This is a genomic window from Flavobacterium reichenbachii (genome assembly GCF_002217435.1).
Taxonomy (GTDB): Bacteria; Bacteroidota; Bacteroidia; order Flavobacteriales; family Flavobacteriaceae; genus Flavobacterium; species Flavobacterium reichenbachii.
The window spans coordinates 57,672-160,397 of sequence record NZ_MUHF01000006.1 but is presented as its reverse complement, the minus strand read 5'-3'; the positions used below and the strand labels follow the sequence as shown (position 1 = coordinate 160,397).

The following is a 102,726-nucleotide window of genomic DNA, read 5'->3' as shown; positions in this document are numbered from 1 at the left end:
CTTTGCGGTTAATCAGCCCCATTTTCAAGTCAAAAGTAAAATGATCTGCCGGAACTTCGTGCATGAATTTATCAAAGATAATCAGGAACAATCTAAACTGATTTTGCAGTGGTTTTTGATCTTCTTTATAATTTTCAAAAAACAGCTTTGACAAGATTTTATAATGTTTAATTCTTTTCTCTCCCACATCAACAACAGCTAGTTCATCAGCACTTCTAAAACGATAAAAATCAACAAGCAAATCGTATCCAGTCCAATTTAGATCTTGTTTTTTGATTTTATTCTCTGCCAAAGATTTTTCTAGTTTTATTTGAGTCTCAGACCATTCTTTATTGTAATTGGCTTTGTTTTTTAAAAGTTCACTATAATCTTTATCCGATTTTATATTGGCCAGAAGCAGTAAATCTTCTGCCGAAACATTCAAAATAAAATCCTTGAAAGAATTTGGCCAATCGTCTTTTAGAAAACGCAGACGAACCAATTCCTTCAAATGGAAATCGGTAAAATCATGATAATTTTTAGTCTGCAGAATATCCTTATTCCAAATATCCTTAGTTTTTTGAGCTTCTAAAAATTGATATTCCATTTTATACAAATCAAAAAGTTCGTTGAATCCCGGCACTTTATCAATTGTAATTGTTTGTATATCTACTACATTATCTTTTTTAAACGTCAGTAATTTGTAAGCAGGAATATAAGCAGCCAAAGACGGCGTCTGGATATTGACCAAAGTATTTCCTTTTGCTGTTTTTCTAATTCCCGTATCGTTAATATGCATATGACCTCCAAAATGAATTTTCAATCCTGCATCTGCAAAGGTCTGTGCAACTTCTTCGGTAGGAACTCGGTTCAATTGCCATTTGTTGGGACCTAATAATTCTTTTATTTCAGCAGATGCATCATCATTAAAATCAATCATAGGAAAATGACTGAAAGCAATCAGCGTTTTGCCTTGTTTTTCTGCTTCACGCGAAATATCCTCAACCCATTTAATTAGATGTTTTTTATTCGAAAGCACATTATTATATCCTGTACTTGCCTCAGAATAGTTTTTAGAATCTTTGGTGTCTGATGTTGCATTTTTCTTCGGAATATACACATTCCCATCAATTGCCATCAGCCAGATTCCTTCTACAGGTTCAACAACGTAGCTTACATCCGGCACTTCATAACCCGGTGCTACTTCATAAACTCTTTTAGATAACTGCGCACTTTCTTCCGCTTTCGTGAAAGTATAATTCTGGCTCGTATAAGTTGAAAATGGAGTTGCCCAGAATTTGTATTTTTTATTAGGATGAAAACCAAAGTTTTTAAGATGATCCGTAATTTCTAAATAACCCATTTTTGCAATATCTGCCGTAATCACAACTGGGTTTTCTAAAGCCAAATTAGGCTGGTAAAGTCCGTCTTTACTATAAATAGGCTGACTTTTACCGTCTTTTCCTAAAAAATCTTCTTTGCCCGATTCCTGTGCAAATGGTCCAACGGGATCGTGATTTCCTGTAGTTATAAAAAATTCTATACCATATTTTTTGCTGTATTGGTCTAATATTTTTTCCAGACCTTTTACATGTATCGGCTGTCCATCGTCTGTATAATCTCCGGGAAGCGCTGCATATTTTATTTTTCGCCTGGCGATATCTTCAAGAGCGGCAATAAAGGCAAAATAGTTTTCATTAAAAATTCTGGTAGAATGCAATTGTGAAGCCATTGTTCTCACTAATACATGTTTTCCCGTTTTGGGATTTAAAATGCCTTTGTATTCATTATCCGAAAAAGTTCCGAACAAATCCTGCAAATGCACATCAGACAAAAAAGCAATTTGAGTGCCTTCTATTTTTTTAGCTTTTTGTGCCGAAATACTTAGGTGGAAGAAAATAAAAAATGAAAAAATATAGAGCGGTGTAATTCTTAATTTCATAGGTATTAAACTTTATCAAAATGGGATTATCAAAAGTTTTGAAGCTTTTAATATACAGCAAGTGTATTGATTTTATCCCAAAAATAGTTTATCGTATTGTTATGGAATAATAATATTTTTACCCGTTAAGTATAATTAGCAAAAAAATAATTTAACACATAGAAACATAGATTTTAAAATATTTAGAAAAGATAATTTTAAAAAATCTTGATTTCACACATAGTAATAAACGCCTTTTATAAGTTTACAAAATCTATCCCGTCCCGAAGTTTCGGGATCGGGACTATGTTTTAATGTGCTGAATATAATTACATCCAACGGATTGTTTTAAGATTATATCAAAAAAGAAGGCTGCCATTTCTGACAGCCTGCAATTACATTAAAACCTAAAATTTAATGCATCTAAAACCATTATGGCAAATGGGTTAGCTATTTTTTGATAAATCGTTTAATGGTTCGTTTTCCTTCCTTTTCAAAAACAATAAAATAAACACCTTGTCTTAAATTCGAAACGTTCAGACTGTTTTCGTTTACTTTTTGAGATCCGACAATTACACCTTGAGAATCCACTACATTAAGATTTCCTCCAGATACATCTGACGTGAAAAATAAAGTTTCTGAAACTGGATTTGGATATACATTTAAAGCCGCAATTGGTGTTTCTTCTTCAATAACTTTTGAAGCTGCTGCTGCATTGCCAATTTTGGTAATTCGAATCCAGTTAATGTTCATTCCGGTATTTTGAATGTAGATTCCGAAATTGTAGGTTCCTGCATTTACACTTACCGTCTGAGTAACGGTCTGCCAGTTCTGCCAGCCTCCTGTATTTGGAATATCAACGTTTCCTAAAATAATGGTTCCTCCGTTTAAATCAGAAGATAATCTTCCGCCGGTAACGCCGCTTGCGACTCTGTATTCGATTAAATACGAACCTGTTGTTGGAAAATTAATATTGTTGTACGCCAGCCAGTCACCCGTTTCAGTGTAACCCACGTTTGAACCTCCGTCTGTATCTGTAGTCGCTTCTACCTGAATACCACTCATGGAAGCATAATCTTCGGCCTGAATTAAAGTTGATGTCTGAGCAGAAGTTGTAGAAATTAGTTTCCATTGTCCGCAAGTCTGACCATTGTCGTCCCATTGCTGTACATTACCGCCATTAGCGGTACTTGATCCGGCAACCTCAACAATTCTGCCGCTGTGGCGTGCTATAATTTTATAAAAGCCATCGCCTGCTGCAACTAAAATAAACTGCTGATTTGTAGTTCCGTTGTACGGATACTGCTCTACATTGGCACCATTTGCTTTATTAAAATTATTGACATCTATAGACTGCCCGCTGTGGTTGGCAATAATTTTATACAAACCATCGCCTAAATGTGTAAAGGTAAATTTTTGGTTGTTTGCGCCATTGGCTGTTCCCTGCGCAATGTTGCCTCCGTTGGACAAACTTGCATTCCAAACATCCATATTGAGTGCGCTGTTACGGTTTTGCAAAAAGAAAGTCTGGTTTCCTAGAGTCGTAACTCCGTTTGCAATAATACGAATCGAACTCACTTTATCATTCCACGTTGTGTTTAAACAGGAATTATCAGAATTAATTACTGTTGAAGTTCCTGCAAAATTATCATCCTGATACAAGATTGCCTGAAATCCCTGCGTAACTTTAAGCGACGAAATATCATCATTTAAAACGCCTAAAGAATTTAAACGTGCCAGATTATAATCTCCAATCGTTAATCCGCCAGAGAATCCGGTATAATTACAATCTTTATAAACTGTAATTACATCTGTAGAAGGACTGATATTTCCTCCCGGCGGAATTGTCCCGGTAATCGAATAACTGCCGATAGAACCGTAAGCCGAATAACCGCCGCTGCCTGCATTTCCTGCACCGCTGCCGTCTACACCAATATAATATTTACCAGCCGGAAGATTAACACTCATAAAAGCATTTAAAGCAAATGGATCTGAATTCCAATACGCTCCCATTTCTGCTCCTGCAGAATTATACAATCTGATTACTAGATGCAGATTTCCATCTCTGCTGACAGTATTAGCATTAACAGCAACATTTCCGCCACCCGTTGTAAAACTGAAAAAATCATAATCGGCTTCGCTCGAAATAATTCCGTTTTTCTGATTGATCTGTCCGCTTGCATTATAATCTAAAGTGGCTGCAGCAGCTGTAGTATTTCCGTAATCGTCTCCACGGTATCCAACTCCAAATTTAGCACTGGCAATTATTGCCACATCATCCTGTTTGTTGTTGGCATTATTGTATTCGCCTTTGCTCCATTGTACAACTGGTCTGTAATAACCTGCACCCATAATTGGCGCCCAAGAAGTTCCGTCTAAGCCTATAAAATAATCTTCGGCAGGACTTGTGCGTCCGTCGTGACCAAGGTCAAAAGTATGTCCGACCTCATGCGAAGATGCATCGCCGCCTGATTTTCCAGAAGTAACAAATACCCAGCACGGCACATCATTATCCCAGTTAAAAGAGCCAATATAAGCAACACCTCCTGCACCCGGAGCTGCAGTATTTGTTGGCGTTACCACTACGCGCATTCTTCTGTTTCTTGGGTAAGAATTAAAAACGGCTTCATTTGTCGTAACGTTTACATTAAAAGGGCGATAATCTTCAGAGACCACTTCCCAATGCTGCTGTACCGCTGCATCACTCATTCCAGATGCCGCTGCATTTATGGCATTTCCGTTATTCCAAAGATTTCCTGCAGGCATATTGTAACCGTCAAAATCAAGCATTACACAGCCTGCTGCGCCCGGTAAACTTTGAAGATTTAAAAGCGCTGGCGCGATTGCTGCAGCTGCTGTTGTTTTTGCTGCTGCATTTGTTTTGGATGGCACATTTTTATAATCAAGACAAATCAAAGTATTGATGTCTACTTTTTTTACATACGCATTTCCTTGTGCATCAGAATAATATTTGTAAGCTTCTTTTGTTTTTTTTAGAAGAATATGACCTTCCAGAGTTTTATCTTTCACTTTGATATAAAAAGAAGATTCTGCAATGTTTTTAATTTCTCCAATTAAAAATTCAGTTGTCACATCAGATTCTTTATAGTTTACTTTTCCACTGAAACTCTTTGAATTTTCCGCCTGAAGCAAAACTGTTTTTTCTGCATTTTTTGAGGTTGACGAAGTGGTTTGTTCTTTTCGTAGGTTATCCAAGAACGTTTTACTAGAACCTAAAGAAGTCTGTGCCGCTGCAAAACTGCAGAAAGCAAGAAACATAAGGAATGTTAAGGTAAATCTGTAATTGTTATTCATATTAATTTGGGGATTAAAAGGGTTACAATTTGAGTTGATGTTTTTTTAAACACATAGAAACATAGATTTTTGCTTTTACAAAAAAGTAATCTTAAAAAACTATTTTTTAAACATAGTGAGACGTGACAAACTATGATTCGCCTTTATCCAGAAAGAAAAGCTATGTCTCTATGTGCCAATAAAAGTTATTTTTTGATAAAACGTCTCACAGTTTTGATTCCGTTTTTTTCTACTGAAATCAGATAGATCCCGCTTTTCAATGTAGAAACATCAATACTGTTGTTTGCCGCTGTCTGCGAAGAAACCACTGCGCCGCCTTGAGTATCAATAATATCTACATTTCCTCCAGAAACTTCTGCACTAAAGAAAAGCTGGCTTTCTGTTGGATTGGGATAAATATTCAGACTTTCGATTTTATCTAAAGCAGCCGATTTCGCAGCCAAAGCAGCACCAGATTTAGTGATTTTAAACCAATTGAGATTAACGCCTGTATTTTGAATGTATATTCCAAAATTATACGTTCCTGCATTTACATTAACGGTCTGCGAAACGGTCTGCCAATTTTGCCATCCTCCTGTATTGGGAACATCTACATTGCCAAGCTGAATCGTTCCTGCATTTAAATCTGAAGATAATCTGGCTCCAGAAACTGCACTTGCCACTCTGTATTCAATTGTATAAGTCCCAGAAGTTGGAAAATTGATGTTGTAATACGCCATCCAGTCTCCGGTATCGCAATAACCAACATTTAATCCTCCGCCAGTGTCTGTTGTAGCTTCTGTCTGTACACCATTCATTGCTGAGTAATTTTCGGCTTGAATTACATTTCCTGCTGGGGGCTGACTTCCTGTAATGACCTGATTGATTGCTGTAAGCAGAGATTTTGAACCTGCTGCGTCTTGAGATAATTCCCAAATCATAACACCGCCTGCATTCTGAATTGCAAATGTTGTCTTTTGTTTAATTGTTGGAATTCCGTTATAATAAATTGTATTAGCAACCTGATCCTGATTTTCTGCTCCCGGATATTGATTTACAATATTAGCATAAGAAATTCCCTGATTGGCAGAAGCTCCAAAACCATATCCGTAAAACGGAACTCCTATAATAGCTTTACTGGCTGGCAATCCTCTTCCTGTCCAGTAATTAAACTGATTTACCGCCATACTGTAAGGAGAATGCTGTCCCGGAGTTCCAGGTGCCCACGGTCCTGTTGCGTCATAAGCCATAATATTAATCCAGTCGTAAGCTGCAAAAGTAGATACGGGCACATTTGCACCGCCATAGCCTTCTGAAAGTGCTGCTGTAATTAACTTTCCGTTTGCATGAAGTTTGTTTGCCAATGCAATTACAAAACCTCCATAGTCTCCGTTAATTGCCGGGCCTTCTAAATCTACATCGACTCCGTCAAAATTATGAGCAACAACATAATCGTAGATTTTTTGTATAAATGCGGTTCTGTTTGCCGGAGTAATCAGATTGAAATAATTGTCGCGAATGGCACCTCCTTCAGAAATTGCGCCTCCTCCAAGAGAAACAAAAACTTTTACATTCTGAGCGTGTGCCGTATTTATAATCGCATTATTTCCAGAATTAAAAGTTAGATAGCCGCTCGCATCGGGATTTTCAAAGGCAATATTTATGTGCGTTAATTTACTGTACTGAATTGTGCTCGAAAAAGAATTCAAATCAATCCAGTTAGGAACATAAGCGATTACTTTCTTTTGTGCTGCAGTGTAATTAAAAATGCACAACATTAAAATGAGAATCCATTTTACCGACATTCTTCTGTAATTGTCTTTCATAATGTTTTGTTTTAATAGGTTAATTGGGGGATTGAAATTTTAGACTTTAGATTGCTTTGAATCGGAATTTGGCATCAATAGTATCAAAGCCAAATTCCAATCTAAAGCCTAAAATTTAAATTATTTTTTAATGAAACGTTTGATGGTTTTTGTGCCGTCTTTTTCAAAAACAATAAAATAGATTCCTTTTTTCAAATGCGAAACATCAATACTTTTTCCATTGATTTGGTTAGAAGAAACTGCACTTCCTGATTGTGCATCTACTATTTTTACATTTCCTCCAGAAAGATCTGCAGTTAAATAAAGTGTGCTTTCTACCGGACTTGGATAAATGTTTAATGCTGTTGCAGCAGGTTCTTCTTCCACAGTTTGAACAGAAGCTGTTTTCGCTGCAGCGTTCCCCACTTTAGTTATTTTGATCCAATTGATGTTCATTCCGGTATTTTGAATGTAGATTCCGAAATTGTATGTTCCGGCATTTACGTTTACGGTTTGAGAAACAGTCTGCCAGTTTTGCCATCCGCCTGTATTGGGAATATCAACGCTTCCTAAAACAATTGCACCAGCATTAAGATCAGATGATAATTTACCGCCTGTAACACCGCTTGCTACTCTATATTCAATTAAATAAGAACCTGTTATTGGAAAATTGATACTGTTATAGGCCAACCAATCACCTGTTTCGGTGTAACCAACATTAGAGCCTCCTCCTGTATCTGTTGTGGTTTCTACCTGAATGCCGCTCATGGATGTATAATCTTCGGCCTGAATTAAAACAGAAGCCTGAGAAGATGATGCGGGAACTAATTTCCATTGTCCGCAAGTCTGATTGTTGTTGTCCCATTGCTGCACAATAGCACCAGATGCTGTGCTTGCTCCGGCAACTTCCACTATTCTTCCGCTGTGACGGGCAACAATTTTATAAAAGCCATCGCCAGTACTAACTAAAATAAACTGCTGATTTGTAGTTGCATTGTACGGATATTGCTCTACACGTGCGCCATTAGCTTTATTGAAATTATTTACATCCAGAGACTGACCACTATGATTGGCAATAATTTTATAAAGTCCGTCTCCTAAATGTGTTAAAGTAAATTTCTGATTGTTTGCCGAGTTCAAAGCACCTTGATTTACACCTGCTCCGTTTGCTAAGCTCGCATTCCAGACATCCATGTAGAGATTACTATTTCTGTTTTGCAAAAAGAAAGTCTGATTTCCTAAAGTGGTTGTACCGTTTGCCAGAATTCTAATAGACGTTACTTTGTCGTTCCACGTTGCGTTTAAACAAGAATTATCAGCATTAATTACCGTTGAAGTTCCGGTAAAATTATCATCCTGATATAAAATTGCCTGATAACCTTGTGTGATTTTAAGCGAAGATATATCATCATTTAAAACTCCTAAAGAATTTAAACGCGCCAGATTATAATCTCCAATAGTTAGTCCGCCAGAAAATCCAGTATAATTACAATCTTTATAAACCGTAATTACATCTGTAGATGCCGGAACAGAAGGAACGGTTCCTGCATAACCTCCAAAAACAGCAATAACTTTTGTTGGTTGCGGCGAATGAAGCGACGGCGATTGATCTGCAACATCATCATAAGCAAATCCATATGCCAGATTGTCGATATTGATTCCTGGTAAATGCCAGAATTTAGAATAATGATTCGTTGGGTTTACCTGATAATATTTTGATGCATCATACCAGTTTTGCTGCCCCGGATTTGGTGTAGTCGTATTTACAACATGACGGTTTATGGCTGCGGTTAACTGCGACTGAATTACAAGATCTAAATCTCCGTCGACCAATCTTCTGTCCAGCACACCTTTTCCTTCAAGTGCTTCCTGAGTGGTCGGTCGGTTTTGTACGCGTCCGGTTCTTCCTGTAAAACCTCCCGACTGCCCAACCATTTCTAGTTGTTCGCCAATAACTCTTCCTTTAAAAACTCCGGCATCTCCGGCATAAAAGATTAAATCTTCATTTTTATATTTGTTCCAGATAGCATCAATGTAGGATTTTAAATAATTTGCATAAGCTCCGGTTCCATCTGCAAAAGCTGCAGTTTTAGAAGGAGCTGTAATTTCGCCTGTGGTTTCGTTTACACAACCTTGAAATTCTGCCGGAACATTGGCTTTAAAAGCGGCTACGATATCGGCATGTTTTTTTAAGTCTCCTACTTTCTTTTGGTAACCATTGGCGCCAAATAATTCAAGTCCCATTGGGTATTTATAAGAATCCACTCTTGTTGGATTTCCAAAGAAACCGTACTGATTATTAGTCAATTCGATCATTTCATATAAAATACCTTGATTAGGATCTGTCGCGTTTTGTGCGTTTGGCGATGCATATCCCGAAGGAGCTCCATTAGCACCAAAAAAATAAAAATACAGCTGCTGTCCTTTTGAGATAAAAACCCTGCATCCTGCAATTAAAGGCAGTGTAAAAGTTTTGTTAGGAATCTCACTCAGTTTTGTAAAACAAGCTGCATACTTTGAGTTTTGGCCAGGTCCTGTATTACCGCCATAAGTGGGTCCAGTAACGGTGTTGTAAGAAGCATTCATTGGTAATACCTGACTGGTTTTGGCATTTACCCAAACATGATTTCCTGTTGTGTAATCGATCCCGACAATCGCTACATACAATTCGTTATCATTAAAAGTCGAAGTATTACTAATTGTAAAAGGTACGGGACCTTGTCCGTACATTAGATTTGAAAACACTAAAAAAAGTGCTGACAAAATTGAAAATCTCTGAAGTCGATTTTTTTTCATATCTAAATAATTTGGGGTTACGTAAATAGATTCAAACAAAGTCATCATATCATGACTTCATTATCTGTCAGTAATTGGATCTGACATAAAGCTGGGATTGTAGTGTGTTATGAGAAAGCGGGTAAAAAAAGAGTCATTCTGTTTCATTTTTTAGTTTTTTATATTAGTAAATAGTATTCCGTTATAAAAAATGCTTTGTAAAAAATAGATTATATTTTTACATAACAACAACGCAATATTAACTAATAAATCAGGCAAGACTTACATTTTTGGTTACGGTTTGACTACGGTACTTACAAAAAAATGTAATAAATAGCCGTCAAAAAGCGTAAAACTACTTGAGATTTTACTTAATAATTAAAAACTAGAAATTAAGGATGAATTCGGTTATGTTTGCCTCAGAAGGAAGCTGTAACTTTTTGCGGATGCGATATCGGGTATCTTCTACACCTCGAACAGAAATTCCCAAAAGAGGTGCAATTTCTTTTGTATTGAAGTTCATTCTCAGATACGCGCACAATCGCATATCGCGAGGTGTGAGTTCTGGATAACTTGTTTTTAACCGCTGGATAAAATTATCATGAAGCTGATTGAAAATTTCTTCAAATTCGTTCCAATGCTTGTCTCCCTGTAATTCATGATCGATTAATTTATTGATTTTATTCAGTAAACTAAAATTTACATTCGGATCATTTTTCTTATCAATCTGTCCAATCAGCTCTTTTATCGAAAGCAGGATTTCGTTTAAATGAATGAGGTTTACGGTATTCGACGCCACTTTGGCATTTTTGAGATTGATCGTTGCTTCTAGATTCTCCCGCATGATCGCCATATTTTCCTGTTCCAATACCAGTTTTTGTTCGTTTAGTGCAGCTCGATTATGAAGCAGTTCTTTTTCCTGACTCAGAATTAATTGTTTACGATCGCGTTCTGCCAGATTTTTTTGGTATTTAATAATCTTATAAATTAAAATTCCAAAAAGTATCACATACAAAATATAAGCCCATAATGTTCTATACCAAGGCGGTAGAATTTCAAAACGAAAAACTGCTTCTTCGCTCACTACATCGTAAATATTTTTTGCCCTTACATGAAAAACATATTCGTTTTCGGGTAGATTAGTATATTCTTTTTCGGTTTGAAGACTGTATTCTGACCATTTTGGTTCAAAACCTTCCAGCCAGTATTCGTACTTTGTAGCATCTGGCTCGTCAAAAAAAAGCGATGCAAAAGAAAAGTGAAGTGCATTATTGGAGTAAGGTATAACAGCAGATAATTTATCTTCTGCAGCACCTGTTTTACTTGGAAGCGCTTCATATCGACTGGAAAAAAGCAGACTGTCTTTGGGAAAAAAGCTTTTAACTTCTGAAATGACCGCTTTATATTTCGTTTGATATTTCTTCTTTTGAACAGAACTATAATGAATTAATCCATCCTGTGTCCCAAAAAACACATCTCCGGTTTTTGTCGTTTGAATATTTTCGAAACCGGGAACATATAAATATCTGAGTTTTCTAAACGAAAGTTCCTCAACATCAAAACGGTCGTTGGCATGTTTAGATATTTTTCCGGTATTTTCGCCAGACACGAACCAGATATTATTTTGATCATCCGGTTTAAGAAGACGAATATGATTTTCCTGTCCAAGATATTTCTTAAACAAAGGATCCGGAATCATTTTCTTCGAAGCCGGATTTTGTTTGTAAACTCCTTTTGTCGTTCCAAAAAGTATTTGATCATCAACTTTAAAAGTATTCAGAAACAAACTCGACGGAAAACCATTTTTCTGATTGTAAAACCGAACTTCAGAAACGGCATCAAGTGTTTTATTAAATTTAAGTTTAAAAATTCCTTTGTAACCGTGAGCAATCCAAATACTTCCATCTTTATCCGTTTCGATGATTCTGCTGCTTTCATCAAAACCTTTTATTTTATGCTGATACACCCACGATCCGTTGCTTTTTTTTAGAAGATATAATCCTTTGTAACCTCCGGCAAGCAATAAATCGGGTTGATTCGGAATCAAAACACCTTTCCATGCGCCGTCTATTTTGGCTGTCGCTTTCGCGGAATTACCTTTGACTTCAAAAATTCCGTTTTTCTCAAAAGCCAAAAGTGAATTGCCAAACACTCCGATATTCCAGACATTTTCGGACATTCCTGCAACATGCTCAAAATGTACGTTTTCTCTTTTTCCGTTTTTGTAATCTTCCCAATCGAGCCAGAATAAACCATTGTCTGTGCCGACATATAATTTATTCTGATAAATCTGGCTGCAGTAGATTCTGGTTTCTGAATTTGAACTGTCCAAAATTCTCGACAAAGGCGAAGAAATCTGTATCAGAGAAATTCCTTCTTTGAGTGTTACCCATAAATTGCCTTCTTTATCCGTTTTAAGATTCGTCACATAATTATGCTGCAGTCCGGTCTGCCTGCTGATATGCTGTATTAAATGTCCTGAACCGTCTATAACTATCAAACCCGACTGGCGTGTCCCAATTCCAATATATCCATCAGAAAACCGAATTGCAACCGAAATTTGATTTCGTTTCAGTACATCATCTGCTTCGGTTATGAAGGGCGTGATCTGGTTATCTTTATAAATAAAAAGTCCGTCTTTTTGTGTGAGTAATAAAAGACCGTTTTTAACTCCGAATATCTTTCTAATTTTCATTCCGGCAAACTTTTCAGCCTCTACAACAGGAATCAGGTTGTCATTTTTTAAGTGGAGTAAACCTTTTGCATTATCTATAACGTAGATTTCGTTATTGACTTCAAATAAATCTTCAAAATTTGCCTCAGACTTTAAAACTTTAATTTGACCATTTCTGTATATAAAGATTCCTTCATTAGAAAAGAAAATCACTTCGTTTTTGTAAATAATAGTATGAAAAACGTCTCCAAAATTTCGAGCAGAAACTGGAAGCAGTTTTACCAGAGAAGTGTATTGATATTGTCCGTTTGGTAACTGAGATGCACAGCCAAAATCACCTTGCGCACCCACGTATATTTTGTCATTTTTATCGATGACCATCGAGCGGACCATACTTTTATTTTGGGGCTGCGTTACAATACTCCACCGGACACCGTCAAACTGCATGATTCCAAAATGATTCGCAAAAAACATCATGCCTTTTGAATCTTGCAAAACATCCCAATTTTCTGAAGCCGATTTATAAATCTTCGGACTATAATTGGTGATAAAAGGAACTCCAATCTTTTTTATTTGAGCATTTAGATCTGGATAAATAAGCGATACTAATAGAACTAAAATTCTAATTACAAATTTCGTCATTTTGTTTCTGTATGTAGGTTACTTGTGATTATTGGGAAATCACAAACTGAAAATAATCCTTTGGGAAAAATCATTTTTCAGGTAAAACCATTCGATTCTTCAAGCAAATGCTTATTAATTTGATATTATTAATAGCTCAAAAAAGAGAATGTCGAAACTCAAATATATAAAAATTTATTTTAATGTAACAAATTACATTAAAATTAGATAATTTGATAATGTGGTAATTAGATATTTATGAATTAGATTAAAATTGAAGCTTCTTGCTTAGCTCTTCATAACTGCTAAAAAGAATTGCTCCTTCTTCTTCCAGATCTTTGTTGTTAAAACCATTTGCAAAACCATATACTTTAAATCCGCCGTTTATACCTGCTTTTACACCAGCTTTACTGTCTTCTAAAACGATGCAGTCTTTTACATCAAAGCCCATTTCTTTTGCAGCATGCAGAAATATTCCTGGTTCTGGTTTCCAGCTGTTTATCTGATATGAACTGAATATTTTATTTTCGAATTTATCCAGCAGACCTGACACTTCAAGGTTTAAACGGATTTTTTCTACTGGTCCGCTGGAAGCGACACAATACGGAATTTGCAGTTTTTCTATAAAATCGACAACACCTTCCATTGGTTTTACCTGAGTTTTAAAAGCCTCGAAGCTTTTTTGGCGGTATTCTTCCTCAAAAGTATCAGGAAGTTTGTGTTCGATAGTTTCTTCAATATGTCTAAAACAATCTTTTAGATTTCGACCGTTAAAATTACGGTACGCCTCTTCGATTTCCATTTTAAAACCGTATTCTGATGCCATGGAAAGCAATATTCCGTTACCAATTTTTTCAGTATCGACTAAAACTCCATCACAATCAAAAATAATACATTTAACTTTCATAGTGGTTATTTACATTAAATCAAACTGCTTTCTAAAGTGCAGCATGATATAGAGGTAAATTACGAATTATTTTATAAAAAGCATTTATTTAAAGTGAAGATGAAATTTTTGAAACCATTTGAACAATAAAATCAGCTTGTGCCGGATTTATTTTTTTGAGTGCATCGGCTGTCTGAAACCACTCTGCCCTGTCAATTTCGGGAAAATTTTGAAGTTTTCCAGATTTGGGAGGCCATTCCATTTCAAAATCATTGCTCTTTATTAAAGTTTCATCAAGCTCAAATTCTACTGCCCAGACATAAACTATTTTACCCGATTTAAGCTTTACGTATTCCAATTTAATAAAATCACCATCGACCTCAAAACCAGTTTCTTCTTTAAACTCCCGAATCGCAGCATCTAGCGCATCTTCATCTTCTGTAAATTCCCCTTTCGGAATAGACCAGCTTTCTAAATCTTTATTTTTCCAGAAAGGTCCGCCGGGATGAACCAAAAGGAAAAATATGGTTTTGTCTACAAATTTATATACTAATATACCTGCGCTTTGTTTCATCTTATTGTCATTTAATATTTAAAGATAAGCTTTTCTTTATTAACTATTTTATTCCTTCATTATCAAACTATTGTACAAAATCACTCCTATTCTGTATTCGTATTTAATTTTTGATTTGTAATTTTATAAAATCCTATCAAACCCATTTTAAAAAATTAAAATAATCTATTTTGAAAAAACATCTTTTAATTATAACCATTCTCACAGTCAATTTTTCCGGCTTTTCTCAAAGTAAAATCATTACCGTAACAAACAATTTGGCCGTTGATCGAGAATTTGAAACTATTGAATTAACTAAAAAAACTTTGGGATTAACTGCTACTGCTAAACTCGAAGATTATACTGTAAAAGAAATTAGTACCAATTCGTTTCTAGAAACGCAGACAGTCGATAATGACGGCGACGGAAGTGCCGACATACTGCTGTTTCAGCCCAAAATAAAAGCTTTTTCTAAACAGGATTTTGAAGTTTTGCCAGGGACAAATCCTTCTTCATCAAAAACTGTCAATTGTTATTCTCGTTTTGTCCCAGAACGTACAGACGATTATGCCTGGGAAAATAACAAAGTCGCTTTTAGAACTTACGGACCTGTGGCGCAAAAAATGGTAGAAGACAAAATTGCAGGCGGTACGCTGACCAGCGGTATCGATGCCTGGCTGAAAAGAGTCGAGTATCCAATTATTAATAAATGGTACGAAAAAGCAACTAACGGAACGGGAACGTATCATAAAGATACTGGCGAAGGTTTGGATAATTTTCATGTAGGAGACAGCCGCGGTATTGGAGGAATTGCCGTAAAAGCAGATGGAAAATATTATTTCTCTAAGAATTTCGTCAGCTGGAAAACCATTACAACCGGGCCGATCAGAACAAGTTTTATTTTAACCTACGCCGATTGGGATGCGAAAGGCAATAAAATAACCGAATCAAAATTGATTAGTTTAGATTACGGAAGTTATCTCTCTCGATTTGAAATCCATATTACCGGAACAAAAAGTATTGCTGCCGGAATTACGCTTCACGATAAAAAAGGAACTACGGGAACAAATTTAAAACAAGGCTGGCTGAGTTATTGGGAACCAATTGACGATTCTGAAATTGGATTGGGATTAATTGCGCCAAAAAACACTTTAAAAAGCATTGATAATCATGTTACAGATGAAAAAGATCTGAGCAATCTTTACGGAAATATCGATGTCAAAAATAATAAAGCGATATACTATGCAGGCTTTGGATGGAAAAAAGGAAGTCCGTTTCAAAATCAACAAGAATGGGAAAAATATTTGAGCTCTTTTGCTGAAAAGGTTAATAATCCATTGATGGTAAAAATTAAGAAGCAGCATTAAACCTAGCCATGGAATATTAGAATTAATTCTTTGCAGGAGAATAATTCTCTTTCAAAATAATCTCCAGCGGAATATAATGTGTCTTTTCTGTTTCTTCCTGAAGAACCAGTTTTTTGTACAAATAAGTAATTCCCATATACCCTTGATCTTCTGGTCTTTGATTTATCAAAAAGTCAATTATGCCTTTGTTTAGATATTCGATGTTTTCTTTCAACAAATCATAACCAATAATACGAACTCCTTTTATATTGTTTTTTTCAAGAAATCCAGCGACAATATAGGCTCTTGAGTTCGGAACAAAAATGCTGTTAATTCCTGAAAACATGTCTAATGTCAGCTGATCAAATCCGGAATCTTTAATTGTTATCTCTGAAAATTTAAAATTTGTAAGCTCTTCATGATCTTTAAAAAAAGAATAAAATCCATCTATACGCTGTAAGTAGACAGAAGTGCTTTCTATTTCCCTGGTAATTTTACAAATTAAAATATGTCTTTTGTTTTTTACCGCAAAGCTGCTAAGCCTGCCTGCCAGATAACCGCTCTGAAAGGCATCCTGCCCTACATAAGCGTGTTTACTTTCAGAATCAATATTAGAATCAATCATTACAACGGGTATATTTCTTTTTTCATATTCCTGTAAAAAATGAATCGATTCTTCATGAAAAATTGGTGCAAAGAGCAAAGCATCACAGTCAAATTCTAAAACTTTTTGGACTGTTTTCTTAAAAGAAACTTCATTAAAATCATAAAAAAAATAATCTAATACGACTCCAAATTTGCTAAATTCCAATACAGCTTTTTCTATTCCGATAATCTGGCTTTTCCAATATTCCAGCTTTTCATACTGAGGCAAAAAAACGGCAAAACGAAACTTCTTATTCAGCGCAAGATTACTTGCAAGAATATTTCTTTTATAACCGTATTTTTCAATTATAGCATTTACCTTATCCACATTTTCCTGAGCAACCTGCCCGCGGTTATGAATAATTCTGTCAACGGTTCCCATAGAAACGCCGGCTAATTCTGCAATTTTTTTTATCGTTATGATATTGATTCTTTTTAAGTTAATTAAATAAAAAGTTCGCTTTTAAATTCATTATTTTTGGCTAAGATAAGTTGTTTTGCTTTACTTTTATATACATTTGTATAAATTCCGTGTACGCACACGCAAACTCATTCAAACCAAAAAATAAAAATATATGATCGTAGATTCGTTACATAATGCGGCTAAATATTACAGTCTGCATCCTAATTTTAAAAAAGCTTTTGATTATGTAAATCAAAATGATATTGAATCTCTTGAGCCGGGCGCTTTTGAAATTACAGAAGGTTTAAAAATAATCGTTATTCATGGCGAAGGCGCATCACGAGAAGAAAGCATAAAAGGTTTTGAGTGTCATGATAAAAACATCGATATTCAAATTTCTATAAAAGGTGCCGAAACTTTTGCATGGAAACCAAGAGAAAAATGCGTCAGCCCAAATGGAGCTTACAGCGATGAGAAAGACGTTCGTTTTTTTCATGATAAACCTGATATGTTTTTTGAACTGCAGGAAAAACAATTTGCCATTTTATATCCCGAAGATGTGCACGCCGCAATGATTGGCAGCGGACTTCTTAAAAAAATTGTCTTTAAAGTAAAAATTTAAGCAAAAACAAAAGTTATGAGCACTATTCAAAAAAGTATCGAAGTAATTGTAAATCAAGGAATGCTTCCTTTGTATTTTAATGCAGACGAAAATAAAAGTATTGCCGTTTTAAAAGCACTTTATAATGTTGGAATACAAGCGGTAGAATATACCAGCAGAGGTCCGGAAGCAGTTTCTAACTTCAAAAAAATGGTCGAAATAAGAAATGCTGAATTACCGGGAATGCTTTTAGGAATTGGCACCATCAAAAATTTAGCGCAGGCAGAAACTTTTTACGAAGCCGGAGCTGACTTTTTTATAAGTCCGGGTTTTGTTCCTGAAGTTGCAGCTTTCCTCATAGGCAAAGAGGTTTTGTATGCTCCCGGATGTATGACGCCGACCGAAATAATAACTGCAGAAAATGCCGGAGTACAGTTTATTAAACTGTTTCCAGGCAATATTTTAGGTCCGGATTTTATGAGCGGCATCAAAGATATTTTTCCGAACTTGATTTTTATGCCAACCGGCGGTGTTGATACTACTTTACAAAGTATTCAAAGCTGGTTTACAGCTGGAGTTTCTGCTGTGGGAATGGGAAGCAAATTAATCAGTAAAAAAGTAATGGATTATGAAGCTTACGACACCATCGAAAAAGAAACCAAAAGAGTTTTGGAATTAATTGAAACCATTAGAAAAAAATAATTACAGCTCTTTATCACAAACTATCTAACACACACAAACTATAAATTTAAATGGATTCAATTTTTAATCTAAAAGGAAAAATAGCACTTATTACAGGAGGAGCGGGAGTTTTAGGAAGTAATTTTGCAAACGTTTTGGCTAAACAAGGCGTAATTACAGGAATCGTTTCTCAGTCTATTGAAAAAGCAGAAAAGACAGTAAAAACAATCGAAAGCAATGGCGGACAAGCATTTGCAATTCAGGCGAATGTTTTAAATAAGGAAGAATTAGAAAAAGCCAGAGATTTTATTGTAGAAAAATACGGTCGTCTTGATATTCTAATCAATGCAGCAGGCGGAAATATGCCCGGTGCAACAATTACTCCAGATCAGGCAGTTTATGATATGAAAACAGAAGACTTACAAAAGGTTATCGATTTGAATATTATTGGAACAATGCTTCCGTCTCAAGTTTTTTCGGAACTTTTTGCTAAACAGAAAACTGGAAATATCATCAATATTTCGTCTGCATCTGCGCAAAGACCTTTAACAAGAGTTGTGGGGTATTCTGCTTCTAAAGCGGCTATTGATAATTTTACACAATGGATGGCGGTTGAATTAGCCCAAAAATATGGAGAAGGAATTCGTGTAAATGCTATCTCGCCCGGCTTTTTTATTGGCGAACAAAACAGAGCTTTACTGCTTACTCCAGAAGGAAAATTAACTCCAAGAGGCGAAAAAATTATCGACCATACGCCAATGGGAAGATTTGGAACTCCCGAAGATATTGACGGTGCACTTTTATTTTTATGCAGCGATATGTCTAAATTCGTAACGGGAACGATCTTAAAAGTAGACGGCGGATTTGCTGCTACAAGTATTTAAAATTTCTCTCTTCCTGAAAGGTTTTGAAAACCTTGCAGGTATTTTGCTTATAATAATAGTATATAATTTAAACCTACAAGGTTTTAAAAACCTTGCAGGAACTAAAACATAAAAAATGGAACAAACATTAAGATGGTTCGGACCAAATGATCCTGTTTCTTTACAAGATATTGCACAAACCGGAGCAACCGGAATTGTAACGGCACTGCACCATATACCAAATGGACAAGTCTGGACAATTGAAGAAATTATAAAAAGAAAAGTAGAAATCGAACATCAGAACGGCGATCCTAAAAAAGGAGCTTCGGGTTTGACCTGGTCTGTTGTAGAAAGTATTCCGGTACATGAAGACATTAAAAAACAAACTGGAAACTACCTTCAATACATTGAAAATTATAAAGAAAGTATTAGAAACTTAGCTTTGTGCGGGATCAAATGCGTTTGTTATAATTTCATGCCTGTTTTAGACTGGTCAAGAACTGATCTTTCTTATGAACTTGCAGACGGATCAAAAGCACTTCGATTTGATATTAATGCTTTTGCGGCCTTTGAATTGTTTATTTTGAAAAGACCGGGAGCAGAAAAAGAATATTCGCAGGAACAAACTCAAAAAGCAAAAACCTATTTTGAAGCCATGACTGCTGAAGATAAAATTAAATTACAGCAAAATATTCTGGCCGGACTTCCTGGTGCCGAAGAAGCTTATTCTGTTGAAGATTTTCTGGTTACTCTGAGCGGTTATAACCATATTGACAGACAAGCATTAAAGGATAATCTTTTCTTCTTTTTAAAAGAAATTATTCCGGTTGCAGAAAGCAAAGGAGTTTTAATGGCGATTCATCCTGACGATCCTCCCTACCCGATTTTGGGTCTTCCAAGAGTGGTAAGTACTGAAGAAGATTTAATAGAATTAATGAATGCAGCGCCTTCGCAGTCAAACGGATTTACAATGTGCACCGGTTCGTATGGCGTGCGCGCTGATAATGATCTGCCGGGAATTGTGAGACGTCATGGCGATAAGATGAATTTTATTCACTTAAGAAGTACAGAAAGAGATGCTGAAGGCAGTTTTTACGAAGCCAATCATTTGGAAGGCGATGTAGATATGTACGAAGTCGTAAAAGCAATTATTGAAGTTGAAAAAAGAAACAACAGTACCCTGCCGATGCGCCCGGATCACGGACACCAAATGCTCGATGATTTAAAGAAAAAAACAAATCCGGGTTATTCTGGAATTGGCCGTTTAAGAGGTTTAGCCGAACTAAGAGGCCTTGAAATGGGAATAAAAAAATCTTTATAGATTTAGTTTTCAACCTAAAATATTAAACAGAGACACCGTTTTAAAAACTATTTCGCTTTTTTAAGATCGTGTCTCTGTTTTCAATTCAGATTAAATTGTGAGCTGACCACTTGCAATCATTACCAAAAAACAAAATGCTGCAAACTACTAACTATCATGACTATCAAAAACAAACCAACCGGAAAATACCGCCGGACCTTTTGCGGTATTTTTATAAGTTTTATTTTTATTCCGCTGCACATAAACAGCCAGGAATTACCTAAAATTCTAAATGCAAAACAAAAATCTGCGACCGACTATTTACCAGATTTTAGTTACGCAGGATATCATTTTGGAGAAACCAATCTTCCTGACTTTCAAGGAAAAATAATAAACGCTGTCGATTTTGGCTTAAAAGCAGATGACAATCTTGACGATTCTAAAGCTTTATTAAAAGCAATAAAAGCAGCAAATGAAACCAAGGGAAATGTGATTCTTCAATTGCCTTCGGGAAGAATTATTTTGAGTGAAATTTTATATATCGAAAGAAGTAATTTTGTCTTAAGAGGCACTTCATCTGCAGAAAACGGAACAGAAATTTACTGCCCAAGACCTTTGATGTATCTAAAAGATCCAGAATCTCTGGCAGAACTTCGGGAATATCTTACCACTTTTGACAAAAGACAACGCGAACCAGAAAATAATGTAGACTTACCTTTCTCGCAATACGCGTGGTCGGGCGGTTTTATCTGGACACAGGTTCCTAACGAACGCGTAAAATCGTATTTGGATCAATATGAACCAACGCCAAATATTTTAGCCAAAGTCAGTACGGGAAATATGGGCGAACATAGTATTACGGTTTCTGAAATAAAAAACCTCAAAATCGGAGATATCGTAGAATTGCAGTTATTCAATAAAGAAGGCGAAAATGGTGAAATCATTGCCGATTTATACAAGGGTGCAAAAGTAAAGCCGGGTTCGCATCATTGGAAATTTCCAAAATTGCCAATCGTGAGACAACAAGTTGAAATCACTAAAATAGCTGGTTCTAAAATCACCATAAAAACACCTTTGACTATTTCTATAAAGCCAGTTTATCAGGCGCAGTTAGTAGAATGGAAACATTTAAATGAAGTCGGAATTGAACATCTTCGTTTTACTTTTCCTGATATTCCCAGAATAGCGCATCATGTTGAACCTGGCAATAATGCTGTTTTTCTAACTCGCCTTTTTAACAGCTGGGTAAAAGATGTGAAAATTACAAACGCTGACAGCGGGATTCTAGCCGAAGAAATTTCGAATATAACCATAGAAGATATTATTACTGACGGAACTCATCTTGCACATTATACCGTAACTCTAGGCGGTGTTCACAATGTGCTGGTTAAGAATCTGAAAATTTACAATAAAGCTGTTCATCCTTTGAGTTTTAATACTTTTGCGACCAAAAACGTATATCAAAACTGTGAGATTTTTGCAGATCCTCTTTTAGATCAGCATTCAGGAGCAAATCATCAAAATTTATTTGATCACATTACGGTTCATTTCACCGCTGATAAAAACAATAGTTATGCTCTTTTTGGCGGCGGCGGTGCTGATTACTGGAAGCCTTCTCACGGACCGTTCAGTACTTTTTGGAATCTGAATGTTCAGGTTTCCAATCCTTCTGATAAAACAATTTTATTGTACGGAATGAAAGATGGCGCTCTTGCCCGAATAATCGGCGTGAATGGAAATGCTAAATTCGATGTAAAATACGATCCCGATCCTTATATTGAATTTCTGAATACATCAATGGAAAAAATTCCATCATTGTATGATTACCAACTTCAAAAACGATTAAAAAATTAATTTAAACACATAGAAACATAGTTTTTTAGAATGTTTAAAAAGGCGTTTCACTCGCATGAACAAACATAGACTTAACGCTTACCTGTGTGTAGAAAACTAGTTTTTTCGATTAGCTAATTTTAAAAGAAAAATCTATGTTTCTATGTATTTAAATATTTGCAACAGTTTAAATTAATCTCGAAAAGTCGCGAAGAACAAAAACTTTGAACCTTTATTCCTTTGTCCCTTTGCACCTTAAAAACAACGCTATGAAATACAAAATAGCCTTTCTATTAATCGTATCTGTTTTGGGGAATATATTTTCCCAAAATAAATATCGGCTAAAAAACATTTCTACAACCGACGGACTTTCGCAGAGTTCTGTTATTGCGATTCATCAGGATAAATTTGGGCAGATGTGGTTTGGTACGCGCGACGGACTCAATAAATACGACGGAAGCAGATTTACTATTTTTAGAAATGATGTCAATAATAAATTCTCAATCAGTAATAATGATATTTTAGCTATTGAAGAAGATCAGTCAGGAAAAATCTGGGTGGGAACTTATAATGGATTAAATTGTTATAATCCTGTTTCTAATACTTTTACAAGATACCTACATACCAAAGCCAACCACACAATAAGTAATAACGCCGTGTGGAGCATTAAAGAAATTGATGGCGAAATGTGGTTTGGAACCTCAAAAGGATTAACAATTTTCAATAAAAAAACAAACCAATTTACCTCAGTTTTTCATTCGGATACTGATCAGTCTACACTTCCGAGTAATAACATTCTTAGTATTTTAAAAACAAAAAAAGGCCAGATCTGGATTGGAACTACAAAAGGTTTATGTGAACTTGTAAGTAGAAAAAACGGGAAATTTTCTTTTAAAAATTATCCATTAAATACAATTGATTTTCTAAACGTTCAAGCCTTAAAAGAAGATAATGACGGCAGTTTATGGGTTGGAACCAAAAACAAAGGACTTTTAAAACTGGATGTAAAATCAAATCGTTTTATTTCTTTTTTATCGATTCAGAAGTACAAAGAAATCAACACAGACATTCGTTCTCTTGCAATAGACCATCAGGGTTCTTTATGGATTGGCGCTTACGACGGTATTTATATTTATGGAAAAGACCGAAGTCTTCAAAAAATAAACAACAGCAATAACAGCACCGGAATCGACAAAGTAAAATCGGTTTTTATAGATAAAAAAGGCTCGGTCTGGATTGGCTGTTATTACAAAGGCGTGAATATTTGGGACATTTCAAATGTCAATTTTTCCAATTACAATCAGAATTCTAAAAAAATTCCGATGAGTTTTGATGTTGTCAGTTCTATCATCACAGATCAAAATCAGAATATTTATTTTGGAACCGAAGGCGGCGGTATTACAATCTTTAACAGAAATACAGAAAACACAACTTACATCAACAGTAAAACCGGACAAACTGCCAAAAACGATATCAAATCGATGTGCCTGGCCGGAAATATTTTATGGATTGGTACTTTTTCCAAAGGTTTATCGGCGTATAATACTTCGACAAAAAAAATCGAAGACAGCCGAATTTCTTCTGATTTAAATAACCTTTTAAAAGAATCCGGCGTTTATTCGATAAAAGCAGAAGGAAATGAAACGATCTGGATTGGCACTTTTGGCAAAGGCTTGATTCGATACAACACCGTTTTAAAAACCTATCAGATTATCGAAAATGACACATCCAAACCTAATTTTTTAACCAATACAATTGTCCGCACCATTTTAATAGACCCAAATAAAGGCGCTTGGATTGGTACGCAAAACGGCTTAAATTATATTCCGCTGCAAAATTTTAATCCGAATAAATATAACATTAAACATTACTTTTTTGATCACGCCTCTTTATCCGGAGATGATATTTTGACGCTGTTTCAGGACAGTCAAAAGAAAATCTGGGTCGGGACAAAAGCAAAAGGTCTTCATTATTTTGACGGAAAAAAATTTAACAAAATCAATTTAAAAGTCGGAAATGCGGTCATCACCTCGATTCATTCTATTTTGGAAGACAACGATAAAAACCTCTGGATCAGCACCAATCAAGGAATCATTAAATACAGCACCAGTCTGAAGACGATTGTTATTTACGATCAGAAAGACGGTTTGGCGAGCAATGAATTTAATGATAATGCTGCATTAAAACTCGATTCAAATCAATTTTACTTTGGAAGTCCTTCTGGCGCAACATTTTTTGATGCGAAGAAAATCTCTTTAAATCAATATGCTCCACAGGTTTTAATTACCAATTTGAAAATTAAAAATGAAACTATTGATCCGAATCACAGTGAAAAAATCCTCGAAAAAAGTATTGGATACACCAAAACCATTACGCTGGATTACGACAAAGCCAATTTTACGATAAGTTTTGCCATTCCAAATTACATTCGATCCAAAAACAATCAATACAGTTATCGCTTAACAGGCTTAGAAAATAACTGGACGACAACAAAAAATACAGAAGCAATTTTTGCCATTCAGAATCCGGGAACTTACGTTTTTGAAGTTCGCGGCGCAAACAATGACGGCGTCTGGAATCCAACTCCAACCTCGCTTACAGTGGTGGTAAAACCCGCGCCATGGCGAAGCGTATGGGCATTTTTATTGTACGGAATTACGATTGGTTTAGGTTTGTACGGCCTGATCTGGATTATGAAATCGAAAGCACGGCTGAAACAAAAATTAGAATTAGAATACTTAGAATCCAAGCGCACAGAAGAAAACAACATTGCAAAATTAGATTTCTTTACTAATATTTCGCACGAATTCAGAACTCCGCTGACTTTAATTCTGGGTCCTTTACAGCAAATTTTAGCCAATTATAACGGCACTAACGAAATGTACAAAAAACTGCTGGTTATAGAAGGAAGCGCCAATCATCTTTTAAGCCTCATTAACCGCTTAATGGATTTCAGAAAACTTGAAAATCATCAGGTTACGCTGGAATCTGCTAACGGAAATATCGTAAAATTTACCAGAGAAATCTTTTTATCTTTTATTGAATATGCCAAAGACGGAGGTTATAATTATACTTTTGAAGCCGATGAAGAGGAAATTTTGGTTTATTTTGACCGATATAAACTAGAGCGTGTTTTTTATAATTTAATCTCAAATGCTTTTAGATATACGCCAAAAGGCGGCGACATTCATTTTCAAATTTCACGAAATGATACAAACATTCTTATCGCTGTAGAAGATTCGGGAGTTGGAATTTCGGCGGCACATATTGATAAAATTTTCGATTTGTTTTTTGAAGTTCCGATGCACAATAACATTCAGGAAAATTATAATAAAGGAACCGGAATTGGATTATCTATTGTAAAAAACATTGTCAAACTGCATAAAGGAAGCATCGATGTTGTCAATAAGCCAACCGGAGGCGTTGTGTTTACGGTTACGCTTCCGTTAGGAAAAGAACATCTTTTGGAAACTGAAATTATTCAGGATTTTAAAATCAGCGATGATATAGAACAATATACGTCACAGCTCGAAACCACCGAAATTACAGAACCGGAAGATATTGATGATTTTGTGGTCAATGCAGAAAAACAAACCATTCTGATTGTAGAAGATCATAAAGTACTGCGTACGTTTATGAAAAATTTACTCAAGCAAGACTACAATATTATTGAAGCTGAAAATGGAAAAACCGCGCTTGAAAAAGCTTTAAAACATCTTCCGAATTTAATTATCAGCGATGTCATTATGCCCGAAATGGTAGGAACCGAACTTTGTTCTAAAATAAAAGAGAATTTAAAAACAAGTCATATTCCGGTAATTCTGCTGACTTCCAGAACTTCGCTGGTGTATAAATTTGAAGGTTTAGAAAGCGGCGCCGATGACTACATTAGTAAACCTTTCAATTTAATTGAATTTAAACTGCGTGTAAAAAATCTCTTGAATTCTACCGAACGTTTAAAAGCTAAATTTACAAGCGATGACAATTTTATTCCATCAGAAATAACAGTTTCTTCTCTGGACGAAGAACTGCTTAAAAAAGCATTCAAGATTGTAGAAGAAAACATTTCGAACGAGCATTTTGATATTCCGTTTTTCTGTTCAGAACTTGGCGTAAGCCGTACCATGTTATTTCTAAAAGTAAAAGCCTGGACCAATTACACCCCAAACGAATTCATTCATGAAATCAGATTAAAACGTGCGGCTCAATTATTAGAACAAAATAAATTAACGGTTTCAGAAATTAGTTATAAAGTCGGTTTTAATAATCCCAAATACTTTAGTAAATGCTTCCAGAAAAAATATGGCGAGACTCCATCTCAATTTGCCGATAAATTTTTCAAATCTTCTGCTATAATTTAGCAAAGTCACTATTTTCAAGGCTTAAAAAAGGGTATCTGTATTTTTAGATACCCTTTTTTGTATTTCTATATCGTTTGCGCCCTATACATTTGTCGTATGAAAATCAAAAAAACAAAATTTTTATTACTGCAGATTCTATTTGTAATGGTCATAATAGGAATGAGTTTATTGCTTTTTTATTTTATCTAACATTAACCTTAAACCAAAAAATGAATGTTCACAAACCAAAAAATCAACTCGTTTAAATGGTGTTTGCTGGTGTATTTTTTACTAGCCAATATTGTTCTGAATGCACAGGAGAAAAAAGTCAGCGGAAAAGTTACTTCAAGCGAAGACTTACTCGGACTTCCTGGTGCCAATGTTTACATTAAAGGTTCTTCTGTTGGAGGATCTACAGATATGGATGGAAATTATAGTGTTTTTGTTTCTGAGAAAAATGCTGTGCTGGTTTTCAACTTTGTAGGTTTCCAGACGGTAGAAGTTCCTATTGGAAACAAAACTGTTATTAACGTAAGTTTAAAACCCGATACCAAAAATCTGGATGAAGTAATCGTAGTAGGTTACGGCACACGTAAAAAGAGTGATATTACGGGTTCTGTATCTTCTGTAACTGCAAAAGAATTAACTGCTTATCCTTTGCTAAATGCAGAACAAGCGCTTCAGGGACGTGCTGCGGGTGTAGCGGTACAGACCAATAACGGAGGCGAGCCCGGCGCTCCTGTAAAAATCAGAGTGCGCGGCGGAACGTCTATTAATGCCAGCGGTGATGCGCTTGTTGTCGTAGACGGTTTTGCAGGTGTCGCAATGCCTGCACCTCAGGATATTGCTTCTATAGAGGTTCTTAAAGATGCTTCTGCAACTGCCATTTACGGATCAAGAGGTTCTAACGGGGTAATTATGGTTACTACCAAAAAAGGAAAACCGGGAAAACCAGTAATCGAATTTGGCAATTCTACTTCTGTACAGTCTGTAAATAACAAATTGCATTTATTAAATGCGGACCAGTTTACGGCGTATAGAAAAAGTTTTACGACTCATACTCAGGGACCGGCAGATACAGACTGGCAGGATGTAATTTATCGTGACGGAATGATTTCGAATACAAATCTTTCCTTTTCAGGCGGATCTGATACCATGAGATATTATGTTTCTGGAAATTACTACAATCAGGATGGAGTTGTTATTAATTCAGGAATTGATAAATACACAATCGTCAGCAATCTTGAAGCTGATTTAAGTTCTAAGTTTAAAGTAGGTTTAAACACTTTTTCGAGCAAACAAAACAAAGAAGGAATTATCAGCCAGACGGGAGCCGGCGGTACTGGAGCTGCGGGTGTAATTGCTTCGGCTTACCGATTTATGCCCGACAAAGGAATTTATAATACAGATGGTACTTTTACCTCGACAGCGCCAATCGGTGATGATATTGACAATCCGTATGCAACGGCAATGGAGAATATTCTGGAAACGGTTTCGATCGTAAACAGAAACAATTTCTTTGCTTCTTATCAAATTACAAAAGATCTGAATTTTAAAACTACTTTAGGTTTAACCGATAATAATTCGCAGACCGGAAGATTTATTCCGTCTACTTTAATTGCCGGAAAAAACATTAAAGGAGAAGCTTCTGTAAACAATACTAGATTTTCTTCTTTCTTAACAGAGAATTATTTGACTTTTAAACGTGAAATTATCAGCAAAGGAATTCTGACCGTTTTGGGAGGTTACTCTTATCAAAAGAATAAAAACGAAAGTTCGTATGCTGCTTCTAGGGGATTTTTGACTAATACCAATTCATACCGCAATTTGGGCGCCGGAACAGTATTCTTAAAACCCGATTCTAATTTATCTGAAACCGAATTAATTTCTGCTTTCGGAAGATTGAATTTTGATTATGATGACAAATATTTATTAACCTTTACAGCCAGAAGAGACGGTTCTTCGAGTTTTAGTAAAAATTATAAATACGGAACTTTTCCTTCTGGAGCAATTGGATGGAACATCAGTAAAGAAAATTTCCTAAAGGATAATAAAACGGTTTCTAATCTAAAACTAAGAGCAAGTTACGGAGCCACAGGAAATCCTTCTATTGGCGCCTACTCTACACTTTCGAGATTTTCAGAAATTTACGATGTGAGCGGCGACGTAATTGTAAATGCCGTTCAACTGACATCCTTAGACAATCCGAATCTAAAATGGGAAACTTCCTATCAGCAGGATTACGGAATTGATTTAGGTTTGTTTGACAACAGAATCAGCATTACGGCAGATTATTATAAAACAATTACCAAAGATTTATTGTTCAACAGACCTTTACCAGGAGTTTCCGGAATTGCTTCGCAGCTTCAAAATGTGGGAGAATTAGAAAATAAAGGATGGGAATTAGGCATCAACACTAAAAATTTCACAGGAGCAGATTTTACATGGTCAACCAGTTTCAATATTTCTTCGAACAAAAATAAAGTTCTAAAATTAGCCGACAATAAAGACCTTTTAATCAACTCCACGCCGGGTCATTTCTTAGCAACAGATTCTCAGATTCTGAGAGTTGGACAGCCGGTAGGTTCTTTCTTCGGATTTATTTATGATGGTGTAATTCAGCAGGGACAAACTGTTTTGCCGGGGAATTTTGAAACGGCGCCGGGCGGTGAAAAATTTAAAGATGTAAACGGTGATGGTAAATTAGATTCGAACGATAAAACCATTATTGGGAATCCAAATCCAGATTTCATCTTCGGCTTCAATAATGATTTCACATACAAAAATATCGATTTAAACATTTTCTTTCAAGGTTCAGAAGGCAATCAGGTATTAAATTATACTTTGATGGAATTAGCATCAGGAAATAATAATGCCACAACAGAAGTTCTGGATGCCTGGACACCAACCAATACTGAAACCAACGTTCCTGCAAACGCGGCAAGAACCAAAAGAGTTACTTCAAGATTTGTGTATGATGCAAGTTACATTCGTCTAAAAAACATTTCGATTGGCTATAGTTTAAACGAAAAAATAGTTTCAAAAATGGGATTGAGTAAAGTTCGTTTTTACATCAGTGCACAAAATATCTGGACAATTACAGATTATCCGGGTTCAGATCCCGAAACGAGTTATCTGAATGACAGCAATGCCAGAAGTAACACCAACTTAGGTTTGGAATATGGAAGTTACCCAAATGTGAGAACCTTCACGTTCGGATTTAATGTAAAATTTTAGTTTAATACGATACTATTATGAAAAAATATATAGCTTTTCTTTTCTTAGGAATGTTCGCTTTAGGATGTTCAGATTTAGAAGAACATCCGGTGGGAGTTATTCGTCCCGAAAACTTTTTTAACAACACAGACGATTTGCAGGCGGCAGTAAACGGAAGTTTTGCCAACATTGCCCACAATAATTATTGGGGAAGAGAATTTACAATTGCGTTAATGCTTCGCGATGATATGGCAGATATTGGTGACAGAACTACACAAGCTGCGCGTATCGATGTAAATGATATGTCTATGAACGATACAAACGCACTTGTAGCAAACTTTTGGCCGCAGTCGTATGTCATTATAACAGCAGCAAATCAGGCTATCGAAGGTGCCAAAAAAACACCGGGAGATCCTGCAAAAGTAAATGCAATTGTCGCTCAGGCTTATTTTGCGAGAGCTTTTACATACTACCATTTGGTGCGTCTTTTTGGAGATATTCCGTACATTGATTTTATTGTAAATGATGTTTCTCAGGTTAATTCTTTAAAAAGAACAAAAGAAGCCGATGTTTATCCTAAAATCATAGCCGACTTAGAATTTGCAAAACAATGGCTGGAAGACAAACCAAAAGTAAAAGCCGTTCCCGGAAAAGGCACCGCCGCAGGATATCTGGCTTCTGTTTATTTAACTTTAGGAAATTATCAAAAAGCGTATGACGAAGCTAAATATGTGATTACAAATGAAGCAAAATTTGGTTTGGGATTAGATGCCGATTTTCAGGATTTATTTAACGCGACAAAAACAGCATCGCTAAAAGAGCCTTTATTTACAATTGACTTTAACAACTTAACATCAGGAAATTACGGTCAGGATTATACCGCATTTTTTACAGGATCCTTAAAAGATGACAGTTACAGTTACGGACAGGGATTTTCTGTTGCCGTACCTTCTTTAAAAGTATTCAACACGTGGGATCAAAGAGATTATAGAAGAGCTGTAAGTTTTGATACCATCATTAGAAAGAAAACCGGACCAGGCGGTTCTCTGCAGATTTATCCTTCAAGCGACAACGAAAAAGCACCTCGTCCGCATATTGCAAAATACTATCGTTTTCCCGGAAAAGCAGGTGCAAACGGAAGAACTTCTCAGCACAATTATATCACCATGCGTTTTGCAGAAGTACTGCTGACGGCTGCCGAAGCTCTAAACGAAATTACTCCCGGAACAACAGAAGCCGATGGTTATGTAAACCGTGTTCGCGCAAGAGCAAGAAACAAAGCAGGAAAACAGGTTTCTTTTCCTGCCAATGTAACGCCAGGTTTATCAAAAGCCGATTTTAGAAAAATGGTTATTGATGAAAGAAGATTAGAACTTGCATTTGAATACGTGAGATGGTACGACATTAAAAGGTTAAAAAATGGTCCGGAGGTATTTGGTCCGTCAGGTTTAGAACCGCATGCCAATTTTAATCCGGAAAAAGATTATTTATGGCCTTTGCCGGGAACAGAATTGGCTATTAATCCAAATTTAAAACCAAACAATCCTGGTTACTAAACAAGTAGATTAACTGGATACGTTTTTTTAACACATAGAAACATAGATTTTTTATTTCTGCTGAAGTTAGAGAATAAAAAATGACTCATCATTTAAACATAGCTATGTTTGTTTATAGAAAGTGAAGCGCCTTTCTACGCTTTGAAAACTATGTCTCTATGTGTTAAAATTTTTTCCCGTTGTAAAAACATTAGATTAATTAGTATGAATAAAGTTAGTTTCACTTTAATTCTAGGGTTTGCAGTGCTGGCAGCGTGCAAGCCCGGAATTAATAATTCTCAGACAAAAATTACCTCAAACGCCGATCATCTTCTGGAAAGCCGATACAAAATGCTATTGGATTATCCGGTAGATTCAATGTCGATGCCGAGAAGTATGACCATTAAAACAAATACTATAAAAAAAGTACCTTCAAAAGACTGGACAAGCGGTTTTTTTGCCGGAAATCTTTGGCAGTTGTACCGATTAACTGGAAATAAAGCTTATAAAATTCAAGCAGAAAAATGGACTCTCTTCAGCAAAAAAGAAAGCGTAAACAACGGTTCTCATGATGTAGGTTTTAAAGTATACTGCGCTTTTGGCGAAGGCCTTAAAGTCGAAAAAAACGCAGCCTACGAGAAAATCATAATCAGAGGAGCTGAAACTTTATGCTCTCGTTATAATGAAAAAACGGGCGCCATACGTTCTTGGGATTTTAATAAAGACATTTGGGATTATCCCGTTATCATCGATAATATGATGAATTTGGAATTGCTTTTTGAGGCATCAAAATTATCAGGAAACCCAAAATATCATGATATCGCAGTTAAACACGCCAATACCACTTTAAAAAATCAGTTTAGAGCAGACAACAGCTGTTATCACGTTATCGATTATAATCCCAATACAGGAGCTGTAAGAAAGAAAACTACTTTGCAGGGATATAATGATGACTCGGTTTGGGCACGCGGTCAGGCGTGGGCCGTTTACGGTTTTACTATGTCTTATCGATATACAAAAAATCAGTCGTATCTAAATCAGGCCGAAGCCACTGCACAATTTTTTATGACGAATAAAAATCTGCCTGAAGACGGAATTCCGTATTGGGATTTTAAAGATCCTAATATTCCAAATTCGGCACGCGATGTTTCTGCAGCAACAGTTATAGCTTCTGCTTTGTATGAACTTTACGGTTTTACTAAAAATAAAAATTATCTGGCTTATGCCGATAAAATAATCAACACCTTACACTCAGAGAACTACATATTAAACAAAGAAATCAACGCGCCTTTTATTCTGGATCACAGCACCGGAAACTGGCCAAAACATGACGAAATTGACGAACCTATAATCTATTCTGATTATTATTTTCTGGAAGCATTATTAAGAAAAAAAGACTTGTAATTTATGAGAAAACGATCCCGCAGCTATACGTCTTTCTTTGTTTTCATTTTTGTCTTTCAGTGTTGCCTGGGTACTATTTTTGCTCAGACTAATATGGATATGCGAACTAAAACAAACATCAATACGAATTGGCTTTATCTAGAAAACAACACCTCAGAGCTCAGCAAGGCTCAAAAAAACGCAGACTGGACTCCGATAAATTTACCGCACAGCTGGAACAGTGAAGATGCCACCGACTTAAATCCCGGTTACAGACGTGACGCAAGCTGGTATCAAAAAAAACTAAGTATAGCCAAAATAAACCCAAAGCAGCAGTATTTTTTATATTTTGAAGGATCTAATATCACCACAAAAGTTTATGTAAACGGCAGAGAAGCCGGCACTCATATTGGAGGTTATACTGGCTTCACTATTGATATTACGAATTTAATAAAAGAAGGAAGTAACGATATTTTTGTTCGGGTTGATAATAGTTATGATATTGAAATTATTCCGTCTCAAAAAAGTGACTTTTTTATTTATGGCGGCATCACGCGTGATGTCTGGTTGTTGACTAAATACAAAAACCATATTGCCAATTTAAAGATCACAACGCCGCAAGTTTCGGCAAAGAAAGCTTCTTTAAACATTCTTGCTTCGGTAATCAATATTGATAATGTAAAAGATTTATCATTAAATGTTACTTTAAAAAATCCGAAAGGAAAAAAAATAGCAGAAAAGACAGTTGCAGTTTCAGGAAAAACAGTAGATATTACATTCGAAAACATCCAAAACCCAGTTCTTTGGGATACAGAAAACCCTAATTTATATACTGTTACAACAATTTTATCAGAGAAAAACCAGATTAAAGACAGCATTAACGAAAAAGCAGGTTTCAGATGGTTTGAATTTAAAGATCACGGTCCGTTTTACCTTAACGGAAAAAGGCTTTTGCTTCGAGGTACACATCGTCATGAAGAGCAAGCCGGAGTTGGTGCAGCAATGTCAAACGCACAGCATCGTGCCGATATGGAACTGATTAAAAACATGGGAGCCAATTTTGTACGTCTGGCACATTATCCTCAGGATCCCGAAATTTATAAAGCATGTGATGAACTCGGGCTTTTGGTTTGGGATGAACTTCCGTGGTGCCGAGGCGGAATTGGCGATGAACTTTGGAAAACCAACACCAAAAATATGCTGGAAGAAATGATCACTCAAAATTACAATCATCCCAGCATTATTATCTGGTCTTTAGGCAATGAAATGAATTGGCTTCCGGATTTTCCAGATGGAGATAATACGGAGAAAACAAATGTCTTTTTAACAGAACTCAATGATATTGCACACAAACTGGATCCTACGCGAAAAACAGCAATCAGAAAATATTATGAAGGCTCGCATATTGTAGATGTTTTCTCGCCGTCTATTTGGTCCGGCTGGTATTCTGGAAGTTATAAGAGTTACCAAAAAGCGATTGATGTTTACAAAAAAGAATACAAACATTTTATTCACGCAGAATATGGAGGCGACAGCCATGTGGGACGTCACAGCGAAAATCCCGTAACCGGAGAAGGCGTTATAAAAGCAGAAGGCTGGGAAGAGGCGATTGTACAAACAAAAGTGGCCAATATTGCCCAGATTGGCGATTGGAGCGAAAATTATATCGTCGATTTATTTGACTGGCATCTGCATGTTTCTGAGAATGATCCTGCTTTTGTGGGCAACATTCAATGGGCTTTTAAGGATTTTGCGACACCATTGCGACCAGAAGATGATATTCCGTACATGAATCAAAAAGGGTTGGCAGATCGAAATGGAAATCCTAAAGATGCTTTTTATGTTTTTAAAAGTTATTGGAGCAAAGAACCTTTCACCTATATCGAATCACATACCTGGACAGATCGCCAAGGTCCCGAAAATACGCCACGAACAATCAGCGTTTTCAGTAATTGTGCGAAGGTTACGTTATTTCATCAGGGGAAATCTCTTGGAGAAAAACAGAGAAATCTTTCGCTATATCCCGCAAATGGCTTAACTTGGGATGTTAATTTTTTTAAAGGCGAAAATACACTGATTGCTATTGGAAAAACCCAAAACGGAAAAACGGTTTCTGATACTATAAAAGTTAATTACCGTTTCAATAAAAATGATACGGCGGTTTCCTTAAAATTATCATCAGAAAAAATGAAAAATGGTCATTATCTCGTAACAGCAATTGCTATTGACAACAATAATCTGCGCTGTCTGGATTATGAAGAAAGTGTTTATTTTCAATGTTTGAAAGGCGGGAAAACCATGAAAAATCAAGGAACACCAACAGGAAGTGAATCGATTAAAATGGCAAATGGAAAAGCATCGATAGAAGTTATTCCAAACGGTTCAAATACCCCGATTGAAATGACGGTTTTAAACCAGAGTTTTAAAGGAGAATATTTGAAAATTCCTGTTTATTAAGTTTTGTTTGATACTGATTGAGCATATTTTATAATTAGATTATCACTTATGAAGACTCTATTTTTTTACATGATTTTAGTACTAACCTGTTTTGCAGGCAATGCCCAAGTAACATTAAATGCTGACGGTCCAAATGGTATGGGAACTTATGAAACTATAACGGCTGTTTTATCACCCGCCGTACCGTTTGGTGCTGTCGAAGTTCCAGATTCTATACATCCTGAATTTGGACGCCATATTGTAAAAGTGTTTGATGCCGATCTAAAGAAAAATGTCTTTGAATTTTATTCTCACGTAAAATCGACACCACCGGACAATGAACCTGTTAAAGGCAAAACGGACAGACAGCGTGTAGAAATAAAATCGTACGCATCGTCTCCGGATAATGTAAAGGGAACTATTGGTGAGATTGTGCAGTATAAATGGCGTTTTAAAATTCCGAACGGGTTTAAACCTACAAATTATTTTACGCATATTCATCAGATAAAAGCTGTAGACGGCGACGATGCTCTTCCTTTATTTACTTTGACTTTAAGAAAAACGGCAAAAGGCATAAATAAATTAGAACTGATTTATGTAAAGAATCAAGCATCAAAAGCTATAAAATACCAAAATGTAAATATGTCTTTGTTTGAAGAAGTTTGGGTTGAAGCTGTAGAAACCATCACGGTTGGTTTACACGGAACTTATTCAATCATAATAAAAAAAGTACAGGACGGAACTGCATTGCTGAACTATAAAAACACTGATATTCAAACCATTCGTACTAAATATACATCAGAAAAAGGAATCGTTTATACTGCCAATTCATTCATTAGACCTAAATGGGGAATTTACCGCAGCTTAAAAGATATCGCAAATATGAAAGATGAATCTATCCGGTTTTCTGATTTCAGCATACAGGAATTAACTGCATTATCTAACGAATCTAACTAGAATTGAAACCACAAAATAAAATACAAATGAAGAAACTACTCCTCTGCTTACTAATAATCTTTTCGGTTTTTGGACAGGCTCAAGGCTTGATTTCAAATGTCCCGAACCGAAATACGACTTCCTTAAACGGTGTTTGGAATTACATTGTTGATCCTTACGAAACAGGTTATTACAGTTTTCACCACGATGTTTACGACAAACAGGCAAAGCCAAATAATGCTGCTTATTTTAATAATTACCACGCTGTAAACAAACAGGAATTGGTAGAATATGATTTTGATAAATCGCCAAAAATAAACATTCCCGGAGATTGGAATTCTCAGGTTCCTGAACTTAAATATTACGAAGGAAATGTGTGGTTCAAAAAGTCTTTTGATTATAATCTGACCGCAAAAAAACGTCTTTTTGTATACATTGGAGCGATCAATTATAAAGCAGATGTTTATTTGAACGGAAAAAAACTAGGAACTCATGAAGGAGGTTTTACACCTTTTAATTATGAAGTTACTTCTATCGTAAAGCCAAAAGACAATTATTTGGTTATTAAAGTTGATAATACGCGTCATAAAGAAGATGTTCCGACGATTAATACAGATTGGTGGAATTATGGCGGAATTACACGAGATGTTACTTTGATTGAAGAAGAAGCCTCTTTTGTAGAAGATTACATGATTCAATTAAACAAAAAAGATAAAAATAAAATTGCTGGTTTTATTAAAATCAACAATTTAACGGCGGGACAAAATCAGGCTTCGATTTCGATTCCGGAATTAAAGCTCAATTATAAAGGAAAAGTGAGTGCAGACGGAGTTTTAAATTTTGAAATTCCGGTAAAAAACGTTTCGTACTGGTCACCCGAGAATCCGAAATTATATGATGTTACAATTGATTTTAACGGACAAAAATTAAAAGACAATATTGGTTTCAGAACGATTGAAACTCAGGAAGACAAGATTTTATTAAATGGAAAACAAATCTTTTTGAGGGGAATTTCGATTCATGAAGAAAATGCAAAAGGAGGCCGTGCCAATTCTGAAGAAGATGCACTGCGTTTACTAAACTGGGCAAAAGAACTGGGCTGCAATTACGTTCGTCTGGCGCATTATCCGCACAATGAAAACATCATCAGAACGGCTGATAAAATGGGATTAATGGTTTGGGAAGAGATTCCCGTGTACTGGACTGTTGAGTTTACTAGAAAAGAAACTTACGATAATGCCCAAAATCAACTTACCTCAGCTATTACGAGAGATAAAAACAGAGCGTGTATCATCATTTGGTCAATGGCAAACGAAACGCCAATTTCTGACGCCAGAAATGAATTTATCAAAAATCTGGTTTCTCATACCAAATCGCTGGACAATACCAGATTAATCAGCGCTGCATTATTAACGCAGACCGACAGCGGATTTGGAACTATAAATGATGCTATTGGAGAATATCTGGATATTATTTCTTTTAATCAATATTTGGGCTGGTATGGCGGGAAACTGGAAGATGCCGAGAAAATATTCTGGAAAACCAAATACAATAAACCCGTAATTGTTTCTGAATTTGGAGGCGATGCTAAACAAGGTTTTCACGGAGAAAAAAACGAACGCTGGACAGAGGAATATCAGGAATATTTATACATTCAGAATCTTAAAATGATCGAAAAAATACCTCATCTAAGCGGCTTAAGCCCATGGATTCTGGTTGATTTTAGATCTCCAAGAAGATTACTTCCCGGAATTCAGGACGAATACAACAGAAAAGGTTTGATTTCTAACGACGGAAATAAAAAGAAGGCTTTTTATATTATGCAGGATTGGTATGCTCAGAAGAAAAAAGAGTATTAAAAATTATTTTTCTACAAAATGACAAGTGAAAGAATACAAAGCTTTCTATCTCATTTTAAATTAAACATAAAACTGTTATCAATTCATTAACAAAAAACAAACTGTAATTATATGATTTTTCTTCATTATTAACTTACTTTGTAGTAATTCTAAAAATTGTAATCCTATGAAAAAATTATGTTTATTGGCAGTTACTTTATTTGCTGCCTTTACAGTTCAGGCTCAAGATGTCGTAAAATTTGCTCCGCTTGATGCAAGTCCGGTTGATATTGCTTATTTCCCAAATAAATCAGTAAAATTCAAAAAAACAGATACGCCGGCACCAGTTGCTAAGGTTATTTATTCTAGACCTTCTGTAAAAGGAAGAACTATTTTTGGTGATTTAATTAAGTTTGGTGAAGTTTGGAGAGTTGGTGCTAACGAAAATACAGAAATCAAATTCTACAAAGCGGTAACAATCAATGGTGTAAAAGTTCCTGCAGGAAGCTATAGTTTGTTTGCAATTCCTGAAAAAGACAAATGGACTATCATCATCAATAAAGAATTGGATTTATGGGGTGGTTATGCTTACGACGAAAAGAAAGATCTTGTAAGAGTTTCTGTGCCTGTTAAACCAGTTTCTGATGTAATCGAAGCTTTATCAATTGCTTTTACTACAAAAGATAACGTTGCAAATCTAGTTATTGGATGGGATAAAACAACAGTTGAACTTCCGATTACAGTAAAATAATTAATCGTTTTTTCGATATTTAAAAGAGACCTTTTTTCGGGTCTCTTTTTTTATTTATATGTTGAGCAAAATACATTATAGCAAGAAACGTGTTTTAAGCAAAACGAACAATATATAAATTTGATCAAATTTAAAACACAAAAATTATGAGAAATTTTAAGATTGTTCCGCTTACAAAAGAATTTGCGCGCAAAATTCGTGAAACCAATACAGATAATTTCGGCAATCAAATATATGAGCAGTCAGCATCTGGAAAAGGTCCTTGCAGAGTTTCGCTAAAACCGTTTAATATTGGCAAAGACATCAGATTGGTTTTTGCTTACAGTCCATTCTCAAAAAACAATGCTTTTAATCAATCCGGACCAATATTTATTCATAAAAATGAGGTCGAAGAATATTTAGATATTTATAATTTCCCACCCGAAATAAAAGCTGATAAAGAAAATTTTCCTTTATCACTAATTGGTTATAATAAAGAACAAAAAATGATTTTTACGAAACTGGTTGGCGACAATGATGTTGACCAGTTAATTTCTGAAATCTTTGAAACTGAAAATAATGTGGAATATCTTCATGCTAGAAATTCAGAAGCCTGTTGCTTTATTTGCAAAATTGAAAGAATATAATAAGTGGCAATTGGGACGTAATTAAACGATCATTATCTACATTCCCGTGGTTGAAACTACGGGTTATGGAAACCTGTGGAGCTATAAAATTAAGAATGAATTTAACCGCAAAGAATGCTAAGATTTTTTACCAGAGTGGTTATCCCGAAGTCTCGGGATGTGTTTTCGCTGCGTAAAGTAAAATTAAACCTTAGCATCCTTTGCGGTTAAAATTAATATTAAACCTTTACGGTTTCTATAATTTTGTCTAAAGTAATCGGCAGATCGCGGACTCGTTTTCCTGTCGCGTTAAACACTGCATTTGCGATTGCAGGCGCCATTCCTACCAATGCTGTTTCGCCCAGACCTTTCGTTCCCATAGGATTACTGATTGGGTCTTTTTTATTGACGAAAAATACTTCCTGTTTTTCAATATCAGCATTTACGGGAACATGATAATCAGCAAAATTATTGTTGATCGGACGGCCAAAACGATGGTCAATTTCAAGAGCTTCCATTAAACCCATTCCGATTCCTCCTACTGCGCCTCCAAACATTTGTCCGGCAGAAGTTTTCTGGTTTATTACTGTTCCGATATCTGCACAGGAAACCACGTGCGCTAATCTTATTTTTCCCAAATTAGGGTTCACCAAAACTTTTACAAAGTGAACTGAAAACGAATAAATAGAATATTTCTTAGCTTCTTCTGTTCCTTTTGATTGATTTTCTACTGCCAGTTCTTCTAATTTATTTTCACTTAAAAGCGAAATCAAACTAATAGATTTAGAACTATTCTTCTTAGAAACAATCATTCCTTCTGCAAGTTCTAAATCTGCAGCCGGTATATTTTTAAAAACAGCATTTTCTGACGCCAGTTTTATCGCTTTCTCTACTAATAATTTACAAGCATCATTGACCGCAGATCCAACAGAGGAAGTTGTGGCAGATCCGCCTTGGGTTGGTCCTTTTGGAAGACCGCTTTTACCCATTTCAATTATTACATTTTCAGCAGGAAAACCAGTAATATCGGCACCAATTGCTGTCATCATAGTAGCTGTACCGGGTCCCATATCGTTTACACTGCATTGAAGTACTAAATTCCCGTCGGGCAAAAATTTTGCTTTTACAGAAGTAGGATTTCTATAGCAGCCAAAAGTTCCTGTCCCCATTCCGTAGCCTACCAGCCAGTCTCCTTCTTTAACAGAGCCAGGTTCGTTTTTACGGTTTTTCCAGCCAATGCGTTCCATTCCCCCTTCATAACATTCCAGAAGATATTTGCTGCTCCAAGGTTTATTTTGTTCCAGATCTTTTTCTGCATAATTCAGTTTTCTAAACTCAATTGGATCGATGTTTAATTTATACGCCAGCTCATCCATCGCCGATTCTAAGGCAAAAGAGCCCGTTGCTTCTCCGGGACCGCGCATCCAGATTGGTGTGCAGGTATCCAAAGGCACAATTCTGTATCGTGTTGAAACATTGGCACAATCATAAATAAATCGCGACATGTTTACAGTTCCTTCCATAAAATCTTCATAGCTGGAAGTCATTGCAACTGCTTCGTGAGTTAATCCTGTAAGTTTTCCTGCTTTTGTAGCGCCTAAACCCATTTTCTGAATTGTATAAGGTCTAAAACCTACATTGGTAAACATTTGTTCACGATGCAAAACCAATTTTACAGGACGATTCAGTTTCTTTGATCCAATAAGTGCCGCAATTTCATACGGCCAAGTGTGCAGTCCCATTCCGAATGCACCTCCAAGATATTCAGAATTTACAGAAACATCTTCAATTGGAACTCCAAAAACTCCGGCAATACTTTTTCGTGTTCCTTCAACGCCTTGACTTTTAGTAAATACGGTGGGTTTATTTCCATCCCATTTTGCGATAATATTTGCCAGTTCCATCGGATTATGGACTTCGGTCGGAATTGTGTATTCGGCTTCTAAAACTACTTCGGCATTTTTATATCCATCTTGTTCACCGCGGTGGTAATCGTTCCCTTTTTCAGTTTCTACTTTTTTCTCTTTATCTGCTGCTTTCTTTAATTCAGTCGAATGTTCTTCTTTTAAATAATCGGCTTTAATTAAACTCGCGGCATACTGCATACGCTCAAAAGTATCGGCAATTACCAATGCAATCGGCTGGTCGTAATACAACACCGAATCGTCTTTGAAAATCTGCAGCGGCTGGCCAAAATTATGTTTGTCTTTTGCTTTTTGATATCCAACAGGTTTATCTACATTCAAATGCGTAATGACTGCCAAAACTCCCGGCGCCCATTCGGCTTTTTTAGTATCAATGGTTTTGATTCTTCCTTTTGCAATCGTGCTTCCGACCAAACAGGCATACACCACACCCGGCGTTTTATATTCTGCCGAATATGTCGCTGAACCTGTTACTTTAGCAAATCCGTCTACTCTATTTATATTACTTGTCTTGCTCATAATTTCAATTATTTAGAGGATGCTATTGTTAGTGCTTCAATAATGGCATTGGTTCCCAGCGTTATTTTAAAATTATTTTCGCCGTAACCTTTTGCTTCTTTCATGGCTAAATCTGCTGCCTGTTTAAATGTCGTTTCAGAAACTGTTTTTCCTTTAAGGAATTTCTCTGCTTCAGTCAGCCTCCAAGGTTTATGTGCGACACCGCCCATAGCCAGCCTTACGTCATTAATCAGATTGTTTTTTAAATCTAAACCAACTGCAACAGAAACCAAAGCAAAAGCATAACTGCTTCTGTCACGGATTTTTAGATAATGGCTGTTCTTCGCAAAATTATTCTCCGGAATTTCTACAGAAGTGATCAATTCTTTGGCATCCAAAACATTATCTTTTTCAGGAGTATTTCCCGGAAGACGATGAAAATCGGTAAACTCTATTTTTCTTTTTCCTTTCGGACCTTCTACAAAAACAGTTGCATCCAATGCAGCAAGAGCCACACACATATCACTCGGATGAACTGCAATACAGCTTTCTGACGCTCCAAATACGGCATGCATTCTATTAGAACCGCCTATTGCACCACAACCGCTTTTTGGAACCCTTTTGTTGCAGGGCATATCAGTATTATAAAAATAAGGACATCTTGTACGTTGCAGCATGTTGCCGCCAACACTTGCCATGTTTCTAATCTGCTGCGAAGCTCCCGCTGCTAGAGCCAGTGACAAAAGAGGAAATTTTTCTTTTATTACTTTATCTTCTGCAACTTGCGTATTTTTTGCTAATGCACCGATAGAGACTTTTTTACTAAGAAATTCTATTTTTTTAAGATCCAGTGTATTAATGTCAACCAGTTTATCTGGTGCAGTAACATTTTTTTTCATCAAATCTACCAAATTGGTACCGCCAGCTATAAATTTAGCATCGGTCTCTTTACTCAGATTTGTGACTGCCGAAGCTGAAGTGAGTGCTTTTATTATTTGGAAATTTTTCATATCAGCTTCCCTCCTTCCTTAACTTCCATTATGGCATCTACAATGTTATGGTAAGCACCACAACGGCAGATATTACCGCTCATATATTCTTTTATTTCGTCTCTGTTGTTGGCATGGCCTTCTTTGATGCAGGCAATTCCCGACATGATCTGTCCCGGTGTGCAGTAACCGCATTGAAAACCATCATTTTTTATGAATGCTTCCTGCATTGGGTGAAGTTTTTTTCCTTTAGAAAGTCCTTCAATAGTGACAACTTGTGCATTTTGCTGCATTGTAGCCAATGACAAACAAGACAAAATTCTTTCTCCGTTTACATGAACTGTACAAGCACCGCACTGGCCGTGGTCACAGCCTTTTTTGGTTCCCGTAAGCTGTAATTGTTCCCGAAGTAAGTCTAACAAAGTGGTTCTTGGTTCAATATTAAGATTGTGTTTTGTTCCGTTTATTTCGATAGAAAGCGGAACAGTTTCCAGATACGAAGCAATTTTCTCATCCCATTTGCTTTCTGATGCCATAACCAATGAAGGCGGCGCCAAAGCCAAAGCGGTAAATAATCCCGATTTTTTTATGAAGTCGCGGCGAGAATTTGAATCGTCATGAACCTCGTTGTTTTTGTTTGTTTTTTTAACAGCCATCAGTCAGTTTTTAAGTTACCCAAATCGCAAAATGTCATTCTAACAAATTTAACAATCTTATGTTACAAATAGTTATAAAATTCACACAAAACCTCTATTTAGAATAATTTCAATTGAGCAAAATCCTTACATTATAAATTTCAAAATTGTATTTTTACGGGATTAAGAAAAAAGCATGGCATCAAAACATCCTATATATCTCGACAACAATGCCTCTACTCGTTTAGATGATCGTGTTCTAGAAGAAATGATTCCGTATTTTACAGAATACTATGCCAATTCCGGCAGTACACATTTGGCTGGACTGGCCGTAAAGGAAGCAGTTGAAAAAGCGGCCTGGCAGACTGCAAATTTAATAGGCGCTGCCGAAGACCAGATTATTTTTACTTCGGGTGCAACAGAATCTATTAATCTCGCTATTAAGGGATTCTCTAATGAGGATAAAAAACACATTATTACCATTGCTTCAGAACACAAAGCTGTTCTCGATACCTGTCAGTATATGGAAACAATTGGTTTTGAAGTTACTTATCTCCCAGTTGAAACTGACGGACTTTTAGATCTTAAACTTTTAAATGACACAATAACAGATAAAACACTGGTTTTCATAGGAATGTTATCCAACAATGAAACGGGTGTCATGCAAAATATCAAGCAGATCTCATCAATCCTTAAAGCAAAAAATGTACTTTTTTTATGCGATGCAACACAGGCTGTTGGTAAAATAATGATCGATGTAAATGAAATGGGAATTGATATGCTTCCTTTTTCTGCACATAAATTTCATGGTCCAAAAGGCATTGGCGGATTGTATTTTTCGGCGAAAGCCAAGTCAAAATTGACCCCGCAGTTACACGGCGGCGGACAACAGAGCAAACTGCGAAGCGGCACCTTAAATACAACGGGGATTATTGGTTTAGGAAAAGCTGCTGCAATTGCTTTTGATGAAATGGAAAGTCACACAAAAAGAATCACTGAACTGCAAGATTATCTAGAAAAAGGTTTGTTACAATTTGAAGGTTCGTTTGTAAACGGAAATATTCAAAACCGCATATACAATACGTCAAATATTTGCTTTCCGGGAGTAAATTCAGAAACACTTATTCTGGCTTTGCAAAATATTTCAGTTTCTAATGGTTCTTCCTGTTCTGCCGTTACTTCCGAGCCTTCGCACGTTTTAAAAGCCATGGGATTATCTCATGCAGATGCTTTAAGTTCAATCCGATTTAGTTTAAGTAAATACACGACTTTAGAAGAAATTGAAGAAACGATTGATACAGTTTTAGCGCTTGCAGAAAAATTTAAGATTTAAGAAAGAAGTTTTTTGTAATCTTCCGGAGTATCAATATCGATTTTTCCTTTTTCGAATACCACTGCAGCTGTGTCTTCTAAAAAACTATTAATGATCTTTTTAGCTCCCTGCTGTCCTTTGATTTCCAAAAGAATATCAAAATATTTTTGATGAAATAAGACTGGAGTTCCTATTGTTTCAGCATAAGATGCAGCGGCGATTCCTTTTTCTGTTTTTTGATGTTCATTTATTAAATCCTCAAACACTTTGGCAGTCACAAAAGGCTGATCGCAGACTGCAATAATACAGCGCTGGCATTCTGGATGCTGTTCTAATAATTTTTGTAAACCGCAGACAATAGAAGTCGACATTCCTAACTCCCAATCCTGATTGAATACAACTGTTGTTTGAGACAAATCTATTTCTTTTTGGATCGCATCTTTATTAGAACCCAAAACTACAATAACATTAGAATTAGTGACCGAAACAGCTTCTGAAATGGTATTTTGAAGTAAAAATGATTTTTTAAATTCCAGCAGCTGTTTGGGTCTGCCGAGTCTTGAGGAATTTCCTGCAGCCAGGATTATAATTCCGGTTTTATTAGAATTTTCAGTCGACATACGGAATAGCATTATGAATTTTTCCGATTTTATATTTTAATGAAGCACCATTTTTACCGCTCATCACGGCTTTAATTTCGGCAATAACCGACAGTGCAATTTCTTCTGCGGTTTCTGCTCCAAGATCAAGTCCTATTGGTCCGTAAATACGGTTTAATTGTTCGTCTGTAATTTGAATACCTTCATTAGACAAATCATCAAGCATTCGGTTTAGTTTTGTTTTTGGACCTAATATTCCAATGTATTTGCAATCGCTTTTTAGAAGCAGCTGCAGCATTTCCAGATCGTATTTGTAGTTGTGCGTCATGAGTACAAAATACGTTTCTGAATCTATTACTATTTGATTTAAAAATTCATCGGGTTTTGCAGCTATTACACGTTTTGCATCGGGAAATCGTTTTGTGGTAGCATATGCTGTGCGACCATCGCCAATAGTAACTTCCCAACCTAATAAATCGGCCATTTTAGCAAGCGGCTGTATGTCATTTCCTGCACCGGCCACAACAAGAGAAGCAGGCGGTTGAATATATTCTATTAAAGCTTCGGTCTGGGATGCATTTATTTTTTTTACAATTGTAGCTTTATTTCTTAAGGATTCTTTTACTTCGGGAAGGATTTCTAAAGCCGATTCATCTTCATACAAAAGCGAATTTTCATTTCGATAAAACAAAACAGTTCCCAATTGAGCCGCATATTTTTCTAAAGAAAACAAGGTAAGAATTACAGCTTCTTTTCGTTCTTTTTGCAGTTCCTCCAAAAGCCTGATCGGATTATTTTCTGCTTCCTCATTTATGTATTCAAAGAGAATATGTACGATTCCGTTACAGCCCAATTGCAATCCTATTTCAACATCATCCTCATCATTGGTATTATAAGTGATCAATTTATTTTGCTGCTGCTGTATAGAAAGCAGTGCTTTTCTCAATGCATCGCCTTCCAGACAGCCCCCGCTTATTGCACCTGTCAGCATACCATCTTCTGTAACCAGCATTCGCGCTCCCGGCTGACGGTACGAAGAGCCTTCGAGTTTTACAACTGTTGCCAAAGCTGTCTTTTTTCCCTCAATTTTTGCTTGTGAAAATGCTTTTAAGATATCGCTGATTTCTTTCATACTAATAATTCATTCCTAACAAAAATAAGGAATTATATTTTGGATAAATTTCATAATTTCAATGTTGCCAATAGAAATTATCTGCCTTATCAATGATTATATCGTTTATTTCTTTTTGATGTCATTTTAGAAAATTAGCTGAAACGAAAAGCAGCAGCTGATTTTTGCATTTTTATTTAATTTATTTTCAGTCATTACCCAACCTTGAACTAACATTTTCTTAATCATTTTTTTGCATCATTTTTTTTAGCGATGTATGATTTGTATGACGAAGTTTTGTATTTTTATCTTCAGCAAAAATATTTTAATATCAAATCTAAACAATAAACCAAATGGGAAAATTTGTAATTACTAAGAGAAACAACGGAGAATTTCAATTCAATTTAAAAGCAGGTAACGGACAAACTATTTTATCTAGTGAAGGTTACAGCACAAAAGCGGCTTGCACAAACGGAATTGAATCTGTAAAAACGAATTCGCAGGACGACAATCGTTTTGAAAAAAAGGAATCCAGCAATGGAAAACCTTATTTTAATCTAAAAGCCAGCAACGGCCAAATTATCGGATCAAGCGAAATGTATGAAAGTACTGCTTCGAGAGATAACGGAATTGAATCTGTAAAAACAAATGCGCCGACAGCAGTTACAGACGATCAAACGGCATAAATTATAGTAAAAAAGCGAAGTTCTAAAACTTCGCTTTTTTATTGAAACATCTAAACTTTATTTTTAAAAATTGCCAAACTTCTCTTTATATCGTTCTAATTCTTGTTCTGTTCTCAATAACAGCTTTTCTAAAAGTGCTATCTTATCTTCGTAAAGCTGCTTTAAGGCTTCGCTGTCATCAGAATTTATTATAATTCCTCCATTATTACTATTCCCTTTTACCGAATTAAAGCTTTTAAAATAACGCTGACTGTCAAAACTAATAATATCTTCTACACTCACTTCTAAAATTCGTGCGATTTCTACCAGCTTTGCAAAAGAAAGAATTGTTTTTCCTTTTTCAATCTTACTGTAACCTGCCTGTGTGACGCCTAATTGATCTGCCACATATTCCTGAGTATAATTTTTCAACTCTCTAATGCTTTTAATTTTATTCTTTATTGAAGTGGCCATAATTTTTTGTTGGGGGATTTTTTTTGACAGTTAAAAACTAACCACTATTTTTTTAGTGTATAACTGTGTCATTTAATGCATAATCTAATACTGTTTACTTTGTAGGTTATAGAAATCAGTACTTATTCTTTTCTCATGGTGATTACAAAACCATAAACCAGAGCCAGAAAAACAAAGGCCAGCTGATATTTCCAATTTTCTGTTAAGCACATGAGCCGATTTTAAAGTTAGAAGATTTGTTTAGCTGTAAAACACGATCAAACTCTAAACTCAAGTAATGGTCAATTTCTTTACCTATAATTACACGGTCTAAAGCCTTTATTTTTACTCTTATCTCTTTTTGATAAACGTCTCTTACGATTACAAAATATTCAAATTCTATTGTATTATGAAATCTGGAAATAACTATAACAGTATACAGTAACAAAGCGGGTATGATATAATACAGCTCCATAAAATCTGAAAAAAATAAAAAGTAATTAGTCAAGACCGTAACTAAGATAAAAGCACCATTTTCAAGAAAGTAGGTTTTCTTTTTTTTGAGCAGGCCAAGCTCTGCAATTTCCTCAAAATTGTATTGCCAGCGTTTTGATCCGTATTCAAAGTGAATGCGATCAGGAGTAAGAGTAATGAACATAGTAATTAATCATTATTAAAAAAATACAGAAAATTATTGCTGCGAAAGCAATACAAATTATCTGTTTTGAATACGCTTTGGACTAGAAAAACAGGACAAAGTCCAAATGCAGATGCAAAACTTTATCATAGCAATATTACAACTAAAAGCGGTTTTTTTTCTTACAAGCTCCTTATAGAATATAACTAAAAGTTATAATTAATTCTAAAATGTAAATTTTTACTTATCATTATTATCACAGCTCAATAGATTTTACTTACCTATTTTTAACACAAAAAAAATACTTCTAAATTATTTTTAAATAAAATTTTATCAAATCGAAACTTATTTTATTAATTAAAAGAACATACATCAACATGAACAGCCATTCTTAGAAAGAAAATATATTTTTTTAAAGAATTCTTTACTTATTATACAATATAAGATTAGGATTATAAATTACTATTGGCTGCTGTTTTTAATCAAAGAAAAAATGAATAAATATTCTATGGCCAAGCTTTTTTAAATTCAAGTATAAATACCTATAAATAAACAACTTACAATAATTAGTTTTATACCTTAAATTGAAAAAACTGAATCAGCAGCACATTTTGTATTGAATCGGATTTCAAAAATAATAATCTAAAAAATAGTAATTATGGACCAAAAAGTAATTGAAAACAAGAAAGGATTTGCCGTTTTTCCATCTGTAAAAATTATGAATTACACTAAAAAAGGTAATGGTGACAAAAAATTTACATGGGTTAAACATTTGTTATTTGGAGATTGGATTAGTTTGTTAACAGGAGATGACGGAATGCCTGTTTACGAAACGATTGAAGGAACTGAATATATTAAAGTAAGAGGCCGAAACCAAAATGGCTATATCCTGCCTCACGAAATACAGCATAATAGAATTCTTGAAGTAAATTTTGTAGATGTTGGTCAAGGTGACGGCTGCCATATTGTTACTCCAGAAGATGATCATTATTTGGTTGATGCAGGCTCTTCTGACAATATGTTCCGCTTTTTAAACTGGAGGTATAATATCGAGAAAGGCGGAAAATTTCCTCCTCCTTTTACAGTTGTAATTTCTCATTCTGATGATGATCACTATATGGGTTTTACAAAAATATTTGAACACACTACAAATGGCAACAAGACTTTTAAGATAGAAAAAGTGTACCATAATGGAATGGTTGAAAAAACCGGAACTAAACCGGGAAGTCTCGGAACTTTAATTTCATCGAATAAGAAAGATTACATTACAGACTTATGCGATACAGAATCTGATTTCCAGCAAAGAATAGCTGTTGAAAGCACTTTTAATGCAAACTATATTAAGATGCTGCAAAAAACCACTGCCGAAAAACTGAGTCTGCGTAATGGTGCGCCATCTATAGGAAGCGCCACAGCAGTTATGGAAATAGTGGGTCCGGTTGCTCAAATAGTCGATAATAAACCTGCATTGCCCGTTTTTAAGGGTAATAAAGGAAAGACCAAGAATGGGCATTCGATAATTATAAAACTAGCAATAGGAAAAGTAAAAATTTTATTAGGCGGAGACCTTAACGAAGATTCTGAAGATTATTTAATCAAACATTACACGGGTGCAGATCTTCCGGAATTAAGAGCAAAGCTAAAATCTAAACTGCAAAAAGATAGAGATCTGGCTAAAGAAGCTATTAAACAAGCGGTATTAGACGCCCGCAAAATATTTCAGGTGGATGTTGCAAAATCCTGTCATCATGGATCTTCAGATTTTACAAGCGAATTTATGGACGCAGTTAATCCATTGGCGACTATTATCTCAAGCGGTGATCAGGAACCTCATTGTCATCCGCGACCTGATACATTGGGAACGATTGGTAAATATAGCAGAGGAGAAAGATCTTTAATATTTTCGACAGAACTTTCAAGATCTACACCAGAATTTTTAAAACGCTCCAATACAAATTCGAAAGTGAATGTTAAACCTATTACTAAAGAACGTTTAGTAACTGTTTACGGAATGATAAATCTGCGAACTGACGGCGAAAAAATCATTATAGCTCAAAAACTTGAAGCACCTGCAACAAGAGGAAGCTGGGACCTTCATGAAATTCTTTGGGACGAAATAAACAATGAATACATATATCGTTCTAAACAATCTGAATAAAAATCTTAATACATTACCCCGTAATGACGCAACTATAAAACAAAAAGCTTGTTCTAAAACAACATTTACATCATAATCTTCGTGATGTAAATAATAATTTTACGAAATATCGTAAACAATTAATCCCATCCAAAAACACAAATAACTAATAATCAGTTATTTAAAAATAAAGGCACATTATTTGGCTAATGTTCTGCATCAACTTATTAATTTAATAATTGCAGAACATGAAAACAAATGATGTGTTGTCTTTTGCACGAGATCCAGTGCTTACCGCAAATAAAAAAATAGACTAAAAGCCTTAATTCTGGCTGAGCAGATTTAGATAAAAGTAATGTTGTGAAATAAACTTTTTCACTTCTTAACCTAGATTAATCGATAGACCTTTTGTTCTATAATAAATTTGCAACACAAACAAGACAAAATTAGACATTTGATACATTAACTGTTAAAAATCAAAATTAATCTTCAAGTTAAATTAAAAACCCACAATATAATTAATCTTAAATTCAAAAATCATGAGCACATTTAAAACACAAGACGGAACAGAAATTTTTTACAAAGATTGGGGAACAGGTCAGCCAATTGTTTTTCACCACGGATGGCCCTTATCTAGTGATGACTGGGATGCTCAAATGATGTTTTTCCTTAAACAAGGATATAGAGTTATTGCACATGACAGACGCGGACACGGTCGTTCTGGTCAAAGTTCTGAAGGAAATAATATGGAAACTTACGCATCTGATGTAGCAGAATTGACAGCTGCTCTTGATTTAAAAGACGCTATTCACGTAGGTCACTCCACTGGTGGAGGTGAAGTAATTCGTTACGCTGCAAAATACGGAAAAGGACGTGTTGCAAAAGCAGTAATTATTAGTGCTGTAACGCCGATTATGATTCAAAACGAATCAAATCCAGAAGGCGTTCCATTGTCTGTTTTTGATGAAATAAGACAAGGTACAGGTTTTAACAGAGCACAATATTTTTACGATTTCCCGATTCCATTTTACGGATGGAACCGCGAAGGAACAACTGTTCACGAAGGTATTAAACACAATTGGTGGCGTCAGGGAATGATGGGTTCTGTATTGGCTCATTATGAAGGAATTAAAGCGTTTTCTGAATCAGATTTCACAGAAGATCTTAAGAGTTTAGATATTCCGGTTTTGGTATTGCACGGAGAAGACGATCAAATTGTTCCTTACGGTCAGGCACCAAGAGCTGCAGCACTTTTGAAAAACGGAAAACTTATTTCATATCCAGGATTTCCTCACGGAATGCCAACTACAGAAGCAGAAACGATCAACAATGATATTCTTGCTTTTATTAAATAAATAATAAAAACACTCTAATTAATCAACTGCCTGCAAAGGTTCTTTCACAGGCAGTTTAATCTTCTCCATTATGAGTTCATTACAACAACCCGCTTTTGATACCGTTACCGAAGCTTTGCAATGGCTGAATCAACAAGGTTTTACAGAAAATTTTAATCTTGACGAAAATTGTATCCGTTATAATAATAACACGCAAACAATGTCTCCGGAAGAATTTAAAATCGAATATCTGTTTCGTTTTGAAGGGGATACAGATCCCGGAGATGAAGATATTGTGTACGGAATTGTATCTGATATCTACAACCTAAAAGGAGTTTTAACCAGCGCATTTGGAATTTATGCTGACTCTGTTTCTACAGAAATGATTAAAAAACTCTCCACTCATTCATAACAATTTTATAAAGCAATAATAAATTTACGAAATATCGTAAGAGAATAGAGTTGCTTTAAAACATAAAAACCAATATAACAAGCTATTAACAATTTGGCATTTAATTGGCATAACTAATAATATTAAAAATAAACATCCTATGAAACCATCAGTAAACTTATTATCACCAGACAATCATGCATTAGTATTAATCGATTTTGAAGGACAAATGGCATTTGCTACAAGCAGCATTGCTTTGAGCGAGTTACGTAATAATGTTGCCATTATTTGCGGTGCATCTAAAATTTTTAACGTTCCCACAATTGTAACTACTGTTTTTGAAGAAAGCTTTGCAGGTCCTGTTTTCCCAGAAATTGAAGAATACTATCCAATTGCCACTTCAGGATATATTGACCGTACTACAATGAACACTTGGGAAGATGAAAATGCTTATAAAGCTATCACAGGAAAAAACAAGAAAAAAATAGTTCTAGCCGGATTATGGACAGGAGTTTGTATCGTTGGTCCAGCTTTATCTGCTATTGAAGAAGGTTACGAAGTGTACGTAATCACAGATGCCTGCGGTGATGTAAGCGAAGAAGCTCACGAACGTGCCATTCAGAGAATGATTCAAGTTGGTGCACAGCCAATCACTTCTATCCAATATATATTAGAGCTTCAAAGAGACTGGGCACGTCAGGAAACCTATGTTCCGGTAACCAATTTAATGAAAAAACACGGTGGATCTTACGGTTTAGGTATTCATTACGCACACAACATGTTAAAACACTAATTCGGTTTAACCTGAAACTTGAAACCTGAAACAAAAAAATAACCTTTCACCCCTTCATTATGTTGGAATCATCAAAATCCATATTGCAAAAAAATAAGAACTTCGGGATTATCATGATGTGTTTTCTTTTAATTGGAAGCGCAGCATCGGCACAAAATTTTAAGCTTTTGCGCTATGATGAAAACTACGAATTTCTAAAAGATTCAAGCAGAAACTTTTATGAGAATCTAAAATTTATTCCTTTAAACAAAGAGAAAGATTTTTATATGTCTCTTGGAGGTGAAGCCCGATATGAATATGTCGATTTCAACAATGAAGATTGGGGAAGATTAAATATTGGTCATAACAATTTCTTATTACAGCGTTACGATCTTCATGCCGATATTCATTTAGGAAAAACTTTTAGAGTATTTGCTCAATTAAGAAGTGCTCTTCAAGACGGAAGAATTAACGGTCCACGTGGGATTGATGAAGATCAGCTGAACGTTCAGAATCTTTTTTTAGATGTGAATGTATATCAGAAAGAAGATAAAAAAATAATCGTTCGTGCCGGAAGACAAGAACTCGATTATGGTTCCGGAAGATTAATTTCGGTTAGAGAAGGTCCAAATGCAAGGCTTTATTTTACGGGAGGAAAAATAATGTACTCTTCTGCCCGATTCTCAATTGACGGATTTGCCATGATGGCCGATACTATAAATACGGGTGTCTTTGACAATAAAATGTCGAAACAACTGAATCTTTGGGGAGCGTATTCAAAAATAATATTCCCAAAAGCAGGCAATCTGGATTTGTATTACCTCGGAATCAGAAGAGACGAATCGCTTTTTGAGGAAGGAATTGCGCCTGAAAGACGACATACAGTTGGAACAAGACTTTGGAAATACGGCGGCGGTTTTATTTACAATCTGGAAGCAGCCTATCAATTCGGAACTTTTGGCTCAGGAAATATAAATGCCTGGACAGGATCAATTGACATTGGCTATTCTTTTGAAAACGTGAAATTTAAGCCGACAATAAACCTTCGAAATGATTATATTTCAGGTGATAAAAAAGAAGGCGACGGAAATCTGCAGACATTCAATCCGATTTATCCAAAAGGAGGCTATTTTGGTTTCAGTCCGCAGGTTGGTCCGGTAAACCTTATCGATATTCATCCTTACGCCACGATGGATTTACTGCCAGAGCTAAAGATGCAGGTCGATGTGGTTTTTAACTGGAGATATTCAACTCAGGACGGTGTTTACAGACCAAGCGGCACCTTAAATTTACCGGGAAGCGCTTCTGACGAAAGATATATCGGAACAGCATATCTGGCTAATTTCTCCTACAGCGTAAACAAATATATTTCGGTTGTAAGCGGTATTCAGTATTTCAAAACCGGAGCATTCATAAATGACATTATTCCAAATTCTAAAGACGGTGTTTTCTTTAATGCCCGACTCGGATTTAAATTTTAATAATTTTTATTCAACATAATTAATTTAAACACATAGAAACATAGCTTTTAGAAATGTAAAAAAGGCGTTTCACTTGCATTAATAAACATAGCTGTAATCCATATAGCTATGTTTGAGAAACTAGTATCTTTTTATATTCTTTTTATTCATTTCAGAATATAAATTCTATGTCTCTATGTGTTTAAAAAAATCACAATCATACTCTCATCAACTAAAATTTAGCACTATGAAAAATACAACGATTTTCTCAAATTACAGACTTAGAACTAGTATTCTAACTCTTCTAATCACAATTTTATTCGCAGGTTTCACAAATAATGCCTTTGCACAAACCGCGGCGCTCGGTTCTACTACAACTTGGGGGAAAGTAGATGGAGTTGCAGTAAACGGATTGGTGCAGGGGCCATCTGCAGCCGAAGCAGAATTACAAGTTGCCTGCGTTTTTGAATATACAGAAGGTGACATTTTTAACCCTCCTGCCCTTCCTGCAAACCTAAACGGAATGGTTCATTTAGACGACGCTTTAAAAGGTATAATTACTGAATTACGCAAAAGCGGAAAATTTCAAGGTCACGCATTAGAAACTTTATTGATTACGCCTCCAAAAGGTACTTTGGCTTCTAAACAGTTATTGCTTATTGGACTTGGCGACCGCACTAAATTTACGCCAGATTTAATGATCAGCGTTGGAAGTACTGCTATGCGCGAAGCACTGCGTTTAGGTGTTTCTAATTATTCTTTTGCCAGTGATATTAAAGATGCAGGAATCGATTCTCCAACCGCTTTAGTTGCTGCAAATGTAGTTTTAGGTTCTTTTGAAGCTTACAGAACTCAGGCTTTTCTTAAAGATAAAAAATTAGCTGATTACAAACCTTTAACTAAAGTTATCCTGCTTGCCGGACCTGCTTTTTACAATGTTGCAGGAGAAGGAATTAAAGATGCTATTTCAAAATTGAATACTAAATAATTGAATTATGAAAGCAGATCTAATTTTATTCAACGGTAAAATTCATAGTTTCAATGCCGAAACGCCAAATGTTACAGCGGTAGCAATCAAAGACGGAAAATTTATTGCAGTTGGAAGCGACAGTAATGTAATGGAATTTGCATCTGAAGAAACCAAAATAATCGACCTTCAAAACAAAAGAGTGGTTCCGGGAATCAACGATTCGCACATTCACTTGATTCGAGGCGGTTTAAATTATAATTTAGAATTGCGCTGGGATGGCGTTCCTTCTTTGGCCGATGCTCTTAGAATGCTGAAAGAACAAGTCGATCGCACACCAAATCCGCAATGGGTTCGTGTAGTTGGAGGCTGGTCTGAGTTTCAGTTTGCAGAACGAAGAATGCCGACTTTAGAAGAAATCAATGCGATTGCACCAGATACTCCTGTTTTTATCCTGCATTTGTACGACAGGGCGATTATGAACAGAGCCGCTTTAAGAGCTGTTGGTTATAATAAAAATACGCCGGCACCTCCGGGAGGACAAATTGAAAGAGATTCTAAAGGAGAACCAACCGGACTTATTATTGCGACTCCAAATGCGATGATTTTGTATTCGACTTTGGCAAAAGGACCGACACTTTCGTATGAACATCAGATCAATTCTACGCGTCATTTTATGAAGGAATTGAACCGTTTCGGAATCACAAGTGTGATTGATGCCGGAGGCGGATTCCAGAATTTTCCGGACGATTATAAAGTTGTGAATGAATTGAATGAAAAGAAACAATTGACCGTTAGAATTGCCTACAACCTTTTTACTCAAAAGCCAAAACACGAATTTGAAGATTTTGAAGACTGGATTGATACCGTAAAATTATATCAGGGAGATGATATGTACCGCCACAATGGTGCAGGCGAAATGTTAGTTTTTTCTGCTGCTGATTTTGAAGATTTCCTGCAGCCAAGACCTGATCTTCCTGAAAATATGGAAGCCGAATTGGAAAAAGTTGTCCGTCTTTTGGTAGAAAACCGCTGGCCTTTCAGACTTCATGCCACATATAACGAAAGCATTACCAGATTCTTGAATGTATTTGAAAAGATCAATCAGGAAATTCCGTTTAACGGATTACCGTGGATATTTGACCACGCCGAAACCATTGACGAACGCAATATTGAACGTGTCAAAAATTTAGGCGGCGGTATTGCAGTACAAAGCAGAATGGCGTATCAGGGCGAATATTTCACCGATCGATACGGAGCAAAAGCGGCAGAAAACACACCGCCAATTAAAAAGATGCTAGAAATGGAAGTTCCCGTTGGCGGCGGTTCTGATGCAACCAGAGTGAGCAGTTACAATCCGTGGGTTTCTATGTATTGGATGACGGTTGGAAAAACAGTCGGCGGTTTGCAATTGTACAACGAAAGTAGATTAAGCAGAGAAACAGCTTTAGAATTATATACCAGAGGAAGCGCCTGGTTCTCTCAGGAACAAGCTAAAAAGGGAGATATTAGAACAGGAATGTTTGCCGACTTAGTGGTTTTAGACAGCGATTATTTTACGATTGCCGACGAAGACATTAAAAAAATTGAAGCCGATTTGACTATTGTCGACGGAAAAATTATGTATGCTAATGGAGATTTCTCTTCGTTTTCGCCACCGCATATTCCAATATTACCAGACTGGTCGCCAACCAATATTTATAACGGATATCCAAGCAAAAGTAATTTGCAGAGCGCAATTGAGAAAAACTCAAAAGCAGATGCAAAACCAAGTCTGACTTCTCAAATTCACAGCTGCTCCGGAAGCTGTGATGTTCACGCTCACAGCCACAATATTGCCAGAATGAGCAATGTACCTGTAAATAACTATAATGCATTTTGGGGCGCACTTGGGTGTTCTTGCTTTGCTTTTTAAATTTAAAGAAATGACCGAAATTATAAACAAAATCCTTTATTCTGATTTAGGAACAAATTTCAATAATGCAGCGCTTTTAGTTTTTAGAATCTTGCTTGCTGTTGAACTTTTCAGGGTACACGGAATGAAGAAATTCAGAGTAGAAAATGGACAAAGAGAGCACGTTCCGAATCCGCTTCATCTGCCAGAAAAACTAAACGGATTAGTGGCAACTTTTTCTGACACAATAGTTCCGTTTCTAATTATTCTGGGTATCGGCACCCGATTGGTTGTACTGCCAACTATTGGCGTTACAGCGATTGGATATTTTGTCGTGCACAGAAAAGATTCACTCGAAGTACGCGATGTGCCTTATATGTACACTTTATCCTTATTATTAATTCTTGCACTTGGAGCAGGAAAATATTCACTAGACGCTTATTTATTAACCTTTATAAACAATTAATTTCAACACATAGAAACATAGCTTTTTTGGAGCGCATAAAAAGGCGTTTCACTTGTATTAATACATCCCCGAGGCTTCGGGACTATGTGTGAGAAACTAGTTTCTTTCTATATTCTTTTATTCATTTCAGAATATAAATCTATCCCGAAGCTTCGGGACTATGTGTTTGAATTATTTAGAATTACCCTTAAAATATTATTTACTAAACCTAATTTAAAATGAAAGCAAACATCGGAATTAAACAAGAAAGCATCTCAAAAGTCGTAGATGTACTAACCAAAGTTTTAGCAGACGAATTTGTACTTTATACCAAAACAAAAAAAGCACACTGGAATGTAGAAGGTCCGGATTTTTACAACAAACACCTTTTCTTCGAACAACAATACGAAGCCTTAGACGAAATTGTAGATGCTGTTGCAGAAAGAATCAGAACTCTTGGGCATTATGCACCGGGAACTCTAAAAGAATATTTAGCACTGACGCATCTTACAGAAGAATCCAGAGAGAAAAACGATAGCACAGGTTACATCAAAGAATTGCTTTTGGACCATGAAAGTATTTTGATCCACTTACGTGAAAACATCAACAATTTTGCTGCAGAATTGCACGATGCCGGAACCAGCGATTATATTACAGGTCTTTTAGAAAATCACGAAAAAATGGCGTGGATGCTTCGCGCTCACCTAAAATAAACAACTATGAACTTCAAGTTCATAAGTTACACAACAAACTTTAAGTTTCTAAAATTGGAAAGCTTGATTTTAACCACAAATTACAAAAATTTACGCTAATTAATTTGTGTGAATTTGCGCAATTTGTGGTTTAAAAAAATTAAAAGCTGAAAGTAAAATGTACGAAAGTACATAGTTTTAAACTATCATTGAAATTAATGACACTATGGAATTACAAAAAAATATTTGGTACGTTACTCTGCTCCTTACGATAATAGCAGGGTATTGTGATACCGTAACATTTGTCGCTGCAGATTCTATATTTTCGGCACACGTTACGGGTAACTTTATTGTCTTTGCTTATCAAATCATCAAAGGTTCAGATATACACGCTTGGGTAAAATTATTGACTTTTCCTGTTTTTATCATCGCCGTGATTACAGGAGGAAGAATTGCATTAAAAGCCACAAATCATTATACCGTCTTATTTTGGGAAGGTTTAATTTTGGTTTTAAGCGGCATTGCAACGTATGTTTTTGGATACTTAGACATTTTTTCCGAATGGACCATGTACAGTGTTGCTATGGCTACCGTATTTGCAATGGGACTTCAGAATGCTTTTGGAAAATTGTATGCTAAAGAAACCTACGGACCAACAACGATGATGACCGGAAATGTTACGCAGGCATCTCTTGATTTAGGAAATCTATTAAAAAACGGATTAAAAGATGTTGATGTACTGCTAAGTTTTAAGAGACAATTAGTTACCATAATCGGATTTCTTGTGGGTTGTTTTTTAGGAGCGGTTGCCGGAAAGTTTTTCGGATTAGGGACTTTAATTCTGCCTGGAGTTGGAATGATCATTTGTTATCTCTACCACCGTAAAAACTAGGCAAAAACGGATTTAAAATTGCAGATTTCTGATAATATAGTATCTTTAAAAAATGAATTTTATCCCCTTTATTTCTGTCAAAAACCACTTGTACATCCTATGTACAGTGTCTTTATTTTTATTGGTATCCGTTAATGGAACGGCACAGTCAAAAGAAGATCCTGATCAATTAAAAAAGAAAATTGCTGCTGCTGAAAGTGACAGTCAAAAAGTCGAATTACTTTTGACATTGAGCAATTATTATCTTACCAAACCCGGTGAGTTTAAAACAGATCTTGACAGTGCCAATACGATTAATTCTGAGGCAAAGAATCTGAGTAACAGCTTAGGTTACAAACTCGGAAAAGGGAAAGCAATTCTTTTGGATGCTCAGATTTACAGAGAAAAAGGAGATTCTAAAAACGGATTAAAAAAGACTAAAGAAGCACTCGCCTATTTCCAGAAAAATAATTTGACCGAACAACAAGGAGATGCTTATGCTGAACTTGCGATTTATGAAAATGATCTGGAAAAGAAAGCCAAACTAAAAGAAACGGCGATACAGCTTTTTAAAAAATCGGGGGCAAAAGAAAAGCAGGCAACGGCACTAAAAGAGCTTGGCGAATTGTACAGCAGTAACGAAAATCCGGAAAAAGCAGATCCGTTTTTGCAAGAATCGCTGCTGCTTTATAAAAGCATCGGTTTTAAAGAATTGCAAGGTGTTTACAATATTCTTTCGGAAGTACATACTCAAAAAGGGAATTATTCTGAATCCTTAAAATATGCTTTACTGGCAGAAAAAACAGCCTTAGCCATGCGCGATAATTCACTGCAGCTGAGTTCTATTTACAATCATGGCGCGCTGGTGTATTATTATCTGCGCCAAAATGATAAAGCAGAGGAATATTGGTACAAAGCATTAGAAATTGCCAAATATTACAAAGACACAGAATATGTAAGAACGATTGCCGAAAATCTTTGTTCACTGCTTATTCGTCAAAAGAAACAAAACGACGCTCTTAAATTGATAAAGGAAATGCAGGTTAATTTTCCGACTTCAAATATTGAGAGGCAGATGGTCGAAAATTATCTTTTATTTAATATTTACAGAATACAAAAAGACAACGCCAAAGCCGCAATATATTATAAGAAACTTGCTGCTTATTATGGCGAAAATGCCGAAAGAAACGGGAATAGAATTGCGGTTCTAAGAAGTTATTCTGCTTATCATCTTCAGGTAAAACAATACGATGATTTTTACAGAACAATTAAACTTTTGGATTCCACCGCGGCAGCAACGGGAAATAATAATATTCGATCTGAGAGTTATTTAGTTTGGTTTAAAGCAGATTCTGCGCGAGGAGATTATCTAAATGCCATCAAACATTATCAGCTGTATAAAAGCCTGTCAGATTCGGTTTTCAAAGGAGAAAAAAGCAAACAGATTAACAGTCTTCAGGTAGAATTTGAAAGCGAGAAAAAGGACAAAAATATCGATTTGCTGACACAGGAAGCAAAATTGCAAAAAATACAGATTCATAATGATATCGTTATCCGATACATTTTTATAGCAGGCGTTTTGGTTTTGGTGCTTTTCATTGCACTTTTATACAATGGTTTTAGATTAAAAAAGAAAAAGAACGAAGAACTCGAAATCAAACGACAAAAGATTAACGAGCAGAACGAACTGAACAAAAAAATGCTGCTGGAGAAAGAATGGCTTTTAAAAGAAATTCACCATCGTGTAAAAAACAATCTTCAGATTGTCATTAGTTTATTAAACACACAATCGGCTTATCTGGATAATGAAGATGCCTTAATGGCGATTCAAAACAGTCAGCACAGAATGCACGCCATGTCGCTGATTCATCAAAAATTATATCAATCTGATAATCTGGCCAATATCGATATGTCATGGTATATTTATGAGTTGATAAGTTATATGAGGGAATGTTTTGATACCGACCAGAAAATCAATTTTGTTCTGGACACAGAAAAAGTGTATCTTGATGTTGCACAAGCAGTTCCGCTGGGATTAATTATAAACGAAGCGATTAATAATGCTATTAAATATGCTTTCCCATCAGACAAAAAAGGAGATGTAATTATTGAACTTAAAAATACAGGAGACAACAATTATCAGCTTGTAATTGCGGATAACGGCGTTGGTCTTCCGGAGAATTTTGAAGATACAGAGAGAAATTCGCTGGGAATGAATTTAATGATGGGATTAACCGATCAGATCGACGGAATTTTTGAGATGAAAAATGATAACGGATTACAGATTAAAATTGCATTTACAAGAAATACAGAATTTGAAGGAGCTGCCGAAAATTCTGAAATCATATAAATAAAGTAATGAAGGAGAAAATTCTAATTGTTGAAGATGAATTTATTGTAGCCAATGATTTAAAAATCATGCTGCTAAAAGCGGGTTATGAAATAACGGGTATCGCTTCTTCTGTGGTTCAGGCCAGAAAACTTATAGTAGATAAAAGACCAGACTGGGTTTTACTCGATATTATGCTGAAAGGTGACCTCACCGGAATTGATCTTGCGTGGGAACTGCGCGAAATACAATTACCGTTTTTGTACATTTCTGCCAATACCAATCAAACTACTTTGGAAGCCGTAAAAGCAACGCATCCTTACGGATTTATGGTAAAACCATTTCGCGAGAGAGATCTTATTGTAATGCTCGACATTGCAAAATACAGATTTGGTCAGGAAAAAGGAACTTTGGCAGAGATTCCGCTTGATAATGAAAATGAAGAAATTGAAGGAATCATCGGAAAAAGCAGTCTCTTAAGAGAAGTGATTGAAAAAATTAAAATTGTAGCTCCAGCCGAAACTTCGGTATTGATTCTGGGCGAAAGCGGCACCGGAAAAGAAAGAGTAGCACATTCTATACACGATCTATCGGCACATAAATCAAATGCTATTGTAATTGTCAATTGTGCTGCTTTACCGCATTCGTTAATAGAATCGGAACTTTTTGGACATGAAAAAGGTGCTTTTACAGGCGCAAATTCGCTGCGGATCGGAAAGTTTGAGCAGGCAGATAACGGAACTATTTTTCTGGATGAAATTGGCGAACTGCCGCTTGATTCTCAGGTAAAATTATTGCGTGTGCTGCAGGAAAAAGAAATTCAGAGATTGGGAGGAAATAAAACGATCAAAATCAACGTTCGAGTGGTCGCCGCAACCAACAGATCACTGGAAAAAGAAGTTGCAGAAGGCCGTTTCAGACTTGATTTATATTATCGACTAAATGTCTTTCCGATTCAATTGCCGACATTAAAAGAACGCAAGGAAGACATTGAAGCTCTGGCAGATTATTTCCTTAAAAAATATGCGGCGAGTTCACGAAAAAATGTGAGCAGTATTAGTACTGCCGCTTTAAATCAGCTAAAAAACTACGACTGGCCGGGAAATATTCGCGAATTAGAACATTTGATCGAAAGAAATGTACTTCTTGCTAAAACAAGCGAAATCGAAAAGTTTGATCTTCCTTCTCATAATTCAAGTCCGTTAGAATTTAATAACGGTAAAATGAAGTCGATGGAAGAAATGGAAAAAGAACATATTATGAATGCACTTCAAATTTGCGAAGGCAAAGTTTCTGGTCCGGGCGGCGCAGCAGAACTCTTAAAAATGCAGCCACAGACTTTGTATTCAAAAATGAAAAAATTAGGTATAAAACAAGGATATAATTAATCTAGATTAAGCAGACTTAACTGCTAGCTTAACGAACTTTGTATTTATAAACCAAGACATAAAAAAATAAATATGGAAACAATAAAATTAGAATTAGACGAGAAAAAACACGGCGCTTTTAATCTTTATGTGGATGATAAAAAACTAGGCGAAATGACCGTAAGTATCAAAGACGATTTGCTAACCGTTTACCATACTGGAGTTGAACCAGAAGCCGAAGGAAAAGGATATGCAAAAAAACTTTTGGAAGAAATGGTTTCGTATGTTCGTAAAAACAATATGTTGGTTTTGGCACTTTGTCCTTATGTACACGCACAATTCAAAAGACATCCGGATGAATATCAGGATATCTGGAAAAAATAATTGAATAGCCACAGTTTTTAATAATTGTTTAAAAAAACTTTGCGCCTCTGCGACTTTGCGAGATTATTTTTTTTCTCAGCAACGAGAAATTTGCACGCAAAGTCGCAGAGGCGCAAAGTTTTACTCAGGTTTAAGCAACAAAAAATTAGCGTGATCTAACGCATTAATTAAAAAATAAACTTATGAATACAGAAATTATAACAGACGGTGTGCCTTTAAACGAAGCCAAAAAGGCTTTAATTATGATTCACGGCCGTGGTGCAGGCGCACATGATATTCTCTCAATTGCAAAACATCTTGAAGTTGAAAAATTTGCCTTAGCTGCACCACAGGCAGAAAACAGAACCTGGTATCCGTATTCATTTTTGGTACCGATTGAAGAGAATGAACCTTCGTTTTCGAAATCATTAGATGCTATTCATCAGGTTGTTGTGGCAATTCAGCAAAACGGAATCGAAAAAGAGAATATTTATTTCCTCGGATTTTCTCAGGGAGCTTGTCTTGCTTTAGAATTTACAGCCAGAAATGCTGCAAAATACGGAGGCGTTGTCGCTTTTACCGGCGGCCTTATCGGCGATAAAGTATATGAAAATCATTATGACGGAAACTTCGAAAATACACCAATTTTTATCGGAACAAGCGATCCAGATTTTCATGTTCCAGTAGAAAGAGTAAATGAAACTGCAGCGCTTTTAGAAAAAATGGGCGCTTCTGTGACTAAAAAAATCTATCCAAATATGGGACATACCATAAGTCAGGACGAAATAGATTTGGCTAATAAACTTGTTTTTGCAAAAAAATGATTCAGATAACACGAGTTTACAGCGATGCAAATGGCGAAAGTCATTTTGAAGACTTCGAAGTTCCGTTGAAAAACAATGGCGATATCGGATTTCTATCTGATGATGAACCTGTTAAATCTATTGTTTTTAGAGAAGTTAGTCCGTCTTACGATTACGATTTTCATAATGCGCCAGATCGTCAATATATTGTTTTACTAGAAGGCGGTGTAGAAATAGAAACTTCTTTGGGAGCAAAAAGAACTTTTGAAACAGGATCGATTTTATTGGTCGAAGACACGACAGGAAAAGGACACAAGACCAAAAATATTGAACCCAAACTGCGAAAATCAATATTTATAAAATTATAAATTAAATACTCGAAATAATTTAACCGCAAAGTCCGCAAAGTTTTATACTATTAGTTCTTTTATAAAAAAGGCAAAGTACGCAAAGCTTTGTCTAAAAACTTTGCGAACCTTGCGTAAAACCTTTGCGGGCTTTGCGGTTAATAATACAAAGAATAAAAAAATGGAAAAAGAAACTGTAAGAATAGAGAATTTCAGCGATGCCGTATTTGCAATTGCGATTACGCTTTTGGTTCTGGATCTTCATGCTCCCGAAACAAGCACGATAAAAAATGGCACTGAATTATTGTCTTTTTTAAAAGGAGAATGGACGTCGTATCTTGCTTTTACGCTTTCTTTTTTCAGTATTTTTATCATGTGGGTCAATCATCATAAGATCTTCAAACAGATTTACAGTCGTAATACGGCCATTATGTTTGCAAACGGATTGATTCTTTTTCTGGTTACAGCAGTTTCTTATCCAACTGCTTTATTAGCTCGTTTTTTTGAGGGCGAAGCTTCCAATATTGCGGTGGCGATTTATACGGGAATATTTGTACTTATCAATCTTTCGTACAATTTGTTGTGGTATACGGCGAGCAGTAACAAGAAACTTTTACGTCCTGAAATTACAAATTCGGCGATAAAAAAAATCAGAAACAATTATTTATACGGACTGCCGACTTATTTAATCGCTTTCGGAATTTCATTTCAGTATCCAACAGCAGCTTTGGTTATAAGTATGGCATTATTAATTTTCTGGGCCGTTTCTTCTGGAAAAATAAAGATGATTCAGGAATAAATTATTCAAAAAAATGTTCTTTTTTAATGCCTAATTTCTGCATTTTCGAAATTAGCGTTGTTCCGGGTAAATCTAATAAAACCGCTGCGCCCTGAGGTCCCGATATTCTTCCGCCGCATTTTTTTACTATTTTCAAAATATACTCTTTTTCTACTTCCTGTAATGTTTTAATAAAAAAATCATTTTCGAAAGCAGCGGATTCAGTTTTAAAATTTTCCGGGAAATTCATTTCTTTTATAACCTCATCTTTAGCAAACAAAATACTGCGTTCTACCATATTTTCGAGTTCACGCACATTTCCAGGCCAGACATTAGCCGTCATACTTTTGAGTACTTTTTTAGAAAAACCTTTTATCTTTTTTCCGATTCGCAGTGAATGTCTTTCTAAGAAAAAATTTCCTAAAACTTCTATATCTTCTGGTCGGTCTCGCAAAGCTGGAAGCGAAATCGGAAAAACATTCAATCGATAATATAAATCACTCCTAAAACGCCCTTCGGCAACTTCCTTTTCAAGTGATCTGTTGGTGGCTGCAATCACGCGGACATTTACTTTTATGGTGTTTTTACCGCTAATTCTTTCTATTTCTTTTTCCTGAAGCACACGAAGCAGTTTTCCCTGTAATTCTAAAGGGAGCTCCCCTATTTCATCCAAAAAAATAGTGCCGTTATCTGCCTGCTCAAACTTGCCAATTCTTAAATCTGAAGCTCCTGTAAACGCACCTTTTTCATGTCCGAATAATTCGCTTTCAATTAAATTTTCAGGAATCGAAGCACAATTTACTTTGACCATTCTTTCGTTGGATACTAAGGATAAGTTATGAATGGCGGCGGCAATCAACTCTTTTCCTGTTCCTGTTTCACCTGAAATTAAAACGGTAGATTGAGAAGCTGCCACTTGCGAAATCAATTCATACACATTCTGCATTGCATCGCTGTTTCCTACAATTCCCTGAAAACCTTGTTTATCTGCAATAATCGGTTCTTCCTTTTTTTCTATTGGATTTGTATTCAGAATTGTAAGCTCGCTTCTTTTGCTTTCGTATTCCTGAGTCAAAATAATATTTCTAACCGTTATAGAAAGCTGCATCGCAATTCCCCTCATAATTCGGCCGGATTCTCTGCTGAAAGTATTGGCATTTTTAAAGAACAGAAAAAGTACGTTTCTGTTTCCTTTTATATAAGGAAGGCAGATTCCTATTCCGTTTTTAAATCCTTTATTATTTGCAAGAGTAATGTGTGGAGGAAAATTATTCTTTTTTTCGTTTAGCATTTTCAGGTCAAAAACAACCGTATCGGCAGAATCCATACAAAGATCAAAAAAGCCGTCATTCATTATATGTTTTTTCAGCGCCGCATCTTTCTGCAAATATTGATAGAAAATGTGATATTCAGTTTCACTTTCTTCGGCGGAAGCCAAAATAAAATCTTCAAAAGAAAACTCATCTTTAAGAATACTGCTTACTGCATTGCCAAATTCATCTTTAGTCAGAGACTGAGAAAGTGTCGCGCAAATGGACAAAATCAACATTTGTTCTCGTTCTCTATCCTGCAATCGCTTCATAATAATTGCAGTTTGATCTGTCGGCTTTTCCATAAACAATAATTCGTGTGGTATTTTATGCGGTAACAGCGTAAATTTAAGAAATAGCTTTATTAAAATAATATTGATTTTTTAAATAAAACATATTTTGACTCATAAAATTACGATATATCGTATAGTTAGAAAAGATACATTAAACACAAACAACTAATATACAATGATTTATACACACGGAATAACATTTGCTTAAAATTAAACAATAAAAAAAAGTAACGGCTTTTTATTTCTTAATCTAGGTTAATCGATGCACAGCCATAACCGAAGTAAATTTGTAAAAGAAAATCAATAACAATTTAATACATAAAAACCATGGAAAATAAAATTTTAGGCTTACACCATATTACTGCAATTGCAGGTGACGCTAAACGCAACTTCAACTTTTACTCTAACATATTAGGATTACGTTTTATCAAAAAAACGGTAAATTTTGACGATCCGGGAACGTATCATTTTTACTTTGGTGATGAAGTGGGAAGCGCGGGAACAATCTTAACTTTTTTCCCTTGGGGAGATGCAATTCAGCAAGGAAGAAAAGGATCTGGAATGGCAACTGAAATTGGCTATTCTGTTCCAAAAGGAAGCTTGGACTTCTGGCAGAAACGTTTTGAGCAATACAATGTAATTTACAATAAACCGGCTGAAAAATTCGGAGAAAAATATCTTACTTTCTTAGATCCGGACGGATTAAAATTAGAGTTAATAGAATCTAAAACAGAAGATAACAGAAAACCCTGGGAAACAGACGAAGTAAAAGCAGCTGTGGCTACAAGAGGTTTCCATAACATTACTTTGACTTTAACCAGTATAAAAGCAACAGCAGCAATCTTAACCGAAATATTTGGTTATAAATTGATTGATCAGGATGTAAACCGTTACCGTTATGCAACAGATGCTGTAGAAAACGCTGCAATTGTTGACTTAGTAGAACTGCCGGAAGAAAAACGCGGTTTCAACGCCAACGGAACTGTTCATCACGTAGCTTTTAGAGTTCAAAACGATGAAATTTTAATGCACTTCCGTGAAAAAATCGAAGCTTACGGATTATCTATTACACCACAGATTGACAGACAATATTTCCACTCTCTTTATTTTAGAGAACCAGGAGGAGTTTTGTTTGAAATCGCTACAGATAACCCAGGTTTTATGGTAGATGAAAGCTTGGAGGAATTAGGTCAAAACTTAAAACTTCCGGCACAATACGAATCTGACAGAGCTGCTATTGAAGCGCATTTGGTTAAGATTAATTAATTCTGAAATAAATCTTTTATTTAATTTGTTAGAAAGCTGTCTATATTTTAGACAGCTTTTTTTTGTTCTTATAATTCCATAAAATGAAAAGTAAAAATAAAACAGCCCATACTATCAAAATAACTGAAAAGAATATAAATTGAATAGAAGAATGAAGATAGCTGGGTTTATAAAACAAATTTTCTACCGTATCGATCTTTTCTTTTAATTCATCTCTATCAAATGTATTTCTAATGGCATTTAGCGGTTCATCGTTATTATTACGATAGTAAAAAGCATCTTTGGTAAGTTCCTTTGGTTTTATCTGGCTTTCTATATTATATTTTTTAAATAAGGTATCCAGTTTATAAAAAGAATAAAGCAGTGAATCTACCTTGTATTTATAGAGGAGTTCATATCTTTTTACCGCATTTTGATGCTGTTGTTCTTCAATAGAAACATCAGAAATAGGTTTGTAAAGCATTTTATTTTCAAGGAAGATACAAATATCCTGATCGCTATCTGGATATACTAGTCGTCCTTTAAAAATGATTTCAGTACTGTCTTTTATTATTTTTTTAGAAATGATTCTTTTAGCAAATTCTTCTTTATCAAGTCCTAACCGTTCAAAGACAAAATCAGTGTTTTTATTAAATTTTTGATACGAAGAAGTCAGCATTTTTAAGGTATCAATACTGAAATAGTTCGTTTGTTGTGTAGAAAATTTTTCGCCGTGTATATCATAAAATGTCGTGTCTGTTTGTTCTAAAACAGGATAGGGCTCTGGATATAAAATGTTCTCATAATTAAACAATTTATTAGAACTGTATGAGGTGTAATTGTATAAAAACGGATTTAATACATTGAGCAGTGTTTTGTCTTTATTGAAATCTGTTTCTGATAATTCACTTTTTAATTTCGCATTTACTCCAAAGCTGTAACTTATAAAAAATGAAAAAGTTAGAAAAGAGATGAACAAAATTACAGCGCCAATTTTTAAAAGATTTACGGCATTATATCCTTGCTTGGAATGGTTTCGAAGTAAAAAAACCAGAAACAAAAGTAAAAATAAACCGCTGACAAAGAAATGAGAAATAGAAACATCATCAAAAAATTTGAATCTATAAAATTCGGTATAAATGTTTATTCCCTTTAAACCTATAAACGTTAAATATCCATATACAAAATAGGCAGCATGAATAAGAAATAATACAATAATAGATTTTACTAGAAACAGATTTAATTTTTTGTGCATATAATTGGTTTTAAAACGAGTTTATGAAAGTAAACAATTTCTTCAGGTCATGAAAGGCTTAATTTTATTTTATTTTTTACTCGTGGAGTTTCTGTAAAAAAAATATTTCCAATCTAACATTAAAGAAATTACTTAATGGGCTTAACTCCCTGGTGTGTAGGAATCACTTGTTTTATTGAACCATCTGGGTTGAATTCCAGTTTATCGATACACACTTCGCGGTGGAAACCTCCTGCCCGCCCCATTTTTATTCCGTTCGGATAAGAAAATCTATGATATGTAATATACCATTCGTCTTTATTTGGAATCTGAAGTACCGAATTATGACCTGTTGCATAAATTCCCTGATCTGGAATTCCCTGAATTACAATATTATTTTGTGGAATTTCGATTGGTCCTAAAGGTGATTTTGAAGTTCCGTATCGTACTTTATAATTTGGACTTCTGGTATCGTCTTCGCTCCAAAGGAAATAATAAATTCCTTTTCTGTAAATCACATAAGTGCCTTCGCGAAAGGTTTTATCAACGGCAATAACTTTTGTAGTTCCGGGTTTTAAGGAAATCATATCTTCGTTTAATTCTGCAACGCCTATATACATATTCCCCCAATACAAATAGCTTTTTCCGGTTTTAGGATCGGTAAAAACATCGGGATCTATTTCCTGACCGCCTTTTATGCCGTCGGGTTTTGCGTTTATTAATGCTTTTCCGCTGTCTTTAAATGGTCCCGCAGGATCGTCTGATGAAGCGACACCAATTTTTTGCGCACCTGTGAAATAATAAAAATACTTGTATTTTCCTTTTATCTTTTTCTCAATAATACAAGGTGCCCAAGCATTTCTGTCTGCCCACGAAACGTCTTTTTTAAGATCTAGAATTACTCCTTCGTCTTTCCAGTCTACTAAATTATCTGATGAAAAGGTTTTAAAATAATAGCCGCCCCAGTTGTCAAATCCGTCACTTGTTGGATAGATGTAATATTTTTTGGTTTTGTTCGAATATAAAATATCCGGATCTGCATAATACCCTTCTAAAACCGGATTATTATTAATCTTTGGTAATTGCTCCGGAGTTCCCCATTTTGCCGTTAATCGTTTCAATTCAGAACGAGTAATAGGAAGAATAGTTCCGTGACGCGGTTTAAAATCCATCGAAATGTCATTGTCAATAACCGAAAAGTTTTCTAAATCTTTACTTTTTGTAAACTGATACCTTCCTTTTTTGTAGACATCGTACATTAGAATGTAGTCATCAGAATTATTTAATTTGAATATACTTGAACCTTCAACAGATTCTTTGGTCTGCTGCAGATAATTGTCGTTTTCTGTCCAATTTCCAGAAATTAAATCGGTTGTTGAGGCTGATTTTATTCCCGGATTTTCAGTTTCTGTTTTATAGAAAAGATGGTACACACCGTCTTTTTCGATAATATCTCCATCGATACAAGCTTTTTCTGATTTTGGCACGAATAATAATTTCGGAGCACTTTCTAAAGCGGTGAAGTCTTTATTCGCGTAAGCGTAATAAATTTTATCAGGACCTCCGGCATGCTGCAGACTAAAGTAAATCAAGTACTTTCCTGCTTTTGAATCGTAAATGGTTTGCGGTGCCCAAACTCGTTTTAGATTTTCATTTCCGGGAAAAGCAGTCTGAATATTTACAACACTGCTTTTCCAATTTACCAAATCGGTACTTTTTAGCAAAATCATAGCACGGTTGCTGTCCCAGCCTTTTGAAGATGTCATATCGGTTAAAACCATGTAGAAAGTTTTACCGTCTTCTCCGCGTAAAATATGCGGATCGCGAACTCCTCCTGTCGAACTGATTATTTTGCTGTCTAAAACAGGTTTGTTATTATTTAAATGATAATAGTGGTAGCCATCTGTACTTACCGCATAACAAACTGCTTCTTCTTCAATCTTATTTCCTGTAAAATAAACAAATAAATAAGCTGTTAAATCTTTTTCGGCGATAACTGGCGGTACATCTTTATGGTCTTCCTGCGCTTGCAGCACACTAAAAAACGACATTAGTGCAATCAGGGTAAATTGTATTCTTTTCATTGTTTATTTCTGTTATTTCTGTTCTAAAAAAATAGTGCCGTTTCTTTATTTCACCTAAAACTTCATTATTTTTTGCCTTTTAATTTATACAAAACTGAAGCGTGCGCTTTTAGAACTGCTGTAATTTCTTTTGAAGATTGTTTTGATTTTTCGCCTGTCCAGATATTCAAAACTTCAACTGAACCAGAAAATCCAAGATCCGAAAGATTTACAGAAACATTTTGCGATTCCTGATCTGAAATATTAAATAAAGCCAGATAAACACTTCCGTCTTTTGGATTCTTTGAAGTCACGGCAATTTTCCCGTCTTTCTGGAAAAGCTGTTTTACATCTGTACTTTCGCTGTGCATTTTTACAACCTCTTTATTAGTCAATAATGATAAAGTAAAGACATCGTTGCTGGGCAGATCTCCTCCAAAAAACAACGGCGATTTAAAAATATTAAAGAATGTTATTAAAGTATATTGTTCGTCTTTTGTCAAACGCGTCATTCGGTCTTCACCGCGTTCTCCTCTTACCGAAATACGCCCAAGCGGAATCATATCACAATCCGGCCAGGTTCCCGGTGCGATATACGGATACCATTTTTGCGCAACATCCATTAAATGTGTAATATGAGGCCATGTATCCCAAACATCGTCTACCATTCTCCACATATTGGCATGTGTCGTTACGTGTGGCGCGGCACTAATTGGAGTTTCTCCCGGCGAAGTACTCAACACGATTCTGCGTCCGCATTTATCGATAGCGTTTCTGATTAAGTTGATTTCAGCTTCATGATAAGGTCTTGACAAATCGTCAATTTTAATAAAATCGACACCCCATTGCGCATACAATTCAAATATAGAATCGTAATATTCCTGTGCTCCTGGTTTGTCTGCAAGGATAGTAAAATTATCTTTCAGCCATTCGCATTGCAAAGCGGTTGTATAAATCTGATCTGCTGTAACGCCGTTTGCTCCTTTTATTGGAAGTTTATCTTCGATTGCTTTTTTAGGAATGCCGCGCATAATGTGGATTCCGAATTTTAAACCTTTTTTATGGATATAATCTGCCAGCGGTTTAAACCCATTTCCATCTTTTGCCGAAGGAAACCGATTGACTGCGGGAAGATATCTTCCGTACTGATCGATTACATACCTTGGATCTTTCTGGTTATAACCTCCGGCTTTATCATTTTCGACAAACCATCTAATGTCGACAACTACGTATTCCCAGCCAAATTTCTTTAGTTCTTTTGCCATATAATCGGCATTGGCTTTTACTTCGTGCTCTTCTACTGTAGGTCCGTAACAATCCCAGCTGTTCCAGCCCATTGGCGGGGTTTGTGCCCATTGTTTAAATTCTTCTTTTTGAAATGCTTTGGTTTGTGCGGCAGATGTGGCGAATAGAAAAAATGCTCCAATTGCCATCGTTAGTAAGTTTTTGTTTTTCATTGCTTTGTGGTTATGTGTAGTTTTTACACTTTAAATATAATAAAAAAAAATATCCCATTGCTTTTTTACTAATTAGTTGTTGCAATGGGATTTTTTTTATTTGAATTTTATCCAGGTATCCTCTCAATCGATGAGATCCCGATGAGACATAATTATTTCGGATTAATCGTTACCTCAACCGGTTTTAACCACTGACTTGTGAATTTTACTTTTATGGGTTCTGCACCATTTGCCTGAATATAAGCTGCAATGTGCCCGTGGAAAACTCTCTGTATATTGTCGGTATAATCCGTCATATCGCTGTTATTTCCTGCTTCGAGTCCCAATAAAGTTCCGGGACCAGTAATCGTACAAGTCACTTCATTGTCTGAAAGCATAACCGGAAAGCCATTTTGATCTTTTACCTGAACCATAATTTTGGCAACGCCTTTATCTTTACTGATCGTAATATCTTTTTCGGCAATTGTTAGTTCAACTGGCTGTTGTGTTGAATTAATTGCATAACGGCTGACCTCTTTATCGTTAGCATCCAAACCAACTGCTTCTAATTTTCCTGAAGCAAAAGGAATATCCCAATATATTATTCCGGTTTTTTCGTCATATTGTTTGGTTTCGCCAACCACTTTACCGTTCAATTCCAAACGTGCTTTTGTCGCATTGGTATAACAAACAACACGAATTTTTTGTTCAGCTTCGTAATTCCAAATTGCCCACGCGTCTTTAGAAATATCTTTATCATTTTTTAATGGATACGTTCCTAAATACGCCATTGGTTTATCCGACCATAAAGCTTGACGGAAATATCCCCGCGGTTTGATCACTCCTGCAAAATCAACTAAGCCAGAGTAAAATCCTCTTGAAGGCCATCTTCCCGATTCGCCTAAATAATCAATTCCTGTCCATAAAAACTGTCCAAAAATATGCTTGTTGTTTTTTACAGCCAGCCAAGGTTCCATGTCGTGAACATTTTCACTTCCGTAAATTACACGATTTGGATATTTTTGATGATCTGTCTGGTATTTACTTTCTGTATAATTGTAACCTGTTATATCCAGAGAACCAGGATATTCTGTTTCGTTAGACATCGCCACACCAGCTAAGCCTGCAGTGGTAGGACGGGATTTATCGTATTTTTTAACCGCGGCTACCAAACGTTTTGAAATCACTCCCAAACGCATTGCATCTGGTGCATCTTTTTTAAATCCACCGTAAGCGGCCTGCCCAAATCCGTTTTTTCCTTGATCTAAAACCGGATGCGAATAGGGATCATTTGGATAATCTACTTCATTACCAATACTCCATGCAAAGACTGAAAGATGATTTCTGTCACGGCGTACAAAATCTTCAAGATCTTTTTCTCCGTATTCTGCAAAAATATCAAACGTCCCCTGAAAACCCGGAGTTCCATAATTCCAGCCTTCCAGCCATTTGCGTTTTGGAAATTCCCATTCGTCATAAGCTTCATTCAAAACCAATAAACCTAACTCATCACAAAGTTCATAGAAATCGGGAGCCTGCGGATTATGACTCGTACGAATGGCATTTACGCCGATTTCTTTAAGAGTCTTTAATCTTGTTTTCCAAACTTCTCTGGGAACGGCAGAACCTAAAACTCCTGCATCATGGTGCAGGCAGACTCCTTTCATTTTCATCCATTTTCCGTTAAGCGCAAAACCGTTGTTGGGATCGAATGTGAAGTTTCTGAAACCGGTTTGTGTAATTGTTTTGTCAATCTCTTTACCGTCTTTTAAAACAGTTGTTTTAAGCTGATATAAATTCGGATTGTCCAAATCCCACAATTGAGGTTTTTTTACATTTATTTTAGCCAAAATTTTACCGTTTTGGTTTGCTGCTACTTCTATTTTAGAAGAAGCTTTTGCTGCCAATTTTCCATCTTTTGAAAACAGTTCGTTTACTACAGTCAAAGATGATTTTGAAGAAGAACCATTTTCCACATCAACCTCGACGTTCAAAATTCCGTTTCCTTTGGTTACTTCTGGATAGGCATACACTCCCCATTGCGCAATATGAACGGGATTTGCATACACAACCCACACATTTCTATAAATGCCAGAACCGCTGTACCATCTTGAATCTGCACTCTGGCTGTGATCTACACGAACAGAAATCACATTTTCTCCGCCGTATTTTACGAATGGTGTAGCATCATAAGCAAAAGAAATATATCCGTTCGGACGTTTTCCTAAAGAATGTCCGTTAAGAAAAACCTCGCTTCTGTTGTAAACTCCTTCAAAATACAAATAAACTTTCTCTCCTGATTTACTTTGCGGAATATCGATTGATTTTCTGTACCAGGCAATTCCACCGGGCAGATAACCTGTAGAACTCGCCAAAGTTGGACTTAACTGTCCTTTTACGCTCCAGTCGTGAGGCACATTTACCTGCTGCCATTTGCTGTCGTCAAAAGTGGTGTTTTTTGCATCTGGAGTTTCCTTATGATTGAACTTCCAGCTGTCATTGATTTTTTGAGAATCTCCAAATGATATCTGACTGCTTGCAGACAAATACGAAAAGAGTAAAACGGGTAATATGATTTTTTTTGTAAACACTATATTTCTTTTTTTTAGTTTTTTTCAGGTTTTCAGGTTTCAGTAATAACGATCGAATACAATAAAAACAACAATTGCGGTAAACAACCAAAATGGAATTCCCAATCGCAGCATAAGAGAACTCATTTTTTTATTTACTAAGCTTTCTTCAATATCGTTTTCATTAGAGTATTTAAAGGTTTTAAATAATAGAATCATAAAACTAACAATAAATCCGATAATTACGGGACCAGTAACAAAAAAAATACTCAAACAGCCAAGACCGTCACAGTCAAAATCTATTAAGAAACACAAATACCATATCGATAAAAATAAATATGCTAAAGACAGAAAAAAGTAAATTTTATATTTTATTTTCATCGTGTAAATTTATTTTATTAGTCTAAAAACAGAGAGCATTTTGTATCGCAATGATGAATTATCATGCTCTCCAAAATAAACAAACTGCCTGCGGGATTTGGTTTTTACTATTCTGATTTTCTTTTGGTTTTCAAACCTAAATTCTTCAGTTACTTTACGAGTCCAATTGCCTTTTTTGTCGTAAACATAAGTGTTATTTTTTTCCAATTTTATAAGTCCGCTTTTATCATATACTTTTGAACTCAATACATTTTTATTGGAGTCGTAAGTCCATGTTTTGGTTTGAAATTTATCTTCTAATTGTATCAAAAGTCCATTAGTATCATAAGAAAAACAAACTTCTTCGATCCAATTTTTTGAAAAATGTTTGGCAGGTTTGTTATGTTTATATGAAATCTTAGTGAGCTTATTTTCTGGATCATATATAAATTCTGCTTCATAGATAAGCTCGTCCTTATTTTTTTGAGAAAATGTTTTAGCATCTATAAATTGAAATTTATCCTTATAAGTTATAACAGTTTTTGATTGTTCGTATTTATTATTTCTAATTAGAATTTTCTGAATCTTTTTGTCTGAGTTTACAATATATTTGGATGTTTTTTGTTCGCTTCGTATCCATTCAGACTTCCGGCTACTATAAATTTCCTGCCCAATTATTTTTTCATATTGCAAATCTTCATCAAAAAAAATCTCGGTCAGACTTGATAAAGCATCTTTTATAGTCTTTGAAATTTGAATTGATTTTGGCTTTTTTAAACTATCCAGTAAAGTTATCTTCTCAATTTCTCCAGCTTGTTCTTCTATTATTTCAATCAATTCTAAGTTTTCAGAAAAGCTGTAAATCGTTTTCACATGAGAAAGATTTGAGTGTCTTTCTTTCTCTAAAATTATTTGCTGGGTTATGGTTTTGATCTTCGATTTTAGACCATAAAAAAATAAATATTCAATTCTGCTGATTTCATGATCATAAAAATGCAAATGTTTTGCAAGATCATTTGCTGTAACATAATCATTTTCTAAAAATTCTTTAGTGTAGAAAAGAGGATTTAAAAGGTTCAATCCATGAATAGTGCAAATTGGATCGCGCATAATTTTAATGTATTTGTAACAACTAAAATAGTAAAGAAAAAGCTTTTAATATTAAGATTGATTTATAAAAACAAAAAAAGAGAATCACAATAATTCTCTTTCTTTATAATATCAATAAACTAGAATTTAATCCAGTAAAAAAACAATCAATCCTCTTGCTCCATGCGCACCGAGCACTAGAGACTGCTCAATATCTGCCGTTTTTGAAGGTCCGGCAATAAAAGTCCCGAAACCATATTCCTGATTCCCAATCCTTTCATAAGCTTGGTGCATCGTTCTGATAATATTATTTTTCTGTACAATAATAGCCAGATACTGCGCTATAAATGGAGCTGCACGTTGTCCTAAAATATCATCTGTTACCCAAAGACCGCTGTTTTCTGCTACTCCAAAATGCGCTTTTATAATCGTAAGTTCTACATCCTGAAGCGAATGCGGATCATCATTTTTCCAATCTAAACGAGCAATTTCAGAAAGTTCGGGAACAGTCGTAATAATACGTTTTTGAAGCTCGTAATTATTCTTTATGTAAGTGATAATCTCATCATAATTAGACACTTCTACAAAATCTCCTCCAATATTTTTCAGAACTGTTTTATACGTTTCCAAAACATCAAACTGCTCAGAACCTAATACGCCTAAGTCTGGAAGATCTGAAGCAAAGCCGGGTTGGTTTTGTTTTATTTTATTTAAAATTGCAGCCTTACTACTCATTGTCCTTTGCTTTAGATTCTCTAGAATTTTTCTTGTACCATTCTCTAAATGACTCTTCGGGAACTTCAGGCATTTCGCGCTGATCGTACCATTTGTTCATTTTGTTATTTACCATTGCTGGAATATTTTTCATTACAAAACGTCCCGATTTACCAGCAATATTAAAGACAGTCGGGTTGGCTAAAACTGCTGCCATTGTTTTCATTGCAATGGTTTTAGACGCAGGCGTATGCCCTTCTTTTACCAAAACCTGACGCCATTTGTACAATTGGTCATGAATATCAATTTTTACCGGACAAACGTTGGTGCAAGAACCGCAAAGTGTGCTTGCAAACGGCAGGTCGGCATTTTTGCTCATGTCTAAATTTGGTGCCAAAATAGAACCAATTGGTCCTGCAACTGCATTATGATAACTGTGTCCGCCGCTTCGTCTGTAAACCGGGCAGGTATTCATACACGCACCACAACGAATACATTTTAAAGAATTTCTAAAATCTTCTCTTCCTAACTGCGTGCTTCTTCCGTTATCAACAATTACAATATGAATTTCTTTTCCGTCTCTGGGCTTTTTAAAATGACTTGAAAAAGTAGTTATGGGCTGTCCGGTTGCACTTCTGGCTAATAATCTAAGGAAAACGCCTAAATGTTTTCGCTGCGGAATTAGTTTTTCGAATCCCATAGAAGCAATATGAACATCTGCGAGATGCGCTCCCATATCTGCATTTCCTTCGTTGGTGCAAACCACAAATTCGCCTGTTTCTGCAATCGCAAAGTTTACTCCGGTCAAAGCTGCTTTTCTGGTTAAGAATGTATTTCTTAAACTATGACGCGCAGATTCTGTTAAATACTGCGGATTAAAATTTCCTTTTTCTGTTCCTAAATGCTCGTGAAAAGTCTCACTTACATCTTCTTTTTTAAGGTGAATTGCCGGCAGCACAATATGACTTGGCGGTTCTTTACGCAATTGCACAATATATTCTCCTAAATCTGAATCGATTACTTCAATGCCTTTTTCTGCTAAATAATCATTTAAATGGCATTCTTCTGTAAGCATAGATTTTGATTTTACCATCTGTTTTACATTGTGTTTTTGTAAAATAGAATGTACAATTTCGTTATGCTCTTTTCCGTCGGCCGCCCAATGTACAACGATTCCGTTTTCTAATGCTTTTTCTTCAAACTGAACTAAATAATCGTGAATATTAGAAAGCACATTATTTTTAATCTTCGAAGCTGTTTCGCGAAGTAATTCCCAGTCTGCTATTTGGTTTGCAGATCGATCACGTTTTTCACGAACAAACCAAAGCGTTTCGTCGTGCCAGTTTACACGTGCTTCATCTTTATTAAAAACGGAAGCGGCCTGACTGTGATCTAATGTTTTTTTTGAAGACATTTTTTATCTTTTAATTCTGAGCCGAATTTAATATTTCGGCAATATGAATGGTTTTTACACGACTGTTTTGTCTCTTTAAAATTCCTTCTAAATGCATTAAACAAGACATATCTCCTCCAGTTATATAATCTACCTGATGATTTTCATGATCTTTAATACGATCTTTTCCCATTTTTACAGAGACTGCTTCTTCTGTTACACAAAATGTACCTCCAAAACCGCAGCATTCGTCTTTTCGCGAAAGCGAAACCAAATCTAATCCTTTTATATTATGAAGTAATTGTTCTGGTTTTGAGAAAAACGGAGCATTTAGCTCGCTCATCTGCGAAAGTTTTAAACCTCGCTGACCGTGACAGCTTTGGTGGATTCCTACTCTAAAAGGAAAGTTTCCGTCGATATGATCTACTTTAAGGATATCGGTAATAAATTCGGTAAGTTCGTAAACTTTATTTCTGATTTCTGTAGCTTTATCTTCTTGTTTTTCATCGTGCAAATGATCTTTTACATGAAGAACACAACTTCCAGATGGGCAGACAATATAATCAAAACCAGAAAAATTAGAGACAAAGTTGGCATCGCATCCTTTTGTTAAGTGAGCATAACCGCTGTTTGCCATAGGCTGTCCGCAGCAGGTTTGGCCCATCGGAAAATGCACTTCGCAACCTAATTTTTGTAAAAGTTCGTAAGTTGCGATCGCTACTTTTGGGTAAAATTGGTCGACATAACAAGGTATAAAAAGTCCAATTTTCATATTGTAGTATTTATTATGTTGTTCATTAGGCTTGTACAGTAAAAACGCTAAATATTTGTTTCTTCAGCAAATTTACGACATAGATGCTGCATTTACCTAATGTTTGTAAAATTTCAAATCAATTAAATCATTTTGAATTGGTTTTGGATTCCAATTTTGATGAATTGCCAGCGCTGCGCCCAAAGCACTTGCTTGTGCCATAGATGCCGCGTAGACTTCTACATCCGGATAAGCCTCTGCAAGTAAATTCATAAATATTGAATTTTTGCTGAAACCTCCATCTACAAATATCTTCTTTACCGGACTGTTGTGTATGACTAAATTGGTCGAAAAAACCTGCTGTTCTACCAAATCCAGCATCAATTGATGATAAGCGGTTTCGTAATCCTTATAATGAGAAAGATCTCTTTTCTGAAATGGGCATTCCTTTAAAATATCAAAATCGTATTTCTTAGGATAAACAATCGTAAAATTTAGTGCTCGTAAAGTCGAAACCAATTTTTTGTCAAAATAAACATTCTTATACGTATCCAGCGGTACATTAAAATGTGCAGCTAATCTTTTTGTCTGAATTTCATGTTCGTTTCCGGAGAACAAACGCGCTGCTTTTACGGGCTTTTCTGTATATTGAAGATAGCACAGGCAATCGTGCTGTAATTCTTCAAAAGTCAGTGGTTTAGTATTGAATGGATTGAGTGAAATACTCCAGGTTCCAGTCGATAATAAAACAAATGGCTCTGTAAAATTGATGGTGTAAGGAATTATTGCCGATGAACTATCGTGAAGTCCAACTCCGATAGCAAGACCGTTTTCGTCTTTTATAACATCTTTACCGTAATGAAGCTGCGGAATTTTATCTGAAATATTTTCTTTTTGAAGCCATTTATGATATTTCATTTTTTTGAAATTCCACAAATTAGTATGGCAGCCAATACTTGTAATATCGGCATACGCTTCATTGGTAAGAATAAAACTTAAAAACTGAGGAAGATGCAGACAGTATTTTACCTGATCAAATAATGCTGGATTTTCTTCTTTAAGCCTGTAAATCTGCATTCCGGAATTCAAACTTCCTAAAACTGGAGAAGCTGTTTTTACTGCAAACTTTTCTTCTCCTTTGTATTTTTTATAAAAATCGGATTTTAATTCCTCCGGATAATCTTTTAAGTAATTATACAGAGGAGTTAAAACTTTTCCGTTGTGATCTATATAAACAAAACTAGCGCCGTAAGTGCTGAAATTGATTGCTTTTAAAACATAATCATTTAAGTTTTTTATTTCTGATAATCGATCGAGAATCCATTTTTGGAGCACCTCGATATCTTCGCATGGAAAACCGTCTTCGTCTGTGGTTTCATCCAGATTTACCGACTTTTCCCAGACAATTTTATAATTTTCATCAAATAAAAAAACTTTTTTGTTTGTTTTACCAATATCAAAAATTGCAACTACATTCATTATGCTGTTTTTTATAAGCCTGTAGCTATTGTTTTTAAACCTCTTTCGCTAATCAGATTTTTTCTTACGCTTGCAGCACGATATAATTCAACCGGATTTAAAGCTGCGCCAGAACGTAAGCGTGCTTCTGCAACCAACGCACGAACATCTGTACGGAATGCATTTTGCAGGATTTCTTGTGCTCTTACAACATCATTTTCTTCCTGTGCTTTTTCTAGTGCTTTTCTGTCTACAGAAAGTGCCTGAGCATAAGCAATCATAATAGCTTCTACAGATTGCAATAAGTCTTCTAATGGATCTTTGACATTGTGAGAAGCATCGATCATCCAGCCTAAATCTTTGGCGTGATTCATTCCTCTTGCATCCATTCCGTCAACCAATTCATTAAAAATCAAGAACAATTGGTATGGTTTTAATGCGCCTGCAGTTAAATCGTCATCTCCATATTTTGAGTCATTAAAGTGGAAACCTCCCAATTTATTTTCCATTAATAATAGAGAAACAATCTGCTCGATATTGGCATTTGGCAGATGATGACCTAAATCTACCAAAGTCTGTGCTTTATCACCCAATTTTTTTACATATGAATAAGATTGTCCCCAATCTGCCACTGTTGTAGAATAAAAGTTAGGTTCTGCACATTTGTATTCTAAAAATAATTTCCAGTTAGACGGCAGTGCGTCGTAGATTTCTTCTAAGCTTTCTAAAGTATTTTGGTATGCTTTACGAAAATTTAACTGTCCCGGAAAGTTTGAACCGTCTGCAAGCCAAATTGTAAGTGACTCAGAACCCAATTCGATTCCGTGTTTAATTACTTCGATATTATGTGCGATTGCCTGTTTGCGAACTGCTTTATTTACATTTTGCAAAGAGCCAAATTTATATGTATTTGCAGCATCTGCCTGATCTTGAAAAGTATTAGAATTCATGGCATCAAACTTTAAACCGTGTTGTCCGGCAAGTGTTTTGATGGCATTATAATCTGTTGGAATGTCCCACGGAATATGAAGCGAAATAGCACCCGAAGCATTATTTAAAGCATGAAGCAAACCAACATCTTCTATTTTTTCTTCTAGAGATCGAGGTTCTCCCCCGCCCGGAAAACGACCAAATCGTGTTCCTCCTGTTCCTAATGCCCAAGATGGAATTGCAATTTGAAAGTCGATAAGTTTTTTAATAATCACTTCTGTATCATTGATTTCTGAAGCAGTATAAACGAGTTTGTTTTGGTGTTTTTTTAATAATTCATCATTGTGTGACGAAATGTGGTTTGATGAGATTAGCATAATTATTTTTATTTTAATAGAGTTTACAATATATAAATTTTATATGTTTAGTATATTTTTTTAACACGCAATGCTTAGTTTTTTGACGCGGATGATGCGGATTCGCTATCGCGAAGACACGGAAAAAAAAGGATTTTTTTATTCTAATGATTTAAAAAAATCTGTGCAGATCAGCGTTTTCGAAATAGCGAATCCGTTTTATCTGTGTTCCATATCTTTATGTGATTATTATTTTTAAACTTATAAATTCTATAATAACTGAACTCCAGTTTGACTTCACTTTTTTGTTATATTTTTTGTCTAATTCAAAAAATGGTGTGGCTAAAAAAATCTAACGTCCGAATGATATCGAACGCTAGACCACAAAAAACCACTTTTGCTTAAACAAACTTATATAAAAAACTAAACAACTTATCTATAAAAGCCCATTGCAACACCGCCGTCTACGTTAAGGGCATTTCCTGTAGATTTATTCAGGAAACCGCCAACAAAAGCAAAACATGCGTTTGCAATATCATCCGGCAATATAATTTCATTCAATAAGGTACGTTTTGCATAGTATGCCGGTAATTCTTCTACCGTAATACCATATGCTTTTGCACGTCCTTCTGCCCATCCGCCAGACCAGATATTAGAATCTGAAATTACAGCATCTGGATTTACGGTATTTACACGTATTTTGTCTGCACCTACTTCGGCTGCCATCAAACGTGTTAAATGTGCCTGTGCCGCTTTGGCCGAACCATAACCAGGATTATTAGGACCTGCAACTACTGCATTTTTAGAAACAATATTTACGATGTCTCCTCCAAATCCTTGTTTACGCATTACTTCGATTCCGGCTTTAGAAACAATAAATTGTCCTTTTACCAAAATGTTATAAAGTCTGTCCCATTCTTCAAGCGTATGCTCTGCAATAGATTTCGAAATACTGATCCCTGCGTTGTTAACTAAAATATCAACTCCGCCAAAAGCCAAACATGCTTCGTCTAATGCTTTTTCTGTACTTATTTCATCTGTAACATTTAATAAAGTGCTTGAAACTGCATCTTTTCCGAATGCTTTAATAAACTCAGCTGTTGCTGCTTCTAAACGCTCTTCATTAATATCATTGATAATTACGCAAGCACCTTCCTGAGCAAATTTCTTAGCGATAGCTTTACCAATTCCTCCTGCAGAACCCGTAATTAAAGCTACTCTTCCAGACAATGCTTTTGGTTTTGGCATACGCTGTAATTTTGCTTCTTCAAGTAACCAATATTCAATATCAAAAGCTTCCTGGTGCGGTAAAGAAGTATATTCTGAAACTGCTTCTGCACCTTTCATTACATTTACAGCATTGATATAATATTCTGATGCCAGACGCGCCATTGTTTTATCTTTGGCAAACGTAAACATACCCACTCCAGGGTATAAAATAACAACTGGGTTTGGATCACGCATTGCCGGCGAGTTTGATTTTTTACAAGCATTGTAATAATCTTTGTACATCGCACGGTAGGCCTCAAATGCTGGTTTTAATTTAGCTTTTACAGCTTCAACATCAGACAAATCTTCGTTTGGATCTAATTCTAAAACCAAAGGACTGATTTTAGTTCTTAAAAAGTGATCCGGACAAGAGGTTCCCAGCGGAGCTAATTTTGAGAGATCATTAGAATTAATGAATTCCAAAACTCTGGCATCATCTGTATAATGACCAATCATCTGACGTTCTGATGAACAGAATCCTCTTAAGATTGGTGCAGCTTTTGCTGCTTTTAATTTACGATCTGCTTCTGGAAGACTGTCGATTTTTTTACCTCCAAAAACAGCACGTTTTTTTCCGTAATTACTTTCTAAGTATTCTGCACATTTCTCAATTACTTCAAGTGTATTGATATAACTTTCGTACGCAGTATCTCCCCAGGTAAATAGACCGTGAGAACCTAACATTATACCGCGTAATTTTTTTCCTTTTTTCGCTGCTTCTTCAAGGCAGGATCTCAACTGAAGACCAAGATCAAAACCTGGGCGCTGCCAGCCTACCCATCCTATTTCGCCGTTGAATAATTCATCGGTAATTTTAGCTCCGTCTTTTGCCGCTGCGATTGCAATTGCAGCATCCGGATGAAGGTGGTCAATATGTTTGAACGGAAGAAAACCATGTAACGGCGTATCAATAGATGGCGCTTTTGATGCTAAATCAAAAATACAGTGATTGAATAATTCTACCATTTCGTCTTCAAACTCAATTCCTCTGTAAACATTTTCAAGATTACGAAGTCTTTCTAAATACAAAGCCGCACAACCTGATTTTGTCAATGTACCAATGTCGCCGCCAGAACCTTTAATCCACATTACTTCAGAAGATGCACCTGTTAAAGGGTCTTTATCTGTAATTTTAACAGAAGTATTTCCACCTCCGTAATTGGTCAATCTTAAATCAGCGCCTAACAAGTTAGAACGATAAATAAAAAGCGCTACTTCATCTCCTGCTAGTGCTGCTGCCTTAGCATCATCCCAAAGGTAGCTTACATGCTTAAAATTCATATTAATTGTGTTTATATTCGACATATAGTATTTATATTATTTTTGTATTATTTATAATGAGTTACCAATTCCAACTATAACAATCGAGAGCATAATAAGTCCGATTCCGTAGATAAATGTTCTAAAGGTGCTTTTAGAAACTCCCGACCATTCTTTCAAATAAAATCCCCAGAAATTAGCAGTCAAAATGATCGTTGCCATATGCAGAATCCAAGAGCTGGCACCGTTTCCTAATTTGCTTTCGCCCATTCCGTAAAAGAAAAACTGAAGAAACCACATTGTTCCGGCAAGTGCAGAAAAAAGAACATTTTTAGTAATTGGTGTTTCTTTATTTACATAATCACCAATTGTTTTATTTTTAAAATTCAAATAGATACACCAGATAAAATTGGTTGTTAAACCTCCCCAAAGCAAAACGATATAAGTAACATTGTTTTGAAATAATGGGTTACAGCCGTTAATAACAGCTTGTTCTGCCATTGGTTTTCCAGCTTCTATTCCGTAATTAAAAAACGAACTCAAAATACCCGAAATCACCGCGATAATCAATCCTTTTACCAGGCTGAAATCTTGGTCTTTATTTTCGTGGCCTCCTGCAAGATCTTTCTCTTTCATGATTCCTGCTTTACCAGAAATTCCTATTCCAACAAGACATACTGCAACTCCAAGTAAAACTAATTGTCCGCCAGTACTGGCAAGCATATCAGAGAATGAAATTTTTCCTTCTGTAGGATTAAAATCATAATATATAGAAGGAACTAAAGCTCCAAAAGCAGAACAGAATCCTAATATAATAGAGTTACCAAGAGACATTCCTAAATAACGAACTCCTAAACCGTAAGTAAGTCCGCCAATTCCCCAAATCAATCCCATCGAAAAAGTAAAGGCTTTTATAGACGGTGCCGCTGCTGCGATAATTTCCGGAAAATTTGGAATCGTTAAATAAGCTGCGATTGGCGGTACAATCAGCCAGGAGAAAAATCCTCCAACAAGCCAATAGCTTTCCCAAGCCCAATTTTTTACTTTCTTAAAAGGCATATAAAAACTACCTGAAGAAAACCCTCCGATAGAATGAAAAATGATTCCTAATAATGATTCCATTTAATTTTTTTGTTTGTGGTTAGTTTGTTAGTTTTTTGGTTTTGTAAAATAATAGAATGTAAAAAACAAAACTGTCCTGTACTATCCTTTACGGTTTTGACATATTATGTTAAAACTAAGGATTATTACAAAGAACAACTTGAATATATTAGAAAAACTAATTTAAAATGGCTATTTTAGCAATCGATTTCGTAATTATTATATCCGCAATCGCCAGCAAATAAACGTATTAATAAAAAAAATAACAGAAGTCTTATTTGCATTCATTCAGCTTGTAAGAAAACATCCAGACAAACCAATTAGTGTTTTTCGTTTTATTATAAATAATATCTTAGAATTAGTTCATTATATGCCCTGAGCTTAATTTGAAAAATAATGTCATGATTAAATTAATTAAAATAGATGAAGATTCCAGAGTCCCAAAATACAAGCAGATTGTAGACTCTATTCTTCAGAACATCGCAAACGGAAATTTAAAAATAAATCAAAAAATACCTTCGATAAACAGTTTCAGTGAAGAATTTTATATGTCTCGGGATACTGTAGAAAAGGCTTATAACATCTTAAAAGAACGAAAAATAATTTCTTCTATTAGAGGAAAAGGCTACTATATAACCCGTACAAAATTAGAATCTAAAGTGAATATTTTGTTCCTGACCAATAAACTGAGCGCGTACAAAATGAAAACGTACAGCTCATTTATTAACACATTGGGTGCAAATGCTCATACCGATCTTCATATTTACCATTGTGATGAAACTTTGTTTTTAAATCTGCTGGATAAATTTGAAGGCGCATACGATTATTATGTTATTACAACTCATTTTAAAACAGATGAATTAAAACATTTAAGTTTTACTGACGAAGTTGTAAGCGCGATACAAAATATTCCGCAGGATAAATTGGTTATTTTGGACAATATTAAACTCGGAATGGGAAGCGAAGTGATCAAAATTTATCAGGATTTTGAAAATGACATTTATAATGCCTTAAAAGAAGGGCTTTCTAAAATTTCTAAATACAAAAGATTAATCTTGGTTTATCCTGATAAAGCAGTTTATCCTTATCCAAGAAGAATTTTGCACGGATTTAGGAAATTTTGTGTGGAGCACGAAGTCAATTTTGAAATCCTGAGTGAAGTGTATGATGATATGATTCTTAAAAGAGGAGATCTCTTTATTACTATCGAAGAATCTGATCTGGTAAATTTAGTGAAACAGATAAGAGATGAAGAATATGTTCTGGGTAAAGATATCGGAATTATATCCTACAATGATACGCCGCTAAAAGAATTACTTGGTATAACCGTTATGTCTACCGATTTTAATGTTATGGGAGAAACTGCTGCACGCATGATTTTAAATAAAGAAAAAGGACAGGTAAAAGTTCCGTTTAATTTTATTGACAGGAATTCTATTTAAGGTGCTAAGGTTCTTAGAGGTTAAGATTCTAAGGTTTCTGCGATCAAAACAAAAACCTGTGGAGTTAGTTTCTATTTTGTTAGTTACTTGTAATTAAGCTATAAAAAAACCTCGCTTTATCAGCGAGGTTTTTCATTTTTTCTATGCAGAAAATTATTTTTTAGATTCTTCGATAGAAACTTTTCTGAACTCTTTTAAAAGTTTTTCAATTTCTAAAGTAGCTTTACGTGCTCTTGGTCCAGCAGCTTTAATTCCTTTTTCAGTTAAAGATTCTGCTTCTGCTCTAAATGTGTCGATTTCGGCGTTGATTTTTACTAATAAATCTTTCATTGCTTATATTTGTTAAATTAAGGCACAAAAATAAAAGTTTGTGTGATAGTTACAACAATTTTGCTGTTAAAATTATTGCCGATTTTTGACTCAGAATTTAACATTAAATTTACTTCATCAATTTTCTGTTTTTAATTATGTTTAATAAATTAATAACCAATTACTTACTTAAAAAACATTAATTAGACAGATTCTATATTGACTATGCGACACAATAAAATAATTTATTTTATTTCTAAAAATTTGAGAAAATAAAGACGTTTTGTCTGTTTTAAACTTCTGAAAGCTAGTTGTTTTTTGAAAAAATTAAGCTTTAAACGCATTTTTGAACTATCCTAAATAGAAGAAACGTCTTTCGGATAGTTTTATTAATCAAAACACAACTATTTTTTTACTTCAATTTTTATTTTAGCCGAAAGCTCTTTTGCGAGATTTATAACATAATTGGTAAAATAAGCTGCATCCTTAAAGCCTTTATCTGCGCTCAATTCCCAACCTGCAATAGCATAATAACTAATTTCCTGATTATTTTTTACCTTAAGTTCTGCCAGATAAGAATCTGTTAGCTGTCCTGTTTTGGGAGCTTCTATATATCCTTTGTAACTATTTTTGGGTACTAATATAGCAGTTCCCAAAATCCATTCGCGGTTATAGGTTAGATAATCATGCTGTATCATGCACACCCAGTTTCCTGCCTCTATTACTTGCAGAGGTTTTTCATTTTTTAAATTGGATAATGCGATCAAAAGTGTTTCCTTTCCTTTTAAACCTTTTAATGTTACTGTATTTTTATAACCATACATTCCGGGCCAGATAGAAGTTGTTTCCTGTACCTGATATTCATTTCCAGACGCTTTCCAATTCTGATAATTATAACTCAAAATAGAGTTTACAGGACCCTCGCTTACAATTTTAAAAGAAGTTTTTTCAATATTATTAATTGTATCACTAATAATAATACCAAGTCTGTTAATTTTATGATCAACCATTAAAGCATAACCGCCTAAACCAGCTGAGTTTCCAACAGGAAAAATATCTCTTCCCCAATCGTACATTACATGATAATTATCTTCGACAGCACCTTTACTATCAATGCCAACATCTTCTGGTGTAATTCCAGGAGTTTTTTTTCCAAAAACATCTTTAGAATTTCTTCCATCCAGATAGTGTCTAAAACCTACTTTATCATTTTCCCAAGTTGGTCCGTCGGTTTGGTATTTTTGATAGCCCAACTTTTTGTATACTTCATTGGCTAATAAAATTTCATCAGTCGCCGGATGAACCGGGAGATCCTTACCTTCTCTTTTTCCAAATCTTACACTTGTTTTTATTACAAATTTAGGATCTGTTTCGGACCATTTCAGCATTATTTTTTTTTCTTCCTTTGGAGAAAAATCAGCTGTTAAAAAAATTTCGTCCCATTTTCCATCTCCATCAAGATCATTAACTTGAGCAGGAATGGTATCCGTTTTTGAAATTAGAATAGGAAAAATTGCTTTGGTATCTTTTACCAAAAGCTGTGTTCTTTTTATCGAAACGGCTTTTTGAGAAAGTGCTAAATCTGAAGTGTTTTTTAAAATAATCTGCTGTCCCACATTTTTCTGTTGTGCTTTGGAGTTTCCCAAAAACAATACAGACAGCGCTATTGAAACATAAATTTTGGTCGTATTTTTCATTAGTATGATATAACTTTTTATTTTAGAACAATTTACTCATTTTATATAAATGAAAAACCTGTTTTATTGAAAAATTAAACATTAGATTTTAGATCCATGGATTAATACTAAAACGTATGGATCTATAAAATTAATATAACTCCATAGGTTTTTGTTTTGATCCAGATTCATTGCATAAAAAAAGTGCAAAATAAGAAATGACTTATTTTACACTTTGTATTTATTTTGATCAACTGTTTATTTAAGACAAGAGAAACAAGGCTTTATAATAATCTTTAAACTGCATCTCTAAAATATTTGAATTAATGAACTGTGTTTCAGATTTAACTGGTGAATCTGTAACTGATTTATGAAAATGAATTTTTAATTCTTTGATGATTTCAATCCTTGTTTTAGTTCCATCTAATAAAAATAAGCTGTTAACTTCTTCTAAAAGAAATAAATTAGAATAAAGTTGTCCATCAAACAAGAACAACAAACCATTTGCAGCTTTATTTCCATTTTTTAAAAAATGAATTAATTCAGCTTTATCATAAATAACGTAAACAAAGTGATCAAATACTTCTGGTATATTTTTACAATCGAACATCAAAGGGTGTTCAGAAAAATCAAATTCTTCTTTAAATTTCCTTTTAAACATTTTTAAAAAAGTGCCTTTATTGTCACACACTAAAATTCTTTCCTTTTCCATTTTCCTTTCCTTGAATTATTAAATGCTAAAACAAATTTTCATCGCGATAGACAAACACTAAATTAGACCTTTGTAACATGCGTAACATTACTTTCTACAAAGGTTATTAATTGTTCGATATTTCGCTTATCACTACATTTATTTGAAATTGTAATGATGTAACCATTTCTTTTCTTTACATAGAGAAAGAAAAAATCCTTAGTCAGGATTGCTTTTTCAATTTCAGTCCACTGATGCGCAAACTCACCTAGCGGTGAATGTACATAAATAGACGAGTTGGTAAAATTGAATTTATATTTACTGATAAAAGAATCGAATCTTAACAGTTTTTTTGCGAGCTTAAATATAAGCTTACAGATTGCATCTACAATTGAATATTGAATGAACAGGAATACTATAATAAGTATTAAACTTCTAATCATCCATTGTATCAAATCAGTTTTGTGATCAACTCTAAAATAGTCAAACAAAATTAAACCAAATAACAACAAAGAAGAAAAAATGGTTACTTTTTCTTTGTACAGATGCTTAAAATACATCTTATTTAACTTTCTTATTTCAGAAATATTTAGTTTGAACTCTAAAGAAAAAGCAGCTGTATTCATAATATCTGCATTACTATCTAATACATTAATTAATTCAGTTTTGTGCATTTTATAGACAAATCAATTCTATAAATATTATGCAAAACTCCCTCATAAAAAGTCAAAAATCTGCCTGATTAAGCTTATAAAATGTTAGAATAAGACTTTAAAATCAAAATTTCAACTTCTGCAATTTTCAATTTGCATCCATAAAACAAAAATATAAGTGTTTTCTGATTTTTTTGTCGTCAAAACAAATTAAAAAAACTACCTGTATAGATTAAAAATATATCAGAATAAGACTAAAAAACACATTTTAATATATTTATAATCAATTAGTTAAATACATCTATCATTTTAATATTCAAACGAAATATTTATTTATTTTTGTTTCTTTTTTCAATCGTAAAATAAATAATTTCTTACACTCATGAATTTAATGTTTTTTGACAATACAACGACATAACTTAAATAATCGAGGAAAAACATAATTTCTACCTACAGAATTAATTACATTCTCTAAAAAAAGAAAAAGTACTGATTATCAAATAATTAACAAATAATATATTAACTTTATAAACAAATCCATTTTCTTATGAAAATAATTGAACATTCCTATAGTGCAGACTTGGCTTGGGTTGAACCTTTTGCAAAACAGTTTGAAGGAAGAGTTGAAGGGAATTTTATTATGGTGCCTGAAGATTCACAATCTGGGACTAGATATTTTCTTGAATGCGAAGAAGGGATTATTGCATACTACATTAATGTTACGTACAAAAAAAATTACCATTTAATTCAAAAAAATATTAATAAGGATTTTGTTGGTTTTTATTATAATCTTACTGATGGTGAAGCTAGCGTTTCCGGAGATCATTTTAGATACGATGTCGGAAGATGGCAATACAATTTAGCGCTTATAGACAGTACCTTAGAATCTACTTATGTTGTCAAATCGGGAAGTAAAACATTTGCTCTTTGCATATTTATAAAAAAAAGCCTTCTTGAAACATATGCAAAAAGGAATAATATCGAATTTGAAAATATCGAAAAAATTGTTGATCCTAAAATCAATACAATGATCCGTTTTGACAGAATGAGCAATGATAGTTTTCATCTTTTGCAAGATTTAAGGAAATTGAAAGTGGGCGGACCTGTATTTGATTTAAATCTGGTTGGAACGGTACATATGCTGATTTCAAATTTTCTAAAAAAAATTGCCCGAAACAGAATCATAATACAAACAGTCAATAAAACAGACCTTGCTAATATTATTAATGCACAAATGTTTTTGGTTGAAAATATTAATGATCATTTTCCAAGTATTAAGGTTATGGCAAACAAGGCAAATATGTCTGAATCTAAATTCAAAAATTTATTTAGAAAAATTACCGGAGAAACTCCCAGCATCTTTTTTATGAATAACAAATTGCTTTTGGCAAAAGAACTTTTAGAAAAAAAACAGCTTACAATAACACAAATTTCTGACCAATTAAATTTTACCAATAATTCTTATTTTGCTTCTAAATTTAAAGCTCATTTTGGAATTTCTCCAAAGACATACATTAAACAGCTATAATGCATTTATTATTAAAAATTTAATAACATAATAATCATTATGCTTATGAAAACAATTACCCATCTTTCTACGTTGTTTCCCAGCTCTCTTGATAAATTGGCTGAAGGACTCGAAACCAAAGTTATAAACAACAAACTTATTTCTGTCCCAAAAAAATTTGGGGATGGATGCCTCTTTTTTACTCAGATTACTCCCAATATTTCAGCATTATTTATTGATGTAACATTTAATACTGAGATAAAATTTCATCGTATTTCGGGTCAGGACGATTTGCTCATTTTTCACTATGATTTAAGTGAGCATGTCAACATAATTAAAATTAACAATATGGATTATGAAATTGGCGCATTTGATAGACTTGATCTCGCCATTATTGATAATAATATTGACAGCATTTTTAAACCTGCTGCTAACGAAAGAACCGTTGCAATACGTTTAATCATCAATAAAAATATACTTACTGATTTTGTAAAAACCTATTCAGAGCAGATAAAGGAGCAAAAAACAACAAGCCAGAAAGTATCTTTTTATCATTATGGCAATATTGACAGCAATAGTATCTTATTAATCCAGTCCGTAAAACACTCATCGATTAAGGATTTATCTTTTGAGCCGTTTCTTAAGGGCGTTTCTTTAAAATTGCTGGGAAACTTTTTTAATAAATTTTACAATCCAGATTCTTCCAGCAGCAAAATTCGAGAAATCGAAAATACTTCTATTGAAAAAACAAAAGAGTATCTTCAGAATAATGTACACGGACCATTTCCTTCTTTGACTTTTTTAGCGGCGATGGCTGGTATGTCTGAATCTAAGTATAAGGACTTATTTAAAAAATGCTATAATACAACGCCTAATATTTTCTTTGTTAATGAAAAAATGAAATACGGAAAAAAACTTTTGAAGAGTGGAAATTTTCGTTCGCTAACCGAAATTATTTATGAATTAAACTACACTAAACTGAGTTACTTTACATCGAAATATTATGAAATCTTTAATCGAAAACCGTCTGAAGATTTCGTAAAAAACAGACGTTGACTTATCTTAAAATTAAAAAATAAAATAGGAGAACACTTTGCTCTTCTCCTATTTTATACTCTTTCTAAGGTTTTCTACTGATGGATCTTTTATCGCTTTAATTTGGTTTATTACAATCTGAGCAATTTCAGATGCGCCTTTTAAAGATAAGTGAGTATCGTCTGCTTTTGCCGTTTTATAAAAAGCATTTTCGCCTTCTTTAAAATGTAAATGAAGCAGTTTTGATTTTTCGGGACCATAAGATTGTTCTAACAGTTCTGTATAGTATTCTAAATCAATAAACGGTACTTTATATTCCTGTGCCGTTAATCTGGTTTCTAACGGATAATCTCCATGTGTTGGTACCAATACACCTTTTTCGTTAAAGTTACGTCTGGCGATAGAAGTCAGCAGTATTGGCACAGCGCCTTTCTGTCTGCTCTCGTTTATAAATCGGATCAAATTATATCGGTAAGCGGTATGAGGATTTGTATAACGTGTAGAATCTTCTATTTTTTCGTCGTTATGTCCAAATTCGATAAATACATAATCCCCTTTTTTTAATTTATTATAGATTGAATCCCAACGTTTTTCGGTGATAAAACTCTTGGTACTTCTTCCGTTTACTGCTTTATTTACTACGACAATATTATCCTTAAAAAGGGGTTGTAATACTTGCGCCCAGCCGTGTTCGGGATTGTTTGCAGGATCTTTTTTATTTGCCATTGTCGAATCGCCTATGCAATACAATGTTGTTTTTTGTGCAAAACTGGCAGAGGCTATCAAACAAAAAAGTAATATGTAATATCTCATTTTTTCAATTTTAATTAATGGGTTACAGCTGTGGGAACTGTTGCTCTTTTTCCGATAAAAACATCTGTCATTAAAACATTTTCTGCATTTTCATTGGATATGGCGTTTTTGGCAGATTTGATTTCAATGTTATTTAAAGAAATGTTCCTAATTTTTTTGTCTGCAAATCCCTGAATTACGATTCCAGATTCTGAAGCTTTATTACAGCTAATATCCGAAAAATGTATATTTGATATATCCGACTGAAAGCCTTTTCCTTCTCCATGATAATTGGAGGTTATATAAAGACAATCTTCTACTTCATCCAATTTTATATTTTTAACAAATATATTTCTAATATATCCGCCTCGATCTGCATTGGTTTTTATATATATTCCTCTTTTGAGATAACCGGCAGTTTTACAATTTTCTACAAAAACATTTTGCACTCCAGCCGACATTTCGCTTCCAATGACTACGCCGTGAAGTCCCTTAAAATTACAATTTCTGATTACAATATTTTCACTTGGCGTTGCTGTATTAGCTCTTCCTTCGTGATCTCTTCCTGCTTTTATGGCTACATTATCATCGCCGTTATCAAAATTTACATTTTCTATTAAAACATCTTTTGCATATTCAGGATCAATTCCGTCATTATTATAATTTAAAGATTTATAACTTATTCCACGCACTGTAATACTTTGAGATTTTAGAAGATGAAGACACCAAAATGGTGAATTTTCGATTCTGATATTCTCTACCAATATATTTTTACAATTGAAAAACTGAATCATCTGCGGGCGTAAAAAATAACCTTCTCCAAACTTCCTGTCTTTAATTGGTACGCTGTTATGATTCATGTCACGGCTCAGATTTTTTCCTGTATTCTCTTTTGTTTTAAAACTTTTCCAGGTTTTTCCTCCTTCTCCATCTATGATTCCTTCTCCCGTAATGGCAATATTGTTGCATTCGTAAGCATAAATAAGCGGACTATAGTTATAGAGCATTGTTCCTTCCCAGCTTGTTAAAACCATTGGAAGATAATCCTGCGGATTGTCGCTGAATTTTATTTTTGCTCCTTTTTCTATTTTAAGATTTACATTACTGACAAAATGAATCGGGCCGTTGATCTTATAAATTCCTTTTGGAACAATAATAGTTCCTCCGTTATTCTTTTTGCACAATGCCATCGCTTTGTCAAATGCTTTCTTATTATCGCTTAAAGAATCTCCTTTTGCGCCAAGTTTTACTACATTAATCTGATAAGATGGGATTACCGGAAGCTGAATCCTTTTTACAATCGAATCTGCTTTTGCGCTTGGAAACTGATTGTGCTGCGCAAATGCGACACAAGAAAACAATAAAAAAATAAGTGATCTGAAATTCATAATTTTAAAATTTACGGCAAATACCAATTTTTTATTTTATCCTGAAGAATATTTTCTATCGTATACTTTGCTGCTTCTTTCTTAGTAAGCTGATGGGACCATGCAACTCTTTTAACGGGTTGAAAACCTTCTCCTTTACAATTATATTCAGCATAAAAGCTATTTTTTTCTGCATCTGGCTTAGACCAGTTTTCCCAGCCTTCGGGTTTTATCTGTTTGCCCATTTCGCAATTAATGAAAACGGTTTTAGCATAAATACGCCAAGGTCTGCCGAGGTAAACTTCTTTTGCATCAGGATTCGCAGTTAGTTTACAATCTTTAAAAACAAATCCGAAATCAGTTCCCTGCGGAGTTGAAGCTGCTGTAACGTACGAGCTTTTTATGCTGTGAATAATGCAGTTTTCAAATAAAGCCGTGGCACTGCCAAAAATAAAGTCTGTGGTGCCTTCAATATAACAATCTTTAAAAAACTGCTTTGCTTCTTTGCCCGATAAATATAAAGTATCCTGATTTCCTAAAAGATTACAATTTGAAATTTTAGCGCGATTTGCTGTCAAAGACAATGCAACACCCTGTCCTCGATCTCCAGAAGCATTTTTAATGGTTAAATTTAATGCCGAAAAATCATCGCCTTCTGCTAAAACCGTATAGGTATAAAAAGTACTGTTTCTTCCTAAATTGATTTTAGAAAAATTATCGTCAAAAGTAATGATCGTATTTTCTTTGCTTTCACCTTTCAAAACTACATTGGTGTTCCATTCCGGAATGCGGACTTTTTCATTGTAAGTTCCGTTTTTTACATAGATTGTAACTTTTTCATAAGGAAATCCCGGACATGCATAAACTGCATCCTGAATTTTTGTAAAATCTCCAGAACCATCTTGCGCAACCGTAATTAAAGTCACATTTTTTTTATCTGCAGCGCCGACTTTTGTTCCGTTTTTAACTGCCCAATCCGGAAATTTTTTTAAAACTTCTTTTGGTGCGTCGGTATACCATGAATAGCCATTTCGCCTTTCTGAGCCAATTTGATCGATTGATGTTTTTCTAATTCCGTCACGATCACAAAAGAAAGGTTCGTTTGTATCCAGATCCATAAATCTAGCCCAGATTGGAGTTGCATTTGCTGTAGGAATCATTTTTTTGTCTGTTATTTTCCCCGCATCATTTAGAACTCTCTTTTCTTCTAGATTTGTGATTTTCGTTTTTTCGAACCATGCTGCTGCGCTTTTTACTGCTGTAACAATTTCTGGCGAAGGTTTTTCTACGGCCATTAAAAGCAATACTATTTTTACTGATTCATAACCGCTCAGCGAAGCCAGCTCAAAAGCTCTCGCATTTGCTGGTGCAAAGGTAACTTCGTCATGCTGTGCACACCACGCTGTTAAAACTCCGTTTTGTTTGTATTGTGTTTTTAAGATACATTCTACACCTTTGTCAAAAGCCTTTTTACATTTTTCTACAATTTCTTTAGAAGGTTTTATGCTGTAATAATCGCTTTCGTAACCTAGAGCTTTTATAACATTCATAATATTTACCATCGAATCGTCATTGTAGGTAATATGTGTGTAATATCCTTTTTTTAGAGGATAAAACTGAGGCCAGCCACCATTTGCATATTGTGCTTCCAATAAATAATTCAATCCTTTCAAAAAAGATTCCTTATAACGCTCGTCTTTAACCTGCGCGTACATTTTAGACATAAAAAGCATTTCCTGGCAAGTTGCACCGTTGTCTGTAGTAGTTTCAACAGCGGTTTTTTTCAGTGCAGTTAAATCCTTTTTTTGCTGTTCTGTAAGTTCTTGCTGCATTTGGATATTCTTTGGCCAGCCGCCAATATCTCTTTGATACAGTAAAACATTCTCAGCTGTCTTTTTAGCTTCTGGCGTACCAAACCAAGACGGATCACTTTTACGAATTATATCAGGCCAGTTTTTATACGTATTTTGTGCGTTTAAGACCAAACTCAAACAACACATTATCAGTAAAACGAATCTTTTTAAAATCATCCTCTATATCTTATTTCGTTATTCTAAACCAGTCTACTGCTGCATTGCCAGAATCATTGGTTACTTTTTCGCTCAACGCAAAAAGTCCTACTTTAGCCCCAATCCATTTTCCTTCCGTCGATGTAAAATCATTACCAACAGATTGATAATCCTGATCGTCTGTACTGTAATAGAAACTGCAGATGCCGCCTTTTTTAACTTTAACTCTCAAATAAATAGTATTATTTTCTACAAGTACAGGTTTAGTTTCTGTTTCTGAAACTGTTTTATTAAAAGTTCCTGTTTTTTGATTCAAATACAATTTTCCGTTATCATTTTTAAAACATAAATAACTGTAATCTAACCCCATAATAATCAATCCGGTAGATTCTCCGTTTAGTCTTGCATTAAATGTTATTTTGGTTGTAGCGGTAAACTCTTCGGCGGGGAATTTCTGAAGCAGTAAATTTGGTGCTTCAAAGATTTTTTTACTGTCTTTAATAGTTGTCTGGCAATAAAGATTTAGATATCCTAAACTTGTTGGAAAACCCCAGTTAATTTGTTTATTGGCTTGCCACTGCCATTGTAATCCTAATTTTGGTAAATTGAATTCATCTGATTCTGCCGGCACTTCAATTGGATATTTTTTGCCAACGTTTGGTTTTTTATAAGTTGTTACTGGTTCTCCAATTCCGTTTTTATCAAAATCCTGCCCCATTACAGGCCAGTCATTTTCCCATTTCATTGGTTGCAAATGTACAATTCGTCCGTAAGCTCCTTTATCCTGAAAATGTATAAACCAATCTTCTCCTGTTTGTGTAGTAACCCACGCCCCTTGATGCGGTCCGTTTACAGTGGTGGATCCCTGTTCTAAAACTTTCTTTTTTTCGTAGGGACCAAAAATATTCTTAGATCTTAAAATAGTCTGCCAACCGGTTGGAACTCCGCCAGCTGGAGCAAAAATATAATAGTAATTGTTTCTCTTATAAAACTTTGGCCCTTCAATAGTTCCTTCTCCCTCATGACCCTCAATTACCATCACTTCGTCGTTGTTTACAATTGTTCCTTCAGGATTCATTGTACAAACCACTATTAAGCTTTTAATCTGTGCGCGGCTTCCTGCAAAGGCGTGAACTAAATACGCTTTTCCGTCATTATCCCAAAGCGGACTTGGGTCAATAAGACCTACTCCTGCTTTTACCAAAAGCGGTTCAGACCACGGTCCTTCGGTCTGTTTGGCTTTTATCATATAAATTCCAAAATCTGGGTCTGGGTAATAGATGTAAAATTCTTTATTGTGATAAGTAATGCATGGCGCCCAGACTCCGTTTCCGTGCTGTACTTTATTATAGGTTTCAAAAGGCGGTTGTTTGGTTAAGGCATGACCTATTAATTTCCAGTTAACCAAATCCTTAGAGTGAAGTATTGGAAGTCCCGGAATGCAATTAAAAGAAGATGCAGTCATATAATAATCATCGCCTACGCGAACGACATCCGGATCTGAATAATCGGCATGAAGAATCGGATTTGTATAAGTTCCGTCGCCATTATCAGATACTCTAACTTGTGCAATATTCTTCTGAAAAGAAAAAATTGAAAGAAGAAAAAAGATGATTTTTATGTTTTTCATTTTGCAGACAATTTCTTTTTTAATTAAACCCGACAGGTTTTTTACTATTGGTTTCTTCTCTTGGAGAAGACGTAACAGGTTTTAAAAACCTGTTACGTCTACCAAAAAATTATCTATTCAATTCTATAGCAGCCAAAATAAAGGGTCCGGTTGCTTTAGGATCGTTGTCTTTTTTTCTTTCGTTTACGTAATATTCGTAAGTACCATCACGATATGGAGTTCCTCCCAAACCTGCAACCTGACAGCAGTTTGTTAAGGTAATACCTCCATCTTCGTCTACTTTTTTAATTAAAACTTTAGTCAAACCGTCAAAAGCTTTATTGGCTAGTTTTTTATATTTTGCCGGCAGATAACCTTTATTAGCTCCTTTTGCAAAAGCATAAGCAAACATAGATGATCCAGACGCTTCAAGGTAATTACCTTTTTGCCCGCCTTTGTCTGTAACTTGATACCACAAACCAGATTTATCCTGAAACTTGGCCAAAGCGCCACACGCATTATTCAGATATTTAACCAATTCCTTTTGTTTTGGATGATCTTTCGGCATGTAATCTAATACATCAACCAATGCCATAACGTACCATCCTAAAGCTCTTGACCAGAAATTTGGCGAATTTCCTGTTTCTTTATTAGCCCAAGGCATTTTTTTACTTTCATCCCAGCCGTGATATAATAATCCTGTTTTAGGATCTGTTGCATGAAGCTGAATTAACTCAAACTGTTTTGCAATATCATCAAAGCTTTTTCCGTTTTCATATGTAAGTGTATATTGTGCATAAAATGGTTCGCCCATATATAAACCGTCCAGCCACATTTGGTCTGGGTAAATTTGTTTATGCCAGAATCCGCCGCTTGCTGTACGAGGCTGTTCTAAAAGCTGTTTGCGTACCAACTGCAATGCTTTTAAATATTTTTCTTGTTTACTAGAATCATAAATTTCAAAAAGCAAACGTCCCGGCACCACCAAATCGATATTGTATTTATCAAATTCGTATGTTTTTATAGATCCGTCTTCCTGAACCAATTCATCTACATAACCTCTTATGTAATTTTTATATCTGGCATCTGGATTTTTTTTGTACAATTCTTCAAATGAATGCAGTACTAATGCATGAACATAATCCCATTTTGGCTTTTTAGAATCGTCGATCATATATGCTTCAGGATGACGTTTCATCAATGTTAAAGCCATTTTATCTGACCATTTTAAATCTTTAGAAATAACTAAATCTTTGTTTGAAGGCGTTTGCGAAGTCACTTTACAACTTGCAAAGAACATTGTACAAATCAATAAAACCGACATAAAATACCCTTGCTTTCTACTATTTTTCATTTCAAAATATATTTAAATTCTACTATTTTTCTAATTCAAGTGCCGCTAAAATAAAAGGTCCTAATCCGTGTGAGTTGTCTACTTTTATTTTTTCGCTTATATAATATTCGTAAGAACCATCGCGATAAGGGTTTCCTCCTAATCCAGCGCTGGCGCAAACTTGTGTGATATGAATTTCTCCATCAGGATCAACGGTGATGAGTTTTTTTGTTATTCCATCAAAACCTTTAAAAGCCAGTTTTTTATAACTCTTTGGTAAATATCCTTTGTTTACTCCTTTTGCAAAAGCATAAACAAACATTTCAGATCCTGAAGCTTCTAAATAATTTCCTTTTTTACTTCCTGCATCGGTAACCTGATACCATAATCCGGAAGTATCCTGATATTTCGCCACAGCTTTTGAGATATCGTTTAGATACTGAATTAATTCCTTGCGTTTAGGATGATCTTTTGGCATATAGTCTAAAACATCAACAAGTGCCATCATATACCAGCCTATAGAACGCGACCAAAAATTTGGTGAAGTTCCAGTTTCTTTATTGGCCCAATCCATCTTTTTACTTTCGTCCCAAGCGTGAAAAAGTAAGCCTGTTTTCTGATCTAAAGTATGAAGATGAACCTGCTCAAATTGTTTTGCAATGTCATCAAAATCTTTTCCGTTTTCAAACTCTGAGCTATATTGAGCATAAAACGGTGCACCCATATACAGACCGTCGAGCCACATTTGGTATGGATAAATCTTTTTATGCCAAAATCCGCCGGAATTGGTTCTTGGATGCGTTTTTAATTGTTCTCTAAGTGTTTTTAATGCAGTAAGATAACGATTATCTTTGGTGTCTTTATAGAGATCAAAAAGTATTTTTCCGGCATTAATATTATCGATGTTATAGTCTTCTAATTTGTAATTTAGAATTTCACCAGAAGGATTAATAACCGATTCTGCATATTGTTTTGCATAGTCAAAGTAAATTGGATTATTTGTTTTTTTAGAAAGCTTTTCAAAAGAAAGCATAGCAAGTCCTAGTTTATAATCCCATTTTGTCTTTTCGTTATTATCAATCTGCCAAGGCTTTGGAGCACGTTTCATTATAGAAAGTGCCATTCTCTCTGACCATTTTAAATCTTTGGAAATTACCGCAGCTTTTGAATTTTCTTGTGCCAAAATACTATTGTATGAAAACAATAGGGCACAAACAATCGCGATAGCAAAAAAATCTCTCTTTTTATAGTTTCTCATAGTAAAGATTTTAATTGTTATTTATTTAATTCTATTGCTGCCAGCAAAAATGCTCCAAATCCAACTGCACCATTTTCTTTTGTTTTTGCAGTCAGATAATAATCATTTGTACCGTCTCTAAAAGGTTTTCCGCCTAATCCAACATTCGACGAAACGTCCAGTATATTTACTTCCCCTTTTTTATCCACTTTTACAAATTGTTTTACAAAACTGTCAAAAGATTTTTTTGCCGCAGCTTTATAACTTGATGACAGATAACCTTTGTCTGCACCTTTTGCAAAAGCATAAATAATCATGGCTGACGCAGATGGTTCTTCGTAATTTCTATACAACTCTGGTTTATCTGCAATCTGGTACCACAAACCAGACTGACTTTTGTACTGATCTACACTTTTAGAAATCTGATTCAAATATTCTACCAAAACTTTACGTTTAGGGTGAGATTTTGGAAAATAATCTAATGTTTCTACCAGCGCCAGCATATACCAGCCAATACCGCGTCCCCAAATTGTAGGCGATGTACCGGTTTGTTTATCTGCCCACGCAATTTCTTTGCTTTCGTCCCAAGCCTGATAAACCAATCCTGTTTTTTTATCTACAATATGATTTTGAACTAACTCAAATTGTCTGGCGATATCGTCAAGGTTTTTCCCTTTTTCATACTTTACAGTAAATTGTGTGTAAAAAGGCTCGCCCATATACAATCCGTCTATCCACATTTGGTTTGGATAAATTTGTTTGTGCCAAAATCCGCCGCTTGGTGTTCTTGGTTGGTTTTGCAATTGATTTCGCAGCTGTCCAATTACTTTTTGATAGCGCGAATCTTTTGTAATATCATACAGATTAAACAACAGTTTGCCCGGATTTAAATAATCTATATTATATTCTTTTTCATCATATTTTTTAAGATTTCCGGTACTGTCGATCATTTCATCAGCATACTCTTTTATGTAGTTAAGGTATTTTTTATCTTTTGTATTTGCATATAATCTTTCAAAACCAGACAAAACAAGCCCCATTTTATAATCCCATTTGGGTTTGTCATTTCCGTCAAGCTGCCATGCTTTTGGATATTTACTTAAAATAGAAAGAGCGGTTCTTTCTGACCACTTCAATTGATAGGAAATAACCGTATTGTCTTGCTCAGCCTGATTCTGCGCCATTGTCTTACAACCAAAAACAAGCAGTAAAACAACAGTAGTCTTAAGAAAATTTATCT

General features: G+C 35.0%; 77 protein-coding genes (1 of these 77 cut by a window edge). 37 read left to right on the top strand and 40 right to left on the bottom strand.

Features of this window, described 5'->3' with window-relative positions:
• The 7 genes from B0A68_RS06765 to B0A68_RS06735 form a co-directional block, all read right to left on the bottom strand.
• Window positions 1-1,921: metallophosphoesterase family protein (locus B0A68_RS06765; RefSeq protein ID WP_089069695.1), on the bottom strand; the 1,921-nt coding region annotated here is incomplete at its 3' end.
• A 429-nt stretch (window positions 1,922-2,350) separates the two neighbouring features.
• A complete protein-coding gene (locus tag B0A68_RS24665) occupies window positions 2,351-5,215 on the bottom strand; it encodes a carbohydrate-binding protein (RefSeq protein ID WP_240475317.1) in 2,865 nt (954 codons plus the stop codon).
• A gap of 185 nt (window positions 5,216-5,400) precedes the next feature.
• Window positions 5,401-7,020 (bottom strand): glycosyl hydrolase family 18 protein, encoded by a 1,620-nt coding sequence (locus B0A68_RS06755; protein ID WP_051892864.1) that lies wholly within the window; start codon window positions 7,018-7,020, stop codon window positions 5,401-5,403.
• A 120-nt stretch (window positions 7,021-7,140) separates the two neighbouring features.
• Window positions 7,141-9,795, bottom strand: coding sequence for a beta-1,3-glucanase family protein (locus B0A68_RS06750; RefSeq protein WP_035689119.1), 2,655 nt, complete (start codon window positions 9,793-9,795; stop codon window positions 7,141-7,143).
• A gap of 364 nt (window positions 9,796-10,159) precedes the next feature.
• Window positions 10,160-13,090, bottom strand: a complete 2,931-nt coding sequence (locus B0A68_RS06745) for a triple tyrosine motif-containing protein (protein WP_035689116.1) — start codon at window positions 13,088-13,090, stop codon at window positions 10,160-10,162.
• A gap of 247 nt (window positions 13,091-13,337) precedes the next feature.
• On the bottom strand, window positions 13,338-13,976 hold the full coding sequence (locus tag B0A68_RS06740) for an HAD family hydrolase (protein ID WP_035689113.1): 639 nt from the start codon (window positions 13,974-13,976) through the stop codon (window positions 13,338-13,340).
• 88 nt (window positions 13,977-14,064) lie between these two features.
• A complete protein-coding gene (locus B0A68_RS06735; protein ID WP_035689110.1) occupies window positions 14,065-14,529 on the bottom strand; it encodes an NUDIX domain-containing protein in 465 nt (154 codons plus the stop codon).
• A gap of 170 nt (window positions 14,530-14,699) precedes the next feature.
• Here B0A68_RS06735 and B0A68_RS06730 point away from each other — a divergent pair, with 170 nt between their 5' ends.
• The gene (locus tag B0A68_RS06730) at window positions 14,700-15,875 is read left to right on the top strand and encodes a DUF4861 family protein (RefSeq protein WP_035689107.1); all 1,176 of its coding nucleotides are present in this window, start codon (window positions 14,700-14,702) and stop codon (window positions 15,873-15,875) included.
• Between the two features lie 22 nt (window positions 15,876-15,897).
• On the opposite strand, the gene B0A68_RS06725 is transcribed toward B0A68_RS06730, so the two are convergent.
• Window positions 15,898-16,905, bottom strand: a complete 1,008-nt coding sequence (locus B0A68_RS06725) for a substrate-binding domain-containing protein (protein ID WP_262486769.1) — start codon at window positions 16,903-16,905, stop codon at window positions 15,898-15,900.
• Between the two features lie 169 nt (window positions 16,906-17,074).
• Here B0A68_RS06725 and B0A68_RS06720 point away from each other — a divergent pair, with 169 nt between their 5' ends.
• From B0A68_RS06720 to B0A68_RS06655, 14 genes are all read left to right on the top strand, one after another.
• A complete protein-coding gene (locus B0A68_RS06720; RefSeq protein ID WP_035689101.1) occupies window positions 17,075-17,524 on the top strand; it encodes a YhcH/YjgK/YiaL family protein in 450 nt (149 codons plus the stop codon).
• Between the two features lie 15 nt (window positions 17,525-17,539).
• Window positions 17,540-18,205, top strand: coding sequence for a beta/alpha barrel domain-containing protein (locus B0A68_RS06715; protein WP_035689099.1), 666 nt, complete (start codon window positions 17,540-17,542; stop codon window positions 18,203-18,205).
• A 50-nt stretch (window positions 18,206-18,255) separates the two neighbouring features.
• Window positions 18,256-19,068, top strand: coding sequence for an SDR family oxidoreductase (locus tag B0A68_RS06710; protein ID WP_035689097.1), 813 nt, complete (start codon window positions 18,256-18,258; stop codon window positions 19,066-19,068).
• A gap of 115 nt (window positions 19,069-19,183) precedes the next feature.
• Complete coding sequence (gene uxuA / locus B0A68_RS06705) at window positions 19,184-20,368, top strand: mannonate dehydratase (protein WP_035689093.1); 1,185 nt, start codon at window positions 19,184-19,186, stop codon at window positions 20,366-20,368.
• Between the two features lie 156 nt (window positions 20,369-20,524).
• Window positions 20,525-22,201, top strand: coding sequence for a glycosyl hydrolase family 28-related protein (locus B0A68_RS06700; protein ID WP_051892859.1), 1,677 nt, complete (start codon window positions 20,525-20,527; stop codon window positions 22,199-22,201).
• A gap of 248 nt (window positions 22,202-22,449) precedes the next feature.
• Window positions 22,450-26,541 (top strand): two-component regulator propeller domain-containing protein, encoded by a 4,092-nt coding sequence (locus tag B0A68_RS06695; protein WP_035689090.1) that lies wholly within the window; start codon window positions 22,450-22,452, stop codon window positions 26,539-26,541.
• Between the two features lie 213 nt (window positions 26,542-26,754).
• On the top strand, window positions 26,755-29,757 hold the full coding sequence (locus B0A68_RS06690; RefSeq protein WP_035689087.1) for a SusC/RagA family TonB-linked outer membrane protein: 3,003 nt from the start codon (window positions 26,755-26,757) through the stop codon (window positions 29,755-29,757).
• A 17-nt stretch (window positions 29,758-29,774) separates the two neighbouring features.
• Window positions 29,775-31,292 (top strand): RagB/SusD family nutrient uptake outer membrane protein, encoded by a 1,518-nt coding sequence (locus tag B0A68_RS06685; RefSeq protein WP_035689082.1) that lies wholly within the window; start codon window positions 29,775-29,777, stop codon window positions 31,290-31,292.
• A 204-nt stretch (window positions 31,293-31,496) separates the two neighbouring features.
• Window positions 31,497-32,675 carry a glycoside hydrolase family 88 protein gene (locus B0A68_RS06680; protein ID WP_035689079.1) on the top strand — a complete coding sequence of 393 codons (1,179 nt, stop codon included), beginning with the start codon at window positions 31,497-31,499 and terminating at the stop codon, window positions 32,673-32,675.
• A 99-nt stretch (window positions 32,676-32,774) separates the two neighbouring features.
• Window positions 32,775-35,111 (top strand): glycoside hydrolase family 2 protein, encoded by a 2,337-nt coding sequence (locus B0A68_RS06675; RefSeq protein ID WP_240475315.1) that lies wholly within the window; start codon window positions 32,775-32,777, stop codon window positions 35,109-35,111.
• Window positions 35,112-35,159: 48 nt separating this feature from the next.
• On the top strand, window positions 35,160-36,047 hold the full coding sequence (locus B0A68_RS06670; RefSeq protein WP_123947484.1) for a hypothetical protein: 888 nt from the start codon (window positions 35,160-35,162) through the stop codon (window positions 36,045-36,047).
• Between the two features lie 26 nt (window positions 36,048-36,073).
• Complete coding sequence (locus B0A68_RS06665) at window positions 36,074-37,885, top strand: glycoside hydrolase family 2 protein (protein WP_035689073.1); 1,812 nt, start codon at window positions 36,074-36,076, stop codon at window positions 37,883-37,885.
• A 166-nt stretch (window positions 37,886-38,051) separates the two neighbouring features.
• On the top strand, window positions 38,052-38,615 hold the full coding sequence (locus tag B0A68_RS06660) for a DUF2911 domain-containing protein (protein WP_035689070.1): 564 nt from the start codon (window positions 38,052-38,054) through the stop codon (window positions 38,613-38,615).
• Window positions 38,616-38,761: 146 nt separating this feature from the next.
• Complete coding sequence (locus B0A68_RS06655; protein ID WP_035689067.1) at window positions 38,762-39,241, top strand: DUF1203 domain-containing protein; 480 nt, start codon at window positions 38,762-38,764, stop codon at window positions 39,239-39,241.
• Between the two features lie 218 nt (window positions 39,242-39,459).
• On the opposite strand, the gene B0A68_RS06650 is transcribed toward B0A68_RS06655, so the two are convergent.
• From B0A68_RS06650 to B0A68_RS06640, 3 genes are read right to left on the bottom strand one after another with little or no spacing between them, the layout of a single operon-like run.
• Window positions 39,460-41,664: a xanthine dehydrogenase family protein molybdopterin-binding subunit gene (locus tag B0A68_RS06650; RefSeq protein ID WP_035689064.1), complete on the bottom strand. Its 2,205-nt coding sequence runs from the start codon at window positions 41,662-41,664 to the stop codon at window positions 39,460-39,462.
• A gap of 8 nt (window positions 41,665-41,672) precedes the next feature.
• Entirely contained in the window at window positions 41,673-42,653 is a 981-nt protein-coding gene (locus tag B0A68_RS06645) for an FAD binding domain-containing protein (RefSeq protein ID WP_035689061.1), read from the bottom strand.
• Window positions 42,650-43,288: a (2Fe-2S)-binding protein gene (locus B0A68_RS06640; protein ID WP_035689058.1), complete on the bottom strand. Its 639-nt coding sequence runs from the start codon at window positions 43,286-43,288 to the stop codon at window positions 42,650-42,652. Before B0A68_RS06640 ends, B0A68_RS06645 begins: the two co-directional genes overlap by 4 nt.
• A 175-nt stretch (window positions 43,289-43,463) precedes the next feature.
• Between B0A68_RS06640 and B0A68_RS06635 the strand changes: the two genes are divergently transcribed.
• Window positions 43,464-44,600 carry a cysteine desulfurase family protein gene (locus tag B0A68_RS06635; RefSeq protein ID WP_035689055.1) on the top strand — a complete coding sequence of 379 codons (1,137 nt, stop codon included), beginning with the start codon at window positions 43,464-43,466 and terminating at the stop codon, window positions 44,598-44,600.
• On the opposite strand, the gene B0A68_RS06630 is transcribed toward B0A68_RS06635, so the two are convergent.
• Window positions 44,597-45,199, bottom strand: coding sequence for a nucleotidyltransferase family protein (locus B0A68_RS06630; protein WP_035689053.1), 603 nt, complete (start codon window positions 45,197-45,199; stop codon window positions 44,597-44,599). The genes B0A68_RS06635 and B0A68_RS06630 overlap by 4 nt on opposite strands.
• Window positions 45,189-46,310, bottom strand: coding sequence for an XdhC family protein (locus B0A68_RS06625; RefSeq protein ID WP_035689051.1), 1,122 nt, complete (start codon window positions 46,308-46,310; stop codon window positions 45,189-45,191). The genes B0A68_RS06630 and B0A68_RS06625 overlap by 11 nt, the downstream gene beginning before the upstream one ends.
• 332 nt (window positions 46,311-46,642) lie before the next feature.
• Between B0A68_RS06625 and B0A68_RS06620 the strand changes: the two genes are divergently transcribed.
• A complete protein-coding gene (locus tag B0A68_RS06620; protein WP_035689049.1) occupies window positions 46,643-46,975 on the top strand; it encodes a YegP family protein in 333 nt (110 codons plus the stop codon).
• Window positions 46,976-47,038: 63 nt separating this feature from the next.
• On the opposite strand, the gene B0A68_RS06615 is transcribed toward B0A68_RS06620, so the two are convergent.
• Window positions 47,039-47,428, bottom strand: coding sequence for a helix-turn-helix transcriptional regulator (locus B0A68_RS06615; RefSeq protein WP_035689048.1), 390 nt, complete (start codon window positions 47,426-47,428; stop codon window positions 47,039-47,041).
• Window positions 47,429-47,630: 202 nt separating this feature from the next.
• Complete coding sequence (locus B0A68_RS06610; RefSeq protein WP_035689047.1) at window positions 47,631-48,065, bottom strand: hypothetical protein; 435 nt, start codon at window positions 48,063-48,065, stop codon at window positions 47,631-47,633.
• A gap of 637 nt (window positions 48,066-48,702) precedes the next feature.
• On the opposite strand from B0A68_RS06610, the gene B0A68_RS06605 reads away from it, so the two are divergent.
• The 16 genes from B0A68_RS06605 to B0A68_RS06530 all read left to right on the top strand — a co-directional run bounded on the left by B0A68_RS06605 (window position 48,703) and on the right by B0A68_RS06530 (window position 65,015).
• Window positions 48,703-50,202 carry a ComEC/Rec2 family competence protein gene (locus tag B0A68_RS06605; protein ID WP_035689045.1) on the top strand — a complete coding sequence of 500 codons (1,500 nt, stop codon included), beginning with the start codon at window positions 48,703-48,705 and terminating at the stop codon, window positions 50,200-50,202.
• 518 nt (window positions 50,203-50,720) lie between these two features.
• The gene (locus B0A68_RS06600) at window positions 50,721-51,536 is read left to right on the top strand and encodes an alpha/beta fold hydrolase (RefSeq protein WP_035689042.1); all 816 of its coding nucleotides are present in this window, start codon (window positions 50,721-50,723) and stop codon (window positions 51,534-51,536) included.
• 70 nt (window positions 51,537-51,606) lie between these two features.
• A complete protein-coding gene (locus B0A68_RS06595; protein WP_035689039.1) occupies window positions 51,607-51,927 on the top strand; it encodes a hypothetical protein in 321 nt (106 codons plus the stop codon).
• Window positions 51,928-52,066: 139 nt separating this feature from the next.
• Window positions 52,067-52,699: a hydrolase gene (locus B0A68_RS06590; protein ID WP_051892853.1), complete on the top strand. Its 633-nt coding sequence runs from the start codon at window positions 52,067-52,069 to the stop codon at window positions 52,697-52,699.
• A 113-nt stretch (window positions 52,700-52,812) separates the two neighbouring features.
• Complete coding sequence (locus B0A68_RS06585) at window positions 52,813-54,159, top strand: alginate export family protein (RefSeq protein WP_089069694.1); 1,347 nt, start codon at window positions 52,813-52,815, stop codon at window positions 54,157-54,159.
• 226 nt (window positions 54,160-54,385) lie between these two features.
• Window positions 54,386-55,126 carry a M17 family peptidase N-terminal domain-containing protein gene (locus B0A68_RS06580; RefSeq protein ID WP_035689031.1) on the top strand — a complete coding sequence of 247 codons (741 nt, stop codon included), beginning with the start codon at window positions 54,386-54,388 and terminating at the stop codon, window positions 55,124-55,126.
• Window positions 55,127-55,133: 7 nt separating this feature from the next.
• Window positions 55,134-57,020: an amidohydrolase gene (locus B0A68_RS06575; RefSeq protein ID WP_035689028.1), complete on the top strand. Its 1,887-nt coding sequence runs from the start codon at window positions 55,134-55,136 to the stop codon at window positions 57,018-57,020.
• A 10-nt stretch (window positions 57,021-57,030) separates the two neighbouring features.
• On the top strand, window positions 57,031-57,465 hold the full coding sequence (locus tag B0A68_RS06570; RefSeq protein ID WP_035689475.1) for a DoxX family protein: 435 nt from the start codon (window positions 57,031-57,033) through the stop codon (window positions 57,463-57,465).
• 218 nt (window positions 57,466-57,683) lie between these two features.
• The gene (locus B0A68_RS06565; protein ID WP_035689026.1) at window positions 57,684-58,157 is read left to right on the top strand and encodes a Dps family protein; all 474 of its coding nucleotides are present in this window, start codon (window positions 57,684-57,686) and stop codon (window positions 58,155-58,157) included.
• 205 nt (window positions 58,158-58,362) lie between these two features.
• Window positions 58,363-59,028, top strand: a complete 666-nt coding sequence (locus B0A68_RS06560; RefSeq protein WP_035689024.1) for a YoaK family protein — start codon at window positions 58,363-58,365, stop codon at window positions 59,026-59,028.
• Window positions 59,029-59,080: 52 nt separating this feature from the next.
• Window positions 59,081-61,357 carry a tetratricopeptide repeat-containing sensor histidine kinase gene (locus B0A68_RS06555; protein ID WP_084679174.1) on the top strand — a complete coding sequence of 759 codons (2,277 nt, stop codon included), beginning with the start codon at window positions 59,081-59,083 and terminating at the stop codon, window positions 61,355-61,357.
• 8 nt (window positions 61,358-61,365) lie between these two features.
• Complete coding sequence (locus B0A68_RS06550; protein WP_035689019.1) at window positions 61,366-62,724, top strand: sigma-54-dependent transcriptional regulator; 1,359 nt, start codon at window positions 61,366-61,368, stop codon at window positions 62,722-62,724.
• A gap of 72 nt (window positions 62,725-62,796) precedes the next feature.
• On the top strand, window positions 62,797-63,087 hold the full coding sequence (locus B0A68_RS06545; protein ID WP_035689016.1) for a GNAT family N-acetyltransferase: 291 nt from the start codon (window positions 62,797-62,799) through the stop codon (window positions 63,085-63,087).
• 182 nt (window positions 63,088-63,269) lie between these two features.
• Window positions 63,270-63,890 (top strand): alpha/beta hydrolase, encoded by a 621-nt coding sequence (locus tag B0A68_RS06540; protein WP_035689012.1) that lies wholly within the window; start codon window positions 63,270-63,272, stop codon window positions 63,888-63,890.
• Window positions 63,887-64,237: a cupin domain-containing protein gene (locus B0A68_RS06535; protein WP_035689009.1), complete on the top strand. Its 351-nt coding sequence runs from the start codon at window positions 63,887-63,889 to the stop codon at window positions 64,235-64,237. Before B0A68_RS06540 ends, B0A68_RS06535 begins: the two co-directional genes overlap by 4 nt.
• 160 nt (window positions 64,238-64,397) lie before the next feature.
• Window positions 64,398-65,015, top strand: coding sequence for a TMEM175 family protein (locus B0A68_RS06530; protein ID WP_035689474.1), 618 nt, complete (start codon window positions 64,398-64,400; stop codon window positions 65,013-65,015).
• Window position 65,016: 1 nt separating this feature from the next.
• Here the strand turns inward: B0A68_RS06530 and B0A68_RS06525 are convergent, their stop codons facing one another.
• Window positions 65,017-66,609 (bottom strand): sigma-54 interaction domain-containing protein, encoded by a 1,593-nt coding sequence (locus tag B0A68_RS06525; RefSeq protein WP_035689006.1) that lies wholly within the window; start codon window positions 66,607-66,609, stop codon window positions 65,017-65,019.
• A 315-nt stretch (window positions 66,610-66,924) separates the two neighbouring features.
• On the opposite strand from B0A68_RS06525, the gene B0A68_RS06520 reads away from it, so the two are divergent.
• A complete protein-coding gene (locus B0A68_RS06520) occupies window positions 66,925-67,863 on the top strand; it encodes a ring-cleaving dioxygenase (RefSeq protein ID WP_035689004.1) in 939 nt (312 codons plus the stop codon).
• 40 nt (window positions 67,864-67,903) lie between these two features.
• On the opposite strand, the gene B0A68_RS06515 is transcribed toward B0A68_RS06520, so the two are convergent.
• The 13 genes from B0A68_RS06515 to rhaT form a co-directional block, all read right to left on the bottom strand.
• Entirely contained in the window at window positions 67,904-69,097 is a 1,194-nt protein-coding gene (locus B0A68_RS06515; protein ID WP_035689003.1) for a hypothetical protein, read from the bottom strand.
• Window positions 69,098-69,225: 128 nt separating this feature from the next.
• Window positions 69,226-71,160 (bottom strand): family 43 glycosylhydrolase, encoded by a 1,935-nt coding sequence (locus B0A68_RS06510; RefSeq protein WP_035689002.1) that lies wholly within the window; start codon window positions 71,158-71,160, stop codon window positions 69,226-69,228.
• 65 nt (window positions 71,161-71,225) lie between these two features.
• Entirely contained in the window at window positions 71,226-72,596 is a 1,371-nt protein-coding gene (locus tag B0A68_RS06505) for a glycoside hydrolase family 27 protein (protein WP_035689001.1), read from the bottom strand.
• 152 nt (window positions 72,597-72,748) lie between these two features.
• On the bottom strand, window positions 72,749-75,166 hold the full coding sequence (locus B0A68_RS06500; RefSeq protein WP_035688999.1) for a sugar-binding domain-containing protein: 2,418 nt from the start codon (window positions 75,164-75,166) through the stop codon (window positions 72,749-72,751).
• Between the two features lie 39 nt (window positions 75,167-75,205).
• Window positions 75,206-75,526: a hypothetical protein gene (locus tag B0A68_RS06495; RefSeq protein ID WP_035688996.1), complete on the bottom strand. Its 321-nt coding sequence runs from the start codon at window positions 75,524-75,526 to the stop codon at window positions 75,206-75,208.
• A gap of 9 nt (window positions 75,527-75,535) precedes the next feature.
• Window positions 75,536-76,615 (bottom strand): hypothetical protein, encoded by a 1,080-nt coding sequence (locus B0A68_RS06490; RefSeq protein ID WP_035688994.1) that lies wholly within the window; start codon window positions 76,613-76,615, stop codon window positions 75,536-75,538.
• Window positions 76,616-76,741: 126 nt separating this feature from the next.
• Window positions 76,742-77,329 carry a LutC/YkgG family protein gene (locus tag B0A68_RS06485; RefSeq protein WP_035688991.1) on the bottom strand — a complete coding sequence of 196 codons (588 nt, stop codon included), beginning with the start codon at window positions 77,327-77,329 and terminating at the stop codon, window positions 76,742-76,744.
• Window positions 77,322-78,722, bottom strand: a complete 1,401-nt coding sequence (locus B0A68_RS06480; RefSeq protein WP_035688988.1) for a lactate utilization protein B — start codon at window positions 78,720-78,722, stop codon at window positions 77,322-77,324. Before B0A68_RS06480 ends, B0A68_RS06485 begins: the two co-directional genes overlap by 8 nt.
• Before the next feature lie 10 nt (window positions 78,723-78,732).
• Window positions 78,733-79,473 carry a (Fe-S)-binding protein gene (locus tag B0A68_RS06475; protein WP_035688985.1) on the bottom strand — a complete coding sequence of 247 codons (741 nt, stop codon included), beginning with the start codon at window positions 79,471-79,473 and terminating at the stop codon, window positions 78,733-78,735.
• Between the two features lie 96 nt (window positions 79,474-79,569).
• On the bottom strand, window positions 79,570-80,931 hold the full coding sequence (locus B0A68_RS06470; protein WP_035688983.1) for an FGGY-family carbohydrate kinase: 1,362 nt from the start codon (window positions 80,929-80,931) through the stop codon (window positions 79,570-79,572).
• Window positions 80,932-80,942: 11 nt separating this feature from the next.
• Entirely contained in the window at window positions 80,943-82,217 is a 1,275-nt protein-coding gene (locus B0A68_RS06465) for a TIM barrel protein (protein ID WP_035688980.1), read from the bottom strand.
• 411 nt (window positions 82,218-82,628) lie between these two features.
• Window positions 82,629-84,770 (bottom strand): bifunctional rhamnulose-1-phosphate aldolase/short-chain dehydrogenase, encoded by a 2,142-nt coding sequence (locus B0A68_RS06460; RefSeq protein WP_035688973.1) that lies wholly within the window; start codon window positions 84,768-84,770, stop codon window positions 82,629-82,631.
• Window positions 84,771-84,797: 27 nt separating this feature from the next.
• Window positions 84,798-85,847 (bottom strand): L-rhamnose/proton symporter RhaT, encoded by a 1,050-nt coding sequence (gene rhaT / locus B0A68_RS06455; protein WP_035688971.1) that lies wholly within the window; start codon window positions 85,845-85,847, stop codon window positions 84,798-84,800.
• Window positions 85,848-86,227: 380 nt separating this feature from the next.
• Here rhaT and B0A68_RS06450 point away from each other — a divergent pair, with 380 nt between their 5' ends.
• Complete coding sequence (locus tag B0A68_RS06450; protein WP_035688969.1) at window positions 86,228-87,268, top strand: GntR family transcriptional regulator; 1,041 nt, start codon at window positions 86,228-86,230, stop codon at window positions 87,266-87,268.
• Window positions 87,269-87,421: 153 nt separating this feature from the next.
• Here the strand turns inward: B0A68_RS06450 and B0A68_RS06445 are convergent, their stop codons facing one another.
• The 4 genes from B0A68_RS06445 to B0A68_RS06430 all read right to left on the bottom strand — a co-directional run bounded on the left by B0A68_RS06445 (window position 87,422) and on the right by B0A68_RS06430 (window position 90,618).
• Window positions 87,422-87,598, bottom strand: a complete 177-nt coding sequence (locus tag B0A68_RS06445) for a histone H1 (RefSeq protein WP_035688967.1) — start codon at window positions 87,596-87,598, stop codon at window positions 87,422-87,424.
• 383 nt (window positions 87,599-87,981) lie between these two features.
• Complete coding sequence (locus B0A68_RS06440; RefSeq protein WP_035688965.1) at window positions 87,982-89,274, bottom strand: DUF4861 domain-containing protein; 1,293 nt, start codon at window positions 89,272-89,274, stop codon at window positions 87,982-87,984.
• A 241-nt stretch (window positions 89,275-89,515) separates the two neighbouring features.
• On the bottom strand, window positions 89,516-89,965 hold the full coding sequence (locus tag B0A68_RS06435; RefSeq protein WP_035688963.1) for a hypothetical protein: 450 nt from the start codon (window positions 89,963-89,965) through the stop codon (window positions 89,516-89,518).
• 62 nt (window positions 89,966-90,027) lie between these two features.
• Entirely contained in the window at window positions 90,028-90,618 is a 591-nt protein-coding gene (locus B0A68_RS06430; RefSeq protein WP_035688961.1) for a YcxB family protein, read from the bottom strand.
• 526 nt (window positions 90,619-91,144) lie between these two features.
• Here B0A68_RS06430 and B0A68_RS06425 point away from each other — a divergent pair.
• Both B0A68_RS06425 and B0A68_RS06420 read left to right on the top strand, forming a co-directional pair.
• The gene (locus tag B0A68_RS06425; RefSeq protein ID WP_035688959.1) at window positions 91,145-92,125 is read left to right on the top strand and encodes a helix-turn-helix transcriptional regulator; all 981 of its coding nucleotides are present in this window, start codon (window positions 91,145-91,147) and stop codon (window positions 92,123-92,125) included.
• A 45-nt stretch (window positions 92,126-92,170) separates the two neighbouring features.
• Window positions 92,171-93,160 (top strand): helix-turn-helix domain-containing protein, encoded by a 990-nt coding sequence (locus B0A68_RS06420; RefSeq protein WP_035688957.1) that lies wholly within the window; start codon window positions 92,171-92,173, stop codon window positions 93,158-93,160.
• 48 nt (window positions 93,161-93,208) lie between these two features.
• Here B0A68_RS06420 and B0A68_RS06415 read toward each other — a convergent pair whose 3' ends face one another.
• The 7 genes from B0A68_RS06415 to B0A68_RS06385 all read right to left on the bottom strand — a co-directional run.
• Window positions 93,209-93,952: a rhamnogalacturonan acetylesterase gene (locus B0A68_RS06415; protein ID WP_035688955.1), complete on the bottom strand. Its 744-nt coding sequence runs from the start codon at window positions 93,950-93,952 to the stop codon at window positions 93,209-93,211.
• A 14-nt stretch (window positions 93,953-93,966) separates the two neighbouring features.
• Window positions 93,967-95,319 (bottom strand): glycoside hydrolase family 28 protein, encoded by a 1,353-nt coding sequence (locus B0A68_RS06410; protein ID WP_035688953.1) that lies wholly within the window; start codon window positions 95,317-95,319, stop codon window positions 93,967-93,969.
• A gap of 11 nt (window positions 95,320-95,330) precedes the next feature.
• Window positions 95,331-97,328 carry a pectate lyase gene (gene pelA / locus B0A68_RS06405; protein ID WP_035688952.1) on the bottom strand — a complete coding sequence of 666 codons (1,998 nt, stop codon included), beginning with the start codon at window positions 97,326-97,328 and terminating at the stop codon, window positions 95,331-95,333.
• A gap of 10 nt (window positions 97,329-97,338) precedes the next feature.
• Window positions 97,339-98,937 (bottom strand): glycoside hydrolase family 43 protein, encoded by a 1,599-nt coding sequence (locus B0A68_RS06400; RefSeq protein ID WP_035688950.1) that lies wholly within the window; start codon window positions 98,935-98,937, stop codon window positions 97,339-97,341.
• A gap of 109 nt (window positions 98,938-99,046) precedes the next feature.
• Window positions 99,047-100,270, bottom strand: a complete 1,224-nt coding sequence (locus B0A68_RS06395; protein ID WP_051892851.1) for a glycoside hydrolase family 88/105 protein — start codon at window positions 100,268-100,270, stop codon at window positions 99,047-99,049.
• Window positions 100,271-100,292: 22 nt separating this feature from the next.
• A complete protein-coding gene (locus tag B0A68_RS06390; RefSeq protein WP_035688946.1) occupies window positions 100,293-101,507 on the bottom strand; it encodes a glycoside hydrolase family 88/105 protein in 1,215 nt (404 codons plus the stop codon).
• A gap of 17 nt (window positions 101,508-101,524) precedes the next feature.
• Window positions 101,525-102,726: the 3' portion of a glycoside hydrolase family 88/105 protein gene (locus tag B0A68_RS06385; protein ID WP_035689472.1), read on the bottom strand. It continues 4 nt past the right edge of the window; only the last 1,202 of its 1,206 coding nucleotides appear in the window; its start codon lies off the right edge, out of view; the stop codon is at window positions 101,525-101,527.

Coding starts and splice junctions, on each gene's coding strand:
- B0A68_RS24665 (WP_240475317.1), bottom strand. CDS start 5,215: ATGAATAACAATTACAGATTTACCTTAACATTCCTTATGTTTCTTGCT.
- B0A68_RS06755 (WP_051892864.1), bottom strand. CDS start 7,020: ATGAAAGACAATTACAGAAGAATGTCGGTAAAATGGATTCTCATTTTA.
- B0A68_RS06750 (WP_035689119.1), bottom strand. CDS start 9,795: ATGAAAAAAAATCGACTTCAGAGATTTTCAATTTTGTCAGCACTTTTT.
- B0A68_RS06745 (WP_035689116.1), bottom strand. CDS start 13,090: ATGACGAAATTTGTAATTAGAATTTTAGTTCTATTAGTATCGCTTATT.
- B0A68_RS06740 (WP_035689113.1), bottom strand. CDS start 13,976: ATGAAAGTTAAATGTATTATTTTTGATTGTGATGGAGTTTTAGTCGAT.
- B0A68_RS06735 (WP_035689110.1), bottom strand. CDS start 14,529: ATGAAACAAAGCGCAGGTATATTAGTATATAAATTTGTAGACAAAACC.
- B0A68_RS06720 (WP_035689101.1), top strand. CDS start 17,075: ATGATCGTAGATTCGTTACATAATGCGGCTAAATATTACAGTCTGCAT.
- B0A68_RS06715 (WP_035689099.1), top strand. CDS start 17,540: ATGAGCACTATTCAAAAAAGTATCGAAGTAATTGTAAATCAAGGAATG.
- B0A68_RS06710 (WP_035689097.1), top strand. CDS start 18,256: ATGGATTCAATTTTTAATCTAAAAGGAAAAATAGCACTTATTACAGGA.
- uxuA (WP_035689093.1), top strand. CDS start 19,184: ATGGAACAAACATTAAGATGGTTCGGACCAAATGATCCTGTTTCTTTA.
- B0A68_RS06700 (WP_051892859.1), top strand. CDS start 20,525: ATGACTATCAAAAACAAACCAACCGGAAAATACCGCCGGACCTTTTGC.
- B0A68_RS06695 (WP_035689090.1), top strand. CDS start 22,450: ATGAAATACAAAATAGCCTTTCTATTAATCGTATCTGTTTTGGGGAAT.
- B0A68_RS06690 (WP_035689087.1), top strand. CDS start 26,755: ATGTTCACAAACCAAAAAATCAACTCGTTTAAATGGTGTTTGCTGGTG.
- B0A68_RS06685 (WP_035689082.1), top strand. CDS start 29,775: ATGAAAAAATATATAGCTTTTCTTTTCTTAGGAATGTTCGCTTTAGGA.
- B0A68_RS06680 (WP_035689079.1), top strand. CDS start 31,497: ATGAATAAAGTTAGTTTCACTTTAATTCTAGGGTTTGCAGTGCTGGCA.
- B0A68_RS06675 (WP_240475315.1), top strand. CDS start 32,775: ATGCGAACTAAAACAAACATCAATACGAATTGGCTTTATCTAGAAAAC.
- B0A68_RS06670 (WP_123947484.1), top strand. CDS start 35,160: ATGAAGACTCTATTTTTTTACATGATTTTAGTACTAACCTGTTTTGCA.
- B0A68_RS06665 (WP_035689073.1), top strand. CDS start 36,074: ATGAAGAAACTACTCCTCTGCTTACTAATAATCTTTTCGGTTTTTGGA.
- B0A68_RS06660 (WP_035689070.1), top strand. CDS start 38,052: ATGAAAAAATTATGTTTATTGGCAGTTACTTTATTTGCTGCCTTTACA.
- B0A68_RS06655 (WP_035689067.1), top strand. CDS start 38,762: ATGAGAAATTTTAAGATTGTTCCGCTTACAAAAGAATTTGCGCGCAAA.
- B0A68_RS06650 (WP_035689064.1), bottom strand. CDS start 41,664: ATGAGCAAGACAAGTAATATAAATAGAGTAGACGGATTTGCTAAAGTA.
- B0A68_RS06645 (WP_035689061.1), bottom strand. CDS start 42,653: ATGAAAAATTTCCAAATAATAAAAGCACTCACTTCAGCTTCGGCAGTC.
- B0A68_RS06640 (WP_035689058.1), bottom strand. CDS start 43,288: ATGGCTGTTAAAAAAACAAACAAAAACAACGAGGTTCATGACGATTCA.
- B0A68_RS06635 (WP_035689055.1), top strand. CDS start 43,464: ATGGCATCAAAACATCCTATATATCTCGACAACAATGCCTCTACTCGT.
- B0A68_RS06630 (WP_035689053.1), bottom strand. CDS start 45,199: ATGTCGACTGAAAATTCTAATAAAACCGGAATTATAATCCTGGCTGCA.
- B0A68_RS06625 (WP_035689051.1), bottom strand. CDS start 46,310: ATGAAAGAAATCAGCGATATCTTAAAAGCATTTTCACAAGCAAAAATT.
- B0A68_RS06620 (WP_035689049.1), top strand. CDS start 46,643: ATGGGAAAATTTGTAATTACTAAGAGAAACAACGGAGAATTTCAATTC.
- B0A68_RS06615 (WP_035689048.1), bottom strand. CDS start 47,428: ATGGCCACTTCAATAAAGAATAAAATTAAAAGCATTAGAGAGTTGAAA.
- B0A68_RS06610 (WP_035689047.1), bottom strand. CDS start 48,065: ATGTTCATTACTCTTACTCCTGATCGCATTCACTTTGAATACGGATCA.
- B0A68_RS06605 (WP_035689045.1), top strand. CDS start 48,703: ATGGACCAAAAAGTAATTGAAAACAAGAAAGGATTTGCCGTTTTTCCA.
- B0A68_RS06600 (WP_035689042.1), top strand. CDS start 50,721: ATGAGCACATTTAAAACACAAGACGGAACAGAAATTTTTTACAAAGAT.
- B0A68_RS06595 (WP_035689039.1), top strand. CDS start 51,607: ATGAGTTCATTACAACAACCCGCTTTTGATACCGTTACCGAAGCTTTG.
- B0A68_RS06590 (WP_051892853.1), top strand. CDS start 52,067: ATGAAACCATCAGTAAACTTATTATCACCAGACAATCATGCATTAGTA.
- B0A68_RS06585 (WP_089069694.1), top strand. CDS start 52,813: ATGATGTGTTTTCTTTTAATTGGAAGCGCAGCATCGGCACAAAATTTT.
- B0A68_RS06580 (WP_035689031.1), top strand. CDS start 54,386: ATGAAAAATACAACGATTTTCTCAAATTACAGACTTAGAACTAGTATT.
- B0A68_RS06575 (WP_035689028.1), top strand. CDS start 55,134: ATGAAAGCAGATCTAATTTTATTCAACGGTAAAATTCATAGTTTCAAT.
- B0A68_RS06570 (WP_035689475.1), top strand. CDS start 57,031: ATGACCGAAATTATAAACAAAATCCTTTATTCTGATTTAGGAACAAAT.
- B0A68_RS06565 (WP_035689026.1), top strand. CDS start 57,684: ATGAAAGCAAACATCGGAATTAAACAAGAAAGCATCTCAAAAGTCGTA.
- B0A68_RS06560 (WP_035689024.1), top strand. CDS start 58,363: ATGGAATTACAAAAAAATATTTGGTACGTTACTCTGCTCCTTACGATA.
- B0A68_RS06555 (WP_084679174.1), top strand. CDS start 59,081: ATGAATTTTATCCCCTTTATTTCTGTCAAAAACCACTTGTACATCCTA.
- B0A68_RS06550 (WP_035689019.1), top strand. CDS start 61,366: ATGAAGGAGAAAATTCTAATTGTTGAAGATGAATTTATTGTAGCCAAT.
- B0A68_RS06545 (WP_035689016.1), top strand. CDS start 62,797: ATGGAAACAATAAAATTAGAATTAGACGAGAAAAAACACGGCGCTTTT.
- B0A68_RS06540 (WP_035689012.1), top strand. CDS start 63,270: ATGAATACAGAAATTATAACAGACGGTGTGCCTTTAAACGAAGCCAAA.
- B0A68_RS06535 (WP_035689009.1), top strand. CDS start 63,887: ATGATTCAGATAACACGAGTTTACAGCGATGCAAATGGCGAAAGTCAT.
- B0A68_RS06530 (WP_035689474.1), top strand. CDS start 64,398: ATGGAAAAAGAAACTGTAAGAATAGAGAATTTCAGCGATGCCGTATTT.
- B0A68_RS06525 (WP_035689006.1), bottom strand. CDS start 66,609: ATGGAAAAGCCGACAGATCAAACTGCAATTATTATGAAGCGATTGCAG.
- B0A68_RS06520 (WP_035689004.1), top strand. CDS start 66,925: ATGGAAAATAAAATTTTAGGCTTACACCATATTACTGCAATTGCAGGT.
- B0A68_RS06515 (WP_035689003.1), bottom strand. CDS start 69,097: ATGCACAAAAAATTAAATCTGTTTCTAGTAAAATCTATTATTGTATTA.
- B0A68_RS06510 (WP_035689002.1), bottom strand. CDS start 71,160: ATGAAAAGAATACAATTTACCCTGATTGCACTAATGTCGTTTTTTAGT.
- B0A68_RS06505 (WP_035689001.1), bottom strand. CDS start 72,596: ATGAAAAACAAAAACTTACTAACGATGGCAATTGGAGCATTTTTTCTA.
- B0A68_RS06495 (WP_035688996.1), bottom strand. CDS start 75,526: ATGAAAATAAAATATAAAATTTACTTTTTTCTGTCTTTAGCATATTTA.
- B0A68_RS06490 (WP_035688994.1), bottom strand. CDS start 76,615: ATGCGCGATCCAATTTGCACTATTCATGGATTGAACCTTTTAAATCCT.
- B0A68_RS06485 (WP_035688991.1), bottom strand. CDS start 77,329: ATGAGTAGTAAGGCTGCAATTTTAAATAAAATAAAACAAAACCAACCC.
- B0A68_RS06480 (WP_035688988.1), bottom strand. CDS start 78,722: ATGTCTTCAAAAAAAACATTAGATCACAGTCAGGCCGCTTCCGTTTTT.
- B0A68_RS06475 (WP_035688985.1), bottom strand. CDS start 79,473: ATGAAAATTGGACTTTTTATACCTTGTTATGTCGACCAATTTTACCCA.
- B0A68_RS06470 (WP_035688983.1), bottom strand. CDS start 80,931: ATGAATGTAGTTGCAATTTTTGATATTGGTAAAACAAACAAAAAAGTT.
- B0A68_RS06465 (WP_035688980.1), bottom strand. CDS start 82,217: ATGCTAATCTCATCAAACCACATTTCGTCACACAATGATGAATTATTA.
- B0A68_RS06460 (WP_035688973.1), bottom strand. CDS start 84,770: ATGTCGAATATAAACACAATTAATATGAATTTTAAGCATGTAAGCTAC.
- rhaT (WP_035688971.1), bottom strand. CDS start 85,847: ATGGAATCATTATTAGGAATCATTTTTCATTCTATCGGAGGGTTTTCT.
- B0A68_RS06450 (WP_035688969.1), top strand. CDS start 86,228: ATGATTAAATTAATTAAAATAGATGAAGATTCCAGAGTCCCAAAATAC.
- B0A68_RS06445 (WP_035688967.1), bottom strand. CDS start 87,598: ATGAAAGATTTATTAGTAAAAATCAACGCCGAAATCGACACATTTAGA.
- B0A68_RS06440 (WP_035688965.1), bottom strand. CDS start 89,274: ATGAAAAATACGACCAAAATTTATGTTTCAATAGCGCTGTCTGTATTG.
- B0A68_RS06435 (WP_035688963.1), bottom strand. CDS start 89,965: ATGGAAAAGGAAAGAATTTTAGTGTGTGACAATAAAGGCACTTTTTTA.
- B0A68_RS06430 (WP_035688961.1), bottom strand. CDS start 90,618: ATGCACAAAACTGAATTAATTAATGTATTAGATAGTAATGCAGATATT.
- B0A68_RS06425 (WP_035688959.1), top strand. CDS start 91,145: ATGAAAATAATTGAACATTCCTATAGTGCAGACTTGGCTTGGGTTGAA.
- B0A68_RS06420 (WP_035688957.1), top strand. CDS start 92,171: ATGAAAACAATTACCCATCTTTCTACGTTGTTTCCCAGCTCTCTTGAT.
- B0A68_RS06415 (WP_035688955.1), bottom strand. CDS start 93,952: ATGAGATATTACATATTACTTTTTTGTTTGATAGCCTCTGCCAGTTTT.
- B0A68_RS06410 (WP_035688953.1), bottom strand. CDS start 95,319: ATGAATTTCAGATCACTTATTTTTTTATTGTTTTCTTGTGTCGCATTT.
- pelA (WP_035688952.1), bottom strand. CDS start 97,328: ATGATTTTAAAAAGATTCGTTTTACTGATAATGTGTTGTTTGAGTTTG.
- B0A68_RS06400 (WP_035688950.1), bottom strand. CDS start 98,937: ATGAAAAACATAAAAATCATCTTTTTTCTTCTTTCAATTTTTTCTTTT.
- B0A68_RS06395 (WP_051892851.1), bottom strand. CDS start 100,270: ATGAAAAATAGTAGAAAGCAAGGGTATTTTATGTCGGTTTTATTGATT.
- B0A68_RS06390 (WP_035688946.1), bottom strand. CDS start 101,507: ATGAGAAACTATAAAAAGAGAGATTTTTTTGCTATCGCGATTGTTTGT.